Raw genomic sequence first — 115343 nt, 5'->3', positions numbered from 1 at the left:
ACTCGACTTCAGCCATGCCGTCACCGGCGGTTTATTCTTTATTCCGTCGCTGACATTATTAGAAGAGTTATCGACGCGCAGTGTGCCGCCCAATAGTCATTGACGTAACGACTGGCGAAAAAATCATTAAAAGACAATTAAAGAGTAACGCATCCAGCATTTTACTGAAAAATGCCGGATGCACTTCATTTCGCAAACCGGCATTGTGATAACGATGCCTTAACTCACCATCACCACTAAGGAGCCGGCATCAAGTTCGTCAACGTCATTATTTAATCCGACAAGATTAAATAAATAACAGACATATCTAAAACGCCTGTTTTATTGAAGTTAAATCGCTTTAACTTGATAGGAGTTAATTCACCATGCCTATTTTATGTGATATTTGTCATGCTCGTCCGGCATCGGGCCGTGTGACAGTGATGCAAAATGGTCAAAGGAAATCCATTGCCATCTGTGATTACGATTACCGGCAATTAACGCGCCATCAAAACATTCTCAATCCATTCGACTCCCTGTTGGGTGGCGGCGGCGCCTTATCGCGTTTCTTTAATGAGTTAACCGAAGACGAAGCGGCGGAAGAAACGTCCGGGTTCTCTGCGGAAGTCCCGCGCGAATCCGTCGATGCCACCGATGCCTTCAGCAAACAAACGCTTGAGCTGCTGCAACGCGCGGCAGAAAAAGCGCATGAACTGCACCGCAGTGAACTTGATACCGAGCACCTGCTGTATGTGTTGGCGGATACCGATGTCTGTTCCGCCCTGCTGACAGAACTCAAGTTGTCGCCGCAGGACATCAAGGCCTACATTGACCAGCATGCTTACAAGGGGGCCGCCGAAACCGGCGCTACTCTGGAAGACATGACGGTTTCCCCACGTCTGAAAAAGGCCTTCATGTACGCTTTCCAGGCCTCCCGCGATTTGGGCCATTCCTATGTTGGCCCGGAGCATTTACTGATCGGGCTCAGTGAAGTGCCGGACAGCATTGCCGGCGCCCTGTTGAAAAAATACGGCGTTACCCCTGCCGCTCTGCGACAGAAAGTGGTGAAGCTTGTGGGTAAAGGTGCGGAAGACGGCCGTATCGATACCCCGACGGGCACGCCAACGCTGGATAAGTTTGGCCGCGACCTGACTGAAATGGCGCGCCAGGGCAAGCTGGATCCGGTGCTCGGCCGCGCGCAGGAGATTGAAAGTACCATTGAAGTGCTTGCCCGTCGCAAGAAAAACAACCCGGTGCTGATCGGCGAGCCTGGCGTGGGCAAAACCGCCATAGTGGAAGGGCTGGCGCAGCGCATTGTCAAAGGTGACGTGCCCGAAGTGCTGCGGGGCAAGCGCCTGGTCGAAGTAAATATCAACTCAATGGTGGCGGGCGCAAAATACCGCGGCGAATTCGAAGAACGCGCCAAACAGTTGATTGATGAGGTCAGCGAGAAAAATGCCGAACTGATTTTGTTTATCGACGAACTCCATACCATTGTCGGTGCAGGTCAGGGCGGCGGCGAAGGCGGTCTGGACATTGCCAACGTACTGAAACCGGCGCTGGCGCGCGGTGAACTGAGCCTGATTGGCGCCACAACCCTCAACGAATACCAAAAACATATCGAGAAAGATGCTGCGCTTGAACGTCGATTCCAGCCGGTTTTGGTACCGGAACCGACCGTCGACCAGACCATCGTCATTTTGCGTGGTCTGCGCGACAAACTGGAAGCGCACCATCAGGTGACCTTTGTTGATGAAGCGTTCGTCGCGGCGGCCGAACTGTCCGATCGCTATATCACGTCACGCTTCTTGCCGGACAAGGCCATCGATCTGATTGACCAGGCGGCGGCCCGCGTTCGCATTTCCGCCACCTCCCGGCCGGCTGATATTCAGGAACTGGAAGCGGAAATCGCCCACCTGAAACGCGAGCAAGACTCGGCGTCTTCGCGTAAAAAATTTGACGACGTTAAAAGCTTCGAAGCGCAAATTAGTGACAAACGGGCGCGCCTTGAAGAGTTAACGGAAGCCTGGCAGCGCAAAACGGGTTCGGAGACGCTGGAAGTCACCCTGTCTTCCGTCGCTGAAGTGGTGTCGCGCCTGACCGGCATCCCGGTGACTGAGTTAACCCAGGAAGAGCGGAAAAAATTGCTCAATATGGAAGACAAACTGCGTGAACGCGTGGTCGGGCAAGATGATGCGGTCGAAGCCGTCAGCGACGCCGTACGCCTGTCGCGCGCCGGGTTGAGCCAGGCACACCGCCCTATCGCCACCTTCTTGTTCCTCGGCCCTACCGGCGTCGGCAAAACCGAGCTGGCCAAGGCCATCGCCGAAACGGTGTTCGGTGACGAACAGGCCATTATCCGTATCGACATGTCGGAATACATGGAGCGCCATGCCGTTGCCCGTCTGATCGGTGCCCCTCCAGGGTATGTGGGTTATGACGAAGGCGGCCAGTTAACCGAGCGTGTAAGACGCCGCCCTTACAGCGTAATTTTGCTCGACGAGATCGAGAAAGCGCACCCGGACGTCTACAACGTGCTGCTGCAGGTATTCGATGATGGCCGCCTGACGGACGGTAAAGGGCGCGTGGTCGATTTCAGCAACACCACCATCATTGCTACCAGCAACCTCGGTTCTGCGGTGATCATGAATAACGCCTCGCTACCGGAGGCGGAACGCAAGTCAGACAAGACGATTCACGACGAATTGATGCAAGTGCTCAAGGGCCACTTCCGCCCTGAGTTCCTGAACCGCATCGATGAAGTCATCGTGTTCAACTCCCTGTCTCAGGAAAATATTCGTTTAATCGTGAATATCCAGCTTGAGCATTTAACGCGTACGGCGGCGGCTCAGAATATCACCCTCAATATTGCAGATTCTCTGGTGGAACACCTGGTGGACGTGGGCTATCAGCCTGACTTTGGCGCCCGCGAACTGAAACGCAGGATCCGCCAGGAAGTGGAAACCCGCCTCGCGAAAGAAATTCTTGGCGACAACCTGAAGTCGGGCGACAGCGTCGAGATTGGCTATGATCAAACAACGAACAAGGTCGTGTTTAACAAACTGATCCCCACGAGCAAGGAGAATCCAGCCCCGCCGACAACGCCAGAAACGCCTGTTGCTCAGGCTGGGCCGCAAACGCCTGCGGAGCCGCAGGCATAAGCTAAAAAGCCGTCTTGCGGCGGCGGAATATCGGGCGTGAAGTTGCCAGACGTCTTTTTCACGCCCAGTGAGTCACCCGTAAAAGATTTATTGCCGCCTGAGCACCCGCTCTGTCTGGCCGCCGGTGCAGACAGAGAAATGGCAAAGCGCACGCAGCCATTATCAGGCGGCAATAATAGTTGTCGGTTATCCCGCCTCCCGAGGGGAACACCGAATAGACCTGTCTCAATAAGATATCGCCCACTCAGGGGTGGTAGGAGTTCATATGATGAAGAAGAAACGCGCCGTTCCCGGAATTCGGCCCTATGATGGACCTGCGGGTGGCTGGGGCGCCTTGAAAGCGACGGCTATCGCCGTGAAAACACAAATGGAAACCTTCGAAGCGCCGGTCACGCTGATGCGGACCAACCAACCGGACGGCTTCGACTGCCCTGGGTGCGCCTGGCCTGACAAGGAGCACCACTCGACCTTCCAGTTCTGCGAAAACGGCGCCAAGGCGGTAACCTGGGAAGCCACCAGCAAGCGGGTAACGCCGGAGTTTCTGGCGGCCAACACGGTGACCTCCCTGCTGGAAAAAACGGATTTTGAACTGGAAGGCTACGGTCGTCTGACGCATCCGCTGGTTTATGACAGCGCCAGCGATACGCTGCGCCCGGTCGAATGGGATGATGCCTTCAAGCGCATCGGCGAACTATTGCGCGGCATGCAGTCGCCGGATCAGGTTGAATTCTATACCTCCGGCCGCGCGTCCAATGAAGCCGCCTACCTGTTCCAACTGTTTGCCCGTGAATTCGGTACCAACAACTTCCCGGATTGCTCCAACATGTGTCACGAACCGACCAGCGTTGGCTTGCCGCAATCCATCGGTATCGGTAAGGGCACGGTGTCATTGGATGACTTCGACAACACCGAACTGGTGATTTCCATTGGCCACAACCCGGGCACCAATCACCCGCGCATGATGGGTACCCTGCATGAACTGGCACGACGCCAGATACCGATTATCGTCTTCAACCCGCTGCGTGAACGCGCGCTTGAGCGCTTTGCCGATCCGCAAAACGTAATCGAGATGGCGACCTACAGCTCCACCAATATTGCCTCCACCTATTACCAGGTTAAAGCCGGCGGCGACGCCGCTGCATTGAAAGGGATCGCCAAGGCGCTGTTGGAATATGACGCCGCGCAGGGAGCGGGCAGCAACGTTATCGACCGTGATTTCATTGCCGAACACACCAACGGCTTTGAGCAATTCGCCACGGATTTGGCCGCCACCTCGTGGCAAGACATTGAAGCGGAGAGCGGCCTGACTCAGGAAGATCTGGAGCAGGTCGCGCTGGCCTATGCGAAATCCAAAGCCACGATCATTACTTACGGCATGGGCATTACCCAGCACAACAAAGGGACGGCAAACGTACGTTTGATTGCCGATCTGCTGTTAATGCGCGGCAATATCGGCAAGCCCGGCGCCGGGATCTGCCCGCTGCGCGGCCATTCCAACGTTCAGGGCAACCGCACCGTCGGCATCACTGAAAAGCCTTCGCAAGAATTCCTGACCAATCTGGAAAACGTGTTCGGCTTTGTCGCCCCGAAAGAGCATGGGCATGATGCGGTAAAAGCCATGCAATCCATGGTGGAAGGCACCTCCAAAGCACTGATTTGCCTTGGCGGTAACTTTGCCGTGGCCTTGCCGGACCCGGATCTGTGCTTCCCGGCGATGAAATCGCTGGATTTAAGCGTCCATCTCGGTACCAAACTCAACCGCTCACACCTGCTGGTCGCCAAGGAAACCTATATCCTTCCTTGCCTGGGGCGTACAGAACTGGATATGCAAGACAGCGGTCGCCAGTCGATCACGGTGGAGGATTCCATGTCGATGGTGCACGCCTCTTCCGGCAAACTGAAACCGGCATCCCCGTTCCTGCTTTCAGAACCGGCGATCGTCGCCGGTATGGCCAAGGCAACCCTGCAAGACAGCAAGGTGCCCTGGATGGAACTGGTGGCCGATTACAGCATCATTCGCGATCTGATTGAAAAAACCATTCCCGGTTTCGATAAATACAATGAGCGTATCGCACAACCCGGCGGGTTCCGTATGCCGCTGCCGCCAACCGAGCGCATATGGCCGACGCCAACCGGCAAAGCCATGTTCTCGGTGTTCAGCGGCGTAGAAGAAGATGCCGAGGTTCAGGGCGACGACGTGCTGCGGCTAATCACCCTGCGCAGCCATGACCAGTACAACACCACTATTTACGCAATGGATGACCGTTATAGAGGCGTATTTGGCCGTCGCGATGTTCTGTTCATGCACGACATCGATCTTGAGAAGCGGGGCCTGGAACATGGTGATCTGGTCGATATCGAAACCGTCGTGGCCGGGCGCAAACTGCGGCTGGAAAATATCACGGTGATCTCCTACAACATCGCTCCAGGCTCCGTCGGCGCCTACTATCCTGAGGCGAACGTTCTGGTTCCGCTGGATTATATCGACAAGGAAAGCGGCACTCCGTCTTATAAATCGGTGCCGGTTCGCGTCACTCACGCCACGGCCAGCTAACGGTTTAATAGATTCGTCGTTAATGAGTCTGCATTGAAGGGGGTGAAGTCACATTCACCCCCTTTTCTATTTGAATGCCTGCCCGGCGAGCAAACCGATAGCAATAAACAGCATGGCAACGCCGGAAATGCGGCTGACGACACGGGCGGCCTGCGGACGCGTCTGCAATACGGACTGCGACCCCCATCCCACCAGCAGATAAACCAGCCCGCAGCTCACCAGATGCAACAGACCCAACGCGAGGATCTGCATCGGGATCGACCAGGCGGCATTGGCATCGGTGAACTGTGGCAACAGCGCCAAAAACAACAGAAAAACCTTGGGATTGAGGCCGCTGATGCAAATCCCTTTACCGGCCCAACGCAGCCAGGAGCCGGACGACTGCCCTTCACCCGCATTGGGCGCGGGGGGATCAAGCAGCATGTTGAAACCGATCCATAACAGATAAGTCGCACCAATCAGAGTCAATACCGTGAGGGCCAACGGATTGCCCGCCACCAGCGCGCCCACGCCGGCCGCCACGATCGCTATCGCCATCAGATGCCCCAACAGCAAACCCGCCACCGCAGGCACCACCACCCGTCCGCGTATGCCTGCCGCTATGATATACGCCCAGTCCAGCCCCGGCGTAATGACAAACAGCATGGATACCGCCCAAAAGGCGGCAAAAATAGCCGGCGTCATGTGTGCGACGCCTTTTGCGGCCACCGCAGCGCGGTGGGTGGGCTTATCCGCTTTATCACTTCACTTTCCTCCGCAGGACACTGCTTTCAGGCTCAAAAAGCCAGGAATGTCCAAAATTGTTCAATTATTGAAAAGAATATCCCCAAGTTGTTAGAATGTGGTTTCAATTATTTGCGTATAAATTGCAGATTGAGGGAAATTATTCCAAATGGATAAGATCGACCGCAAAATCCTTGCTGAACTCCAGTTCGATGGGCGTCTTTCCGTTACCGAATTGGCTGACCGGATAGGGCTCAGCGTTTCCCCCTGCCATCGCCGGGTACGCGCTCTGGAGCAATCCGGCGTGATCCGGGGCTACCGCGCGCACCTCGATCCCGGCTGCCTTGGCTTTAACTTTTCTGCGTTGGTGTTTGTCACAATGCGGGAGGGCGATCGTCAGGCCGTTGAAGCCTTCGAGAATGCCATGCTGGACATTCCCCAGGTTATCCAGGCACAGCGGCTGTTCGGCGACCCCGACTATCTGCTGCACGTCATCGCCCGCGATCTGCCGGCATTTCAGCGGCTTTACGACGAACGGCTTTCCGCCCTGCCCGGCGTACAGCGCCTTACCTCCACACTGGTCATGAAAAGCGTGGTGCAAGACCGGCCTTTTCTGCCGTTGTAGATTCAAATCAACCCCAAGAGGAAACAGTGATGAGCAGTGGTTTCGAGGATTCAAAAGCCTTATACATCGGCATCTGTACGGTGGTAGGCGATGCGTTCCTGGCCTTGGCCAATGAAGAGCGTGAAACGCAAAAAGCGGACGTGATTAATGAGCTCAAAACGGCGATTACCCGCGAAGGCCGGGATGTCGGCCTGGATGAAGCGCGCGAATTGGCGATCGAGTGGCTGGAGCGATAACAGTGCCGAGGATAAAAACCGGGGTTTGGCCGCGTTCTTTTTTACCCGCGGGAAACCGGCAATAAAACGGGAGCGTTTCCGCTCCCGCATGCCATTCAGGGCACAATCACAAAGTCCGGATTGGCAACGGCGAAAAGCGCGTCGCGGTCCGGTGCCGGTGGATAGATCCACTGCGTATTGATCTCCTGCTTAATCTTTTTGCCCTCCTGCCGGGTAAAGCGTACCTGACGATCCCACCCTTCGGTGTAGAGCGCCCCCCAAGGGCCGAGATCAAGACAAGTGACATATTTCGGCTGGCTGTAAGGGTGCACCGGCAGCCCCGTCAGTTCCGCCGCCGCGTTATGGCCGGCAACGCGCCCGAGGCTCATGGCATGCTGGCAGGACATCACGTTGTAGTTGCCGCAATCGTCGGTCGCGGCCTTCACCGTATCCCCGGTAACAAAGACGCCCGCCGCCGCCGGTGCACGCAGGTATGCATCGCCGATCACCCTCCCGCTGCCGTCGCGTTCGCCAGGGATCTGCGCAGTGAGCGGATGCGCTCGCATGCCCGCAGCCAGTATCACCGTGTTGGCCGCGATGCGTTCGCCGTTCGACAACGTAACGCCGTCTGCATCCATCGCAGTGACGCGCACTCCGGCCCGCGACTCGATGCCGCATTCTGCCAGCGCCTGCTGGATCACCGCGGCGGGTTCCGCGCCCATTGCGGCACCGACCTCTGGCGCGGTATCAACAATCACCACGCGAATATCCGCTTCGCTGCCCAAAATGTCGCGTAACCGCATTGGCATCTCAGTGGCACTTTCCAACCCGGTCAGCCCGCCGCCGACCACCACCACGCTATTGCGCGCAGGGGTTTCCGCTTTATTGGTCAGCGCTTTTAAATGGGTATCCAGGCGCTGCGCGTTTTCCAGCGTATCCACGTTGAAACCGTATTCTGCAAAACCCGGCACCGCAGGCACAAACAGCTGGCTACCGGTCGCCAGTACAAAGCGGTCATAACCCAGGGTGATTTTTTGCCCGTCGGCCTGTTGAACCACCAGAGATTTGCTCGCGGTATCAACCTGCTCCACCAGACCCGCCAGATGATGTACGCCGACGGCGGCAAGCTGGGAGGAAATGTCCGGGTTCATGTTTTCCAGCACCGCCTCATAGAGGCGTGGTCGTATGGTGACATTTGGCGTCGGCGATACCATCGTCACCTCAATATCCCCGATTTTACCGGCAATCGCGATGGCGCGCATGGCGGAAACGGCAGCCCAAAACCCGGCAAAACCCGAACCGGCGATCACTATTTTCTGCGTCATTGGTTTACTCCTTCAAAGATAGATAACCGGGCCTTCAGGCTGCCCGTGACGTTTTCCGGACGAACAGCGCCGCTCCGCCACCCGTCAAGAGGGTGCAGAAGGGCCCCCGCCTCTTCCGGAGAGGCGGGAAAAAAGAGTCTTTTCAGGGAAGCAGTGCGGCGATGTTAGGGCTTGGTGCGCGCCGGTTTGCCGCTGCGGGTGGTGCGCCCGCTCATGCGTTCATCGATCCAGATATTCACCTCGCTGAAGAAGCCTTGCGGTGCCTTGCGGCCAAAACGGGTGGCAACGGCACCCAGAGTTTGCGCCGCCAGGGCGTCGCGCATGGCTTTTTCCGCCTGTAGCATCACGGCATGGATTGCGCACTTGCCGGAAACCGCCCAGTCGGGCGGCGAATTGTCGAATACGGCGCAGCGGCCACGCACTTCCTGACAGTCGAACAAGGGTTTGTGCCCTTCAATGGCGTCGATGATTTCCAGGAAACTGATTTCATCCGCCGGGCGCGCCAACCGGTAACCACCGCGCACCCCTTCGCTGGCCGCAACTATCCCCGCCTTTTCGAGTTTGGGAAATATTTTGGCGAGGAAGCTGGGGGAAACCCCCTGCAATTCTGCCAGCTCACGGCTGCTGAGGGCGCGCTGGTTATCGCCGACCAGCCAGAGCAAACAGTGGATACCATATTCAACGCTGGTTGTGATGTACGCCATTTTTGAGTCTTCAGTATGATGTGGCCTTCAATAACACAGACTATATTAGTCTCCGTTTATCTTGTCAATAAAAACGAGGACAAACTTTATCCGTGTTTAATCGTATGACCTGAATCAATCGAAAAGGGAACGGCGTACGCAGCGAGATAGAAGCGGGGATTCAGAAATGAAAAATAAAACTTTTTTGCCTGGTTATTCCCTGACGGAAGTTTCATTGTCGCCTGCGGCTGACTATGATGTGATCTGTTTAAACGGCGCTGCAGCGTGCCGTTTTGTGAGCCACCGCACTTTCGCGCCGATTGTTTTGGCGAGCCCGGCACGGAAGAAGAACTCTTATGTGATGCTGACGTCTTAGAGATGACTATTTAAGGGAAAGGCCTGACTATGACCACCCGGTTGACCAAAACAGCGATTGCAGTACTGTTGCTCGGCGCGATCAACGCCACAGCGATGGCGCCGGCGAAGGCGGAAACCCAGGATCAACTGCCGGACATGGGCACCTCTGCGGGCGGCACCCTGAGCATCGGCCAGGAGCTGGCAATGGGGGATTTCTATGTGCGCCAGTTACGCGCCAGCGCGCCCCTGATCAACGATCCGCTGCTAACCCAATACATCAACCAGTTGGGCAACCGGCTGGTGGCGAGCGCCTATTCGGTGCGTACGCCATTCCATTTTTATCTGGTGCGCAACGACGAAATCAACGCCTTCGCTTTCTTTGGCGGCAACGTGGTGCTGCACTCCGCCCTGTTCCGTGAAACCGACAACGAAAGCCAACTGGCCTCGGTGCTGGCACATGAAATATCGCACGTTACCCAGCGCCATCTGGCGCGGGCAATGGAAGACCAGCAGCGCAATGCCCCGCTGACCTGGGTCGGCGCCCTCGGTTCGATCCTGCTGGCGATGGCCAACCCGACCATGGGCATGGCGGCGCTGAGCGGCACGCTGGCCGGTACCCAGCAGGGCATGATCAGCTTTACTCAATCGAATGAACAGGAAGCCGACCGCATCGGCATTCAGGTGCTGCAACGCGCCGGTTTCGATCCGGAAGCGATGCCCAATTTCTTGCAGAAACTGTCCGACCAATCGCGCTACGCCTCCAAGCCGCCGGAAATGCTGCTGACGCACCCCTTGCCCGACAGCCGCCTGTCCGATGCGCGCAACCGCGCCAACCAAATGCCCAAGCACCTGGTGCAGTCCACACAGGATTACCTGATGGCCAAGGTGCGTTCGCTGGGCATGTACAGTTCGGAAGGTTACGGTCTGAATGAAGAGCTGCTCGATACCTACAGCAAAGGCAACGTGCGCGAGCAGATGGCCGCCAAATACGGCCGCGCCATCCTGTTCTATGAGGCGAAAAAATACGACGACGCCCGCAACATCCTTCAGCCGCTGCTGGTGCAAGATCCGAAAAACGTCTGGCTGCTCGATCTGATGACCGACATCGATCTCGGTCAGAAACGCGCGCCGCAGGCCATCGCGCGGCTACAGGCCGCCAACGCCGCGCAGAGCAACAATCCGGTACTGCAGCTCAATCTGGCCAACGCCTATGTGGAAGGCAACCAGCCGGCGCAGGCGTCAAAAATACTTAACCGCTACACCTTCGCCCATCCGGACGATCCCAACGCCTGGGATCTGCTGGCCCAGGCCAGCGCCGCACAGGGGCTGCGCGATGAAGAGCTTTCCGCCCGCGCCGAGAGCCTGGCGCTAACCGGTCGGCTCGATCAGGCGATCGGCCTGCTCAGCAACGCCAGTTCGCTGCAAAAACTCGGTAGCCTGAAACAGGCGCGCTATGATGCGCGCATCGACCAGTTGCGCCAGTTGCAAGAGCGTTTCCGCCAGTACCAGCGCAGCTGATTTTCATAAGGATGAATTAAATGAAAAACGTCACTATTTACCACAACCCACGCTGTACCAAGAGCCGCGAAACCCTGGCGCTGCTGGAACAGCACGGCGTAAAGCCTGAAGTGGTGCTGTATCTGGAAACGCCACCGTCGGCGGAAGAGCTGAAGAAACTGCTGAAGGAACTGGGTTTCAGCTCCGCACGCGAGTTGATGCGTAAAAAAGAGGATCTGTACAAAGAACTGAAGCTGGCGGATGAAACGCTGAGCGAAGCGCAACTGCTGGCGGCAATGGTGGAGAATCCGAAGCTGATCGAACGCCCTATCGTGGTCAAAGGCAGTAAAGCGCGTATCGGCCGGCCACCGGAGCAGGTGCTGGAGATATTGTAAACGCCGCTCCGGTAGCCCCCATTGACCAAGATTATGATCATAGCCCTTACCTGGGCTATTTTTAATTGATTGTTATATAAATACTTTTCATCATCCCTTTTGGTTCTTCCTGCTATTCTCCCGGCGTGCAGTGTTAACTCACAAACGGCGTTAACAACCGTCAACGGTTAAATATCCTCAACATAGCTTTAGGTGGCCGATGAAAAACCACCCTAATAAACATATTCAGGCCGCGTTATCCTATGCCATCTCGCAAGGTTGGTTTTTTCGCTCCAGCAATGGGCACGCGTTTGGCCGCCTGCAATGTTCTCTTCCGGAGCATTGAGAACACATGATGAGCATCTGGTCCACGCCAAAAAACCCTGAACAGCACGCCATGCAAATACGGCGCAAGGTAGATCAATGTCTTGCTCAATCAGGAAAAAAGTAACAGGGGGCCCCTATGGCGCTTTACCATTTCTCACTGACGCTGACCGGCGTCACCTCAGAGACCGCCAATCTGGAGGATGCATTGTATGCCAGCGGGTGTGATGACGGCTTAATCTGTTTCTATGGCAAGACCGTCTACCTGGAGTTCGATCGTGAAAGCGACAGCTTCGCCAAGGCTATTTTCAGCGCCATCGAAGATATCGAATCCGCCGGTATTGCCGCTCAGGTAGTGTCCGTCGATTCCTCTCTGGTGGGCTTAAGCGATATTGCCGAGCTCACCGACATGTCGCGGCAAGCCATCGCAATGCTGAAAGACGGTACACGCGGTTCCAGTGATTTCCCCTCCCCGATCCAAAGAATCAAAGGCTCGTCGCCCTTATGGCGTTGGGCTAGCGTAGCAACCTGGCTGGCGAGCAAAGGTAAAATTGGCCAGGAACTGGCAGATAATGCGCGCTGTCTGGAGAACATCAATCTGGCGTTGCAACTGAGAGCCAGCAAGGAACGCAATCAGATTGATCGCTATTTTTCCTTACTGGAACACGCGAAAGAATAACGGCGGTAGGTCATTGCACGGCTAGGGCTACAGCCCCAGAATTTCTTTGACGAACGGGATGGTCAGCTTGCGCTGAGCGGTGATCGACGCGCGATCGAGCTGATCCAGCGTCATAAACAACGTGCGCATCTCACGATCCAGCCGTTTCAGCAGGAAACGGCCTACGTCTTCCGGCAGTTCAAAACCACGCAGTTTGCCGCGCAATTGCAAAGCTTGCAGCTTCTCTTCATCCGACAGCGGTTGCAGCTTGTAGATTTGCCCCCAGTCAAGGCGCGAAGCCAGGTCCGGCAGATGGAGGTTCAATTGACGCGGCGGGCGATCGCCGGTAATAAACAGGCGCGTACGGCCGGTTTCCAAAATGCGGTTGTAGAGATTAAAGATCGCCATTTCCCACTCTTCGTCGCCCGCGATGCATTCGATATTGTCGATGCACACCAGGGCCAACTGCTCCATGCCATCCAGCACTTCAGGCACGAAATAGGCGCGCTTATCCAGCGGAACATAGCCCACCGCTTCACCGCGCTGCGAAAGCTCTGCGCAGGCCGCATGCAACAGGTGACTGCGCCCACCGCCCTCGCGAGACCAGAAATAGATATAATTGCCATGTTCCTGACGAACGGCGGACTGGATCGCGCTCAATAGGGATGGGTTCTCGCCCGGATAAAAACTGGCAAAAGTTTCATCATCGGGAAGATAAAGTGGCAGTGAAAGCTGTGCCGGCGTATTCAGGGAAGCACCTCAACCAAAACTGGCAGGAAAACGCGGTAAGTCTATCACAAAAAGCGGGCTCTGTTGAACCGGCCGAATTTTATGCCGCAATAGTGAGCAACCGCCCCCGTGACCGCAAAGTAACTTACTGCCATCGCTGGTGAAATTTGTATTTTAGCCAAGATTTATCCTAGTATAGAGAGGCGAAATGCAATCACCATAAACTAGGTTTCTACAAGGACATAGACAATGAAAGTATGGAATAAAGTGCTTTTGGCCTCAATCATTGGGCTGTTGGTTGCCGGTTGTGATGATTCATCCAAAGTCGACGCCAATCTTGAGAAAGCCAAAGACAGCGCAGAACAGATGAAAGACGCCGCACAGAAAAAAGCGGACGATCTGACCGATAAAGCGGAAGCCGCCGCCAAAGACATCAAAAAAGAGGCATCCACTCAGGCTGACCAGCTTAAAGACAAGGCTTCAGCCATTAAAGACGACGCATCCAAACAAGCGGAAGCGATCACCAATGATGCCAAGGCCAAGGCCGATGCCATCAAGGATGACGCAACCCAACAAAGCCAACAGCTGGTCGAGCAAGCTAAATCCATTAAAAGCGATGCCATTAGTGGTGCCAAGGATCTGACCGAACAGGCCAAGGCGAAAACAGAAGCCATTAAAAACAGCGCAGAGAACAAAGCGGAAGAATTAAAAAATGACGCCAACGCCGTGGCGACAGAAAATACTCCGCCAGCCAAGCAGCAGTAATAAAAATCGAGTTTCAAAAGCAAAGTAAGGAGCAGTAAATGGGTATTATTTCCTGGATTATCTTCGGTCTCATCGCCGGTATTTTAGCCAAGTGGATCATGCCAGGCAAAGACGGTGGCGGTTTTATTCTGACCATCGTGTTGGGTATTGTCGGCGCCGTGGTCGGTGGCTACATCAGCACCTTCTTTGGTTATGGCAGAGTTGACGGTTTCAATTTCGGCAGCTTCGTGGTGGCGGTGATCGGCGCTATCGTGGTGCTGTTCGTTTACCGTAAAATCCGCAGTTAACGGATTACTCATTAACGAAACGGGCAGCCCTTTGGCTGCCCGTTTTTATTTACTTCCGTTGTGCCGATTCATCCGGCGCTTCGATCACCTCTTCTTCCTTGCGATACAGGCTGATGACCTTGAACAGCAGGCTGAGGCCGATACCGACGATAGTCGCCAGCGCCATACCCTTCAGCTCCGCCGCGCCGATATGCACCTTGGCGCCGCTAACGCCGATAATCAGGATCACCGAAGTCAGGATCAGGTTCTGCGCCTTGTTGTAATCCACTTTGGATTCAATCAGCACACGAATGCCGGAAGCGCCTATCACCCCGTACAACAACAGTGACACACCGCCCATCACCGGCACGGGCACCGCCTGGATGGCTGCCGCCAGCTTGCCGACGCAGGAAAGCAGAATAGCCAGAATGGCCGCGCCACCGATCACCCAGGTACTGTAAACCTTGGTGATGGCCATCACGCCGATATTCTCGCCGTAGGTGGTGTTCGGCGTTGAACCGAAGAAACCGGAAATCACCGTCGAGATGCCGTTGGCAAACATCGAGCGATGCAGGCCCGGATCGCGGATCAGGTCTTTCTTCACGATATTGGCGGTCACGACCAGGTGCCCAACGTGCTCGGCGATCACCACCAGCGCCGCCGGCAAGATGGTGAAGATGGCGAACCATTCAAAACGCGGGGTATAGAAGGTCGGCAGCGCAAACCAGTGCGCCTCGCGGATCGGGGTCAAATCCACCACCCCCATAAAGAACGACAGCGTATACCCCACCAGCACGCCAATCAGGATCGGGATAATCGCCAGAAAACCGCGGAACAGCACCGAGCCCAGGATTGTCACGCCCAGCGTCACCAGTGAAATGGTTACGGTAGTGGGATCCGCATTGGTGCCGTCGGCCGGCAACAGGCCTGCCATATTGGCCGCCACACCCGCCAGCTCCAGACCGATAACCGCAACAATGGCCCCCATCGCCGCCGGCGGGAACATCACATCCAGCCAGCCGGTGCCGGCTTTTTTGACGATCAGCGCCACCAGGCAAAACAGCACGCCGCACATGATGAAACCGCCCAGCGCCACCTCATAACCCAGCGGCAACAGCAGCAGCACCGGTGAGATAAACGCAAAGCTGGAACCGAGATAGGCCGGGATCTTGCCCTTGCAGATAAACAGATACAGCAGCGTGCCGACGCCGTTGAACAGCAGCACCGTCGCCGGGTTGATCTTGAACAGGATAGGCACCAGCACGGTAGCGCCAAACATGGCGAAAAGATGCTGGAAGCTGAGTGGAATGGTCTGCAGTAGCGGCGGGCGTTCGCTGACGCCAATGACGCGACGGGTCATGTGTGCTTTCCTTTAATCGTTATTGGTTATGCAAGCTTAGTTATCTATGCTCAATGAATTTCAAGTTACAGCCAGGCGGCCAAGGCAACAACACTGTCGCTTGAAAGACGAAGAGCATAAAAAAGCCGACTCATTAAGTCGGCTAAATTTCTTACTTGGTACCAAATATCTTGTCGCCGGCATCACCCAGGCCCGGCACGATATACCCTTTCTCGTTCAGACATTGGTCGATGGAGGCCGTGTACAGCTCGACGTCCGGATGCGCTTTCTCCAGCGCGGCGATCCCTTCCGGCGCCGCAACCAGCACCAGCACCTTGATGCTGTTGCAGCCGGCTTTCTTCAGCAGATCGATAGTGGCGATCATCGAACCGCCGGTGGCCAGCATCGGGTCAACAACCAGCGCCAAACGCTCTTCGATATTGGAAACCAGTTTTTGGAAATACGGCACCGGTTCCAGGGTTTCTTCGTCACGGTAAACGCCAACCACGCTGATACGCGCGCTCGGGACGTGCTCCAGCACCCCTTCCATCATGCCCAGACCTGCACGCAGGATCGGCACAACGGTAATTTTTTTCCCTTTAATCTGGTCTATTTCAACCGGCCCACACCAACCTTCGATGGTGACTTTTTCCGTCTCCAGATCGGCGGTCGCTTCATAGGTCAGCAAACTACCCACTTCAGAGGCCAGCTCACGGAAGCGTTTGGTGCTGATGTCATTTTCACGCATCAGACCAAGCTTGTGTTTCACCAGCGGGTGTTTCACCTCAACGATCTTCATCATTTTTCTCCTATTAAGGTGGTTGACGGCCAAAAAAATCGCGGGATTATAACTCCTTTTGCCGGTCACGCCACCCACAATAGCCCGATCGGGATCAACAAAAGTTTGAATAGCAGTATAGATGACGAAAAAGCGGAGCTGGTTCACAAGCCACTCGCAAACGTTTGCCTGCGCTGTTAGAATTGCCGCGCCTTATTCCGGTATCAACGCCGGATGCACCGTATTCAAACCGCAAACCGTCGTGGGGATCGCGCAGTGACCGACAAAACCTCTCTCAGCTATAAAGACGCAGGTGTCGATATCGATGCTGGCAATGCATTGGTAGACCGCATCAAAGGTGTAGTTAAACAGACCCGCCGCCCGGAAGTGATGGGTGGTCTGGGCGGTTTTGGCGCCCTGTGTGCGTTGCCGCAGAAATACCGCGAGCCGATCCTGGTTTCCGGTACCGACGGCGTAGGCACCAAGCTGCGTCTGGCGATGGACCTGAAACGCCACGACACCATCGGCATCGATCTGGTTGCAATGTGTGTGAACGACCTGGTGGTACAGGGCGCTGAGCCGCTGTTCTTCCTGGATTACTTTGCCACCGGCAAACTGGACGTGGACACTGCGGCCAGCGTCATCACCGGCATCGCCGAAGGCTGCAAGCAGTCCGGCTGTGCGTTGGTGGGCGGTGAAACCGCCGAAATGCCGGGTATGTACCACGGCGAAGATTACGATGTGGCCGGCTTTTGCGTCGGTGTGGTCGAAAAATCCGAAATCATCGACGGCAGCAAAGTGCAGTCCGGTGACGCACTGATCGCGCTGGGCGCTTCCGGCCCGCACTCCAACGGCTACTCGCTGGTGCGTAAAATCCTGGAAGTCAGCAACACCGATCCAACCACCACCGATCTGGAAGGCAAACCGCTGGCTGACCACCTGCTGGAGCCAACCAAGATTTACGTGAAATCGGTACTGGAACTGATCGAGAAAATCGACGTGCACGCTATCGCTCACCTGACCGGCGGCGGCTTCTGGGAAAATATCCCGCGCGTGCTGCCGGAAGGCATGCAGGCGGTGATCGACGAATCAAGCTGGCAGTGGCCGGCGGTATTCAGCTGGCTGCAGCAGGCCGGTAACGTCAGCCGCCACGAAATGTACCGCACCTTTAACTGTGGTGTGGGCATGGTGATCGCACTGCCGGAAGAATCCGTTGAGCAAGCCATCGCATTGTTGACCGCAGCCGGTGAAAAAGCGTGGAAGATCGGTAAACTGACCGCTTCTTCCGACGAACAACAAGTGGTCATCAACTGATGAAAAAGATCGTGGTGTTGGTCTCCGGCCAGGGGAGCAATCTCCAGGCACTGATTGACGCCTGCCAGCAGGGCCGGATTGCCGCCGAGATTGTGGCGGTGTTCAGCAACAAGGCGCAGGCTTACGGCCTGCAACGCGCAGAAGCGGCAGGCATTGCCGCCCATGCGCTGGATGCCAAGGCCTTTGCCGACCGCGCGGCGTTTGACGCTGCGCTGGCGGATGCCATCGACCGGTACCAGCCGGATCTGGTGGTGCTGGCCGGCTATATGCGCATTCTCAGCCCGCAGTTCGTGCAGCGCTATGCAGGCCGCATGCTGAATATCCACCCTTCCCTGCTGCCGAAATACCCTGGGCTGCATACTCACCGCCAGGCCATCGACAACGGTGACAGCGAACACGGCACCTCGGTGCACTTCGTGACCGAACAGCTCGACGGCGGCCCGGTGATCCTGCAGGCCAAGGTACCGATTTTCCCCGGCGACGAGGAAGACGAGGTGGTTGAACGGGTGCAAACCCAGGAACACACCATTTACCCGCTGGTAGTGAACTGGTTTGCCGAAGGCCGGCTGGCAATGCGCGATAACGCCGCCTGGCTGGACGGCGAACGCCTACCGGAGCAGGGCCACGCCGCCGACTGATGGCGCAACCTGAACCCCCGCTAAACGGCGCCCCTCACGGCGCCGTTTTTTTTCGCCGCAATGCCGGCCCTGAAGTTATACTTTGCGCAATTTCACGACATAGAGGAATAAACATGTCCAGCACTACCAGCGTCAGGCTACGTCCATTGGAACGGGATGATCTGGCGTTCGTCCACCAGATGGACAACAACGCCAGCGTGATGCGCTATTGGTTTGAAGAACCTTACGAAGCCTTTGTCGAACTTTCCGATCTCTACGACAAACACATCCACGATCAGAGCGAACGGCGTTTTATCATCGCCCACGAAGGTGCCAAGGTCGGGCTGGTGGAACTGGTGGAGATCGACCACATCCACCGCCGCGCAGAATTCCAGATCATCATCGATCCGGCCCATCAGGGCAAAGGCTACGCGAGCACCGCCGCCAAGCTGGCGATGGATTACGGCTTCTCGGTGCTGAACCTGTACAAGCTGTACCTGATCGTCGACAAAGAAAACCCGAAGGCGATCCACATCTACAGCAAGCTGGGCTTCGAAGTGGAAGGCGAACTGATTGACGAATTCTTCGTCAACGGCGAATACCGCACCGTGCTGCGCATGTGCATCTTCCAGCCGCAGTATCTGGCGAAGTTTAAAACCCCTGGCGATAAGCCGCTGGTGAAGTGACGATTATCGAGAAAAAAGAGAAAACCCGCGCAGGCGGGTTTTTTATTGTGGTGACTGTATTATGTTTTCACCCTGCATAATAAAAAATGACATATGAAAGAAGTTTAGTGCTATAACGATATGCCTCATCATATTTTTCGATAGTCAGATTAAAACATGGAAATAACAAAATAAGAGGGACAAATACATGGGTAAAATATCAATCCTACTTATTTTTATCGGTCTAATTCTTTTTGCGATTGCGTTATCCCTGAATCTTTACGGCAGTTATGCCGCCAACCATGCAAACGGCTCTCCCGTGTTTTCCGCACATTGGTGGGCGCGCTGGTTTCCGCTTTACGCCTCGGGAGCCGCTTTGCTGTTTGTTGGGTTGGTATTGCGGCTGACCGGTAAAGCTCGTTAAAGGCCATATGCTGCTCTGGCCCGTACGGGTTATTTATCTTTCTTGCCCATCATGCGCGTCAACCACCCACGCTGCGGCTTTTTGACCGGCGGCAAATCGACCACGGTCTGCAAGGCGGTATCGGGTACGCTCTCCTGCGCCACAACGTTCCGCTCATGCCGGCAACGCGCCTCATACGCCGCTTCGCTTTGGCACAGGTGGGGCTGCCAGCTCAGCCAGAAAGCCTTGGCACGCCGCAGGGATTCCCATTCATTAATCGTCCAGGCCACGACGAGCAACGCCATTATCAAATAGGCAAAAAAGAAGAATAAAAACCAAAAGGTGTTGCTGGCAGTGGCTGCGCTTTCCCCCAACGGGGGCACGGTGATGGAAAAACCGTAGACGATAGCCAACGCACTGGCTATCAGGAAGAACAGCACAGAAAGGTGCTGATGGCACAGCCGGCGGTCATCCAGGGTAAATGCTTCGTCCCTGATAGCGGTGAGTGAAGTGCGACGCAAGAAGCAGTTCAGCGCAAGGTCGCTCAATGCCACCGGCGCGCGACCCAGATAGTCCACCAGTTGATGCGCCACCCATACCGGCAAGCGGATCCCAATGCTTTCATATAGCGCCTTGATTTGCAGCAGCGTCATTCCATCCTGCGGCCTATCCCGAAGCGCCTGGATGCGGGACAGAACCGACAGACGTTTCACGTCGCTGACCCGGTCAAACCGGCCATTTCTTCGGGCGTCATATCTCTTTAACCAACGAGAAAACCACCATGCCACCGCAGAAATCAGCATTGGCAATAACAAGAGAGATATTTCTTTAATATAATTATCATCAATACTCATGCTTATACCTTCCTTATATAAATAGGCATCCATTTATCGACCACGAAAATGCAAATTATAATAAAAATCAATGATTGATGTGATAGGCAACAAAAAAATATATATGGCACACCAAGAACCCGAGTTTTGGCAAGCACCACTTGTATAACATTAATAAAGCAGAGACCGTAATAAATATAAAAAATCTTTTTATTCAGATGGCGAATCATGCCTGCTGAGTTTTATCTTAGTCAGCGGCGAAAACCAACCGGTTTTCGCCGCCGAGCATCAACCGTAACGCCCGGTAATATAATCCTCGGTGCGGCGCTGGCGCGGTGAAGTAAAGATATCGTCGGTCGCGTTGTATTCCACAAGTTGCCCCTGGTGAATAAACGCCGTGTAATCGGACACCCGCGCCGCCTGCTGCATGTTGTGCGTCACCAGCACCACGCTGTACTGCTGTTTCAGCGCGGAGATCAGCTCTTCGATGGTCAGGGTGGAGATCGGATCCAACGCCGAGGTCGGTTCATCGAGCAACAAGACTTCCGGCTCAATGGCTATCGCCCGCGCAATCACCAACCTCTGCTGCTGGCCGCTGGAAAGGCGGAACGCATTCTCGCGCAACCGATCCTTGACCTCATGCCACAGCGCTGCGGCGCGCAGCGAACGTTCCACCGCCTCGTCCAGGATCCGCCGGTCGCGCACGCCCTGTAGCCGCAGGCCATAAACCACGTTTTCATAAATCGACTTCGGGAACGGATTAGGGCGCTGGAACACCATACCGACCCGCCGCCGCAGCGCCGCCACGTCGATCTGCGTGCCGGAAATGCCCTGCCCGTTGAGTTGCAGCTCACCTTCGATCCGGCAGTTATCCACCAAATCGTTCATGCGGTTAAAACAACGCAGCAGCGTCGACTTACCGCAGCCGGAAGGGCCGATCAGCGCCGTAACGCGGTGCTTAGGAATACGCAGCGAAATATTGTGCAGTACCTGTTTCTCGCCATAAAACAGGTTGAGGCCGTTCACCGCCAACGCGGTATGTTCATCATCAAGATGCTGGACATCCAGCCGGGGCAAACTGCCTGGCGTCATCAAACCCATTACGCACTCCCCAGAAATAACGTCATTGTTACTGCGACCATGCTCTGTACCGCTCCCTCAACGAATGGCGGATGCCCATCGCCGCCAGATTCAACCCCACCACAATCGCCACCAGCAGAAACGCCGTGGCGAACACCAGCGGCCGGGCGGCTTCCACGCTCGGGCTCTGGAAAGCCATATCGTAAATCTGGAAGCTCAGATGCATAAACTTCCGCTCCAGATGCAAATACGGGAAAATATCGTCCACCGGCAGCACCGGCACGGATTTCACCACACCCACCAGCATCAGCGGCGCAGTTTCACCGGCGGCGCGCGCCACCGCCAGGATCAGGCCGGTCATCATCGCCGGCGCGGCCATCGGCAGAACGATGCGCCACAGCGTTTCCGCGCGGCTGGCGCCTAATGCCAAGGATCCCTGGCGCAGCGTAGCGGGAATGCGCGACAGCCCTTCTTCGGTAGCCACGATCACCACCGGCAGCGTCAATAACGCCAGCGTCAACGCCGCCCACAGCACGCCGGGCGTACCGAAGGTCGGGTTGGGCAGCGACTCCGGGTAAAACAGCTGATCGAGGGTGCCGCCAATCATATAAACGAAGAAACCCAGGCCAAACACGCCGTAAACAATCGACGGCACGCCGGCCAGATTGACCACCGCAATGCGGATCAGCCGTGTCAGCAGATTATTGCCGGCGTATTCGTGCAGATAAACGGCGGCGATCACGCCAAACGGCATCACCACTATCGACATCAGGATCACCATCAGCACGGTGCCGAAAATCGCCGGGAACACGCCGCCTTCCGTATTGGCCTCACGCGGGCTGTCGCTGAGGAATTTCTTCACCTGCTCGGCCCAGTGCACCAGCTTTTGCGTCGTGTTCATCGCATTGGGATACCAGGCATCGCGCACCTGGCTGAGCGCAATGGTATGAACCTGCCCGTGCATGTCACGCAACAACAACGCATCGCGCTGGCGATCGCGGTTTAGCCCTTCCAGCCGGTCAGACAATTGCCGATACTGGCGTTGCAACTCCAGCCTTTCAGCCTTGATGGACGCCTGGGAACGCGCGTCCAGCTTGTCATCGCGCTGCAGGCTCTTTTCGCGCAGGCGCAGCGTATCGAACCTTTGGTTGATGCGCGCCATATCGCGAAATTGAATGTCATGCGCCTGCCGCGAAAGCGCGGCAATTTGCGGCAAACGCTGCTGCAGCGCCTGGTTGATATTGCGTCCGGTCAAAGGTTGACCATCTTCCAGCATCCCCGCCAAATAGCCATAAGCGGTGCCATTGCTATTGCGCTCCAGCACCAGCAGATCGCGCGGTGTACTCTGCCGCAGAATATCGCTGGCCAGCAGCGTGCGGAAATCCTGCCCTTCGCTCTCGCGGTTGCCGACTTTGATCAGATAGCGTTCGAAGCTCTGTGTATTCCCCGGCGGCAGCGCAACGCCGGACTCCTGCAACTGCCGGCGAGGAATGCTCTGCTGCTGGTACAGCTCGCCGATCATCATCACCGGGCCGGCCGCGCTCTGATTCAGCTCAAACTGGTACACCGGGCTGGGCCAGAAATAGCGCATCCCCTGCCCGGCCAGCAACAGCATGATGCCGATCAACGCCAGCAGGCTGACGGTCACCGAACCGGCGGTCAGCCAGATCCACGGCGAGCCGCTCCTCACCCAACGCTTCATGGCGCCTCCTGATTGAGGGTGTAGCGTTTACGCAGACGCAGACGAATCGCCTCCGCCAGCGTATTGAACACGAAGGTGAAAATAAACAGCACCAGCGCGGTAAGGAACAGCACCCGGTAATGGCTGCTGCCGGCTACCGCCTCGGGCATTTCTATCGCGATATTGGCCGCCAGCGCGCGCAAGCCCTGGAACAGGCTGCCGTCGATAATCGGCGTATTGCCGGTGGCCATCAACACAATCATGGTCTCGCCCACCGCACGGCCAAACCCTATCATCAGCGCCGAGAAAATACCGGCGCTGGCCGAAGGCAGCACCACCCGCATCACGGTTTGCCACTGGGTCGCCCCCAACGCCAGCGATCCCTGACTGAGCGTGGCCGGTACGCTGAACAAGGCATCTTCCGCCAATGAGAAGATAATCGGCACCAGCGCAAATCCCATCGCCACGCCGACCACCAACGCATTGCGCTGGTCATAATCATCGCCCAGCCAGAAATGCAGCGGTTCACCAAAGAGTTTCACTTCCAGCCAGGGTCCAACGCTGAACGCCAGCCAGATAGATAACAGCATCAGCGGCAGCAAGATCAGCAGATCGAAACCTGGCGGTAGCCGCCGCGGCGCAAACCGGTTCACCAATGCGCCACAGGCCAATACCGCCACCGCCAGCAGCACCGGCAGCGACAGCACCGCCAGCAAATAATGCTCAATCACCGGAGCCAGCCAGATGCCGGCCACCAGCCCGATAACCACCGTAGGCAGCGCTCCCATCACCTCGATAGCGGGCTTGATCACCCGCCGCAGCCCGGGCGACATGAAATAAGCGGTGTAAATCGCTCCGGCCAGCGCCAGCGGGATAGCGAACAGCATCGCGTAACTCGCCGCCTTGAAGGTGCCAAAAATCACCGGCATCAGGCTGAATTTGGCCTGATAGCTGTCCTCACCGGAGGTCGATTGCCACACGTAGGCCGGCTCGGGGTAATTCTCATACCACACCTTGTGCCACAGCGAACGCCAGGTCACGTCTGGGTAAGGGTTATCAATCGCATAATGCTGCCAGCCTTGCGCCGTTTCCAGCAGCAGGCCGTCGCCGCTCGGGGCAAATGCCATCTGCTGAACGCCGCTGCTCAGCCTGCCGTTGAGCAACGGCTGCGGCTGAATGCTCGAGAACAGCGAGAAACCGCCATCGGGACGCAGGGTAGCGAATACCCGGCGATAAGGCTCGGCCACCAGCAAATCCTGCGGTTCGGCACTGTGCTCGAAATGCTGTACCGGCGTCAGTTGCCAGCGTTGATTCTTTTCCACGTCGAACCATTCGCGCACGCTGCCGTCGGCCGCTTCGATCAACAGCGCACTGCCGCCGGGCAACGCCGTCAACTGATAAGGGGAATGCTCGCCGAGGGTGCGCGTTTCTTTCAGTTGCAGCTGGGTGTCGTTAATCTGGTAGCGCGCCAGACGGTTACCCGCCAGCAGGTACAGCTGGCGCCCGTCAGGGGTCAGCACAATCTGCTGCGGTGCACTGTCCAGCGCGCTTTCGCTCAGCTGCGGCGAGTAATCGTTACCGAAACGGCCAAACACCAAACGGTTATCATCGGTGACGCCGGCCAGCAAGTACTGGCCGCGCCGCGCCTCGGCCAGCGTCAGAAGCGTCAACGGTCGGCCCCGTCGATCCAGCGCCTGCGGCCGTTGCCCGAGCGGAAATGCCCACTGCGGCACCGCCGATCCCGCCGCGGCGAAGTCCGCGCTGGCGACAATAAACCGGCCATCGGCCTGCGCCAAAGCAAACAGGTCGCGTTCGCCTGCGGCCTGGGTGAGCAACGCCGGCTTGACCAGCAGCGGTTGTTGCGCCAGCGGTTCGCCGGCCCCAACGCCCTCTTGCGGCGTCAGGCTGTAAAACTGGCCCACGCCCTGCGCGTCAATGCGATAACCGATGCGCTGCTGCACATCCATGCCCAACGCCAGCGCCGGTGCTGCCGCGCCAATCGTCAACGGCTGCGCCTTGCTCATCGCTGCAGGTTTGAACAGCGGCAGCACCGCAAACAGCAGGTAAACGAAGATCAGCATGAGCGTCATCAGCACCAGCAACCCGCTGACGGTCACCGCCGCCTGCACGCTACGGTCGATGCGCGCGCGCAGGCGATCCCGGGGATGTTGGTTTACCGTAGTCTGTGCCATGTCTCTCGCTGTCGCTGATGTGATCAGGCTTACGCCATAGAATAACCGGGCATCTTATGTCAGTTTTATGACGTTTGCATGACAAAGTTACCCATCAATCAATTGGATTATTTCGCTAACCATGGACACTATATACTACATATATTGCTGAAAATTATGGCAATACCGGTCATATAGCAAAGTATAACGACTCATCATCGCTATTTTATGTCGAGCAATATTGACCAGTGGCTTCACCGCGGCAAAAATATTTTTTATACCGCAAAATGCCCCGCGCCAACGCAATGGATATGTTGGACTTTCCTGTCAATCTCTCGCAATAATGATCAAGGACAATAGGCTGTGTCCCGAAACAGGTCGTGGCAACGCTGCAGACCCAAAAGCCGGTAATCGAGGCACAGGGTATCGAGCATAACGGGCCTGGGTTCAAGCCCGGCAACGCAGAGTACGGGCTTTTGGGGCGCGTCCCGGGTCCTTTTCTAAAATTGAACTGGAGTGGCAATGGGTCAGGAAAAGCTCTACATCGAAAAAGAATTAAGCTGGTTATCCTTTAATGAACGCGTGTTGCAGGAAGCCGCAGATAAGAGCAATCCCCTGATTGAGCGCATGCGTTTTCTGGGCATATATTCCAATAACCTCGACGAGTTCTATAAGGTCCGCTTTGCCGATCTCAAACGACGTATCCTGATCAGCGAAGAGCAAGGGTCCGGCGGCGCTTCACGCCATTTACTGAAGAAGATCCAGGCCAAGGTATTAAAAACCGATCAGGAATTCGACAGCCTGTATAACGATCTGCTGCTGGAAATGGCGCGCAACCAGATCTTCTTGATCAACGAACGTCAGGTGTCGGAGAACCAGCAGGCCTGGTTGCGCCAATACTTCAAACAGCATCTTCGCCAACACATCACCCCGATCCTGATCAACCACGACACCAATCTGGTGCAGTTCCTGAAAGACGATTACACCTATCTGGCGGTAGAGATTATCCGCGGTACGCGCATCGAATATGCGCTGCTGGAGATCCCGTCCGATAAAGTGCCGCGCTTCGTCAACCTGCCGCCGGAAGCGCCGCGCCGCCGCAAGCCGATGATCTTGCTGGACAACATTCTGCGTTACTGCCTGGACGATATCTTCAAGGGCTTCTTCGACTACGATGCGCTCAACGCCTATTCGATGAAAATGACGCGCGACGCCGAATATGACCTGGTGACAGAAATGGAATCCAGCCTGCTGGAACTGATGTCCTCCAGCCTGAAACAACGCCTCACCGCCGAGCCGGTGCGCTTCGTCTATCAGCGCGACATGCCGAACGAAATGGTGGAACTGCTGCGCGGCAAGCTTGGCATCTCCAACTATGATTCGGTGATCGCCGGCGGTCGTTACCATAACTTTAAAGACTTCATCGGCTTCCCGAACGTCGGTAAGGCCAACCTGGTCAATAAGCCGCTGCCGCGCCTGCGCCATATCTGGTTCGATAAATTCCGCAACGGCTTTGACGCCATCCGCGAACAGGACGTGCTGCTCTACTACCCATACCATACCTTTGAGCATGTGCTGGAGCTGGTGCGCCAGGCTTCGTTCGACCCCAGCGTGCTGGCGATCAAAATCAATATTTACCGCGTAGCGAAAGACTCGCGCATTATCGAATCGATGATCCACGCCGCGCACAACGGCAAAAAGGTCACTGTGGTGGTGGAACTGCAGGCGCGCTTTGATGAAGAAGCCAATATCCACTGGGCCAAGCGCCTGACCGAAGCCGGCGTGCACGTGATCTTCTCTGCGCCAGGGCTGAAAATTCACGCCAAACTGTTCCTGATCTCGCGCCGTGAAGGCGACGATATTGTGCGCTATGCTCATATCGGCACCGGTAACTTTAACGAGAAAACCGCGCGCATTTACACCGACTATTCATTGCTGACAGCCGATTCGCGCATCACCAATGAAGTGCGCCGGGTGTTCAACTTTATCGAGAACCCGTACCGGCCGGTCACCTTCGACAACCTGATGGTGTCGCCGCAAAACTCGCGCCTGAAATTGTACGAATTGATCGACCAGGAAATCGCCAACGCCCAGGCCGGGCATTCGGCCGGCATTATGCTGAAAATCAATAATCTGGTGGATAAAGGGCTGGTAGATCGGTTATATACCGCCTCCGGCGCTGGCGTAAAAATCCGCCTGTTGGTCCGGGGTATGTGTTCTTTGATTCCCAACCTGCCGGGGATCAGTGACAATATTCAGATAATCAGCATCGTCGACCGTTATCTGGAACACGATCGGGTTTACGTTTTCGACAACAAAGGTGACAAACTGGTCTATCTGTCCTCTGCCGACTGGATGACCCGTAACATAGATTACCGTATAGAAGTGGCGGTCTCGCTGTTGGATCCAACGCTGAAACAACGGGTTCTGGATATTCTGGAAATCCTGTTCAGCGACACGGTCAAGGCCCGTTACCTCGATAAAGAACTGAGCAACCAGTACGTACCGCGCGGCAACCGCCGTAAAGTGCGCGCTCAGGTTGCCATTTATGAGTATTTAAAAGCTCTGGAACAACCAGGACAGTAGGCCAGCCACTATGCCGCTAAAAAGCACTGCAACGAACAAACCGCAGGAAATCGCTGCCATCGACCTTGGGTCGAACAGCTTCCACATGGTGATCGCCCGCGTCGTCAACGGCGCCTTACAGGTGTTGGGCCGTTTAAAACAGCGGGTCCACCTCGCCGATGGATTGGACAGCAACAACGTGCTCAGTGAAGAGGCAATAGAACGCGGCCTTGCCTGCCTGGCGCTGTTCGCCGAACGGCTGCAAGGCTTCCCGGCGGATAACGTCACCATCGTCGGCACCCATACTTTACGCCAGGCGGTTAACGCGGAAGTGTTCCTCAAACGCGCGGCCAAAGTGATCCCCTATCCGATTGAAATCATCGCCGGGCAGGAAGAGGCGCGCCTGATCTTTATGGGCGTTGAGCACACGCAGCCGGAAAAAGGCCGCAAGCTGGTGATCGACATTGGCGGCGGCTCCACCGAGTTGGTGATCGGCGAAGATTTTGAACCGCTGCTGGCGGAAAGCCGCCGCATGGGTTGCGTCAGCTTCGCACAGCAGTTCTTCCCCGGCGGTGAAATCAGCAAAAACAACTTCAAGCGCGCACGCCTCGCGGCGGCGCAGAAGCTCGAGACCCTGGCCTGGCAATACCGCATTCAGGGCTGGCAGTATGCACTTGGCGCGTCCGGCACCATCAAGGCCGCACATGAAGTGCTGGTGGAAATGGGTGAAAAAGACGGCCTGATCACCCTGGAGCGGCTGGAGATACTGGCGGAACAGGTGCTGCAGTTTAAAAATTTCAGCGCACTGAGCCTGCCGGGACTATCCGAAGACCGTCAGTCGGTGTTTGTACCGGGTCTGGCGATCTTGTGCGGTGTGTTCGATGCGCTGGCGATCCGCGATCTGCGCCTTTCCGACGGCGCACTGCGCGAAGGCGTGTTGTACGAAATGGAAGGCCGTTTCCGCCATCAGGATATCCGCAGCCGCACCGCCAAAAGCCTGGCCGATCACTACAATATTGACCGTGAACAGGCCAAACGGGTGCTGGAAACCACCGAGCTGCTGTATGCACAGTGGACGGCGCAAAACGCCAAGCTGGCGAATCCGCAATTGGAAGCGCTGTTGAAGTGGGCCGCGATGTTGCATGAAGTGGGATTGAGCATCAATCACAGTGGCATGCATCGCCACTCGGCCTATATTCTGCAGAACACCAACCTGCCGGGTTTCCATCAGGAACAGCAATTGCTGCTGGCGGCGCTGGTGCGTTTCCACCGCAAGGGCATCAAGCTCGAAGAGCTGCCGCGCCTGAACCTGTTCAAGAAAAAGTATTATCTGCCGCTGATCCAGTTGCTGCGCCTGGGCGCCCTGCTCAACAACCAGCGCCAGTCGACCACCACGCCAGAGACGTTGCGTTTGAGCACCGACGACAATCACTGGACGTTGCGCTTCCCGGCCGGCTATCTGGCGCAGAATAACCTGGTGCAGCTGGATTTCGAACGTGAACAAGCCTACTGGAACGACGTAGTGGGCTGGAAACTGATGATTGAAGAAGAAGGCTCGCAAGACGAGAAACGCTCAGCCTGAGTCCGTCGCCCCTGCCCTGCGGTGGGGGCGCGTTAAACCGCCGAAGCGGCTGAATCCCTATCCTAAACGACGATGAAATGCCAGGCGGCTTACGTCGGAAATAAATGGACAACTTTTGTCATCCCCTCCTAGAATTCCGGTTACAATTTCCAACACCAGATAGCACAGGAAACCGGCATGCCGGGTGATATATGCGTAAAAAAAACACCGGACAAATGACAAAGATAGTGCTGTTGATCAGCTTTATCATTTTAGTCGGCCGTCTGCTGTATGCCGCCGTGGTTGCGGTGCCCCATCATCAGGAAAAAAAGCTCGCCCCCGCTCAGAGCACCACGGAGATCCGCGAAGAAAACCGGGACGGCTCCCCCTGAAACGGCAAGCTGCCATCAACACGCAGGGCAACCGAATAGTTAAGCAGCCTGCCGCCGGCCAACGCCTGTTGGGTATGCCAGGCCCCTTACTTATTCCTCAGTGCCTGTATCCATTTCATAAAAATGACGCCTGCATTCACTATGTTCTATCTTGGGTAGAGATTGTCTGTGAGGACCACTGAGTGCCAGTAAGGAATACCATGTCAGTCGCAACGCATAACGTTAAAAAAGTCGCTGAATATCGCCAGCGCATTCTTTCACTGCTGTTAAACAATAAAGACCTGGTCGATGGTATTCTTGGTCGGCCAGGGGATGAAAATGCGCTCAGCAAAACCGACTTGCTGAACCAGACCGCCGAAATCACCGGCCTGCTGGACGACATGCACGCCGCTGACCTGGCGGACCTGCTGGAAGCCCTGCCGCAGGACGAACGCCTGGCGCTGTGGCGGTTGGTAGGCAACGGCAAGCGCGGCCAGACGCTGGTGGAAGTGGCCGAACCGGTGTGGGACAGCCTGATCGAAGAGATGAGCGATAAAGACCTGCTCAAGGCGATCAAAACGCTGGACGTCGATGAGCAGGCCTATCTGGCACAATATCTGCCGCGTAACCTGATGGGCCGCCTGTTGACCTCGCTCGAGCCGGATCAGCGCGCGCAGGTGCGTGAGATGATCCACTACGGCAAGGACACCGTCGGCTGGATGATGGATTTTGAGCTGGTCACGGTGCGTCCTGACGTTACGCTCGGCGCGGTACATCGTTTCCTGCGTCTGCGTAAAACCATCCCGGCGGCGACCGACAAACTCTTTGTCACCGATCGCAAGAATACCCTGCTGGGCGAGTTGCCGCTGACCGCCGTGCTGCTGAACGACCCGGAAACCCCGGTGCAGGAAGTGATGGACAGCGATCCCACCCGTTTCCTGCCGGAAGACAGAGCCGAGGCGGCGGCCAGCGCGTTCGAACGTTATGACCTGATCAGCGCCCCGGTGGTCGACGCCAAGGGCAAGCTGATGGGCCGCCTGACCATTGAAGAGATCGTTGACGTGGTCAACGAGGAAAGCGACACCACCCTGCGCCGCATGGGGGGCTTGAGCCCGGATGAGGATGTGTTTGCCCCGGTAATGAAAGCGGTAAAAACTCGCTGGGCGTGGCTGGCTATCAATCTGTGTACCGCGTTTATCGCCTCGCGCGTCATCGGCATGTTTGAACACACCATTTCGCAGTTGGTGGCGCTGGCGGCGTTGATGCCGATCGTCGCCGGTATCGGCGGTAACACCGGCAATCAGACCATCACCATGATCGTCCGCGCGCTGGCGCTGCACCAGATTGAAGTGGGCAACATTTCCCGCCTGATGTTGAGAGAGCTGGGGGTGGCGATTATCAACGGTGTCGTCTGGGGCGGTATTATGGGAGTGGTCACCTGGCTGCTGTACGGAGACTGGGCGATGGGTGGCGTGATGACGCTGGCAATGATCCTCAACCTGCTGGTGGCGGCGCTGATGGGGGTGGTGATCCCGATGACCATGATCAAGTTGGGCCGCGATCCGGCCGTGGGTTCCAGCGTCTTGATCACTGCGCTGACCGACACCGGCGGCTTCTTTATCTTCCTTGGCCTGGCTACGCTGTTCCTGCTTTGACCCTTTTATCGCCGGCGCCTGCGCCGGCTTTTGCGTTCGCTCACTAAAGCCATATGATTCGGTAGGTTTTATTACCGGGCTGTACTACCCTTTGCCACCTAGATCGTCTTATTCCCGCCGCAAAGTCCGATCTCCACCGACGAACCAATGCCTATCGCCTTTTTGGCCGCTCCCTGCCGATCTTTTTTGCTTAGCCAAGCTTGAGTTAATGGTATAACTAACGAGTAAAGATTAATCGTTTGAATAACATGACATCGCCAGGCGGCGATCAAAAACGCCAGTCCGGCTGTTTTACAAACCGTCTTTGTGCGCGATTGCCCAGGGATAATGGCTATGAAAAATGAGTGGTTCGCCGCCAGGGAGCTTACAGGCATTGCAGGATTACCCACCTCACCACAGGGAATAAATTTGAAGGCCCGGCGCGAAGGCTGGATCAGCCGCCGCCGGGAAGGCGTGCAAGGCAAAGCCGTGGAATACCATATCGACAGCCTGCCCATCGGCGCGCGCAGCTTGTTGACGCTGCAAGAGGAGCCCGCGGTTTACCAACTGGAACGCCAGCCACCGCTGGCTGTGTGGATTGAGTATTACTACCACCTGACGGCAAGCGAACGCGAAAAGCTGCTGAGCTTTCTGATGCGCGAAGGCATAAGCCGCCTGCTGGCGCTGATCCCCTCTGAAGAGTGACCCCTTACCCGGTAGTGTCCGTTAACGGCGCCCAGGCGTCGTTATGCCACAGATGCAGCGTGGCGTAGGACCGCCATGGCCGCCAGCGTTCGGCATAGCGTTCAATCTGGCGCGGCGTCATGCCGGGGAAGCGCTGTTTGATCAGGTAATCCCCCGCTAAAAATACGTCCGGCCATGACCAGGCGCGCATGGCGATGTAGCTCGCCGTCCAACTGCCTATACCCGGCAGCGCCGTCAGCGCCTTGATCCCCTGCTCAATATCCAGCACGTTATCTAACTGCAATCGCCCTTCGGTGACCGCTTGCGCAATGGCAATCAACGCCGCCGCGCGTTTGAGCTGTACCCCCAGCGGACGCAGATCGTCGGGCTGCAATTGAGCTATCCGTTCAGCACTGGGAAACACATGGGTAATGCCGCCATAAGGCTGTTCCAGCGGGGTGCCCCAACGTTCGGCCATGCGCCCGGCAAAGGTGGCCGCCATCTTCACGCTGACCAATTGCCCCAGCACCGCGCGGGTCGCCTGTTCGAAACTGTTGACGCAGCCAGGCAGCCGCAGGCCCGGCGCATCGGCGGCTAATGTCCCTAACGCATTGGCGATAAGATCCGGCGCAGCGTCCAAATCGAACAGTTGGCGAATACGCCGCAGTACCTCGGTGGTCGCCCGGCTCAGCGCCGGCGCAATTTCCACCCGCACACGGTTATGCGCCTCTTCCGGCTGCACGCTGACCCAGCCGCGATACTCCACCCCGCCCAGGGTGACGGAGATCGACCGGAAATACTGTTGACCCTGCACTTTTTCCACACCGCTCACCGCGCGCGTTTGTAAAAAGCCCAGCATGCGCGGCCAGTCATACGGTGGACGATAAGCCAGATGAAACACCAGCCCGCTGGCGACGGTACGCTCATTGCGGCCGCTGTTGCCGCGCAGCGCGGAGGGGATCAGCCGATAGCGCGCCTTGAACAATTCGTTAAACCGCCGCAGGCTGCCGAAACCGGCGGTAAACGCCACTTCGCTCAACGGCAGGTCGGTATCCGCCAGCAGCCGCTTGGCCTGCAACAACCGGTGCGACTGAGCGTAATCAATCGGGGATGCGCCAAACTGATCGGCAAAGATACGCCGCAGGTGGCGATCGGAAATCCCCAACCGCGTCGCCAGTTGCTCGCAGCTGTGTTCGGACAAATAGCCCTGTTCAATCAGTTGCACCGCCACCTGCGCATAGCGGTTGCCGAGGTCGATCAACGCCAATCCCGGCGCCAATTCCGGCCGGCACTTCAGGCAGGGGCGAAACCCCGCCAGCTCCGCCGCCGCCGCGCTGGGATAAAAAGTGCAGTTTTCGATTTTCGGCGTGCGGGCGCTGCACACCGGCCGGCAATAGATGCCGGTCGACGACACGCCGACGAAAAAGCGGCCGTCAAATTTGCGATCGCGCGCACTCAATGCGTCATACAGGGCCTGCTGCTGGTTTTTCATGGCAACGCTCGGGGTCAGTTTTTTGTTCATTATGCGGCTCGGCTGGCGCGTTGACGTGCGGGATTCGGACATCAAGACAGGAAGCCTAAGTTAAGCATAGCGGTGCCCGCCCCGCTAAATTTTTCGTCAGTTAAGCGCACGCACGTTGCCCGGGGGCCGGGACTCGGGTAAAGTCGCCCCCCTTCATTGGCATGGGGATTAGAGAAAAGACATGTTTATTGGATTCGATTACGGAACGGCCAACTGTTCCGTCGCAGTGATGCGTGACAACGGCCCCGAGCTGCTGACGCTGGAAAACAACGAACCTTACCTGCCGTCGATGCTGTGCGCACCGACGCGCGAAGCGGTGAGCGAATGTCTGCACCGCCACTGGCAGGTGCCGACCGGCAGCGAAGAAAATCAGCAGCTGCTGCGCCGGGCCATCAACTACAACCGCGAAGAAGACATTCCGGTCGGCAACGACAGCGTACAGTTTGGCCTGCAGGCACTGGCGCAGTACGTTGAAGATCCGGAAGAAGTCTATTTTGTCCGCTCGCCGAAATCCTTCCTCGGCGCCAACGGCCTGAAGCCGCAACAGATCGCACTGTTCGAGGATCTGGTGTGCGCCATGATGTTCCATATCAAACGCCAGGCGGAGAACGTGCTGCAGAGCAGCATCAGCCAGGCGGTGATTGGCCGCCCGATCAACTTCCAGGGCATCGGCGGTGAAGACGCCAACCGACAGGCGCAAGGCATTTTACAGCGCGCCGCCGAACGCGCCGGGTTTAAGGATATTGAATTCCAGTTCGAGCCGGTAGCGGCGGGTCTGGACTTCGAAGCCACGCTGGGCGAAGAGAAAACCGTGCTGGTGGTGGACATCGGCGGCGGCACCACCGACTGTTCGGTGTTGTTGATGGGGCCGCAATGGCGCGACCGCGCCGATCGCCAGCAAAGCCTGCTGGGGCACAGCGGTTGCCGCGTCGGCGGTAACGATCTGGACATCATGCTGGCGTTCAAACAGCTGATGCCGCTGTTCGGTATGGGCGGCGAAACCGAAAAGGGCATCGCCCTGCCCGCGCTGCCTTACTGGAACGCGGTGGCCACCAACGACGTGCCGGCGCAAATCGATTTCTACAGCGCCGCCAACGGCCGCATGCTGCGGGATCTGATCCGCGACGCCGCCGAGCCGGAAAAGGTCAAGCGCCTGCTGAAAGTGCATCAGCAGCGGCTGAGCTACCGTTTGGTGCGCGCGGCGGAGGAGAGTAAAATCGCCCTGTCCGCACAGCAAAACACCCGCGCGCCGCTGGCGTTCGTCCAACCGGAACTGGCAGAAACCATCAGCCAGGATCAGTTGGCCGAGGCTATCTCTCAGCCGCTGTTGCGCATTCAGGAGCAGGTCAGCGCCGCGCTGGCCAGCAGCCAGACCGCACCGGAGGTGATTTATCTCACCGGCGGCAGCGCACGCTCACCGCTGCTGCGCGCCGCACTGCAACAACAGCTGCCTGGCATTCCTATCGTCGGCGGCAATGACTTCGGCTCGGTCACCGCCGGGTTGGCGCGCTGGGCGCAAACGCTGTTCCGTTAATTGCCCGTGGGCGCGGCCTGCCGCGCCCCGGTCATTGGAGGCCAGTGATGTCTGAAATACTCTCCCCTGAAAGCGCTCGGCTGCGGTTGCGCGCCTGGCGCGACGAAGACCTGCCGGCATTTGCCGCCCTCAACGCCGATCCGCAAGTCATGCGTTATTTCCCCTCGGTGATGACTGCCGATCAAAGCCACGCCCAGGCCGACGACATCCGCCGGTTTATGCAGCAGCACGGCTGGGGGTTCTGGGCGCTGGAAGTGAAAGGCGGCACGCCTTTTATCGGCTTTGTCGGGCTGGCGATGCGGGCGGACGATCTGCCTTGTTCCCCTTGCGTGGAAATTGGCTGGCGGCTGGCGGCCCCCCATTGGGGCAAGGGCTACGCCAGCGAAGCGGCCAGGGCGGTACTGGCTACCGCCTTTAACTCGCTGCAACTGGATGAGGTGGTGTCTTTTACCGCGGCCACCAACCAACCTTCGCGTCGGGTAATGGCGCGTATCGGCATGGCGTTCAACGGCGAAAACTTCCTGCACCCGCGCTTGCCGCTGGGCCATCCGCTGCAAAACCATGTAGTGTATCGGCTGGGACGGCAACAATGGCGGGCACAGCAATGCTGATCGTTTTTTCCGGGCTACCGGGCAGCGGTAAAACCACACTGGCACGAGCGCTGGCAGCCAGGCTGCCGGCCATCCATCTGCGTATAGACACTCTTGAGCAGGCGATCCGCAACAGCGGCATGCTGGCGGGCGACATTGGGCCGGCCGGTTACTTTGCCGCTTATGGCGTGGCCGAAGACAACCTGCGTTTGGGCCACAAGGTGATTGCCGACTCGGTCAACCCACTGCCGGTGACGCGGGCCGCCTGGCACAGCGCGGCGCAACGGGCCGGCACCGCTTGCTTTGATATTGAAGTTTACTGTTCCGACAGCGCCGAACACCGCCACCGGGTGGAAACCCGCAATGGGGATATCGCCGGGCTGAAACTCCCCGGTTGGCAGAGCGTTGCCGGCCATGACTATACGCCCTGGAGCACGCCTGTCGCCCGCATCGATACCGCCGGTCAGACGGTGGAAAACAGCCTCACCCGATTGCTGGCCTTGTTAAACGCCATGCCGCGCTAATACAGCGTATCCCGCAGCCGCTGCGGCAGTGCGCTGTCGTACTCGTCGCCGTCAAACTGCGTTTTACTCACCTCGGCCAGAATGTTGCCGGTGCTGGGCAGTGTCGAACGTTCAAGGTGGCTGGCTTCGTCCCACAGCCCTGAGCGCAATATCGCCCGGCTGCACTGGAAAAACACCGCCTCCACATGAATGCGCAGCACCGAACGCGGCAGCATTTTGCGGTGGGCGAAGCGCTGCAGCACCTCTTGCGCCACAACAATCTCCGCACGGCCGTTAATCCGCAGCGTTTCGCCGATACCGGGGATCAGCAACAGCAGCGCCACCCGGTTGTCGTGCAGGATATTGCGCAGGCTGTCTATGCGGTTGTTGCCGCGCCGGTCCGGCAGCAGCAGGGTTTTCTCATCTTCGATATGAATGAAACCGGGCGGGTCGCCGCGTGGGGAAACGTCCATCCCATCCGGGCCAACGGTGGACAATGCCGCAAAGGGCGCAGCTTCGATAAAGGGGCGGTAGACCGGATGAATGTAACTGACTTCTTTAAATACCGACGGTGCGGCGGGTTTGCCGTACAGCTGCTCCAGCGCGGCAAGATCGTTGATAATATCGCTTTGCATTGCTGCTCCCTGAATGGCTCACATTGACCCATTCAGGATAGAGCAAAATTACCGCCCGGCAATCCCTATTACCAGGCGCTGGCCTCGTTCAGCACCTCGATGTCGTCGGCGTCCAGTCTCAGCCGGGTGGCGGCGATCAGCTCATCCAACTGTTTTAACGACGTGGCGCTGACGATCGGCGCAGTGATGCCCGGCCGGGCAATCAACCAGGCCAGCGAGACTTGCGTCGGCGAGGTGCGATGTTTTTCCGCCACCCGATCCAACGCTGCCAAAATACGGAAACCGCGCGGGTTGAGATATTGCGCCACAATGCGGTCCCCGCGCTGGCTTTTACCCTCATCCTGCGCGCTGCGATACTTGCCGGTCAGGAAACCGCTGGCCAGCGAGAAGAAGTTGATCACCCCGAGGCCGTGGCGTTGCGTCACCGCCGCCAGCTCTTTTTCGAACCCTTCGCGCGCATACAGGTTGTATTCCGGTTGCAGGGTTTCGTAACGCGCCAGCCCTTCCCGTTCACTCACCTGCAGCGCCTCTTCCAGGCGATCGGCCTGATAGTTGGAAGCGCCGATCGCCCGTACCTTGCCGGCCTTGATCAACGCATCGAACGCGGCCAGGGTTTCCGCCAGCGGGGTATCGCGGTCATCGTCATGCGATTGATAGAGATCGATATAATCAGTCTGCAGGCGGCGCAACGAGTCTTCCACCGCCTGTCGGATGTAGCGCGGCGACAGCCCCTGTTTGCCTTCGCCCATCGGCTTGCCCACCTTGGTGGCGATGATCACCTGGTCGCGCTTACCGCTTTTTTTCAGCCATTCGCCAATCACGGTCTCCGATTCGCCGCCCTGATTGCCCGGCACCCAGCTCGAATAGACGTCGGCGGTATCAATGAAATTGAGCTGGTTTTCCACCAGCGTATCCAGCAGGCTGAATGAAGTCTCGCGATCCGCCGTCCAGCCAAACACATTGCCGCCGAAGGTTAATGCCGGTACCTGAATGCCCGAACGGCCCAATTCTCTTTTGCTCATTGCATGCTCCATGGAATAAATAGTTCGCAGGGTAATTATTGGCGAAGAATCAAGAAATCGTTAAAACGCATTGGCTATAAGTCAAAGCCGGTCGCTTATAAACATAGCAGGATAAAATTGACACTCTATTCAGATAATGCTGACGCTTCCTCCATATTTCCTTCATTTTTATGCCGTCTTTACTGGCTAAACTAGTATTCTGTAAGGAGTGTAACTTTTGTGGCAATGAGTGCCCGCACCCCTGCCTTTTGGAGAGAATTTTCGCCACCATGAATGCAAAAACCCAACGTCGTTCACTGCTGCCGCGCCTGCTGGTTGTGGTGATAGTGGTCATTGCCGCCGTTCTGATTTGGCGTCACTTCAATGCTGCTGCTCCCGCAACCGATGCTGCCTCTGCCGCACGTCACGCCGGCGGTGGCAAAGCCCCTGCGGGTGGCCGACGCGGCGCGCCGATGTCGCCGGTACAGGCGGCAACCGCCACCGAACAGACGGTACCGCGCTATCTCTCCGGGTTGGGCACCGCCACCGCCGCCAATACCGTCACCGTCACCAGCCGGGTCGACGGCCAACTGATGGCTATCCACTTTGCCGAAGGCCAGCAGGTCAAAGCTGGCGATCTGCTGGTCGAAATCGACCCGCGTCCGTTTGAAGTGCAACTGACGCAGGCTCTGGGGCAATTGGCCAAAGACCAGGCGACGCTCGCCAATGCGCGGCGAGATCTGGCGCGCTACCAGCAACTGGCTAAAACCAGCCTGGTTTCACGTCAGGATCTGGATACCCAGCTCTCGCTGGTGCAACAAACCGAAGGGGCGATCAAAGCCGATCAGGGTTCGGTCGACAGCGCCAAACTGCAAATCACCTACAGCCGCATCACCGCGCCGATTGACGGCCGCGTCGGCCTGAAGCTGGTCGACGTCGGCAACTACATCACCAGCGGCAGCACCACCGGCATCGTGGTGATCACCCAAACCCACCCTATCGACGTGGTGTTCACCCTGCCGGAAGGCAATATCGGCGATTTGCTCAAAGCGCAAAAAGCCGGCCCGATCGGCGTAGAAGCCTGGGACCGCACCAACCAGACTCAACTGGCGACCGGTTCGCTGCTGAGCCTGGACAACCAGATTGACACCACGACCGGCACCATCAAGCTGAAGGCGCGTTTCACCAATGAAGACGACGCGCTGTTCCCGAATCAGTTCGTCAACGCCCGGTTGAAGGTGGATACCCTGCATAACGCGATTGTCATCCCGACCGCCGCGCTGCAAATGGGCAACGAAGGCAACTTCGTCTGGACCCTGAGCGAAGACAACAAGGTCAGCAAGCACCGCGTGACCACCGGCGTGCAGGACAGCCGACAGGTAGTCATCAGCGCCGGCCTGAACGCCGGAGACCGGGTGGTGACCGACGGTATCGATCGCCTGACCGAAGGCATGCAGGTTGAAGTGGTGGCACCGCAGGCCACCACACCAGGCCGTCGACCGCTCGCACAGGGGAAATCCTGATGCAGGCGATGCCACCTAACGGCGGCGGTCCCTCCCGCCTGTTTATTCTGCGCCCGGTCGCCACCACGCTGTTGATGGTGGCTATTTTGCTGGCGGGGATTATCGGCTACCGCGCCCTGCCGGTTTCCGCCCTGCCGGAAGTGGATTACCCGACCATTCAGGTGGTTACGCTGTACCCCGGCGCCAGCCCGGACGTGGTCACCTCGGCCATCACCGCCCCGCTGGAACGTCAGTTTGGCCAGATGTCCGGCCTGAAACAAATGGCGTCGCAAAGTTCCGGCGGCGCGTCGGTGGTAACGCTGCAGTTCCAGCTTGAGCTGCCGCTCGACGTCGCCGAGCAGGAAGTGCAGGCGGCGATCAACTCCGCCACCAACCTGCTGCCGAGCGATCTGCCCTACCCGCCGATTTACAGCAAGGTCAACCCTGCGGATCCGCCAATCATGACGCTGGCCGTCACCTCGACCGCCATGCCGATGACCCAGGTGGAAGACATGGTGGAAACCCGCGTCGCACAAAAAATTTCCCAGGTGACCGGCGTGGGTCTGGTTACCCTCTCCGGCGGCCAGCGGCCTGCGGTGCGCGTGAAGCTCAACGCAGCGGCGGTGGCGGCCTACGGTCTGGACAGCGAAACCATTCGCACCGCCATCGGCAACGCTAACGTTAACTCCGCCAAAGGCAGCCTGGACGGGCCGACGCGCTCGGTGACGCTTTCCGCCAACGATCAGATGAAATCCGCCGACGACTACCGCCAGCTGATTGTCGCTTACCAAAACGGCGCGGCAATTCGGTTGCAGGATGTCGCTACCATCGAACAGGGGGCGGAAAATACCCGCCTGGCCGCCTGGGCCAACAAGCAACCGGCGATCGTGCTGAATATCCAGCGCCAGCCGGGGGTGAACGTGATCACCACCGCCGACAGCATTCGCGAAATGCTGCCGCAACTGATAAAAAGCCTGCCGAAGTCGGTGGACGTCAAGGTACTGACCGATCGCACCACCACCATTCGCGCTTCGGTCAACGACGTGCAGTTTGAATTGCTGCTGGCGGTCGCGCTGGTGGTGATGGTGATTTACGTGTTCCTGCGCAACGTGCCGGCCACCATCATCCCGAGCGTCGCGGTACCGCTGTCGCTGGTCGGCACCTTTGCCGCCATGTATTTTCTCGATTTCTCGATCAATAACCTGACGCTGATGGCGCTGACCATCGCCACCGGTTTTGTGGTCGATGACGCCATCGTGGTGATCGAAAACATATCGCGTTATATCGAAAAGGGTGAAAAACCGCTTGATGCGGCGCTGAAAGGCGCCGGCGAAATCGGCTTTACCATCATCTCGCTGACCTTCTCGCTGGTGGCGGTATTGATTCCGCTGTTGTTTATGGGGGATATCGTTGGCCGGCTGTTCCGCGAGTTCGCCGTGACGCTGGCAGTGGCGATCCTGATTTCCGCCGTGGTGTCGCTGACGCTGACGCCGATGATGTGCGCGCGCATGCTGAGCCACGAATCGCTACGCAAGCAGAACCGTTTTTCCGCCGCCTCCGAACGTTTCTTTGACCGGGTGATTGCGCAATACGGCAAGTGGCTGAAAATCGTGTTGAACCACCCGTGGCTGACGCTCGGCGTGGCACTCAGCACCCTGGCGCTGACGGTGCTGCTGTACCTGCTGATCCCGAAAGGCTTCTTCCCGTTGCAGGACAACGGCATTATTCAGGGCACGGTGGAAGCGCCGCAGACGGTGTCGTTCAGCAATATGGCCGAACGCCAACAACAGGTCGCGGCGGAAATCCTCAAAGATCCGGCGGTGGAAAGCCTGACGTCGTTCGTCGGCGTCGATGGCAACAACGCCACGCTCAACAGCGGTCGTTTGCAGATCAACCTTAAACCGCTGAGCGAGCGCAGTGAACGCATTCCGGCGATCATCGCCCGTCTGCAACAGCAGAGCGCGCAGTTCCCCGGCGTGAAACTGTATCTGCAACCGGTGCAGGATCTGACCATCGACACCCAGGTCAGCCGCACGCAATACCAGTTCACCTTGCAGGCGATGTCGCTGGACGATCTCAGCCTGTGGGTACCCAAACTGATGGCCGAGTTGACGCAGACGCCGCAGTTGGCGGACGTGACCAGCAACTGGCAGGATCAGGGACTGGTGGCTTACGTGAATGTCGATCGCGACTCGGCCTCGCGCCTTGGCATCAGCATGAGCGACGTGGACAACGCACTGTACAACGCCTTCGGCCAGCGGTTGATCTCGACCATTTACACCCAGGCCAACCAGTATCGCGTGGTGCTGGAGCACGATGTGAGCACCACGCCGGGGCTGGCAGCGCTGAACGATATCCGCCTGACCAGCAGCAACGGCACCACGGTGCCACTGAGCACCATCGCAAAAATCGAGGAACGCTTTGGGCCGCTGTCGGTCAACCATCTCGATCAATTCCCGGCGGCGACCATCTCGTTTAACGTGGCGGGCAACCATTCGCTGGGCGAAGCGGTAGACGCCATCACCCTGGCGGAAAAAAACCTCAACATGCCGAAAGACATCACCACCCAGTTCCAGGGCGCGACGCTGGCGTTCCAGGCGGCACTGGGCAGCACGCTATGGCTGATTCTGGCGGCGGTAGTGGCGATGTATATCGTGCTGGGCGTGCTGTACGAGAGCTTTATCCATCCGGTGACCATTCTCTCTACCCTGCCGACCGCCGGGGTCGGCGCACTGCTGGCGCTGATGATGGCCGGCAGCGAGCTGGACGTGATTGCCATTATCGGCATCATCTTGTTGATCGGTATCGTGAAGAAAAACGCCATCATGATGATCGACTTCGCGCTGGCCGCCGAACGTGAACAGGGGATGACGCCGTACGACGCGATTTATCAGGCCTGCCTGCTGCGTTTCCGGCCGATTCTGATGACCACGCTGGCCGCTTTGCTTGGCGCGCTGCCGCTGATGCTCAGCACCGGTGCGGGCGCAGAGCTGCGTCACCCGCTCGGGGTTTGTATGGTCGGCGGGCTGGTGATGAGCCAGATCCTGACGCTGTTCACCACGCCGGTTATCTATCTGCTGTTTGACAAACTGGCGCGCAACACCCGCCGCCAGCCTGATGCGCAGGAGCTGCCGTGAAATTCTTCGCCCTGTTCATCTACCGGCCGGTCGCCACCACGCTGCTGACGCTGGCGATAGCCATCAGCGGCGTGATTGGCTTTAGCCTGCTGCCGGTCTCGCCGCTGCCGCAGGTCGATTACCCGGTGATTTCGATCAGTGCCTCACTGCCGGGTGCCGATCCGGAAACCATGGCCTCGTCGGTGGCGACGCCGCTCGAACGTGCGCTGGGGAGGATTGCCGGGGTCAATGAGATGACCTCGATGAGCTCGCTGGGCAGCACGCGGGTGATCCTGCAATTCGATCTCAATCGCGATATCAACGGCGCCGCCCGCGACGTGCAGGCGGCGATCAACGCCGCGCAAAGCCTGCTGCCCACCGGCATGCCGAACCGCCCCAGCTACCGTAAGGTCAACCCGTCCGACGCGCCGATCATGATCCTGACGCTGACCTCGGAAACCTACAGCCAGGGCCAACTCTACGACTTTGCCTCCACCCAACTGGCACAGAAAATCGCCCAGACCGAAGGGGTGGGCGACGTCTCGGTCGGCGGTAGTTCGCTGCCTGCGGTGCGGGTGGAGTTGAACCCGACCGCCCTGTTCAACCAGGGCGTATCGCTGGACGCCGTGCGCCAGGCCATCAGCAGCGCCAACGTACGCAGGCCGCAGGGATCGGTGGAAAGCCCGCAGCAGCGCTGGCAAATACAGGCCAATGACGAGCTGAAAACCGCCGATGCCTATCGACCATTGATTATTCACTACAACAATGGCTCGGCAGTGCGGCTGGGGGATGTGGCCGAGGTCAAAGACTCGGTACAGGACGTGCGCAACGCCGGCATGACCAACGCCAAGCCGGCGATTATTCTGGCGATCAGCCGCGCGCCGGACGCCAACATCATTGAAACCGTCGATCGCATTCGCGCCGAATTGCCCGCATTGCAGGACACGATTCCGGCGTCAATCCAGCTGAACATCGCCCAGGACCGTTCGCCGACCATTCGCGCCTCGCTGGCGGAAGTGGAGCAGTCGCTGGTGATCGCCATAGGTTTGGTGATCCTGGTGGTATTCATCTTCCTGCGCTCCGGCCGCGCCACGCTGATCCCGGCGGTCGCGGTGCCGGTGTCGCTGATCGGCTCCTTCGCCGCCATGTATCTGTGCGGCTTCAGCCTGAATAACCTGTCGTTGATGGCGCTGACCATCGCCACCGGCTTTGTGGTCGATGACGCCATCGTGGTGCTGGAGAATATCTCGCGCCACGTCGAGGCCGGCATGAAACCGCTCAACGCCGCGCTGCAAGGGGTGCGGGAGGTCGGCTTTACCGTGCTGTCGATGAGCGTGTCGCTGGTGGCGGTGTTTATCCCGTTGCTGCTGATGGACGGCCTGCCCGGGCGGCTGTTTCGCGAGTTTGCCGTCACCCTGTCGGTGTCGATAGGGCTGTCGCTGATCGTCTCGCTGACGCTGACGCCAATGATGTGCGCCTACCTGCTGCGCCACCAGCCGGCGCGAGCGCAGCGGCGCATTCGCGGCTTCGGCAAAATGTTGCTGGCCTTGCAACAGGGCTACGGCCGCTCGTTGAATTGGGTGCTCGGCCACTCGCGGTGGGTGCTGGCGATATTTTTCGCCACCATCGCGCTCAACGTCTGGCTGTATGTCAGCATCCCGAAAACCTTCTTCCCGGAACAGGATACCGGCCGCCTGCTGGGCTTTATCCAGGCTGACCAGAGCATTTCCTTCCAGGCGATGCGAGTGAAACTGGAAGACTTCATGAAGATCGTGCGTGAAGACAAGGACGTGGAAAACGTCACCGGTTTTACCGGCGGTTCGCGCACCAACAGCGGGTCGATGTTTATCTCGCTGAAGCCGCTTTCGGTGCGCAGCGATGACGCGCAGAAGGTGATTGCCCGGCTGCGCGCCCGGCTGGCGAAAGAGCCGGGGGCCAGCCTGTTCTTGATGGCGGTGCAGGATATCCGCGTCGGCGGCCGGCAATCCAACGCCAGCTACCAGTACACGCTGCTGGCAGACGATCTCGCCGCGCTGCGCGAATGGGAGCCGAAAATCCGTACCGCGCTCGCCGCACTGCCGGAGCTGGCGGACGTCAACTCCGATCAACAGGACAAAGGCTCGGAAATGGATCTGATCTACGACCGTGAAACCATGGCACGGCTCGGCATTTCGGTCTCCGATGCCAACGCCCTGCTGAACAACGCCTTCGGCCAGCGGCAAATTTCCACCATCTATCAGCCGCTCAATCAGTACAAGGTGGTGATGGAAGTGGCGCCGCCCTATACCCAGGACGTCAGCTCGCTGGACAAGATGTTCGTGATAAACAAAGACGGCAAGGCGATCCCGCTGGCCTATTTCGCCCGCTGGCAGCCGGCCAATGCGCCGCTGTCGGTCAACCATCAGGGGCTGTCGGCGGCCTCGACCATCTCCTTTAACCTGCCGGACGGCGGCAGCTTGTCAGACGCCACCGCCGCGGTCGAACGCGCCATGACGACGCTCGGCGTACCGTCCACGGTGCGCGGCGCCTTTGCCGGTACCGCGCAGGTCTTCCAGGATACGCTGAAATCCCAGGTGTTCCTGATCGCCGCCGCGATCGCCACGGTGTATATCGTGCTCGGCGTGCTCTACGAGAGCTATATTCACCCGCTGACTATCTTGTCGACCCTGCCTTCCGCCGGGGTCGGCGCGCTGCTGGCGCTGGAGCTGTTTGGCGCACCGTTCAGCCTGATCGCGTTGATCGGCATTATGCTGTTGATCGGTATCGTGAAGAAGAACGCCATCATGATGGTCGACTTCGCTCTCGATGCGCAGCGCAACGGCGGCATCGGCGCACGAGAAGCCATTTTCCAGGCTTGTCTGCTGCGTTTTCGGCCGATTATGATGACCACGCTGGCGGCGCTGTTCGGCGCGCTGCCACTGGTGCTGACCACCGGTGACGGCGCGGAGTTGCGCCAGCCGCTCGGCATCACCATCGCCGGCGGTCTGATCATGAGCCAGTTGCTGACGCTGTACACCACGCCGGTGGTGTATCTGTATTTTGACCGGCTGCAGATGAAGTTCCGGCGCGGCAAGAAATTGGATCCGCTGCCTCACTAATGATTAACCCGGTTGACTGATGATCATAAAACGCACCGCCTCAGTACAGTGGCAACTCTGGATCGTGGCGTTCGGCTTCTTTATGCAGACGCTGGACACCACCATCGTCAATACCGCCCTGCCGTCGATGGCCCTCAGCCTGGGGGAGAACCCGCTGCGCATGCAATCGGTGATCGTCTCCTACGTGCTGACGGTAGCCGTGATGCTGCCTGCCAGCGGCTGGCTGGCGGACCGGGTTGGGGTGCAGCGGGTGTTCTTCAGCGCCATCGTGCTGTTCACCCTCGGCTCAATCCTGTGCGCCCGTTCTGAGACCCTGAATGAGCTGATCGCTTCGCGCGTGATCCAGGGCATCGGCGGCGCGATGATGGTGCCGGTCGGCCGCCTGACGGTAATGAAGATCGTGCCGCGCGAGCAATATATGGCGGCGATGACCTTCGTCACCCTGCCCGGCCAGATAGGCCCGTTGATGGGGCCGGCGTTGGGCGGTTTTTTGGTGCAGTACGCCAGCTGGCACTGGATTTTCCTGATCAATATCCCGGTCGGCATCGCCGGCGCCCTCGCCACGCTGCTGCTGATGCCCAACTACCGCATGCAGACCCGGCGCTTCGACGTCAGCGGCTTTATCATGCTGGCTATCGGGATGGCGACGCTGACGCTGGCGCTTGACGGCCACAAGGGCATGGGGCTGTCCATCGCCACTATCGCCGGGCTGGTGGCTATGGGCATTGCGGCGCTGGCAGGTTACTGGTGGCATGCGCGCGGTAACAACCGGGCTCTGTTCTCCCTGCGTCTGTTCAGGACCCAAACCTACAAGGTGGGGTTAACCGCCAGCCTGCTTGGCCGCATCGGCAGCGGCATGCTGCCGTTTATGACCCCGCTGTTCATGCAGGTGGGCATGGGGTTTTCGCCGTTCCACGCCGGGCTGATGATGATCCCGATGATTATCGGCAGCATGGGGATGAAACGTATCGTGGTGCGGGTGGTTAACCGTTTCGGTTACCGCAACGTGCTGGTGGCCGCCACGCTGATGCTGGCGTTGATCAGCCTGAGCTTCCCGCTGGTGGCGATGATCGGCTGGATCTGGCTGCTGCCGGTGGTGCTGTTCTTCCAGGGCATGGTCAACTCGCTGCGCTTCTCGGCAATGAATACCCTGACGCTGAAAGATCTGCCGGACCGCCTGGCCAGCAGCGGCAACAGCCTGCTGTCGATGGTGATGCAGTTGTCCATGAGCCTGGGCGTCAGCATCGCCGGGATCCTGATTGGCAGTTTTGCCCATCACCAGGTGGTCACCGACAGCCCGGCGATACACAGCGCATTTATTTACAGCTACGGCTGTATGGCGTTAATCATTGCCCTGCCCGCGCTGGCCTTTGCCCGCGTGCCGCCGGATAGCGCGCCAAACCGTACGCTGACCAAAGAACCGGGCACCGGTTCAACGAGGTTACAAAAATGAGAATAGGCATTACCGGGAAACTGTTTCTGGCCATCTTCGCCACCTGCATGCTGGTGCTGATCACCATGCACTGGGGCGTGCGCGTCAGCTTTGAACGCGGCTTCATCGACTACATCAAGCACAGCAACGAACAACGTATCAACATGCTGAGCGAAGCGCTGGAAGAGCAGTACAGCCAACACGGCAACTGGGTTTTTCTGCGCAATAACGATCAGGTGATTTACCAGATCATGCGCTCGTTCGAACAAAACAGCGACAGCAGCCATAATCTGCCGCCCAAAGGCTGGCGCACTCAGTTTTGGGTGGTGGACAACCAATTCAACCGGTTGGTGGGGCATTCCGGCCCGGTGCCCAAAGAAGGCCCGCGCCATCCGATCCGCTACAACAACGAGATCGTCGGCTGGGTGATCACCACGCCGGTCGAGCGGCTGACCCGCAATACCGATATCAATTTCGATCAGCAGCAAAAACGCACCAGTTGGATGATAGTCGCACTCTCCACGCTGCTGGCGGCGGCGGTGACCTGGTTGATGTCGCGCGGGCTGTTGGCGCCGGTCAAGCGGCTGGTCGCCGGCACCCACCGGCTGGCGGCCGGTGATTTCAGCACCCGCGTGACCGTCGACAGCCAGGATGAGCTCGGTCGATTGGCGCAGGATTTCAATCAGCTCGCCACCTCGCTGGAAAAGAACGAGCAGATGCGGCGTGCTTTTATGGCCGACGTGTCGCACGAGCTGCGCACCCCGCTGGCAGTGCTGCGTGGCGAACTGGAGGCATTGCAGGACGGCGTGCGCCAGCCGACGCAGGCTTCATTCAGCTCCCTGCAGGCGGAAGTCACCACCCTGACCAAGCTGGTGGACGATCTGCATCAGCTTTCGCTGTCCGATCTCGGCGCGCTGGCCTACCGTAAATCGGCGGTGGACTGCGTGCATTTGCTGCAAATTGCGGTCGCCACCTTCCGCGAGCGTTTTCGCGCCAAAGGGCTTGAGATCGTCACCCTGCTGCCGGAACAGGCGACGCTGTTCGGCGATCCCGATCGTCTCAATCAGTTGTTCAACAACCTGCTGGAGAACAGCCTGCGTTACACCGACGCCGGCGGTAAGCTGGAAATTGGTGCAGAACAGTTGCCGGGCCGGTTACGGCTTTACTGGCAGGACAGCGGGCCGGGCGTCAACGACGAACAGCTGGCGCGCATTTTCGAACGCTTCTACCGCACCGAAGGTTCGCGCAACCGCGCCAGCGGCGGTTCCGGCCTGGGGTTGTCGATCTGTCAAAACATTGTGGAAGCCCACAACGGCCGGATCTTTGCTGCGCACTCGCCTTTGGGCGGCGTGCAGATTACAGTAGAATTTGCCACCCCGATAATGAATAAGGCGCCATGATGGAATCCCAGAATCAGCCGTTGCAAATCATGATTGTTGAAGATGAACCCAAGCTGGGCCAGCTGCTGGTGGACTATCTCCAGGCCGCGGGATACGCCACCCGCTGGCTGACCAACGGCAGCGAGGTGGTGCCGGCGGTACATGAACACTCCCCGGCGCTGATCCTGCTGGATTTAATGCTGCCGGGCAGCGACGGGCTGACGGTATGCCGCGAACTGCGCCGTTTTACCGATGTCCCGGTGGTGATGGTGACAGCGAAGATTGAGGAGATCGATCGCCTTCTGGGGCTGGAAATTGGCGCGGACGATTACATCTGCAAGCCTTACAGCCCACGAGAAGTGGTGGCGCGGGTGAAAACCATTTTGCGCCGCTGCTACCGGCCGCTGGAAAACCAGCAGGAAGAAACGCAGTTGCATATCGACGAACCGCGTTTTCAGGCCAGCTATCAGGGCCAGATGCTGGATCTCACCCCGGCGGAATTCCGCCTGTTGAAGACCCTGGCCAGCCAGCCGGGCAACGTCTTCTCGCGTGAGCAATTGCTGAATAATCTGTATGACGACTACCGGGTGGTGACCGACCGAACCATCGACAGCCACATCAAAAACCTGCGGCGCAAGCTGGAGCTGATCGACGGTGAAAAATCGTTTATCCGCTCGGTATACGGCGTGGGCTATCGCTGGGAATCCGAGCCTTGTCGGCTGATAAACGGGCTATAGGGTCCAGTCTTCAACGTCCAGCCCGGACACCATGCCGAAGGCCCGATCGCTAGTGACCATTGTCGCGCCCCGGCTAAGCGCATGCGCGGCAATCAACTGGTCCAGCGCGCCCAGGACTTTGCCTTTTTTCTCCATGCTCGCCTGCATCACGCCATAACAGCGGGCAGCTTCGCTATCCCAGTCATAAACGGTCACCGCGGCTAAAAACGCCGTTACCATGGCTTTCAACGCTTTACTCTGCCGCTTGGCCACGCCAAAAAGCAGCTCTGCCTCCGTGATGCTGGAAATGCATACGGTGGAAGGCGGCACCTTTTCCATCGCACTCAGCAAACCTGGGTGCCGGCGAAACAGGTGGCTCACGGTATTGGTGTCAAACATATACATGCTTACTCTTCCTCTGCGAAAGGATCCCGGTCGGCAATGCCCTGTTGGCGTTCATCCGCGCCCAGAAAATCATGCGGCACCGGCGTTTTGGCGATTATGTTCAACAGCGGCTCCCAACTGTCCGGTTTTGCCGGGTATTTCGATAAAATCACATTCCCCTCCCGATCGCGGCGGATATATACGCGATCTGTGTCAAATTCAAATTCCACGGGTAACCTCACCGCCTGATTTCTGCCATTTTTAAACAGCTTTGCGATTCTTTCCATCTTCACCCTCCTGACAGGCATAGGCCAAAGCACATGCCTGTACAGCGTCGATGCCAAGATGATTGGCTTGTTTTTTAATCGCATTGTTTTGCGATGCGGCAAACCTTAGCGCGCAATGCCCTTCAGCGGAATACCGCGTTATCCAATGTGCGGCACGCTGCGCAATTTGGGGCATCGGGATCGCCATTAGCTTCCCGTGCTTTGGCGCCCTTTACGGGAGAAACTCAACGCCAACGCAAAAAAATTGCGTCTTTTTTAAGCTATGCTGCGCAAGGGATGTTTATTAGCCGCCCAATTTCAAGCTATTGGCTACACTTACATCACTTATCGGAACCCACAGGAGAGGAACCATGGCAATCGGTCACTATGAACTGAAAAAAGCAAAGAATGGGCAATACCACTTCAACCTGAAAGCCAGTAATGGCGAGATCATTCTGGGCAGTGAGATGTACGCCAGCAAAGCCTCGGCGGAGAATGGCATTGCCTCGGTGCAAACCAATTCTCCTCACGAAGCGCAATACGAATTGAAACACAGCACCAGCAATCAACCTTACTTTGTACTGAAAGCCAAGAACCATCAGGTGATCGGCGTCAGTGAAATGTACAGTTCTGAAACTGCCGCGAAAAACGGCATTCAGTCGGTGATCAAGAACGGCCCGAGCACCGACGTACGCGATTTAAGCGCGTAGCTTCGTCACCCGGCGCGCGATGATCGCCATCGCGCGTTTTTCTAATGACCAGGATCAATTCCCCTGTAATAAATCCGGTTAACTGCTGATTTCTTGCCGCGCTGTCGCTACAATTCCCCGCTTTTACTGCGCCATTTGGTGGTGCGTTATACCCACTGGTTTTCATGTTGCAGTCAACAACGCTGCAGTTTGAAAAACACAGGTATACTGACCTGAAATCAGACCGAGACTCATTATGTTTACACCGGAACTCCTCTCCCCGGCCGGAACGCTGAAAAACATGCGTTACGCCTTTGCCTATGGTGCCGATGCGGTTTATGCCGGCCAGCCGCGTTACAGCCTGCGGGTGCGTAACAACGAATTCAATCACGAGAATCTGGCGCAGGGGATCAACGAAGCCCACGCGCTGGGCAAGAAGTTCTACGTGGTGGTAAACATCGCTCCGCACAACGCCAAACTGAAAACCTTTCTGCGCGATCTTAAACCGGTGATCGACATGGGCCCGGACGCGCTGATCATGTCCGATCCGGGCCTTATCATGATGGTGCGCGAAGCCTTCCCGCAGATGGACATTCATCTGTCGGTGCAGGCTAATGCGGTCAACTGGGCTACGGTGAAGTTCTGGCAGCAGATGGGGCTGACTCGCGTGATCCTGTCGCGTGAGCTGTCGCTGGAGGAGATCGCCGAGATCCGCAGCCAGGTGCCCGAGATGGAGCTGGAAATCTTCGTGCACGGCGCCCTGTGCATGGCCTACTCCGGCCGCTGCCTGCTGTCCGGCTATATCAACAAGCGCGATCCCAACCAAGGCACCTGCACCAACGCCTGCCGCTGGCAGTACAAGGCGGAAGAAGGCAAAGAGGATGACACCGGCAACATCGTGCATTTGCATGAGCCGATCCCGGTGCAGACCGTCGAGCCGACGCTGGGTATCGGCGCACCGACCGACAAGGTGTTCATGCTCTCCGAAGCGCAAAAGCCGGATGAATACATGAGCGCCTTCGAAGATGAACACGGCACCTACATCATGAACTCGAAGGACCTGCGCGCCATCCAGCACGTAGAGCGTCTGACTCAACTCGGCGTGCATTCGCTGAAAATTGAAGGCCGCACCAAGTCCTTTTACTACTGCGCACGCACCGCACAGGTTTACCGCCGCGCCATTGACGATGCAGTCGCGGGCAAGCCGTTCGACCCCTCGCTGCTTACCACGCTGGAAGGCCTGGCGCACCGCGGTTACACCGAAGGATTCTTGCGCCGTCACGTGCATGAAGCCCAGCAAAATTACGACTACGGTTCCTCGCTGTCCGAACGCCAACAGTTCGTCGGCGAATTTACCGGCGTAAGGCGCGACGGCTGGGCGGAAGTGGACGTGAAAAACAAGTTTATGATCGGCGACAGTGTGGAGATGATGACCCCCGGCGGTAACGTGTTGTTTACTCTGGAGAGCATGCAGAATAAAAAGGGCGAAGCGATCGACGTGGCCCCCGGCAACGGGCATATCGTTTATTTGCCGATCCCCCAGGATATCGATCTCAATTACGCATTGCTGATCCGCAATTTACCGGACACCCAGAGTCCCGCCGCGTAAAAACACCCATCGCCACCCTTCGGTGGCGATTTTTAGCAAATATTAGAATTGGATCACATCAATGACTTCTCAGCTTGGTTATTATCAGGCTGCTTAAAACCAAGAATGAAAAATATTTGCATAGCAATACTAGGAACCACCTCCTTAGCCGGTCCAATCTCCCTTGGGCTGGCTTTTTCTTTGGTGCCGTCAAAATACCCGCAGATGAAACCCTAATATTTTTCAACATTTAAAATTGTCGAGTTATCTATTTTAATAACACACCGCTCCGCATTTCGATATAAATACCCAACCTCATCGATTAATTAAACCATTAAAAAAACTCGCTACTGATACCGCACCTATATCTTAAATTAAGTCAAACATGCAGAAATAATCACTGGCCCGCTGACGATAATCAGAATTAACTGAATATTCTGATGGTCTGCTCTCCGCTTGTAGTTTATCGTTTTAGTCCAAAGCATTTGTCAGCCGGGAGAGAGGGAATGAGTCAACACACGTCAGCGCTACTTATCATTAATGGCAAAGGCGCCGGCAACGAAGAAGTTCGCCTTGCGGTGCAGAAGCTGCGGGATGAGGGCCAGATCCTGCACGTTCGCGTGACCTGGGAACAGGGTGACGCAGCGCGCTATGTGAAGGAAGCTTGTCAACTGGGCGTCGCCACGCTGATTGCCGGCGGCGGTGACGGCACCATCAACGAAGTGGCCGCCGCGCTGACAGCACTGCCTGCGGGCAACCGTCCGGCACTGGGCATACTGCCGCTGGGTACCGCCAATGACTTTGCCGTGGCCTGCAATATCCCGCTAATGCCGGAACAGGCGCTGCAGTTGGCGACTAAAGGCCGTGCGGTGCCGATCGATCTGGCGAAGGTCAATGACGAACGTTACTTTATCAACATGGCGACCGGCGGTTTCGGCACCCGCATCACCACCGAAACGCCGGAAAAACTAAAGGCCGTACTGGGTGGCGTTTCTTACTTTATTCATGGCCTGCTGCGCATGGATACGCTGAAAGCCGACCGCTGCGAGATCCGCGGGCCGGATTTTCAGTGGTCCGGAGACGCGCTGGTGATTGGCATCGGCAACGGCAAGCAGGCCGGAGGCGGCCAGCAGCTGTGCCCGGACGCGTTAATCAATGACGGGCTGCTGCAGCTGCGGTTGTTGATCGCGGACGAACTGCTGCCGGCGTTGGTGGCCAGCCTGGTTAACGGCGAGGAAAACAAAAACGTGGTTAGCGCCGCGCTGCCTTGGCTGGAAATCAATGCGCCGCACGAGATCACCTTTAACCTCGACGGCGAGCCGCTGAAGGGCACGCATTTCCGCATCGAAGTGCTGCCGAACGCCATTGAATGCCGCCTGCCGCCCAACTGCGAGCTGCTGGGCTAAGGCCGCCCTTTCTCTGATCCCTGGGCGCAGCCAGCCTGCTGCGCCACCTTGCCGGTTCCCCCTCCTCCTTTCCCTCATTACGCGATGAAATGTGATCTTCCCCGGCAAATCCTTTAAGTCATACTTGTATGGTAGTTAGTTCATGGCGTATTTTTCCCCTATTAATGACCCGTGGGAACAGGATGTAGACGTTATGAAAATTGTTAACGCAGAGGTGTTTGTCACTTGCCCAGGCAGGAATTTTGTCACGCTGAAGATCACCACCGACGATGGCATTACCGGCATCGGCGACGCCACCCTCAACGGCCGCGAACTGCCGGTAGCCTCCTACCTGAAAGATCATGTCTGCCCGCAGTTGATCGGCCGCGATGCCCACCAGATCGAAGACATCTGGCAATTCTTCTATAAAGGCGCCTACTGGCGGCGCGGCCCGGTCACCATGTCCGCCATCTCCGCCGTCGATATGGCGCTGTGGGACATCAAGGCCAAGGCGGCCAATATGCCGCTGTATCAGCTGCTGGGCGGCGCATCGCGCACCGGCGTAATGGTTTACTGCCACACCACCGGCCATTCTATCGACGAAGTGCTCGACGACTACGCCAAACATAAAGAGCTGGGCTTTAAAGCCATCCGCGCCCAGTGCGGTGTACCGGGCATGAAAACCACCTACGGCATGGCCAAAGGCAAAGGGCTGGCCTATGAACCAGCCACCAAAGGCAACTGGCCGGAAGAACAGCTGTGGTCCACGGAGAAATACCTCGATTTCACCCCCAAACTGTTCGAGGCGGTGCGCAACAGGTTCGGTTTTGACGAACATCTGCTGCACGACATGCACCACCGGTTGACGCCGATCGAGGCTGCGCGTTTTGGCAAAAGCATTGAACAGTACCGGCTGTTCTGGATGGAAGATCCGACCCCGGCGGAGAACCAGGAATGCTTCCGGTTGATCCGCCAGCATACCGTTACGCCTATCGCCGTCGGCGAAGTCTTCAACAGCATCTGGGACTGCAAACAGCTGATTGAAGAACAACTTATCGACTATATCCGCACCACTCTCACCCACGCCGGCGGTATCACCGGCATGCGCCGCATCGCCGATTTCGCCTCGCTGTATCAGGTGCGTACCGGTTCGCATGGCCCTTCCGATCTGTCGCCTGTCTGCATGGCGGCGGCGCTGCACTTTGATCTGTGGGTACCGAATTTTGGCGTGCAGGAATACATGGGTTACTCCGAACAAATGCTCGAGGTGTTCCCGCACAGCTGGACCTTCAACGACGGCTACATGCACCCGGGCAACAAACCGGGGTTGGGCATTGAGTTCGACGAAAAACTGGCCGCACGCTATCCGTACGAACCGGCCTATCTGCCGGTCGCGCGCCTGGAGGACGGCACCTTATGGAACTGGTAACGGGAGAACGCGCGATGCAAAGCGTGGTGATTGAACAACCTGGCCGGCTGGTTATCCAGCAGCGCCCGCTGCCGCAGCCGGCGGCCGGCGAAGTACGGGTAAAGGTGAAGTTTGCCGGTATCTGCGGCTCCGATGTGCACATATATCATGGGCATAACCCGTTCGCCCGCTACCCGCGCGTGATCGGCCATGAGTTTTTCGGCGTGATTGACCAGGTGGGCGACGATGTCGACCCGCAACGTATCGGCGAACGCGTTTCGGTGGATCCGGTGGTGAGCTGCGGCCATTGTTATCCTTGTTCCATCGGGCGTCCCAACGTCTGTACCGAGCTGCAGGTGATCGGCGTGCACCGCGACGGCGGCTTCAGCGACTATGCCTGCGCCCCGGCGCGCAATGCTTACCGCATTCCGGAAAGCATCAGCGATCGCCACGCCGCGATGGTCGAGCCTTTCACCATTGCCGCCAATATCACCGCCCATCTGCAACCCGGGGCCGAGGATATCGCGCTGATCTACGGCGCCGGGCCGATGGGGCTGACGGTGATCCAGACGCTGAAAGGGGTTTACGGCGTGAAGCAGGTGATTGTCACCGACCGCATCGCTGAACGGCTGGCTATGGCGCAAGAAAACGGTGCCGACTGGACGTTCAATAACGCCGAGGCTTCGCTGCCGGCCGAACTGGAACAGCGCGGTATCCGCCCGACGCTGATCGTCGACGCCGCCTGCCACCCGGCCATTTTGCAGGAAGCCATTCATCTGGCGTCACCGGCGGCGCGCATTGGCATCATGGGTTTCTCCGGCGATGCCTGCACCGTCACCCAGCAAAGCATCACCAGCAAGGAGCTGTCTATCTTCTCCTCGCGCCTCAACAGCGCCCGCTTCCCGCAGGTCATCGACTGGATGGCCAGCGGAAAAATCGACCCGCAGCGGTTAATCACCCATTGCGTAGCCGCCAGTGAAGTGGAACAGGCGATGCTGACGTTCGAAAAAGACCAGCGCACCTGCTGCAAAGTGTTACTGCAATTCAGTTAGTTTTGTTACTACCGGGGCATCGGGCGGCCTGGCCGCCCTTGCAGAAAATAAAGCATCAAAATTAGAAATATATGGAGTGCTTTTATGTTTAAAAACCTGCGTTGGACCATAGTATTCCTGCTGTTCATGGTCTTTATGATCAACTACCTCGACCGCGTCGCGCTGTCGATTACCGTACCGATGATCGAAAAAGATCTGATGCTGAACGCCGAACAGTTCGGCCTCATCTTCGGCAGCTTCTTCTTCGGCTACGCCATCTTCAACTTTATCGGCGGACTGGCGGTCGACAAGTACGGCCCGACGCTGGTGCTCGGCATCGCCGTGGCCTTATGGTCAATCTTCTGCGGCATGACGGCGTTCGCCACCGGCTTCTATTCCATGCTGATCCTGCGCATCCTGTTCGGCATGGCCGAAGGGCCGATCAGCTCTTCCGCCAACAAAATGATCAACGGCTGGTTCCCGAAGAAACAGGCGGCCACCGCCATGGGCCTGCTCAGCGCAGGTTCCCCCCTGGGCGGCGCGGTAGCCGGGCCGATCGTCGGCTATCTGGCGCTGGCGTTCGGCTGGCGGGTGGCGTTTATGATCATCTGTTCGATCGGCATCGTCTGGATGCTGGCGTGGTTCTTCGTGGTGGCGGATAACCCGGCCAAGAGCAAGCACGTCAGCGAAAACGAGCGGGCGCTGATCAACAAACTGAAAGAGGAAAAAATCAGCGAAGAAGAAGAGCTGAGCGACGCCGCGCATGGGTTAGGCTACTACCTGAAGCAGCCGATCATCCTGGTCACCGCGTTCGCCTTCTTCTGCTACAACTACATCCTTTTCTTCTTCCTGAGCTGGTTCCCGGCGTATCTGGTGCAGGCACACAACCTGAACATCAAGGAAATGAGTCTTACCACCATGATCCCGTGGATTGTCGGCTTCGTTGGGCTGGCGCTCGGCGGCTATATCTCCGACAAGATTTTCAATATCACCGGCAAGCTGCTGCTGTCACGCAAGATCGTATTGGTGACCAGCCTGTTGGCGGCGGCCATTTGCGTAGCATTCGCGGGTACCGTCAGCAGCGTGGTGCCGGCGGTGATGCTGATGTCGGTCTCTATCTTCTTCCTGTATATCACCGGTGCCATTTATTGGGCGATCATTCAGGACGTAGTGCATAAATCCCGGGTCGGCGGCGCCAGCGGCTTTGTTCATATGATCGGCAGCGTATCGGGGATCATTGGCCCGGTAGTGACCGGTTATATCGTGCAGAATACCGGTAAATTCGACAGCGCCTTTATCCTGGCCGGCGGCGTGGCCGCGCTCGGCGCCGTGCTGGTGTTGCTGGTGATCAAGGCACCGCGCAATACCGCACAACCGCAGATCTCGAAACACTAACCCCTTCGGGGCGGCCAACGTCGCCCCGCTCTTTCAGAGATTTCAGCATGACACTTTCCAGCAACAGCGCGCTGCCGGCGGCAATTGCCCAGCCAGGTTACGCCCGTGAACGCATAAAGCCCCGCATTGTCCACCTCGGCTTTGGCGCCTTTTTCCGCGCACATCAGGCCGTGTATGCCGAGCAGTTGGCCAACGATCACGCCGGCGACTGGGGTTACTGCGTGATCAGCATGCATAACGGCCAGCAAAAAATCGCCGATCTGCAGCAGCAGGATTTACTGTATACGGTCGCCGAAATGGACGGCAACGGCTGGCGCGGCCGGACGATAGGCGTGATCAGACAGGCGCTGCACCTGCAGGTCGACGGAGTGGAGGCGGTACTCGACGCCATGACGCAGCCAGATATTGCCATAGTTTCATTGACCGTCAGCGAGAAAGGCTACTGCTATCACCCCGCCAGTGGCCAGTTGATGCTCAATCACCCGGACATTCAGCACGACATCGCCAACCCGCTGCGGCCATTGTCCGCGCCGGGGCTGATCCTGGCTGCGCTGCGCTTGCGCCGGGAGCGCGGCCTGCCTGCATTTAGCGTGATGTCCTGCGACAACATGCCGGCCAACGGCCAGGTAACCCGCAACGTCGTCATTCAGTTGGCGCAGCGGCAGGATGCCGGGTTGGCCGACTGGGTACGGCAAAATGTCCGCTTTCCTTCCACCATGGTAGACCGCATAGTCCCGGCGGTGACGCCGGAAACCCAACGCCGGTTGCAGGCATTGCTGGGCGGCGTGAACGACGCGGTCGGCGTGGTCTGCGAGCCCTTTCGCCAATGGGTGATCGAAGACGACTTCCCGCAGGGGCGGCCTGAGTGGGAGCGAGCGGACGCCCAACTGGTCAGCGACGTGCTGCCGTATGAGGAAATGAAGCTGCGGATGCTGAACGGCAGCCACTCGTTCCTTGCCTATCTCGGCTATCTGGCCGGTTATCCGCACGTCAGCGACTGCATGCAGGATGAGGATTTTGTCCGCGCCGCTCGCCATTTAATGTTGGCGGAACAAGCGCCGACGCTGCAGGTAAGCGGTGTCGATTTGGCGCATTACGCCGACTCATTGTTGCAGCGCTACCGTAACAGCGCATTGAAACACCGCACCGGGCAGATCGCCATGGACGACACGCAAAAACTGCCGCAGCGCCTGCTGGATCCCATTCGCCATCATCTGGCGCACGGCAGCCGTTTTGACGCTCTGGCACTGGCCGTGGCCGGTTGGATGCGCTACGTCGGTGGCCAGGATGAGCAGGGTCGCCCGATAGACATCAGCGATCCGTTGCGTGAACGCATTGCCGATCGGGTGGCGGGCAGCAAGGAAGGCCCACAGCGCGTGCTTGCGTTGCTCCAGTTGGAAACGGTATTTGGCCATGACCTGCCGGACAGCCCGTGCTTCGTCAGCGCAGTGACTCAGGCTTATCTGGCGCTATTGGATAAGGGAGCAAAAACCGCCGTCGCCGGATTAGCGGTTAGTTGATAGATCGATTGAAATTCATCAGGCTGCAGCGGGATTTATCCGCCCGCAGCCCCAAGATAATCTGCTAGTATGGTGGCATCCACAGCAAGTCGGGTCACTGATTGTCGCCATGTCTGAATCCTACAGCCTCACCAACACCCTTCCGGTCAACCAGCAAATTTACCGTTTCCTGCGTAAAGACATTGTCGACTGCACCATTCCGCCCGGCACGCTGCTTTCCGAAAAAGAAATTTCCACCCGCTTTAGCGTTTCGCGCCAACCGGTGCGCGAGGCTTTCATCAAGCTGGCGGAGGCCGGGTTGGTGCAGATACTGCCGCAACGCGGCACTTTCGTGATGAAGATTTCCGCCAAGCGGGTGGCCGACGGGCGCTTTATCCGTCAGGCAGTGGAATGCGCGATCGTCCGCCGCGTGGCGCAGCGGATCACGCCGGAACAGCTGATGACGCTGGAGCACAATTTGCATCGTCAGGAACTGGCGGCGCAAAACCAACAGACGCGCGAGTTTTTGACGCTGGACGATGAGTTCCACCAGTTGCTGACCCAGTTCGCCGACTGCCCGCTGGCCTGGGAAACCATCGAAACCATCAAGGCCACCATGGACCGGGTGCGTTTTCTCAGCCTGAGCGAGGTATCGCCGCCGGAAAGCCTGATCCAGCAGCATTATCGGATCTTTGCCGCGCTGAAAGCCCAAGATGCGGATGCCGCCGAGCGCGCCATTCATGAGCATCTGCAGGAGATGATCTACTCTATTACGCCGATCGCCCTGCAAAACACCGAGTGGTTCGATATCGAGTAATCAGCCAGTTACCGCGCCGGGGGCGATCGCCCTCGCGTATTTGCCCCTGCAAATGGAATTTCCTCTCAATCGCATCTATTGTTTCTCCTTGCCAAAGGAAATTCAGTAGTCTCGTTCTTACAGCTTTAATCACCGCTTTCTGCTATGCCGGTGACCCAATATCCCCTATGGCTTTCAAGTTGCAGCCAGGGCTTGAAAGACGACGGGGATGGCATTGCCGGTGTATGAGGGAGCTAAATCGGGAGTTAATCATGACTGATATCGCGCAGTTGTTAGGAAAGGAAGCGGAAGACCTGTTGCAACACCGCTGTACCACCATCCCTGCTGAGAATCTGTACCTGCCGGGCGCCGACTTTGTTGACCGGATAATGATCGATAACAACCGCCCCAACACCGTCCTTCGCTCCATGCAAACCCTGCTCAACCACGGCCGCCTGGCCGGCACCGGCTACCTGTCGATTCTGCCGGTCGATCAGGGCATTGAACACTCGGCCGGCGCCTCTTTCGCCGCCAACCCCTTGTATTTTGATCCGAAAAACATCGTCGAACTGGCAATCGAAGCCGGCTGTAACTGCGTCGCTTCCACCTACGGGGTGCTGGCGTCGGTATCACGCCGCTACGCCCACAAAATTCCGTTCCTGGTCAAACTGAACCATAACGAGACCCTGAGCTATCCGACTCAATACGACCAGACGCTATATGCCAGCGTCGAGCAGGCTTTCAATATGGGGGCGGTCGCGGTCGGCGCAACGATTTACTTCGGCTCCGAGCAATCTCGCCGCCAGATCGAGGAGATCTCTGCCGCCTTCGAACGCGCGCACGAGCTGGGCATGGTCACCGTACTCTGGGCCTATCTGCGTAACCCGGCGTTCACCAAAGACGGCGTGGATTATCATTCCAGCGCCGATCTCACCGGCCAGGCCAACCATATTGCCGCCACCATCGGCGCCGATATCGTTAAGCAAAAAATGGCGGAAAACAACGGCGGCTACCGCGCAGTAAAATTCGGCTACACCGATGACCGCGTCTACAACAAGCTGACCACCGACCACCCGATAGATCTGGTGCGTTACCAGTTGGCCAACTGTTATATGGGCCGCGCAGGCTTGATCAACTCCGGCGGCGCCGCCGGTGAAAACGACCTGCAGGAATCGGTGCGCACCGCAGTCATCAACAAACGTGCGGGCGGCATGGGCCTGATCCTGGGGCGCAAGGCGTTCAAGAAATCGATGAAAGAAGGCGTGGCGCTGATCAACGCCGTGCAGGACACCTATCTGGACAAAAAAGTCACCATCGCCTGATCCCTTCCCTCCCCCCTCGCAGCCCGGTACGCCGGGCTTTTTTGTGCCTGTCTTCCGTCAATCCTTTCGTTCCCTACTCATTTTTCTTTCACTATTAACTTTCACAATAAAATATTTATCTTTCGAAATGTGATCTATTTAAAACAAATGAATCCATAAAGTGATTAGTGTAAGGCCCATGGCGACAGAGCCGCTTTTCGCTCCAGGCCATATCATCCATCACAGGAGAGCAATAATGATTGAGCTAATCACCCACGGTGCCGAGTGGTTTATCGGCCTGTTTCAGAAAGGTGGTGAAGTGTTCGTCGGCATGGTGACCGGCATTTTACCCTTGTTAATCAGCCTGTTGGTTATCATGAATGCGCTGATCAAATTTGTAGGCCAGGAACGTATCGAACAATTGGCGCAGCGCTGCGCGGGCAACCCGGTATCGCGCTATCTGCTGCTGCCGCTGATCGGTACCTTTGTTTTCTGTAACCCGATGACCCTCAGTCTCGGGCGCTTTATGCCAGAGAAATACAAGCCCAGCTACTATGCGGCGGCGTCCTACAGCTGCCACTCGATGAACGGCCTGTTTCCGCACATCAACCCCGGCGAGCTGTTCGTATACCTCGGTATCGCCAGCGGGCTGACGACTCTCGGCCTGCCACTTGGGCCATTGGCGGTGAGCTATTTCCTGGTCGGGTTGTTCACCAACTTCTTCCGTGGCTGGGTAACCGACCTCACCACCAGTCTGTTCGAACGCAAGATGGGCATCCGCCTGGATCGCCAGGTGCAACTTTAATCCGTGGAGTGCAGCATGAGTGCTTATATCCGTATTGAGAAAGGCGCCGGCGGCTGGGGCGGCCCGTTGGAGATTGCTGTCGAACCCGGCAAGAAAGTGGTGTACATCACCGCCGGCACCCGCCCTTCGATCGTCGATCGGCTCAGCGAGCTGACCGGTTGGCCGGCAGTCGACGGCTTTAAAGAGGGCGAACCGCCGGCGGAAGAGATTGGCGTGATGGTGATCGACTGCGGCGGCACCCTGCGCTGCGGGTTGTATCCGAAGCGCCGTATCCCGACGATCAATATCCACGCCACCGGCCAGTCCGGCCCGCTGGCGCAGTTTATCCTCGAGGATATTTACGTCTCCGGCGTACGCGACAACAACATCAGCCTGGTGGGCTCCGCAACCGGTACTGAGCAAAAAGCCCCCGCTCCGCAACCAAAAGGGCGTGATTACGACACCAGCAAAAAAATCACCGAACAGAGCGACGGCCTGCTGGCCAAGGTCGGTATGGGTATGGGCTCGGTGGTGGCGGTGTTCTTCCAGGCCGGGCGCGACACCATCGATACAGTGCTGAAAACCATCCTGCCGTTTATGGCGTTCGTCTCGGCGTTGATCGGCATCATCATGGCCTCGGGTCTGGGCGACTTTATCGCCCACGGCCTGACGCCGCTGGCCAGCAGCCCAATCGGCCTGGTGACGCTGGCGCTGATCTGTTCCTTCCCACTGTTGTCGCCCTTCCTCGGCCCCGGCGCGGTGATCGCCCAGGTGATTGGCGTGCTGGTCGGGGTGCAAATCGGTCTCGGCCATATTCCGCCGCAGTTGGCGCTTCCCGCACTGTTTGCGATTAACGCGCAGGCCGCCTGCGACTTTATTCCGGTCGGTCTGTCGCTGGCGGAAGCCAAACAGGACACCGTGCGGGTCGGCGTGCCGTCGGTACTGGTCGGGCGTTTCCTGACCGGTGCGCCAACGGTACTGATCGCCTGGGCCGCTTCGGCCTTCATCTATCAATGACATTGTTTTGCAGGGAAAAGATCATGCACACCATTTTCCACACCACCATTACGCAGATTGGCGGCAGCGCCCGTGAGGCATTGCAGGATGACATGCTGATCACCTTCCGCGAAGGCGCGCCGGCGGACATTGAAGAGTTTTGCTTTATCCATCGGCACGGTGACACCGCCGGCGAATTGCAGGTTGGCGGCTGGATGGAGCTGGCGGAGCAGCGCTATCCGATCACCGCCGTCGGCAGCGTCGCTACGCAAAACCTGCGTGAACTGGGCCATGTCACCGTACGCTTCGACGGCGTAACCCAGGCCGAGTTTCCGGGTTCGATCCACGTTTCCGGCGCCACGCCGGCCGATATCCCGTTAGGCAGCACGCTGAAATTTATTGCATAAGGAGTAGACCATGTCTGAAGTAGCGGTAGTGATTGGCGGCGGCCAAACCTTGGGTGCGTTTTTATCCCACGGCCTGGCGCAGGCAGGTTACCGGGTCGCGGTGGCCGATTTGAACGCGGACAATGCCCGGCAGGTGGCGCAACAGATTAACCATGAGTTCGGTGCGGGCCGCGCCCAGTCTTTCCAGGCCGACGCCACCGACGAGCAGAGCGTCATTGCGCTGGCGGCGGCGGTGGATCAGGCATTCGGCCAGGCCAATCTGCTGGTTTACAGCGCCGGCATCGCCAAGGCGGCACCGATCACCGATTTCCTGCTGGGAGATTTTGATCGTTCGCTGCAGGTCAATCTTGTAGGCTATTTTTTGTGCGCCCGCGAGTTTTCCCGCCTGATGATCCGCGACGGCGTGGCCGGACGTATCATCCAGATCAACTCCAAATCCGGCAAGGTGGGCAGCAAGCACAACTCCGGTTACAGCGCGGCAAAGTTCGGCGGCGTGGGGCTGACCCAGTCGTTGGCGCTCGATCTGGCGGAATACGGCATTACCGTGCATTCACTGATGCTCGGCAACCTGCTGAAGTCGCCGATGTTCCAGTCGCTGCTGCCGCAATACGCGCAAAAACTGGGGATCGAGCCGGATCAGGTCGAAAAATATTACACCGACAAGGTGCCGTTGAAACGCGGCTGCGACTATCAGGACGTGCTGAACACCCTGCTGTTTTACGCCAGCGACAAGGCGTCTTACTGCACCGGCCAGTCGATTAACATCACCGGCGGCCAGGTGATGTTCTGATGTGAACGCCTCCCCCTCCACCCGGAGGGGGATTAAGGAGGCATTATGACTCAAGCATTGGTTATCCTCGCCGTACTGGCCTGGCTGCTGCAAATCGGCCTCGGCGGGTGGCAAATCCGCCATTTCAACCGCGCCTTCGATCGCCTGTGCCGGCAAGGCACCGTCGGCGTCGGGCGCTCCGGCGGCCGTTTTCAACCCCGGGTCGTGCTGGCGCTGGCTTTCGATGCCGAGCGGCGAGTGTGCGGCAGCCTGCTGATGCGTGGCCTGACCATCTTCGCCCGTCCGCAGCCGCTGACGCATTTGCACGGCCTGCATCAACAGGATTTGCACCCGGATGTGATCTTCCCCGAGGATCGCGCATGCCGGGCTGCACTATCGTTAGCGATTGCCCCTAAATCATGATATTTTCACATTAAAAGACATTACCTTTCATATTGAATTATTAGCTGAAGGGAAATGCCCACCTCTTGTGAACGGGAATCGCGATGAAACCAAAGCAGCGGCAGGCCGCTATCCTTGAATATCTGCAGCGGCATGGCAAAACGGCAGTGGACGCCCTGGCAGAACACTTCTCCACCACCGGCACCACCATCCGCAAAGACCTCACCCTGCTGGAAGACGAAGGCGAGGTGATCCGCACCTACGGCGGCGTGGTGCTCAGCCGCGACGACGGCGACCAGCCGATCGACCGTAAAACCCATATCAACAGCGAAAAGAAACGCCAAATCGCTTACGCCGCCATCAAACTGATTAACGACGGCGACTCGCTGATTTTCGATGCCGGCAGCACGGTGCTGCAAATGGTGCCGCATCTGGCGCAGTTCAATAACATCACGGTGATGACCAACAGCCTGCATATCGTCAACGCGCTGGTGGAACTGGACAACGACCAAACCATCCTGATGCCCGGCGGCACCTACCGCAAAAAATCGGCCTCGTTCCACGGCAGCCTGGCGGAGTCGGCGTTCCAGAAGTTCAGCTTCGACAAACTGTTTATTGGCGCGGACGGGGTCGATCTCAACGCCGGCGTCACCACCTTTAACGAGGTGCACAACGTCAGCAAGGCGATGTGTGAGGCCGCCAGCCGCATTATCCTGCTGGTAGATTCGTCGAAATTCGGCCGTAAAAGCCCGAACGTGGTGTGCGACCTGAGCGCCGTGGATACGCTGATCACCGATAAAAACATCAATCCGGATTACCTCGCCGCGCTGCAAGCGAAAGGCATCAATATCATTTTGGTAGGAGATTCCGATGAGTAACGCCACTGCCCTGCTGGCCTTTGCCCGCGAAACGCTGGAAATTGAGCTGACCGAAGCGCAGCGCCTGCTGGCCAGGTTGGACGACAACTTCGTCTGCGCCTGCGAGCTGCTGCTGAACTGCCGGGGCAAGGCAGTAATTTCCGGCATCGGCAAATCCGGCCACATCGGCAAAAAGATTGCCGCCTCGCTGGCCAGCACCGGCACGCCGTCGTTCTTCGTCCACCCTGCAGAGGCGCTGCACGGCGATCTCGGCATGATCGGCGCCGACGACGTGGTGGTGTTTATCTCCTATTCCGGCCGCGCCAAGGAGCTGGATTTGATCCTGCCGCTGCTGGCGGAAAATAACATCCCGGTGATCGCCATTACCGGCGGCAAAGAGTCGCCGCTGGCGCTGGCCGCCGCCTGCGTGCTGGACATCAGCGTCGAACGTGAGGCCTGCCCGATGGGGCTGGCGCCCACCTCCAGCGCGGTCAATACGCTGATGATGGGCGACGCGCTGGCGATGGCATTGATGCGCCAACGCGGGTTCAACGCCGAAGACTTTGCCCGCTCCCATCCGGGCGGCAGCCTGGGCGCGCGCCTGTTGAACCGGGTACATCACCTGATGCGCACCGGCGATCGCCTGCCGCAGGTCAGTGAAAACGCCAACGTGATGGAAGCGATGCTCGAACTGAGCCGCACCGGGCTGGGATTGGTACCGGTGTGCGATGCGCAGCAAAAAGTGGTGGGGGTATTTACCGACGGCGACCTGCGCCGCTGGCTGGTGAAAGGCAATAGCCTGCAGGATACGTTGGGCCCGGCGATTACCCGCCCCGGCTACCGCTTGCCGGAACAGTGGCGCGCCGGAGAAGCGCTGGAAGCCTTGCACGAACAGCACATCAGCGCCGCACCGGTGGTCAATCTGGATGGCGTGCTGGTGGGCGCCATCAACCTGCACGATCTGCATCAGGCCGGCATTGGCTGAGTGCGTTACCTCGGGGCGCAGGCAGTTGCGCCCCAGGCCGTTTTATTTCCAGTCGGGATTGCTCTCGAACTGTTTTTTCAGCAGCGCCTTCATGTCGTCGTCCGGCTTGCCCAGCCATTGGTATTTGGCGTACTTCTTCAGATGGTCGATCGCTTCCGGTTTGTTGGCGACCTCTACCCGCACGCCCCAGGCCTGGGATTTGTCTTCTTTAAACGCCACGATCAAAAAGTTGTTGGCGCAATCGTGCGGCTTGCACAGATTGCCCACCAGGTAGTTCTGCCCCTTCCAGCTCAGGCTTTGCGCCGGAGTGGAAGTGCCCATCCCCTTGCGCGCCCAGCCCGGCAGGCGAGCCTGCCCCTTCACCATGTTCTGCCAGCTGGTTTGATAACCCGGCTGCTGGATCACGTCCGAGGTGGTAACAATCTGCTGGGCAACGCTGCCCGCACTGAGACTGAGTAATGCGCCGAAGATGGCGCAGCGAAGTGCGTTTTGTCCTGTCATGGCCTTCTCCCTTGGTTAAATCCGATCGTACCCGGCGAACGCCGGGCATGGATCCAGTCTGACCACAACAACGGCAAAAAGTTGACTCACCACCACGCGTGAAAATGATGCACCGGCCCGATGCCGTGCCCCACTTCCAGGGTATCTGCCTGCTGCAACGCCTTTTGCAGATAGTCCTTGGCGGCGGCGACCGTGCCGGCCCAGTCTTCATGACGCGGGCGCAACGCAGCCAACGCGGCGGAGAGCGTGCAGCCGGTGCCGTGCGTATGACGAGTCGCCACGCGCGGTGCGGTGAAGCGCAGTTCCTGCTCTGCGCTGAACAACCAGTCCGGGCTTTCGTTTTCGCTGAGGTGGCCGCCCTTCATCAGCACCGCCTGGCACCCCATGGCCAGCAACGCCCGGCCCTGTTCGCGCATCTGGCGCTCATTTTCCGCCGGGGCGCACGCCAACAGGGCCGCCGCCTCCGGCAGGTTCGGCGTGATGATCGACACCTGCGGCAGCAGTTCGCGGCGGATAGACTCTACCGCTTCCGGCGCCAGCAAGGGATCGCCGCTTTTCGCCAGCATCACCGTATCCAGCACCACGAACGGCGGCCGGTAATGCCGCAGGCGTTCGGCCACCACCTGCACGATGTCGGCGTTGGCCAGCATGCCGATCTTGGCGCTGTCGATACGCACGTCGCTGAATACCGAATCCAGCTGGGCGGCGACAAACGCCGGATCGATGTTATATACCGACTGCACGCCACGGGTATTTTGCGCCACCAGCGCGGTGATCACGGAAGTGCCGTAAGCCCCCAGCGCAGAAAAGGCTTTCAGATCGGCCTGGATACCGGCGCCGCCGCTCGGATCGGTGCCGGCGATGGTCAAAGCGTTAATCCGTTTCATTGCAGCTCCTCCGCACGCAGTTGATACAGGGCGTCGAGGAACGCCGGGGTAAAGCTGCCCGGCCCCGCAGCCCGATGCGTGGCCCGCTCGCCGCAAAGCGACATCACCCGGCAAGCGGTCGCGACATTGTCCAGCCGCTCGCCCGGCAGGCTGCAAAATGCCGCCACCACCGCCGACAGAGCGCAACCGGTGCCCACCACCCGCGTCATCAGCGCATCGCCACCGGCGACCGCCCAGTCGTGCCAACCATCAGTGATGTAATCCACCACGCCGGTTACCGCCACCACCGCGCCGCTGAGCTGCGCCAGTTCCCGTGCCGCCGGCAAGGCCGCCAGCGAGTCGTCGGTACTGTCTACGCCGCGCCCGGTGGCCTGCCGGCCGCTCAGCGCCATAATTTCAGACGCGTTGCCACGGATCGCCGCCGGCTTTTCGCCCAGCAAACGACGGGCAAAGGCGGTGCGATACGCCAACCCGCCTACCGCCACCGGATCCAGCGTCCAGGGCGTTCCCGCCAAATTGGCGGCCTCTACCGCCGCCAGCATGGATTCGGCGCGCGAGGCATTGAGAGTGCCGATGTTGATTAACAGGGCACCCGCCAGTTGGCTGAACTGCGCCGCTTCGGTCGGCTCCACCACCATCGCCGGGGAAGCGCCAAGCGCCAGCAACACGTTAGCCGTCAGCTCCTGCACCACTTCGTTGGTCAGGCAGTGAATCAGCGGGGGATGTTGTTTGAATTGGGTCAGACAAGCCGCGGCGCGGGCGCCGGGTAAAGCATCAGGTCGAGCGAACATATTCCTCCCAACCGGCGTTCAAGAAGGCGGGTACCGGTTGGGGCACCGAGACTTCCCTACGCTGGCATAATCCAGATCAGGTAATACGGGTAAAATCTCAGCCCCTTGGGGCACCCCGAGTCTTTGAAAGTGTTAAGTTTTTTCAGCTTTTCACTGTAACCACTAAGAGATAATCATACCCTATAAATTAACCTGTTGACCACACCATACACCAGATTGTTGTACAGTTATATTCGACAGGTTTTAGGCCTAACCCAAAACCAGCAATGGATTGTCTATGCGAAAAGAAATATCGAAAATTATTAGTATAATAAAAAACAAACTAATAAAAGTTTAACTTTATCATTAAAACAAACCAAAAAAAACTTATGACACTAAATAAAACTCTCTAAAAGCTAATACCCAATTATTAGTTAAGGGAGTTTACACTTGATATCTTCCTCAACTCAACTAAGAGATCATGATTATTATCCAAGAGCCAGTGTAATATTTCAGGGTTATATCTTAATGTATTTATTATTTTGCTTAACATTCAATGGCGTAAATTCTTAACACTTGAAATGATATATATTAAACTTCACATAGTTACTTTTAAATTAACACATAATCATAACCACCTCGCAATTATTTTTAAAATCAAATAAATTGACTCTGTAAGCCCCCCTGTAGCAGGCTGTCGACTTTACAGCTATTTCACTTTCCATGGAGATAAGACCATTACCTTGGTTTTTTGAATACCTCACTCGTGACTTGTTATCTACCGGTCTGCACAATAGACACCCTTTATATTTTTTAAAGGCCGGGTAGAAAAAAATCGCGCATTGATTATAGAATCCGAATAGGTTTTATCGGTGATTTAATTCGGCGTTCCGAAACGGGATTAGGGTTAAAGGTATTATATATCATAACGCATGAACGTTGGTTGTTTCTGGTCACGGTTTTATATATAGATCTTCCCGAAGAATCATTCTGTTATGACTATACAAGCCCGGATGAAAAATATAGTACTAAATACTTTCCTGATGGCCATGCAACAAAATAAATCGCAAAAAAATTGCTAATAAGGCCGTCCATCGAGCGGCCTTGTCGGCACTAGCGTTTGTAATTACCCTTGCTCGCAACCTTGGTACATAGATGACTCAGTTAGCTATTGACCGCCATAGACTTTATTGCCCATCTACAATACGAGCCGGAACACCTGCAACGGTTTTACCCTCAAGTACGCATTCCAGAACAACTGATCCTGCAGCTACCTTGGCATTATCCCCAATATTAATGTTGCCCAATATTTTGGCGCCAGCACCAATGGTAACGTTATCCCCAATTTTAGGATGACGATCACCATGTTCTTTTCCTGTACCACCCAATGTTATACTGTGAAATAGCGAAACATTATTCCCAATAATTGCCGTCTCACCAATAACAAGACAATGTGCGTGGTCAAACATAATACCCGAGCCAATTTTTGCTGCAGGATGGATATCAATTGATAAAACTTCTGACATGCGGCTCTGAATAAATAGCGCCGTTTCTTTTTTTCCTTGAATATATAACTCATGAGCTACGCGATAGCATTGCAAGGCGATAAACCCCTTAAAAAAAAGCATTACCTGCAGGTATCCATAACAAGCGGGATCTCTTTCTCTGAAAGCATGTAGATCAGACAGCGCCTGATTAATAACTTCAGGGTTATTATTATAAACTTCAACGACAATTAGATACCAGTCTCTAAACCGGTCTTCATCCTTATTCAGTTTGTCCACGACACACCACGCAAGAGACGCATTAAAACTCGAGTGTGCAAGAATAGACTTATACAAAACCTGGTTGATAAGTGGATTTTTTACAAGAGCCTGACGAGCCTCTTGCTTCAAAATATTAAACATATAGGTAGATTCACCTACTTCAAGATATTCATCATTTTTAAAAAAACGCATGTATATGCTCACCTTAAAGTAAATTAAATTGTAGCCAAACCCACGCAGGTCGCCAGCTCATCAATAGCAGAAAAAAGCGTTTCGATTTCTGACAGTTCATTATAAATACAGGCAGAAATACGAATAACTTCACCCTGTGCTTTTTCAGTTACAAAGGGCTGTGCGCAAAGATAGCCACTGCGACACATGATGCCCCATGAATCACTCAGCAAACGAGTCAACTCCCCCGCCGGAATACTGCTGTCAAACTTCACGGAAAATATCGCATGCCGGTCCTTTGTATCGTGCGGTCCAAGTAACGACAGGAATGGGCGTTCTGCAATAGATTTCAACATCGCCTCTGACAATGCCCTGTCATGAGCACTTCTCAGGCTTTCATCACACTGCAGCAAGTAACGCACAGCGGCCCCAGTGCCTAATACAGAAGCGATAGCGGGTGTGCCGGCTTCAAGGTGGTATGGCGCACGTCTATTTATCTGCTTTTTCGCATCAACCCAATCCACAGTTCCACCGCCGTATTGCAGCGGTTTCAATTTTTCCAGTAAGGCATATTTTCCATATAGAAGACCCACTCCTGTTGGACCATACATTTTATGGGCGGAAAATGCCGCAAAGTCGACATCAAGCTGGTGAAAATCAATGCGCTCATGCGGCAGTGACTGAGCAGCGTCCAGGACGATAACAGCGTCAGAGGACGCCCTGATTAATTTCACCATCAGCCCGACCGGATGCACCGCCCCCGTGACATTTGAACAGTGAGTTAATGCCACAACGCTTGGTTTTAGCGACAGTAACTCGCGAAAATGGTCCAGATCGAGCCGCCCTTCCGCAGTAGTGCGAATAAAGCGCACGTCAGCTGTTTGCCGCCAGGGAAGAATATTTGAATGGTGAGCATCCTCATTGACCAGGACAATGTCCTGCTTGCTGAGCTGCAGCCCATGCGCAACGATATTCAGAGAATGCGTAGTATTTCCGGTAAAGACCAATTCATTGGCTTGCGCGCCAATATAGTTAGAAATATCCAACCTTGCATGTTCATAATCATTCGATGCTTCATCGGAAAGTCGATGCTTACCGCGATGTATATTGGCTCCATTAAAGGTATAAAAATCACTGACCGCCTTAATAACCGCGCGAGGCTTGAGCGTAGTGGCGGCATTATCGAGATAAATAATGCTATTACCGTCAATCTCTTGCTGTAGGGCTGGGAAATCAGATTTACAGACCGGGGAATGGCTCACGGTTTTACCTCATGAAACTGAGAAATACAGGACTGGAATTTTCCACTGCGCTCACAGGGGATATAATCCACCGATAGATATTCAATATCATCGGTACCAATCAACGTACCGACGACATCCTTTATTCGAGCCAGGGTTAACGCATTAAACTGCTCATTAGCGATAAAGCGGAAGGTGAATTTCCCTGCCTGGTTTTGCTCCATTTTGTAGAGGTCGATCCCCGGAGCATCACCCACAGCAGAATCTAAATCGGTCGGCGAAATACTCCTATTTCCCACCAGCAGATTCTGCGTTGCCCGCCCCTCGATCACCACGCGGGGTAAGGTACTACCGCAGGTACAAGAACCTGCGACAAAGCGATAGAGATCGCCAGTGGCATAGCGAATACGCGGGATGAGTCCATCATCGATGGTTGAAATGACCAATTCTCCTGGCTGGTTCTCCTGTACGTCCTCCCCATTTGCCAGCAGCTCAACGAAATAATCCTGGTTGTTGAGATGCAGGCTGCCGTGGTGGCATTCAAAGCCCAGATAACCCAGCTCTGACATGCCCAGCATGTTGCCCACCGGCACATCGTCACCGAAAAACTGGGTGATTTGCCGCCGCGCCACGTGGGTCAGTTGCGTGTAACCGCAGATGATGTGCAATTTGTTACTGCTGCTGATAGTCCTGCCCAGCTTCGCGGCCTGACGCGTCAAAAATGCCAGATGTGTGGGGTCCACCACCAGAATGTCCGGATTGTAAAGCGCGATTTCATCCAGCGCTTGATTGATCATCCGCAGAGGGGTCGCCAGCAGGTCGTGCGCCACCGGTAGGACCAATGTGCCATCTGCTAACGTGCGTTCTTCCATTGTACTCAAGCCAATACCACACTCGACATCTGAACAGTTAGGCGGCGCATAACGACACAGCTTGAGCTTTTTCCCGGGCAGCCAGAGCGAATTAAACTTCTCATTTACGCTCAGGCTGGTAGCCTGCCGACGCGCCAGATCAAAGGAGAAAATCGCGCTGTTCAACCGCTCGCCCGACGTCCCCGAACTTTGAAAACGCATGACGTGCGGTGAGTTCAGGGTGTAACCCGCTGCCAATACGCCAAACGGATAATTTTTTCGGTAATGCATCTTACGCGTGACGGGCAGGCGCTTAAACGCCTGTACTGAGTCAATGGCATCGGGCACGATGCCCGACTCATCGATATGGTTACGGAAAAAACGCGCATGCTGATAAGCATATTCAATCTCGCGTTTTACATCCTCAAAATTGCCTGAATCGATCATGTCATTGCCACCATAATGGAACGTGGAGTTTTGAAAGGTCGCCGCCCGTGTGACATCGTCTCGTTATCAATGATCAGAATGTCCCCTTCTTCCCAGTCGAAGACTAACTCCTCCTGCTGGTAGGCCGCCCGGATGGTGGCCAAATCCGCTGCTGGGATCGGAGTACCGTCACCAAACAACGTGTTACGCGGCAGATCAATTTCACAGAACTCGAGACGTAATTCCCGCTCCGTCTCCGGAGGGAGGCTACTGACATGAAACAGGTGGGCCTGGTTAAACCAGATCCCCTGACCGCTGTGTTTATCGCGTATCGTAGCCTGACAAACCTGACGCGTGCGAAGCCTTCCCTCGCTCAGCCACTCAAACTGGATGCCGTTTTCAGTGCAATAACGTTCAACTTCGCTGACTTCCTCCGTCTGGAAGACATCCTGCCAGCTCAAATCAAGCCCCAGGCCATAGTTACGCACATACATAACGCCATGTCGGTCAAAGCGTTCGATCAGACCTGCCGGTAAGCATTGGTACATTCTTTTACTGTCTGCTAAAGGGGTTTGTCCCCCGTCACCCGGTTTAACCGCGCAGTAGAAAAATAGACGCGTGGGCCAGTTCTGCGTGTAGGACATTTCATTGTGCTGAGGAATATGCTGATCCGCCGGGTATTCGGTTGAGCTGTAAATCCCCGCACTGATGCTTTTACGCGGCGTTGACCGGTGGGTGTAGTTCAGCAACGTGCCCTGTGTCGCCTCAACCACCTGACGGAAAGCGTCGGCATCGGTTACGTTAAATCCTCGTAACAGCAGCGCGCCATTCGCGTTCAGCCATTCGGTCATCTGCTGCAGGTGTTCCAGCACCCAAGCGTGCGCAGAAACGTCTTTACGATCGGGTATGACCATTTTTCCCCGCCGTGTTTCATCCACCAACGGCACCAGTGTTACGCCTTGATGCAATGAGACTTTCACTACCTGGCGACGACCGCCAAATCGCGTTTCGGTTAACATGATTTTACCTCCTGATTTTGTGCCAGCGCCGTATCGATCTGCACACTCAGTCCACTCACAGTGGCATCCATAAAGACAGAGCGCAGGTTAAAAGGGATCGTGAACTGCTGACGGATCGCAGCCACCAGCCTTGTTGCAACCAGTGAATGGCCACCGATATCAAAAAAGTCATCGTGCTGGCCGACTGAGGCGACCTGAAGCAACGATTCGAATATTCCGGCAACTGTTTTCTCTGTGTCACTTTTCGGCGCCACATAATGGCTGTTATCGCCGGAATGCAGCGATTCGGGATGAGGAAGGAGTGAAATATCAATTTTCCCGTTATGGTTGAGCGGGAAACGAGACAACGCGACGACGTACGACGGCAACATAAAGTCCGGCAATTGCGTACTGAGGTAATCGCGCAGCGCAGGTTGCAGACCAACCGAACAGTCCTGCAACACCACATAAGCCACCAGATGTGCGCTGGCAGACTCACCCTGTTCAATGACGCAGCTATCCAGCACTTCGGCATGACGACGCAAAATCGCTTCGATCTCGGCAGGCTCCACCCGGAATCCACGGATTTTCAACTGTCGATCGATGCGCCCCAAGAACTCAAGCCGTCCGTTTGGCAAGCGGCGAACCTTGTCTCCGGTGCGGTATACGCAACCTTCGTCATGCCACGGATCCGCAATAAAGCGCGCGACATCCCGCTCTTCCGCGAACACATAGCCGGTGCTGACGCTTTCCCCCCCGATATATAATTCACCAACCGCACCATCCGGCAGCAAATGGCCATACGCATCAACAATGTAAGCACGCACGTGGCCTAACGGCTGCCCCAACGGAACGGTAGATGCCAGTGCCACATCCACGTCAGTTTCGACAACGCCGGCAATCACCCCCACGCAGGTTTCGGTCGGGCCATAATGGTTGAAAATCTTGCAGCCGTGGCTGAAGGAATTGAACAAACGCCACATCCCCCAGCTCAGCATTTCTCCGCCCAGCACCAGCGTTTTTTCTGGCATCAAGCGAGCCGGCTCCTGACACAGAGCAAACAACGAGGCTAAATGCGCAGGCGTGATCTTCAGAACATCAAATTGCGTTATTTCCATAAACGCGATTTGTTCCTGGGCTTCTTCCGCTTTAGAGTGCGGAGACATGATGATGCAACCACCGCTGGTTAACGCCGGGAAAATCGTCGTGTTACCTAAATCCGTGGTCAATGGGCCGACAGAAAGATAGACTAACGGACCTTTTATGCCGATACGTGTCTTAACCCCATCAATGTAGCGCGCGAGCGCGCGGTGCGTTACTTTTACCCCTTTAGGGTTACCCGTGGTGCCAGAGGTGTAAAGAATGTAAGCAAGCGCATCGGGGTGGATCGTCACCTCCGGCCCGCTCGACGGATACACTGTCGCGGCTTCCAGCACGGCGGACAGACGAAGTGTAGCCTGTTCGCCAATAACATCGATTTCACTGCCGTCATCCTGAATCAATAACACTGGCGTGGTTTGCTGGAGCAAGGTTGCAACACGCTGTTCAGGCATAATGATATCTAACGGCAGATAGGCTGCCCCCGCTTTATTAACGGCGATAATCAGTGCTAAAAGGTAATCACTGCGTTCCAGCCGTAAAGCCACCGTGGAACCGGGAACAACCCCTTTAGCGACCAGCGTATTGGCAATCTGGCTGGTCAGCGCATCAAGCGAACCATAACTCCAGATACGATCGTTAAAACGTAAAGCAAGCGCATTGGGCGTTTCCTGCGCTTGCCGAGCAAAAACCTGCGTCCAGGGTTCAGAGGCAGCCAGTGCAACAGGAGCAACCGTATTCTGCAACAGCTGTTGCTGTTGAGCCGTGTTAAGCAGAGCGAAATGCCCGAGAGGTTGTCGCGCATTCGCCAACAGTGCATTGACTGATGCATTAAAGGCTTGAGAAATCGCCTGTATGCCGGCATCGGGAATAGTGCCATTGCGCACATTCAGCGTGCAGCGCAATACCTCACCGACCTGTACCTGCAACATCAGATCGGTATCAAAATCAACGCGCGGCTGCGACTGGTTACACCAGTTAAGTTCTGCCAGGCTGATTGCCATTACTGCTTCATCAAAATCAAAAGCAACATTTACTTTCTTGCTAATCTGATGAAGACCACTGGAACGTACCTGCACCAGCGGTTCATAACGTGATAAAGCGTCCTGACATTGCGTCAATAATTGTGAAAAATCATGGGTTGGTAACGGAGCCAGATTGAGCGTGACCGGCGCACTATAACGGCCAAGTGAATGCTGCAATTCAGCAAAAGGCCTTCCGAGCATGTTCACGCGAATGCTGACAGCATCAGGAGAGCCACAAAGTCGCCACAGACCCGCCGTCCAGCAGGCCAGAAACACCGCTTTTTGCCCCACCCCCAGCCGATCAGCAACCGCCATCAGGCCCGACTGTTGCTCCACGCTCAGCGACAGTGGATGACGGCTAAAATCCGTTCTCTCTGATTTCATCTCCAACGGCAGGTTCAATGCAGTGGCGTTTGCCAGCTGTGTCTGCGCGTAGGTATCACCTTTATTAACGTGGCTTTTCTGATCTTCTTCCCGCTGCCACTGGGCAAAATCCACATATTGCACAACATGGTTTTCCCCCACGGCCATTTGCTGGGTCAACGCATGATATTCAGCCGCAACCTGCTGCATCAGCAAATTCCCGGATAGCCAATCAAAGCCTATCGCAGGTACCTTGAGCAGCAATGTGTGATGATCTTCCCAAGAGAGTAAGCTCGCATTAATCGCATCATCACGATTGACAACCTCACCGCTTTCTAGAGCAGCCATTTCGCTTGCAATCACTGACTGTCTTTCGGCTTCCAATAATAAAACTATCTCATCGAGATGCAGTAAGGCAGTATCACTGATTACCATCAGTGGATTTTTACTCTGACTTTGCAGTGTTCGATAGTGGGTGCGAAGGATTTCATTTTTCTCAACAATGTTATTTAGCGCCTTATTAAGAAGAATCTTATCCAGCACACCTTTAATATCGAATCGCAAACACAGGGTACGGAGCTTTTCATTTACGCGCTCAGCACAAAACACGTCCTGCTGGAAAGATAATGGGAAACCCTCCCATGTATTATCGGGCATTAATGTCATTTTATTTCCTCCAAAGAATTTGAGTTAGCTGACTATCTCATTCCAGACACGTATCTTATTGCCACCAAAATACTCTGCGACCATTTCCCAGAATGCGCCGTATTGGGCAGGAATATTGGTGCAGGTATGATTTTTGTGCGTGGGGGCATGTGCAAGCACATCCGCTAATTTTAAGGTCAGCAGTTTTTCGAAATATTCACGAGTAACAGTAATGGCTTCGCCGCTACGGCGATCTTTTAATGCAGGTATGCCATCGGCTTTCAACAGGTTGCGAAAGCTTTTACTGAGCGACTCATAGCTCATCACCGAAAAATGATAAACCAGGCTTTCAACCTGAGTACCCGTGCAATTACGCACTATCTGGCGCTGGGTTTCAGGAATATCACCGATTTCATCCGTATGCAGGCCCTGTGTGCCATAACAGCCGTGGAAAAGACCGGCCAGGCACACCTGCTCCTCACACGACATCCGGCACAATATTTCGTAAGTACGGATCAGATGATTCATCAGGGGTTCATCCAGATGAGCAACCTTGTGTACGCCAAGCGTAACGAAGTCATTCTGATAACGTTCAACGACTGTAGCTGTTTCCATCATAAGATCCTCGAACAGTTTGGTTATCGATTAATGTTTTTACGATTCTTTTGGAGTTGCATAACGCGTTGCCTGGCTGTCAGGTTTTTATCTGTCGGCACGAGCTGAGTTGCAGCTTGTTTTTCTGAATGTCCTTTTAACCACTGAGCCAACGAACGAATTGTGGTGTACTGGAATAAACTCATTACTGGGAAATTAAACCCTATTTCATCCTGTAATGCCCGATGCGTTTGGATAAGCCTGGCAGAGTCTCCCCCTGCATCAAAAAAGTTGTCCGTAAGACTAATTTCATTTCTATTTAAAACAATTCGCCAGACGTTTTTTACTTTCTCCTCAATACACATTCCATTTTCCGACGACATCTCAGTATCTTTTACATTCAACTTAGGTTCCGGCAATTTACTTTTATCAAGCTTTCCATTTACCGTTACCGGCATTTCATCAATCGTAATAAACAAAGCGGGAATCATATATTCAGGCAGACTCTGACTTAACGTTCCTTTAATCAGCGCAATATCTGGCTGAGTCATTGCCTGACCGACGATGTAGGCACAAAGCCAGTAATGGTGTCGTTCACCTTTTCTTGATACGTGCGTCGCCACAATGCCTTCACATCTCAGGATCGCCGCTTCGATTTCATCGATTTCGATGCGATAGCCATTGATTTTGACCTGTGAGTCCTGCCGCCCAAGGAACTCAATATTACCGTCGTCAAAGAACCGCGCCCGATCTCCAGTGAAATACATTCTGGCTGAAGGGGCGGCGACAAAAGGATCGCGACAGAATTTCTCCGCTGTGCGATGTGCATCACCGTAGTAACCCTCGGCCAGCACATCACCACCAATATACAAGTCGCCCTCAACCCCGACCGGTACCGGCAACTGATGCGGGTCCAGAATGTAGTAGCGTGCATTCTGAATTGGCTTGCCGTAAGGAATGCTACTCAGCTCTCTTTGATTGCCGGATGTCGGGAAAAAGTTGGACCAAATAACGGCTTCGGTGGCGCCACCCAGCGCGATCAGCTCTGCTTTAGGGCATTTTTCCGCCAGCCGGGTCGGCAGCGACACCGGGATCCAGTCACCGGATAAAAATGCCAGCCGGAGATGCGGGTTACCTGTTACATCCAGATAAGGGATAAGTTGATCGAGGATCACCGGCGCCGAATTCCAGAAGGTTATCGCTTCCCGGCTGACAATCTGGCTCAGGAGTTCAGGGTTACGAATTTCTTCCCGGCTCGCTACGCGCAGCGTCGCACCCGCTGCCAGCGTGCCCATCATGTCATAAACGGAAAGGTCGAATGCGATCGACGTGACAAACAGAAGTTTATCCACGGGAGAAACCGCAAACGTGCGATTAACCCAGTCAATCAGGTTGACCGCCGGTCGGTGTTTCACCGCGACGGCTTTCGGTATTCCCGTGGTACCGGAGGTAAAAATAATATAGGCACGATCATCCGCCGTAGCTGGATTGTCCGGCGGCGTGTCACACTGCATGCGATGTGCATCAGAGTCCGCCCAGATCAGCGTCAGTGGTACTTCAGCCTGAATGCTCAGCGCTTTATTACGCAAAGCGTCATCACTGATCAGGCCAGAAAAGTTGGCAACGGTGGCCATAAGCCGACAGCGTTCTGCAGGTGTCGACGGGTCGATCGGCACATAGACACATCCCGCCTTCAGCACTGCCAGTACGGCAATAACCATTGCCGCACCGCGTTCACATAAAATCCCTACATGAGCCCCCACCGGCACACCAGCATCACGCAGGCTCCAGGCCAGCTGGTTCGCACTCCGATCGAGCTGCTGATAGCTCAGCACATCCTGACCCGCAATCAGAGCGGTGTGGTCGGGTTGCCCGACAACACGTTGCGAGAAAAGCATGTCGATGCGCCCTTCAAACGCCACAGCCGTTTTCGTGTTGTTCCAATCCTCCACAATTTTCTGATGACACGCCTCAGATAACAGACCGACCTGAGACAGCGGTGCTCTGCTATTTGCCGTCAGATTCGCGCAAAATCCGGCCCAGGTCTGCGACAAATTCCTCGCCATAGCATCACTAAACCGCTGCGTATCGTATTCCAGGTTCAGCACCAGCCCGGTATTGTCGTAACGGAAAAACAGGCCGAGGTCAAAACGGCTGGTGCCAAGATCTACAGGCAAGAAGGTTGTCTGGCAGCCCTCCAACTCCAGAAGTGCCGGAGATACTAACAGTGACAGCATGACATTCACGGACGGTACGCCTTCAGCGGAACGTAACCCTTTCACCGCATTCAATACTGACTCAAAAGGCACATCTGCATGCCGCAACAGCTGAAGGGTGTTCTCTTTCGCGGCCTGTAGTAACTGTTCAAAGGTCATGGCGGCATGTGGCCGTCCGCGCGCAATAGCAGTATTAACAAAATTTCCGACCGTTCTGGCGTATTCCGACGGACGGGTATGTACTGGCAAAGCCAGCAACACATCGTCACTTTCTGACAGTTTGCCCAGAAATGCCCAGGTAACGGCCAGCAGACCGTGGAACAACGACCCCTGATGCTGCTGACACAACTTCAACAAAGAGCGTACCGTCTCCTGATCCACCGTGATGCTTAGCAGTTGCCCAACACCGGTCGTGCTTCGTTTAGCCGGTTTGTCGAAAGGTAAGCGTAAAAGCTCTGGTGGATTCGCGAGCGCCATTTGCCACCATTGCAGCGACTTTTCCTGCTCCATTTGCAGCGACGGAGTCAGCAAATATTGGGCGTAGTCATTATACGATCGGCAGCTCTGTATGGGGGCGTGCGGGCGGTTATAGCGGAACGAGATCTCCTCCACTAGCAGCTCCATCGATCCATCGGCCGCAATGTGATGGGTTTTGATATCCACCAAGTGCAAGGTGGGAGCAACAGTGATAATTTGCACACCGAAGGGTACATTGCTACTCAGTTCAAACGGCTGTCGCTGGAAAGCGCTGGACAGAGTTTTGGCCTGCTCCAGTGCCTGAACCAGCGGCATCTGGCTCAAATTTTTCTGCAACACGTTCACGCGGTGTTCGGCCAGTGGCACAGGTTGCAGGCCACGGTCGGACTCACCATATACCGTGTGCAGCATGGCATGGTGTGCCGCCGTTGCGGTCAGCGCCGCAATCAGCCGTTGGTTATCCAGCTCGCCCTGCAGTTGGAAAGTGTTTGCAATATTGTAACGCGGCGATCCCGGCAGCAGCTTTTCCAAGGTCCACATTCTGCGCTGAGAAGGTGTGCAGGACAGCTCTTCGCTGCTTCCGGCGCGATCGTCTATCACGTCGGATTGAGCTATCAATTTGGCTTGTTCAGCCAATGTGGACGCTGACATCAACGCTGCCAGCTCAATGCTGACCGAGAAGATTTCACGGATGTGATACTGCAAACGGGTGAACAACAGGGAATGCCCACCCAGAGCAAAAAAACTGTCATGCCGGCCAATCGTCGGCTGCTCTAACAAACGACGCCAGCACTGTGCCAGGGTTTCTTCAGTCTGCCCCATAGGATGCTGATCGTCGGTTAAGTGTGCCCTGACAGTTGCGGCTTTACGCAGGTAAGCCCGATCAATTTTGCCGTTTGGCAGTCGCGGAAGCTTGTCAAAGACCTGCCACTCTGAGGGGATCATAAACGCCGGCAAGCGTGCGCTCGCCCACGCGGCGATATCGGCTTGGTTTGTGCTGCCGCGCAGTTCGAGCGCACAGCGCAGAAACTTTCCGCGTGCGGGTGAATCGACCACCACCACCGCAACCTCTGCCACCGCGGGATGCTTTCGCATTGTTGCGTCCACTTCACCGATTTCAACGCGATGACCACGAATTTTCACCTGATCGTCACGTCGCCCCAGACACAAGATCCGCCCGTCGGCAAGCTGGCGACCAAAATCACCGGTACGGTACATGCGATAGGTGTCTGGTTGCCGTTTATCCGGCATAAATACGCTCTCAAGGTCGGGGCGTCCGTAATATCCGCGTGCAACACCCGGCCCGGCCACGTAGATCTCTCCAACCTCTCCGTGCGCGACCTCATTACCACTTTCATTCAGCAAATAGCAGTGGCGTCCCAGCATCGCAAGGCCAATGGTAGGCTGGTCATCGCTCGCCAAAACCTCGCTTACGGTGGAATAGGTCGTATCTTCCGAAGGTCCATATAAGTTGAAAATCTGCGCATCGGGGCACTGCGCGCGCAATACCAGCACTAAGCTTGCAGGCAGCGGTTCACCGGCTAGGTTAATCACCGAAAGCTGCTGTGGTAAATGCCCCAGCTTCGCCACTTCATTGAGCACAGAAGGCACTGTATTCAGCAGCGTCAGCACGTCGCGCCACTTCCAGTCAAGCAGCGATAAGCCATTTTCCAAGATGTGGATCATTCCCCCCGCGCTCAGCGGCACAAAGATTTCAAACACCGAGAGATCAAAGGTGATCGAAGTAGTAAATGCGACACTTGCCAGCTGCGATGACGAATAAAAATGATGCGCCCAGTAAAGAAGTGACAGTGCATTGCCATGCTCAATCATCACTCCCTTTGGCACCCCCGTTGAACCCGAAGTAAAAATAAAGTAAGCCAGTGAGTTTGACTGTGCAGGGTCGTTATTCAGAACATGGTCCAGATCGGCCAACGCAATATCTTCAATGCAAATGGCCGTGATATCACCAGGCAATGTCTCCGCCAGCAATCGCGTGGTAATGACACACTGAACCTGCCCTATCGTGATTAACTGCTCAATGCGCTGCTGCGGGTAACGTGGGTCAAGCGGCAAATAGGCGCAGCCGGCGGCCATAATGCCGATCAATGCAGCGGGTAAATTGCGATCGCGGGGTAAATACACCCCGACCGCCGTTTCCGGCATCAGTCCATGACTGCGCAAAGAGGAGGCAATAGCGCAGGCTTGCTCCCGTAACTCAGCGTAGGTCATCACACCGGCATCATCGCGAAGAGCAATTGCCGCTGGCGTGCGTATTGCCTGGCGAAAAAACGCGTTGTGTAAGCTGTATCCATAATCCGACGGACAGAAATGCCCGACAACGCTTGGAGGGTTATTCATCACAGTTCCTTCACTCGACGACGGTTATTAGAGAAACTCCATGACGGGAGAGCGTCAACGGGGTGCTGCTGGTGTTTGAGTCGCGCTTTTTCAGTGTCCAGCCACTGCATTAGCTGACAGAGGGGCGTTTCCGTGTTGGTTACAATCCGAGCCACTAAACCGACGAAACAATCACACAGTATCCCGACATCTTCCTGAGCAAAAAGGCCGTTACGATAGTCAAGCCCACCCTCCACTCCCGCACTATTACTGACGAGTGACAGCTTGATGTCATGGACGTCCAGTAGGAATTCAGCATCCAGCAGGCGAGACGCGATCCCATCGATATCCCACTGAGGAACCGGCACATCGTGCAAAACGAACCAGGAACGATAAATAGGTGACGATTCCGCATCGGAACGACGCGGACGGAGAAGACTCACCACCTGATCAAAGGGGATATCCTGATTGATGTAAGCATCAAGGCAGGTAAGACGTACCTGCTGTGCCAGTTGAGTAAAGGACTGCTCACGATCAAGATGAGTGCGGATCGCCAGGCTGTTGACCATGAAACCAATAACATTGGTCAATGCCGGATCCGCGCGGTGGCCCGCAGGCGTACCGACAATGATGTCATCCTGATGGCACCACCACCCCAGAACCAGCTGCCAAACCGACATGTAACCCATGAAAGGCGTAACACTCAGCGCAGAACACAGGTCAGTGAATGCCGTGGCAACCGGTGTTGTGATATGGAAGACATGGCGCTGTCCCCCCGTCGCCGGCTCACCCGTAACGATCGGCAATGCCAGGACGGGTAGCGCACCACCCAGTTGCTTCAACCAATATTCACGCTGTGCGGCAAACGCATCGGTTGCAATCTGGCTTTGTTCCCAGCAGCAAACGTCAAAGAAATTGAGCGCGTCAGCCGGCAAGTGCAGCGGTTGACCATTGAGCAAGGCGCGATAACGTTGACTCACTTCTTTGATCATGATGGCAGTAGACCAGCCATCCCAGATGATATGGTGTGCAACCACAATCAACACATGTTCACGCGGAGAAAAACGCAGCAGATGTAATTTGAACAACTCGCCCGCATTAGCTTTAAGCGGGGTGTTCGCTTCGCGCTGAATATGCTGCCCGATAAAGTAATGGCGTTTGTTTTCTGCAACGTCGCTACAGTCGCTCATGCGGATAAGTGGTTGAGCGTCCGGGCGTAGCACCATATACGGCTCAGCGACATCGTCAGAGATCGCGCAGGTCAACACCGGATGCTGCTGAATAAACCCGGTCAGCGCCTGGGTGAACAACGCCACATCCAGCTCCCCCTCAAGGGCAAAAGGCTCCACCAAGTTATAGGTGGTATTACCTGGATAACATTGATCGTGGAACCATAAGCGTAGCTGCGCTGAAGACAACGGATAGCTATCACGCCGCTCTGCCTTTTGCACACCGGATTGACTTGTCTCATCGGAGCAAGCAGCAGGCTGATACTCTTCAACCACCTGGCTGATAGCACGCACGTTCGCGTGTTCGAACGCGGCCCGTAGCGGAAACAACGGGCACATCTCATGCCGGATGAGTGTAACCAACTCGGTCAGTCGGCGAGAATCCATGCCCAACGTAAACAGATCCTGCTCAACGCTGAACGTCGTGCATTGCATGATGGCCTGCACCAGCACCGCCACCTGCGCTTCAGTATCATTTTTCGCGGCAATCTGCTGTGGTGCCAAGTCAAGCAGAACAGGGGAAGGTAGCTGCTTAACATCGACTTTTCCATTTGCGGTTAATGCAAAGCCCGGAACAACCGTGATCAATTTCGGCACCATGTATTCGGGCAGTCTTTCGGCCAGATGCCGCCGCAGCCGTGCAACGCCATTCGGGCAATCTTCATTCAGGGTGACCCAGGCCACCAACAGCTTCGATCCTTGGTGCTGATGAGCGCCGACGATGCAGCCTGTCACACCATCGCATTTCAACGCAATCGACTCAATCTCACCCGTCTCGACCCTGAAACCATTTATTTTGAGCTGGTTATCCAGTCTGCCCAGAAATTCGATGCTGCCATCAGCCATCCAGCGCCCCATATCCCCGGTGCGGTAGAGTTTCTCTCCGGTACGAGGGTGGCTGATAAAGCGTTTCGCCGTTTCTGCCGGATTGCCAAGATAGCCCAACGAAAGGCCGTCACCACCAATATACAACTCTCCTGCAACGCCTATTGGACGGATGCGCATTTGCTGGTCAAGGACATAGAACTTCTGGTTAGCCAGCGCTTTGCCGTACGGAATGCTGGCCCGCTGACGATCCTCGCGCACAATGGGGTGGAAGATTGACCAAATCGACGCTTCCGTCGCGCCGCCAAGGCTGATTTGCAACGCTTCTGGCAGAGTTTTTTCAATACGCGCAGGCAATGAAACCGGTATCCAGTCGCCACTCATCATGATCAGCCGCACAGAGGGTAGTGTTTTCCGATGGGATTCAAGCGCTGACACCAGCAGCTCCATCAGTGCGGGAACGCTATTCCATAGCGTGACTTGATACCATTCAATACGGCTGATCCAATGTTCCGGATCTTTACTCAACCGGGCATCCGGTATAACCACGGCACCACCGACGCTGAGAGGTCCAAAAATGTCGTAAACCGACAGGTCAAAAGTCGCTGAGGAAAGGGCTAATACCCGGTCATTACGATTTAGCTGATAACGGCGGTTGATATCTGACACCGTGTTATGCGCAGCGGCATGGCTGATCATCACTCCCTTCGGGGTACCGGTGGTCCCGGAGGTAAAGATGATATAGGCCAGTGCATCCGGTGACACCGCCACCTCCGCACAGGTCGCCGCGTGATGGTATAAGGCATCAGACAACACAATCCGCTGCAGCCCTCCAGGCCATTCGGTGGCCGCTGCACACTCCTCGGTAACCACGGCAATATGGATATCCGCCATGTTGAGTAAGGTATGCAGGCGTTCTTTTGGAAGCGAGGGATCTAACGGCACATAAGTGCATCCCGCGCGCAAGATTGCCAGGATGCCCGCAACCTGCTGCCAGCTCTTCTCCGCCACAATTGCCACCGCCGATGACGGAACCGCGCCCGCGCTCTGGATCCGTTCCGCCACTGCGGAGGTGAATCGAGCCAGTTCACCGTAGCTGATGGTGTCATTCCCAATGAGTGCGGGCGCTTCTGGCGTCACGTCTGCCCAGCGCAGGAAAGCCTGATGCAATAAAGCAGGAACGACCTCGCATGCGGTCTGGTTCGATGCAGCCACCACGCCTCGGTTAAAGCGCTCTGCCCACTGCTCACGCCAACTGTTGTCTTGCCAGAGTGCCGGGTGGTGCGCCATTTTCAGCAACAGCGTGCGGTAATCAGCGAACATATTTGCCAGCATAGCGGGGTCAAAAATACCGTCTAATACATCCCAGTTAATCAGCAGATCGCCGCCTGCTTCATACACCTGACAATCCAGCCAGACATGCGGCGTCTGTGAGATGCCGTCGATCAACTTGCCAAGACGGCTAATGATCGGTTTATCCTGCGCAGAAGGGAAAATCAGGCTGGTAAAGACATAAGGCATCAGCACCCGCTGCTCGCGCTGTTCTGCAATATCCCGCAGCACTTTAATTCCGTTATATTGCAGCGCTGCCAGATCATCCCACAGCCTTTTTTGCATCGCGCGCGCACGGTCGATAAATGTTGATTCTTCACGTAGATCGGCTTCAAACAGCAGTACCGAAGTAAAGTCTCCCATCACGTTATAAATGCCGGGATCAACCTCTAGCCGGTTAAATGCCGGAAGATTCAGGCAGAAGTGCGGCGATTCAGCCCAGACGGCCAGCACTTCCGAGTAGGCAGTGAGTAACAGGGTTGATGCCGTAACACCGTGGCAACTGGCACTCTTTTTGATCTGCTGCCATACATCAGCTGGCAGTCGTGTTTCTCTGCGAACAAAACGATGCGGCTCTAACGTATCGGGATCGGCAATTAAGGGTAACGCCGGGGCGGAAGGAAAACCCGCGCTCCGCGACTGCCAGTAAGCTTTTGCCGTGGCAAATGCACCACTGGCTTCCAGACGCTGTTCGGCCAGGACGTAATCACGAAATTCAACATCACAGCGCTCTGGCTGGTAGCTGGCATCCTGATAGCAGGCTTCCAGCTCACTCCAGAACAACGTGATACTCCACGCATCCAGAATCAATAAGTCGAAGCTGATATGCAGGCGCGATGTGCTATCCGGCATATGCGAGATTGATAAATCAAACAGTGGCCATTGACGATAATCCATCACCTGATGGGATTTGCCCTCACGCCACGCACTGAGGTAATCCGTGGCCTCCTGATGGGATCGGCTGCTGTAGTCGTTGATGGTAATGCGGTATGGCGGTACTTCAGGCAGCGTCCGCTGCATGCCATTATCATCGAACACCGTGCGCAGCATACTGTGCCGCTTGATCATTGCGTTTAGCGCCATCTCCAGGCGCGCTGCATCGAGTTGATAGCATTCGAACTCTTCATAAGCATGAGCAGCCATGCGCCTTTCCGGGTTCCCTGTATTGCGGGCAATCCAGTAGGCATACTGAATGTCCGTCAGCGGAAACGGTTCGAACGCGTCTTGCGGGGCCTTTAACAAGGCGGCCGCTATTGCGGCTGCCTCATTATCCTCAACCAACGCTGATGTATCATCAGCGCTTTCAGGAATACGTTGGTCTACCTCGCTAACGAAGGCGTCGAATGTAGGGAAATCTAAAATCATGCCCGGCGGGAAGACGCAGCCATACGCTTTAGCGCGGCTGGCGATCTGAATACTCAAAATCGAGTCCCCTCCGAGTGAGAAGAAATTATCGGTGGGCTCCAGCGTTTCGATACCCAGCGCATCACACCACAGCTGCTGTAACCGCTCTGCTCTTGTTGCGGGTTCCGCACGAGAGTCGGGTATACTGTTCTCATCACTCACGGTTTCGCGTTGATCCGCCAGCGGGGTCGCTTCAACCCAATGGCGCGTGCGATCAAACTGATATCCCGGTAATGGAAGTAGCTGACCGTCGGTGGTCAGAACGTCTGAAAACTCTTCATAACCGCAACACCACAGCCCTGCCTTCAGACCCAATAGGGTTTCATCCGGGTTCCGCATTACCCACGTGGCAGGCAGAACAGAAATGACATTGATTCCCTCCCGCTGCTCGACACGCGTGATTTCCTTTATTGCGCCGTTAAGAGATGTACCAGGCCCACATTCAATAAAGTGATAAGAGGGATTGACAAGGAGTGTCCTTATCCCATCAGCAAAACGTACGGTTCCCCGTAGATGTTGTACCCAGTATTCAGGATCCGTGGCCTGTGCCGTCGTAATCCACGTACCGGTTAAGTTAGAGATGAAGGGCTGTTGCGGCGCAGCTAACGTGATATCTGCCAGTACGCCGCGATAAGCCTCCAGGCATGGCTCCATCATCGATGAGTGAAACGCATGCGAGGTTTCCAGCATGCGGCAGCTGATATCGTCATTTTCGAGCTGCTGACGCAGTTTTGCGACCGATTCCTGCGGTCCCGAGACCACACAGAGTGACGGCCGATTAATTGCGGCCACCGAGATATCTGCTGGCAGGCACGGGATCAACTGCTGTTCATCCAGCGACACTGCCATCATGTCGCCCAGCTCCATTGCCTGCATCAGACGCCCGCGTGCCGCAACCAGCCTGGCAGCTTCAGGCAACGACATAATGCCGGACAGTGTCGCGCAGATATACTCGCCAATACTGTGACCAATAAAGGCATCAGGCTGAACGCCCATCGCCATGAGCTGTTTTGCCATCGCATAGGCGACAGAGAACAACGCCGGTTGTGCGACGGCAGTCTGTTCCAGCAGTTCAGCCCCATGCTTATCAAAGACCACAGTCCGCAGATCGAACTGAAGATGATCGTTAAACAACTCAGCGAGCTGGTCGAACGTTTCAGCGAATACGCTGCCAGGCTGATAAAAATTACTCCCCATACCGGCAAAATGCGTCCCCTGGCCAGGGAACATCAATACCCAACTGACAGGCTTCTCACTGCACATCGCCATCTGTTTAGTACGCTGTGGATCGTCCCCCAATCGTTTGCTGGCTTCCTCCAGCGTCTGTGCCATAACCACTTGCCGGTAGGGGAAGTCCTGATAGCGACGCCGCAAGGTATAGGCTACATCGCGCAGGGACAGATCAGGATGGGAGCCGAGGTAATCGGCTAATTGCCGAGATAAAGATTGCAGTGCCGTTTTGCTCTGCGCTGCTAAAGGTAAAACCAGATAATCGACTTGATGTGTGTTTTGTCCCTCGAGTACTACGGGCGGTTGTTCAAGAACAACGTGCACGTTGGAACCACCAATACCGAATGCGCTTACCCCCGCACGCCGCACGCCAGGTCGATACCAGGGCTGAGATACATTGACGACGCGAAAAGGCGTTTGAGAAAAATCGATACCGGGATTTGGGCGTTCAAAATGGAGTGTCGCCGGAACGAAACCCTGCTGTACAATCCTGGCGGTTTTGATTAGCCCCGCAATCCCGGCCCCCACATCCAGGTGGCCTATATTGGACTTCACCGCGCCCAACAAACAACTGTCGGCCTCAATATGCGGATAGAAAGCCTGACTAAGCGCAGCGATTTCAATAGGATCACCCATCGCGGTGCCCGTACCGTGGGTTTCTACATAGCCAATCGAGTCAGGTGTCACATCAGCCGCAGCATGCGCCATGCGGATAACCTGCGCCTGCCCATCGACACTTGGCGCCGCGTACCCAACCTTCTGCGCACCATCGTTATTGGTGGCCGATCCACGGATAATCGCGTAAATCCTGTCTCCATCGGCCATTGCATCTTCCAGGCGTTTCAGCAGGACCACTCCCCCACCATTGCCCCTCACCGTGCCTGAGGCCCGATCGCTAAAAGGCCGGCAATGGCCGTCACGCGAGAGAATGCTGCCTTCCTGATGGATATAGCCTTGCGAGAGTGGAAATTCCAGCGAAAACCCACCGGCCAAAGCCATATCACACTCTCCCGCCAGAAGGCTTTGCGCCGCCTGATGCACTGCCAGCAAAGACCCTGAACAGGCTGACTGGACCACCACGCTAGGCCCTTTCAGATTGAGTTTGTAGGAGATACGGTTAGCCGCATAGTCTTTGTCATTGCCAATCAGCAATTGCATCTGGCTGGTCTGGGACTTGATTTGTCGGTTCGCTAACACTTGCTGGGTCAGATAGCTGGCGGGACCGCAGGCAACATAAACCCCGACAGGGCAAGGCGGCTCATAACCGGCGTACCCGCCATCTTCGAGTGCATGCCAGGCGCACTCTAATAACAAGCGTTGTTGTGGATCGGTAATATCAGCTTCACGCGCTGATATTGAAAAAAACTTCGCATCGAAGGCATCCACATCATCGACCAAAAATGCGGCAGGAATGAAGTTGTCATCATTTTCAAATCGCGTATCTTCGGTTTTTTCGAACCAAGTGACAGCCTCTTTCGAATTACATAAATTATCCCAGAATTCATTAATATCTTTCGCACCTGGGAACTTCCCCGCCATTCCAATTATTGCTATTTCGGTGCCGGCATAAAGCGTGGCTACTGCCGAATTTAATTCAGACATGTTCACTTGCCTCATTAATCAGAATAATCAGAGATAATTAGCGCGCACAACCTTCACAACATCACCTAACCAAATATCCCGATTTTCATCCATCAGGAAATGGCCAGTATTATGTTCAATCACATTAATAGACGCATGACTCATCGTCGCCCAAGAATCAATATAATTACGGGGTATCACTGGATCTAAATTCCCATAACTAATATAAATTGGCGCATTTAGAATTCTGGGTTGTGCTGGTTGAAAATTGTCACTAGCACACAAATCACGCCTTATTGTATCGGCAAAAATAGAGAAGTATTCATCATCCGAAAATCCAGCATTACTTCTGTCACTGAGACTCGTTAAAGCATCAACCAATGCTTTATCAGATATATTTTCCCAGTCGATAATCTCTTTGCATACATAGGGTGCTCGTTGGCTTGCAATAAAAACGCCATCAACAACTATGCCCTGTTTTTCGAAACGATTAGCCAGTTCGTACGCCAACAGTGCGCCATAACTCACGCCACACACATAAAGTTTTTCAGCTGAAACTGGCCCGATCCTCGCATAAATATCATCAATAACAGATTCGACGCTGTTCATTGCCCGCTCAGGAAAACGCTCTTCCCGGCCCGCAATAACCGGGGCATAAACATTAGCGTATTTCCCAACCTCACTCCCCCAGCGATGATAGCGACCTGTACCACCTCCAGCATGCGGAAAGCAGATTAGATTATGCCGATTTTCAGGCGAGTAATGGCACTCACGAATAAACTGAGTTTTCATAATTATCATCTACTTACTTATTAAATAAAGACTCTGGCTTTGACCCTTTCAGTGCCAGTATGAAGGCAATTACCGCAAGACATGCTACTGACCCCATCAAGATATGCGGCGATCCATCATTCACTTCTGCAGCAAACTGCGTCGCAATACTGGCCAAAATCATGCTGATAAACATGCAAAACCCGGCGGCTGTGCCCGCTAATTCACGGTTAGCGCCGATTGCACTGGTCTGTGCAGCAGGTGCCGTTACACCGAAAAAGAAGCAAAACAGCATCGCAGGAATAACAAGCACATAAAGTGAAAGCGGCGCAATCAGTGTGAGAACCAAACCCGCAAAGCTAAATATAGCGCCGAGTAGACTGCCCCATTTCAGGCGCTGTGCCAGCAGAACAGAGTCTGGCAAACGGCCCGACAAAAGATTGCCAGCAATGACGCTGAGTGAGCAAATCAACAGCACAATACTGGATTCCGCTGCAGTAAAGCCAAATGTTGTCGTCAGCACAATGGGTGAGGTAGCCAGTATTATCATAAATGCAGACTGGGACAGTCCAAACTGGAATACATTTCCTGAGAAAATATGATTGCTGATTAATTGTTTATAGGCTTGCAGCAAGCTGAAGTTAGCATTATTTTCGGTAGTATTTCTGACAGTCGGTACCATAAGCACTACGCAAATCAATGCGACACAGGCAAATAAACCGATAAAGGTAAAATTAGATCGCCATCCGTAGTTATCCGTCAATACCCCCCCCAATGGCACGCCAATTAAAGGAGCTGTCATCATTGCAGCAACTAGACGTGACATTATTTTAGCTGCTTTCTCGCCTTGATATAAACGCATAATCATTGCTCGTGCTGCAACGACACCTGCCGCCCCACCCGCTGGTTGAATAACCCTGCCTAATATAACCATTTCGATATTATTCGAAAAATACCCGATAATGCTCCCCACAATCAGCACAAGCATACCAATAATCAGTAGTTTTTTATTTTCAAATCTGTCAGCCATTCTTCCGTAAAAGAGCGAAAAAAATGCAAAGCTCAACATTGAGAGCGAAATTGTCAGATTTGCTACTCCTGGAGTGGACGATAAATCTTTAATGATATTAGGCACAGAAGGCAAAAAAATCTGAAATGAAGCTGGCCCTAAAGCAGAAAGTAATACCAGCGTAAAAATGGCCGTTCGTTCTTTGTAACTGCTCATTTGATTCTTCACCATCCCAGGTACAGCCTTAGAATTATCACTCATGAACGCTCCCTATGTTGCTATTACAGTCACTATGTAAATAAGATTCAGCCAATCTTCAGCTTTTGTAAGTTTGATTAGTAAATCTGTATTGATAGACCTTGTCAATCACATGGCATTAACTTTATACCCACCTTTTTAACTTACAAAAAGTAACAAACAGCACAGAACCCATAAAAAATGCGGCCCGCGAAGGAAACGGTTGCATTTTCTTGCTTAAAAATAAGAAAGGATAAATCACTTATTAAAAACCATAATTTGTAGTTAAAAAAGTAAATTATATTGAAAAAAATAGAATTTTTAACCTAAAAAACAAACAAAAGCAGTCATTTGCTCCATAGTGATTTAGCAATTAACACTATGTTACGGCGATCTTATTCAAATAAAATGATTATAAATACATAAATTACAGATTTTATTTGATTGAGAATGTTAGACTTAGATCTAATCCCGCCAAACACATATCTAAAATTGACTATGACAATCGACAAAACAATATTATTAACCATAAAAATTACAATCATTAGTATAAAAAACCAGAGCAGTGATTTGAGTACAGGTTTAGTAATACCGAATGATCTGTAAAGGTGTCTATTAAATGAACTAATATAATTCATATTCTCTAATGATTGCGAGTGGAGGACTTTCGAATTTAGGAACATCAATAATTTGACCGATTTTACGTTAACGCCATAAGTTTTCGGTCAGGTAATTCTGCTGAATTATTTTTTGGTAGCTTGAGAGGGAAGTAAAATATTTATCGGGATTGAGACGCAGCACATTTTTGATCGTTGGCCTATAAGCAGGCCCCTGTAACCATTGTAAAAATTTCGCCAACTCCTTCTCAAGGAGCATTCTCGTTTCACACTTACTGCTCGATCAGGCGGAGATTTAATTTCACCTGCAACGCAGAGTTTGACTCATCGAATCTGTGTACCCAGCTTCAGGCTCCAGAATTGCTCGTTGAATGGCTTAAAATCGTTCTGGGTACGCAGAATGGTACATGATATCCGAAACAGCCATTTCTATTGAGGAGAGCATAATCCAGATCAGGTAATACGGGTAAAATCTCAGCCCCTTGGGGCACCCCGAGTCAAGTAGGCCATTATTGGGGTTGCTGCCGGTGAGGTCAATCGCGCTATAGTGTCAAAAAATAAAAAGGAGCTGCCATGCAAACAAGACCCTATAGAGAAGCCGATCGCCCGTTCTTGCGCACCCTTTATCTGGCCGCGCGCAAGGCGGCGTTCACGTGGCGCGATACCGAAGATTACCGGCTGGAGGATTTCGACCGCTCGACGCTGGGCGAGGATATCTGGGTGGCGGAAGATCAGGGAAAACTGCTGGGGTTCGTCTCGATTTATCGTCAGGATAACTTTATCCACAATCTGTATGTCGATCCTCACTTGCCGCCACGCGGCGTCGGCACGGCCCTGCTGCACGCAGCGGAGCGAACCTTTACCGCGACCGGTTCGCTGAAGTGCCTGGTGAAAAACGAGAAGGCGCTGGCGTTTTACCATAAGCATGGCTGGCAAAAGATAACCACCGGCAACGACGGCGGCGAAGAATACTACCTGCTGCACTCGCCGAAAAAATAGCCTCATCCGCCTTGCGGCAAACCTGAAAAGGCCTGACATCGTCAGGCCTCTGGCACGGCTCAGGCTACCAGCCGCAGGTTACCCTTGCAAAACGATATCCTGCATCGCCGGGATATAACCGTAATCGTACACCTCGCGCACAAAGGAACGGTCGCCTTCCAGCACAATCCGTACCGTGGGCGCCTCCGTTCCGCCGATACGGTAATCCTCGCCGACGGTCGGCACGCTGTCGATAAATGACGTCACCAAACCATTTGGCATCACGCAGTGCGAATACGTCTGGAAAGGCTGTTCCGGCGGGTTACCCAGCACCAGACCCGAGGCGTTCATCGGCGTGTAAGGCCCGGTAAGACTCTCGCTGACGAAACCGTACACCCCATCCGGCCCGGTAAGCCCTTCGGCATAGGTGAATTTATGGCTGATGGTGAACAGGTAATACTTGCCGTCCTGGAACACATAGTGCGGGCGTTCGGTCTGATCGTTGACACCTACCGCCGTAACCAGCGGCGGCAAAATCTCCCACTCTTCACCGCTGTGATCCTTCGCCACCGCCAGGCCGATGCAGCCCACCTGGAAACGTGCGCCCCCCACCTCTTCATGACCCGGCGGCACCAGCCCCAACTCATCCGGGCCAACCACATGCGAACCGCGATCGCCGGCTACGTTGCCTTCGAATACCATATACAGCTTGCCATCCTGCGGATCGATAAACGGGCTTGGGTCACGGAAGTTCCAGTAGGTATTCTGCGCTTCGGTCTGGTAATACACCCCATCGGCCTCGAACAGCGGTTTCACCTCGTTGAAGTCCTGCAGTTGCACGCCGTCATCCGACGTGACAATGCGGCCACGCACTTTGGCAATGGTGGCGCCCGGCGTCACGCAGGTGTAATACAGGTCGATGTCGCCTTCGTTATTCAACAGGATCGGGGTACCGGCCCATTCACGCGTCGTCGGTGAAACCCCTTCCGCCATCACCCGGCCACCGAAGATCCAGTCTTTGCCGGTACGGGAATACCAGTAGCACATGCGCGCACGGCCGTGGCGATCTTCCCAGTCACGCTTGATGTCGTAATTGCCATTGCCGTCAATGTACTGCGGGTCATGCGGATGGCGATCGGCGGTCAGCGTCAAAATCACTGACCAGCCGTTGACGGAGACCACGGTGCCATCCAGGGTGCGCAGCGGCATGGTGTCCCAGATGAATACGCTGTCGCTCATTACCGGAAAATCGGCGCTCACCAATGGTTGCGTGGTGGTCGGATCCTTTTCGTTGACTTTCAGCGCCTCTGCGCGGGTCCAAATGGTCGGTTTGTAATTTACGTTTGTCATAATGATTTCCTCTTGGCAAGTAGGCTCCCCCATGCCGGGAACGACGGCGGCACAGGAGCGGTGAGCGCGGCAAAATGTGACGCGCTGCGGCTGATGAGTGGCCGTGCCGCTATATTGCTAAATCGGTTTGGCTAATGCATGCGGTTAGGTTTGTGTGAGGCTTCAGACAAACCCTAAAGGTAAAAAATAGCGAAATAAGCGGGGTAAGAAAGAAGAGGACAAACGGATTAGCTGCCCTGTGTCTAGGGCCTTTCAGCGCTGCCCAGCGATAATGAGAATGGATTTCATTTGCGTTAAAGATTATCCTCCGATTTATCTCTTACAGGCTATTCAAGGAATGGACATGCAACAACAAACGGATACCCGTTTCCCGGACGCCGCTGCGGCGGACTACGATCGCCGTATTCTGACGCTGGTACCCGGCTATCAGTTCGCCCAGTCGCTGCTGACCGCCACCCTGGCACAGGCGCTACCGTCGCAGGCCCGACTGCTGCTGGCCGGTTGCGGCACCGGCAGCGAACTGATTACGCTGGCGGGCATCGGCCCGCAATGGCTTTTCAGCGCCGTGGAACCTTCCGCCGGTATGCTGGCAGCCGCACGCGCCAAAGCGGAAATGGCCGGCTGCGAACCGCGAGTCACCTTCCACCAGCAACCGTTGGACCAGGCGCCGCAAACGTTGCACGACGCCGCCGTTTGTTCGCTGGTGCTGCACTTTATTGCCGATGACGGCGCCAAGCTGGCCTTCCTGCAACAGTTGGCCGCGCGGTTGTCGCCAGGCGCGCCGCTGCTGCTGTTCGACTATCAGCCGGATGGCCTGCCGGTCAGCCACTATCAGCATTGGCTGCAAAGCGCCGGGCATTCCCTCGACGGCGCACGTGAGGTGATTGAACGCACCCGCAGCAACTGGCATCCGCTGGCAGCGCAACGCGCCCGATTGCTGCTGACGGAAAGCGGTTTTACCTCACCGCAGTTGCTGTGCGACGCGCTGGGTTTCCGGCTGTCATTGCTCTACCGCCGCGCCTGAGACCGGCATGCCACGCAGCGTCAGCCACCAGAACAGCAAAGCGACCAGGCTGACGCCCGCCCCCAGCCAACATACGCCGGGCCAACCCGCCACGGCGTAGACATGGGTGCTGGCAAAGGCACCCAGCCCGCTGCCCACCGCGTAAAACAGCATATAACAGCCCACCAACCGGCTGTGAGCCTGCGGGTGCGCGCTAAAAATCATGCTCTGGTTCAGCACATGAATCGCCTGCCCGGCCAGATCGAGCAGCACAATACCGGCCACCAGCCACGCCAGACCGTAGCCCAGCATGCCGAGCGGCAGCCAGGCCAGCACCAGCAACAGCAGGCAAACACCGCTCGCCACTTGCCCTAACCCGCGATCCGCCAGATGCCCGGCACGCACCGCCGCCAGCGCGCCAACCGCCCCGACCAAACCGAAGGCGCCAATCACCGAATGTGAAAAATTGAACGGCGCCTGGCTGAGCGGCAGCACCAGCGCGCTCCAAAAGATGCTGAACGCGCCAAACATCAGCAGCGCCAGCATGCCGCGAATTTGCAATGTGCGATCGCGCAGCAATAAAGCCAGCATTGAACGCAGCAACGCCGGATAACTGAGCGACGGCGGCGGTGTGCTGGGCGTTGGCAACAGGCGCGACAACACCGGCAGCAGGATCAACGTCACCGCAGCCGAGAAAAAATAGACCGCCCGCCAGCCGCCAATATCCGCCAGTGCGCCGGACAGCGTGCGCGCCAACAACAGGCCCAGCACCACCCCGCCTTGTGCTGCGCCCACCACCCGCCCGCGTTCATGCGGTGCCGCCAGGGTGGCGGCAAAGGCGACCAATCCCTGAGTCATGGCGGTGCCAAGCAACCCCACCAGCAACATACCTGCCAGCAATAGCGCGCTGCTGTCCGCCCAACCCACCACGCACAGCGCGGCCATTAACAACAGTTGCTGTATTGCCAGCAGCCGGTGGCGATTAATCAGATCCCCCAGCGGCACCACCAGCAACAGAGCCAGCGCACAGCCAAGCTGGGTGGCGGTGATCACCATCCCCACCGACGCCAGGCTGATGTTGAAATCATGAGCGATCGCATCCAGCAGCGGCTGGGCGTAATACACGTTAGCCACGCTGAAAGCGCTGGCCCCGGCCAGCAGCAGCACCAGCGAAACGGGCAGCCGACTGAGCGCGCGGCTTTGCGGCGTACAAATCGGATCCAGCGTTTTGTCACTCATCGTTCACCCTTAAAGTGGTTTCATTATTAAACCCAATGAACTTTACGCGCAGAGGTTTTATAATGCAACCAGATATCATGAAGGGAATTGAGCCATGAAACGTAAAAGTCTGGAAGATGCGCAGTGTCCGGTGGCACGTACGCTGGATGTGATCGGCGATTGGTGGTCGCTGCTGATCGTGCGCGACGCCTTTGACGGCGTACGCCGCTTCAGCGAGTTTCAAAAAGGGTTGGGGATGGCGAAGAACATTCTCTCCACCCGCCTGCGCACGCTGGTGGCGCACGGCATTTTGGAAATAGCGCCCGCTTCGGACGGCAGCGCCTATCAGGAATATATTCTCACCGACAAGGGCCGCGCCCTGTTCCCGGTGATCGTCGGCCTGCGCCAGTGGGGGGAAGATCATCTGTTTGCACGGGGCGAGGCGCACTCACATCTGGTGGAAAGCGGCAGCGGCCAACCTATCCCACGCATGACGCCGACCGGCCACGGCGGGCAGACTCTTACGCCGCTGAATACTAGAGTGGTGAAGGTCGGTGATGTATAGTCCGCGTTTTACGGGGAAACCATGCTGACTCAATCATCCATTCGCCTTAACAAATACATTAGCGACAGCGGCATCTGTTCCCGTCGCCATGCCGATCGTCACATCAAACAGGGCAACGTTTTTATCAACGACAGGCTGGCCGCCGTGGGCGCACAGGTATTTTTAGGGGACACAGTGAAGGTCAACGGTCAGCAGATCGCGCCACGTAACGCGGATGATCTGGTGCTTATCGCGCTCAATAAGCCGGTTGGCATCCTCACCAGCATGGGCAAGCACGAGCGGGATAACATCGGCGATTTCGTTAACCACGGCAAACGCACCTTCCCTGTCGGCCGCCTGGATAAAGACTCCCAGGGGCTGATTTTTCTGACCAATCACGGGGAACTGGTCAACAAGATCCTCCGCGCCGGCAATAATCACGAAAAAGAGTATCTGGTCACCGTCAACAAACCGCTGACCGATGCGTTTATTCAGGGTATGAGTGCCGGCGTACCGATGCTGGCTACGGTGACAAAGAAATGCCGGGTGGAGAAAGAAGCTCCGCAGGTGTTTCGCATTACGCTGGTTCAGGGGCTTAACCGCCAGATTCGCCGCATGTGCAAATATTTCGGTTATGAAGTCACCAAACTCGAGCGCGTACGCATCATGAACGTCGATCTCACCGGGCTGGCGCTGGGCGAGTGGCGGGATTTTACCGCTGATGAACGGCTCGAATTATTTAAGCTGATAGAACACTCTTCGTCTGAAGAGCCTTGCCTTGCGGAACAATAGCGCCGAAACGGAGCTATCGCCAGGCAACACCCCGTTGCCCAGCGACATCTCGATACCACAGAGACCTAATTCATCAGCAAATCAGAATGACCATTTGATGTTGGCATTGACCGCATTAACCTGAGTATCAGAACCGTATTGCCCCTGATAACCGACGGCCAGCGTGGTGGATCGCGACAGCTTCACGCTCACCCCGACATCAGCCACCATCAGATTGTCGTCAACCGCCTGCCCCTGGGTGACAAAAGCGTCACTGCCGGCAAATGCCATGCGCGATGACGTGTTTTTATCGCCGTAGGCATGCTGCCAACCCAGAGAGCCGTAAAGACTGACGTTTTTCGGCAGCTCTTTGATACCCCGCACGCCCAATGTCGAATAGAACGTATTCATCGTTTCATTACGGACGCTCAGCGCGGCGGCGCCGCCCTTTTCCTGGAAGTTATCGGTGTGCAGACGGATGTAGCTCAGATTGATAAATGGCTCGACGTTCGCGTCCGGCTGCCCGAAACGGTAGCCCGCTTCGGTGAACGCCAGCAGCGAGTCGGCGTCATAGTCCGCCTTGAGCCGATCCGAGAAATTGCCGAAATTAACGTTGCGCTCATTCTCAAGCCGATGCCAGGTGTAACCCAGCGCACCGCGCAAGGAGAAGGCATCCTGCTGCCCGGCGGCATACAGACCCAGGTGGTAATTGTCGCTGTCGGACTTGGAGCGGCGGCTATCAATATCGTAATCGCCGCGGCTATACCCAAAATATCCCCCAATGCGGACACTGTGGTCGGTGAGTTTACGATCGGCCCCGATCAGGAAACCGCTGGTGTTGCCATCCAGTTTCCCCACATTGTCGTTACCGCTGTTTCTTGTCCAGGAGCCGAAGGTCTGCCCCCATACGCCGTTATTTTCGGCATTGGCCGGCTGAACCAGCGTCATCGCCAGTGGTGGAACGGGCAGCGCATCATTATCAAACGCGCGCAGCATGCGCTGGTTCAGGACATTGAACAGTTGCGTGCTGCCGGCGATCAGGTTTGACTGAATGGAAGGATAGACCTCACCAGACAGTTGATTGAATGCGTCACGGGCTTCCGGCGCGTTCAACAACAGCAAGGAATTGTATAAGGCCAGTGAAGGGCCGCTCTGCGCCAACGTCGACAGGGCGCCGGCGGTATTCCACTGGTTGCCGGTTTGCGCCACCGTTTGGAAAATACCGGGCTTGTTGCCGCCCTCACCTGGATTGCCGCCCTCGCCTGGGTTACCGCCTTCGCCTGGGTTGCCGCCTTCGCCTGGGTTGCCGCCTTCGCCTGGGTTGCCGCCTTCGCCTGGGTTGCCGCCTTCGCCTGGGTTGCCGCCCTCGCCTGGGTTACCGCCTTTTTGCGCAATCGTCAGATCCACGGCATTCGTACTCTGGTTGAGCGCCACGTCCAAAAAGGCAGATTTTGAGATAGCCTCGGCGAACCGGCCGTCAATCCCGCCCTCCGAGGTTAAAATGCGATAGCTTTGTCCTGTCTTATAACTGGTTTGCGGATCCAGCGCAGTAACCTGCACTTTGGCCTGTTCGCTGATGGTGGTTTTACCCGCTACGACCAGTTTGTCGCTGCTGCCGTCGCCGGCGATATCGACGTCGTAGAAAGATTCACCGAGGAAATTCAGATAGCGTTTCAGCGTCAACGTGCCGATATTGCCGTCGCCGGGGGAAATATGGCCGCCGGACTGGATCTCGGTTTGGCCCAGGGTGCCGTTGCCGCCCAAGGTACCGCCGGATTTGATCGACGCTGCGCTGCTGTAACCCAAGCCATTGCTGACGTCAGAACCGGCCGTGGCGTTGAGGATCAAGGTGCCGCCGTTCTCGGCGCTCAGTGTCTGCACGTCGAAAGGGCTGTCTTCTGGCTGCGTATTGATATCGCCGGCGATGATGATTTTGCCGCCCCGCGCGGTCACATTCGCCTTGAGCTGGGTCAGGTCGCCGCTCAGCGTCGTATTCCCGGCGGTATTGATAACATCGCCTTCCCCCATCATCTTGTTGCGGAAGTCGTAGTTGTCGGAAGTATGGTTAAAGTAGACATAGCTGCCGAACAAGCCGCCCCGCAGGTTGACCGCCGTCTGGGCATCGAGGGTGCCCGCGCCACCCGCCGCGCCGAGCGTGGGTTCGGTCAATCCGGTGCCGGTGTCCATATTGCCGCGGCTGCCGATGATCAGCGCGCCTCTGTTCGAGCCGGAGCCGGTATCGCCCAACCGCAGTTCGTTTGCGCCGGCGGAAAACTCGCCGCCGTCAACGACCGACAGCACGCCGTTGCCGTAGTCGCCGACGTTAACGCTGCTCCCGCTGGTAACGCGCGAGCCATTGCCGGCGATGTAGAGTTCGGCGGTTTTACGCGCGCCTGAGACGCCCGCCACCTCGATGCTGCCGACGTTGACCGCACCGCCGTTCAGCACGTCCAGATCGCCGTAGAGCGTGAGCGCGCGGCCGACATGCCACTGCGAATTCGCCCCCGTAACCGTGGCTTTCGGGCTTAGCTTATCGGTCTCGCCGGGCCCGGAACCGTTGCCGATGCGCGCATCGAACGTGGTGTTCAGCACCGCGCCGTCTTCAATCGACAGCGTGGATCGGGCCCCCAGATCGGTGCCGACGCTGAGAAAATTGCTGACGACTCTGGAACCGGCGCCCGTCGCGACAAGATGGCTGTCGTAGCCGCGGCTGGAGCCGACGACGATCTCTTTCGCGCTGGCCAGCGCCCCTTCTTCAACCCGCAATGTGCCCAGCCCCAGATTAATGTTGCCGTGCATGACGGATTGGTCATTGATGGCGTTCAATACCGCGTTCGGCCCTTTGACAGTGACCGAGCTTTCATAAATTTGACCATTGGCGCGGGTGCCGATATTGATGTTATAGGCGTTGACTTCACCATTATCGATCAACAGGTTCCCGCCTTGATTACGACCGACGTAAACATTGCCCGCGTAACTCAAAGGTTCCGTAATACGGGCGTCGCCATCAAAAATAGCATCATCGGCGCGCGCCATATCGGCGGGCCCAATCAATATCAATGGCGCGGAAAAAAGTGCGAGGTAAACTTTGGAAAGCGGTTTTTTTACCGCTAAGTGATGCGATGTTTGATCTTTCATGTTCTATCTCCGGCCCAATTATCTTGATGCCATCAAAGTTATTATTTATATGAAAAACTCAATGCATTAGAGAATGCGTGGCGCGTTATTTGCGAGTACAAATGGCGAGTACAGAGGGATTGTCATCGAGACGCCAGCTTATTGCCCCCCAGCGCTATTGCCCCGATGCCAAAATTATTGGGACTGCAGATCAGTCCTGATTGCCAACTCCGGCTCGCGCCTGGGGCGAATTATTTATGCGTGACGACAGGAGTACAGGTCGGTGCGCTCAGCGAGGGCGCAGAGCCTAAAATACCCGGCATCATCAGCGAGGAGCAGTCGAAGATACGGCCCTTCTCGGTGGTGGCGCGATAAGAAAGTTTTTGCCCGCCCAGGGCATCGGGCTGAGCGCCATTGACATTGGTCACGGTTATTTCATCCGATGATCCCAGGCCCAGCATTTTAGCGGTTTCCGCCTGCAGCAAGGGTATTGCCTGATCGGTTTTCAACGTTGAACAGCCGGCGACCAGTAAAGTAACGGCTAAAGCGATAAGTGGTTTTTTCATAAATTATCCTTTGTAACCAGACAGTTCCAATCGCTGAATGGTTTTATGTTTTACCTTATCCAAATCCCCGAATAATATATTTCCCTTTCTTAAGTTAAAAAACCCTCCTAAAGTAGGGAGGGTTGATAATAACGAGTCATCGGAGCCAATCTGGTACGTTTACACGAAAGGAGATCTCTTTGGAGCAGGATTATGCACTGGTTGTCGATGACCATCCGTTGGTGGCAAGCGGCATCGCCAATTACCTGAATACGCATTGTCGTTTTAAACATGCCTATGTGGTAACCAACGAAACCAATTGTTATCGCCACATTCTGGAAAATGGCGCTCCGCGCTTAATGGTTATCGATTTTTGGTTGTCCGAGGGTACGGCGTTAAAGTTACTCAAAGAGCTAAAAAACCAGTATTCGAAGATTCGTTTTCTGGTAGTCAGCGGCGATGAGAACAATGAAATAGGGCAAAAGGTGCGTGATGCCGGCGGGCACGGTTTTGTGCTTAAAAACGAGCCACCCGAATTATTCGCCGAAGCCGTTTCCACTCTGATGGAAAATCGACAATGGTTCCCTCTGGAACACGGGGAATGTGTCACCAACGCTCACAGTCACCTGCAAAAATTCAATTTAACCCCGCGACAAATAGACGTATTAATCATGATGATGCGCGGTTTCCCCAATAAGCGAATAGCTTCGCAGCTGTCTATTTCCGAACCCACGGTTAAAGAACACATTAGCAACATTCTCAAAAAAATAGGCGTAAACAGTCGGGTGGAAGCCATCACCTTGCTGCATGGCAGGCAGGATCATTCGCAATGAAATTACTTCAATCATTACAAAATGATGAGATATCCCCACTCGCGCAGATCCGCCTGCTGGACAATACCTTCATGCGGTTGGTCTTCAGTTTTACCGCCGTGCCCTTTGTCGGTATTCCTTTCGCCATTTGGCTCTATTTATTGGGGAAGGAACTCACGCCGATTATTGCCTGGATAGGGATATACTTTCTCTGCGCATTGGCCATCAGATTATGGCATCGCCGTTATCGTCGTGACACCCAGAAAAATAACGCCAGTGCAGTGATTAGCCGTTGGCTGCCGCGCATTAATAACGTCGCCTTCGTGCATGGCTTGGGTATTTCATCCTTATATTTAATCACCCCAGAAAAAAACAGCTTCGATTTTTTCCTGTTATTAAACATCAGTATCGCGGCCATCGTCGCCGCCAATGCAACCCATCTGACGCCGGTCATCAGCACCTTTACACGCTTTTTCTTCGCCTCTTGGGGCTTACTGAATTTTGGCATTATCTGGCGACTGGGCGATGTCATGCCGATCGTGTTGATGCTCAATTTGCTTTATGGGTTCGCCATTTACCGGCACGCATTAACCTCGCATGCCTTTTTTATTCAGCAAGCCTTACTCGAAGAGAAAAGCTCGCGCCTTGCGGAACAATTTCGGCAAGCCAAGGAAGAGGCGGAACAAGCCTTGCTGGATAAAAATCAATTCCTGACCACCGCCAGCCATGATTTGCGCCAGCCGGTACACGCGATGGGCTTTCTGATCGAGGCCATCATCCATAAGAATCGTGACGCTACGCTGATCCCTCAGCTGTTGGATCTGCAGCAAAGCGTGCGATCGGTGCATCTTATGTTCAATTCGCTGCTCGATCTCAGCAAGATTGAGTCCGGCAACGTCAGTACTGCGACCACCCATGTGAACATTGGAACGCTACTGGATTCCGTGATCACGCTGTTCCGCGAAGAGGCCAACAGCCGGGCATTATCATTGCGCACATGGCGGCCCAAACGGCGAATTTGCGTGATGGGCGATCAATTGCTCATCCGGCAATCGCTGATCAACCTGATACAAAATGCGCTGCGTTATACGCAAGAAGGCGGCGTATTGATCGCGATCCGCCCGCGGGGCGAAGAATGCCTGATCGAAGTGTGGGACACCGGCGTCGGCATCGCCGATGAAGAGAAAGGTAAAATCTTTTCCCCTTATTATCGCCCCGAACTGGCGTGGAAAATCGACAGCGCCGGCCATGGATTGGGGTTGGCGGTGGTGGCGCGCTGCGCCAAATTGATGAAGGTGAAATACGGCATGCGCTCCATTGAAGGCAAAGGATCGCGTTTCTGGATGCGCTTTCCCCTGTATGCCGGCGAAGAGCATCTGCCGGAAAGCGTTAACACCTACGCCAACACCGGCGCCCCAACCCGCTATGAGTCATTGCGCGGTGCCTGCCTGGTGGTGGACGACGATCCGCTGGTGACATCCGCCTGGTCGAGCCTGATGAGCACCTGGGGCATTACCGTGCGTTGCGCCGCTTCCGCAGAGGAGGCTTTTGCGATTATCGACGAAGGCTTCTCGCCTTTCGCAGTACTGTGCGATCAACGGCTCCGCTCCGGCGAGAGCGGCTTCGATATCTTGAAAGCGCTGTTTGAGCGCCTGCCGGATACCAGCGGCGCCATGGTCAGCGGGGAATTCAACTCGCCGGTTCTGCAAGAGGCCGAGCAGGAGGGTTATCTGGTATTGAGAAAGCCGCTGGAGCCGGCGAAATTGCATGCTTTGTTGAGCCAGTGGGCGAGCAGTTAGCGAACACAGACTGGCCCCGTCGCCAAAAAACGCCTTAAACGCCAAGCTCGCGCAACAGAACCTCAAGGTTGCGCTCACCCTCTTTAGTCTGGGCGCCGGCCTTAAGCCCACCGCGAATCAGCTGCTCCGCGGCCGGGTGGGCAAACAAACCCGCCCAGGCATCGTGCTCGCGACAAAAGCCCGCCCGCAAATTCGGCGCGGGCATCGCCTGCTTGGCCGCCGCGATAACCCCCGCAGGCAATGCCGCGATGTTGCGCGCTAACCGATCGACGAACGCATCAAGCTCGGCGGCGGGCAATGCGCGATTAATCCAGCCGTAGCGCTCTGCGGTTGCCGCGTCGATAAGATCGGCGCCAAGGATCACTTCAAGCGCGCGGCCGCGCGTCATGCGGCTCGTCAGGTATTGGGTCGCGCCGCCGCCGGGCGTAATGCCCATCAGGGCTTCGCACTGGGCAAGCCCCGCCCGCCCTTCCGCGGCGAAGGCCATGTCGGCCGCCGCCACGAACTCTGCGCCGCCGCCGCGCGCCAACCCGGCCAGCTTAACGAGGGTGACCTGCGGTTGGCTGCGCACCAATTCGCCAAAGGCCTGGAACGGATTAAGCCCCTCCGGCGCGTTGCGCGCCAGTTCATCGAAGGCGTGCGGCTCATCGATCAGGGTCATATCAACATGCGCAATGAAGAACTCGGGATCCGCGCTCTGAAAAACCAGTACGCGCGTGTCCGGATCGTCACGTACCGAGAGCAATAAACGACGCATTTCCGACATCAGAGCCACATCGAGCACGTTTACCGGCGGATTATCGATAGTGACCGTCAATACGCCGTGCGCATGAGACAACCTGAGCTTGCTGAAATCTGTATCTGTCATGTCCATGTCCTTTTTGCCTGGAGGATAGCGGTGCTGGATTTTCGCGCCGTTCGTCGAATGGTATACTTTGCATACCTGGCGTCAATTACGCACCTGAAGCATCCCAGGGATGCCGGAGGATACCTATGGATAAGACTGACCTGATCTACCACGCAGATTGCCCGAGCCGCATCGTTCTCGACCAGATCGCCGACAAATGGTCAATGATGGTGCTGGAGGTGCTGCGTGAGCCGCAGCGCTTTAACGCCATCAAGCGCCGCCTGGATGGCGTCACTCAACGCGTACTGACCCAAACGCTGCGCAAGCTGGAACGCAACGGCATGGTGAAACGCAAGGTGTTGGATGGGCGGGTGCTTGGCGTCGAGTATTCGCTGACGCCGCTTGGCGAATCCTTGCAGGGACCGTTCTCGATACTGTTCAACTGGACGCTGGGGAATATGGACGCGATTCAGGACTGCCAGCGGAGGTATGATGAGCAGAGCCAGCAGCTGCAGAATTGAGACTGGCTATAACTATTGCGCGGACCTGCCAAGCTGCCGGCGGCGCCAGGGTTAGCGGCGAGTTCAACTCGCCGATTCTGCAAGAGGCCGAGCAGGAAGGCTATCAGGTATTGAGAAAGCCGCTGGAGCCAGCGAAATTGCATGCTTTGTTGAGCCAGTGGGCATCATCCTGTTAACGGGGGTTAAGGAATGAGCACGAGCTTTCCTGAAGTCTTGCGATTCCACATTTCGGTATGGACGGTAGCCGCCTCGCGCAAAGGGTACTCGCCTCCGTTGAAGACCTTCAGCTTACCCTCGCGCACCCAATCGAACAGCGATGCCGAATGCGCGCGCAGCAATTCCTGTGTCCGGACATGGTGCAAGAATGTTGGATAACCGATCTTGATGCTTTTGGGTAGACTAAAAAGCTCAATGACTTTGGCAGCATCGAGTACCGGGCCGAACCAGCAGAAGGTTCCCGCGTAACGCAATACGTCCAGAGAAGACTGAAACGTTTCCTGACCCGACCCATCGAAGACGACATGTACGCCATGCCCATCGGTCAATCCCATTACGGCATCAACAAAGTCACCGTCGCTGTTCACAATGACATCATCGGCACCGGCCTCTTTCGCTATCGCCACCTTGGTATCCGATGAGACCCGAGCAATCGTCCGTCCTCCGCGCAATTTGATGATTTGAGTCAGTATGGAGCCGACACCACCTGCAGCCGCATGCACGAGTGCTATATCCCCTTTTTGTACAGGATAAAACTCGGTAGCGAAGTGGCTGGCGGTTAAACCATTCATCATCAACGACGCTGCGGTACGAAAGTCAATGTCGTCAGGCAACGCCACCAATGAGGCGGCGGGCACCGCAACTTTCTCCGCATAGCTGCCGGGCGCATATACCCAAGCGACACGATCACCGACAGCGAAATCACCGACACCCGCACCGACGGCGATGACTCGGCCAGCCCCTTCTACACCGATAACCTTCGGATTGGGCACGTCGTTCCAGGCCATGCCTTGCCGGACGCCGATGTCCATGAAATTCACGCCGGCGGCGGCGATTGCTACTACAACTTCGCCAGCCCCTGGCATTGGATCCGGGCGTTCGACGTACTCAAGCACGTTAGCATCACCCACCGCCTTCATCGTTACTGCTTTCATACTTACCTCCAGTTATTGAACGATCATTCCAGAAATGGTCAAAAAAATCAGCGCAACGCACTTATCGCAAGATGCCCCAACGCCCTTAATTCCGCGTCACCCACCCCCCCACGGGCCGAAAGACGTATACCTGCAATATTAGCGATCAGAAAACCCGCCGCGTGTCCGGCATCTAGCTGTGGCGCTATATCCCCCTGAACTTGCGCGTCTTGAATTTTGTTCGAGATCGCTTTGCGTAACCTGTTGCCGATACCTTCGCGCAGGCTCACCAGTTCCGGACTGGCGTTGCCGAACTCACTGAGCGAGCCTACCCCCAGGCATGGCTGGCGAGCTTCAATAACAATGCGTTCTATCATCGTTCGTATGCCATCGATGGCCCTGGGTCCGCGATTTAACGCGGTGAAGTGCGCCGCGCACTCGAGTTCGCTATAGCGACGTACAGCCGCGCAGTACAGCTGCCATTTATCGCCAAAAGTGTCATACATACTCTGCCGGCCAATCCCCATCGCAATGATCAACATGCTCGCCGAAGTCCCCGCGTAGCCATGTAAACGAAAGACGCCGATAGCAGCATCAAGCGCAGCTTCAACATCGAATTCTTTATTTCTCGCCATATCTCTCATCATCACAATACTGGAACGAACGGTCAATATTATAACGCAGGAAAAGCATTACGGCAGTAAGAAAAAATGCGCTTGCGCAATCAACGTTCAATCCACTGTATCGCAATGTATCTGCTCTTGGGCAGATTACACCCTGATGCAATAAACCTGCTTTATGCAAACAAACCCTATACACAGCCGTGCTCTCCTATAAGCGTTGTCACTTGTCGTCCATTTAAAGGAGATACCGTCATGCTACGTAAACTACTGCTGATCCCCCTGCTTATTTTTACCTCTGCGACCTGCGCCTGGTCCGAAGGCCTAACCGGGAGCAGTGCTGCCGACGTTGTCGGTCTCGCCGCCGTCGCCCCGCTCGAACATCCTCAACCGCCGGCCAAGCTGATTGTCGACGCTCCGCTGGCCGGCCCGCTGCGCAAAGGTGCCGTTTTTATTCAATACCGGGCGGAGAATCTGCGCATCGAACCGGTTTTCGGTCCTGAAGCGCTCAAGGTCACACCGCGTATCGGCCATATTCATGTCGTCCTGGATGACAATCCCTGGCACTGGGCGGATGCCAGCGGCGAGCCGGTGATTCTGGTTGGGCTCCCCGCAGGCAAACATAAAGTGACGATCATCCTTGCCGACCCTACGCACCAACCTCTCGACAGCAAAACCGTGGAATTTACCGTGCCGCCCCATGCGGCCGCTCCGCATGTAATGCATTAAGAGACGCGCATACATTAACAATCAGGTGAAATATGAAAAAGTTACCTAACGATTTACCCGATGAGTCACGCCGCCGCTTATTGATTGCGACGGCCGCAGGCGTAGCAGCGATAGGCCTGCTCGATAACGCGTTAGCCGCACCGAACACTACGGTGAAAATCGCAGATGACGGCAAAATTCATCCGTTTACCATCGCCATTGCGGATAGCGAGTTGATCGACCTTAAGTTCCGCCTGTCGAGAACCCGCTGGCCGGATCAGGAAACCGTCGGCGACGATTCACAGGGATTGCAGCTGCAAAAACTTCGCCCCCTGGTGGAGTATTGGGCGAGCGGCTACAGCTGGCGCAAAGTGGAAAGCCGGCTGAATAGCCTGCCACAGTACCTTACTCGCATCGACGGCCTGGCAGTGCATTTCATCCACGTGCGTTCGCGCCACCGCAACGCCATGCCATTGATTTTGACTCACGGCTGGCCGGGTTCAATGCTGGAATTTCTGAAGATCATTGGGCCTCTGACCGACCCTACGGCACATGGCGGCAATGCCGAAGACGCATTCGACGTGGTCATTCCCTCCATTCCCGGTTACGGCTTTTCGGAACGCCCTAAGGATACCGGCTGGAAACCGGCGCGCGTTGCCCGGATGTGGGATCAGTTGATGAAGCGCCTCGGCTATTCAGGCTACGTTTCGCAGGGCGGCGATCACGGCTCGGTCATTTCCAACGTGATGGGCCGCCAAGCGCCGGCTGGCTTGCTCGGTATCCATCTGACGATGCCCGCCACTGTCCCAGATGCGCTTATCTCTGCGATTAATGCGGGGCAGCCTTCCCCGCTGGCGTTGGCACCTGAGGAGCAGCGCGCGTTCGATAAGCTGAGCCGCTTCTTCACCCGCAACGCGGCATATGGCGCGATGATGGTGACGCGTCCCCAGACAATTGGCTACGCGCTGAATGATTCCCCGGTCGGGCTGGCGGCTTGGTCTTACGACAAGATTGCCCAATGGACAGACAGCCACGGCGAGCCGGAGCGCGTACTGACTCGCGACGAAATTCTTGACGACCTCTCTCTGTATTGGCTGACCAATACTTCAGCTTCAGCGGCGCGTTTCTATTGGGAAAATAACAACAATAACTTTAGTTCGGCCGCGCAACAAACACGGGAAGTCAAGGTTCCCGTGGCGATTTCCGTGTTCCCGGGAGAGATCTACCAGGCCCCGAAAAGCTGGTCAGAAAAGGCGTTTCCGACCTTGTTCTATTATCAGATTCCGCCGCGCGGCGGACATTTTGCCGCTTGGGAGCAACCCGACATCTTCGCCACCGAACTGCGCAATGCCTTCCGGCCGCTGCGCGACAAACTCTGATCTCGCTCGAATTGATTAAGGAACAAAAAATGAAATATTTTATTGGAAAATCAATGCTGGCAGCACTGGTTCTGACCACGGCCGGCAACGCTGCGGCAGCCACGTCGACGGCAGCGGATTATGCTGCGGCGTTTAAAGATCTTCATCACATTAACGCCGGCGTGCTGAACGTCGGCTACGTCGATATTGGCCCGCGTGAGGGAGAGGCGATTATTCTGCTGCACGGCTGGCCTTACGATATCAACAGTTATGCCGGCGTGGCTCCGCAATTGGCGGCAAAAGGCTATCGCGTCATCGTGCCTTACCTGCGTGGTTACGGCAGCACGCGATTTCTTTCGGCCAGTACGCCGCGCAATGGCCAACCGTCGGCGATGGCCGAAGACACGGTGGCACTGATGAATGCATTGGGCATCAAACAGGCCGTATTCGCCGGTTTTGACTGGGGCGCACGCACGGCAGATATTGTGGCTGCGTTATGGCCGGAGCGAGTGAAATCGCTGGTATCGGTCAGCGGCTATTTGATTGGCAGCCAGGAAATCGGCAAGAAACCGCTACCGCCGCAGGCTGAGCTACAGTGGTGGTATCAGTTCTATTTCGCCACCGAGCGCGGCCGCGAAGGTTATGCGAAAAATACCCATGACTTTGCAAAACTGATCTGGCAGCAGGCATCGCCGGGTTGGAAATTCAGTGACGCTACGTTCAACCAAAGTGCCAAAGCGCTGGATAATCCCGATCACGTCGCGATCACCATCAGCAATTATCGTTGGCGCCTGGGGCTGGAAAAGGGTGAGCATAGATATGATGCTTATGAGAAAAAATTAGCTGCGCTGCCGGTAATAAGTGCGCCGACAATCACGATTGAAGGTGATAACAACGGCGCGCCGCACCCCGCTCCGGAAGCTTATCGGGCGAAATTCAGCGGTAAATACGAGCACCGCACTTTTACCGGAAACATCGGACATAATCCGCCGGAAGAAGCGCCGAACGATTTTGTCAAAGCCGTGGTGGATGCCGCAGGAATGTAGGCGGGGAGGTAAAACAAAGTCTATTTTCATAGACCGGGCTGTCACAGCCGGTCTTTTTTGGTTTGGATGACGATCCCTTCGCACATTTGCAATCAGGAGTTTCATTTGGAGCATATTGATAACATTCTCGTCGTAGATGACGACCGCGATATCCGCGAACTCATCACCGACTACCTGATTAAATCGGGCTATCGCGCTACCGGTGCAGCCAACGGTCGTGAAATGCGGGCCGTACTCGCTAACAGCCACATTGATCTGGTGGTGCTGGATATCATGATGCCGGGCGACGACGGTCTCACGTTGTGCCGCCAGTTGCGTAACGATACGCAACGCAATTTGCCGGTACTGATGCTCACGGCGCGCAGCGAAGATACCGATCGCATCCTCGGACTGGAGATGGGGGCAGACGACTATCTGGTGAAACCCTTTGTCGCCCGCGAACTGCTGGCGCGGATCAAGGCGATCCTGCGCCGCACCCGGGCACTGCCACCTAACCTTCAAGTCACTGAGGTGGGGAGAATTATTGCCTTTGGCGACTGGCAACTGGATACTTCCGGACGACATCTTCTGGATAATGAAGGCACCATAGTGGCCCTGAGCGGCGCCGAGTACCGGTTGTTGCGCGTGTTTCTCGATCATCCGCAACGGGTATTGTCGCGCGATCAGTTGCTCAACCTGACTCAGGGCCGCGATGCCGAACTGTTCGAACGCTCCATCGATCTGTTGGTCAGCCGTCTGCGCCAGCGACTGCGCGAAGACGCACGCGAACCCGCCTACATCAAAACGGTGCGCAGCGAAGGCTATGTCCTCGCCGCGCCGGTGATCATTAAAGAGGTTAATCCATGAGGCTGTGGCCGCGATCCTTGCTGTCGCGTCTGCTGCTGATCGTGCTGTTTGGCCTATTGCTGGCGAATGGCATGACGCTGGTCAGCCTGATGATCGAGCGGATGAGCAGCGCAAAAAGCGTGATGTTGGGTAACCTGGAGTACGACGTGGCGACCAGCGTCGCGATCCTCGATCGTCTGCCCGCTGCAGAGCGGGCACTGTGGTTACCGAAGCTGGCTCGCAGCAACTATCGTTACGAGCTTTCAACAGGGCTGCCAGGCCCTTACCCCACAAGTTGGCGCTCGCAAGGCGCGGTACGCTCATTGCAGGAAACCCTTGGCGGCCGATATCAAATGAGCATCAGCGCCATTCCTGGCCCGCGTGAGCACATTCAGGTACACCTCACACTCCACGACGGCGCCCCCTTAACGCTCGATCTCTGGCCGCGCATGCCGGCTATCGCACGCTGGTTACCGGCTGTGCTGATCGGCCAGTTGCTGCTGCTGTTGGGCTGTGCCTGGCTGGCCGTACGCCAGGTGGTGCGGCCGTTTATCCGCTTTACCCAAGCCGTAGACGCATTGAAACCGACCTCGAACGCCACGCAAACCCTGCCCGAAAGCGGGCCGGTGGAAGTACGACAGGCGGCACGGGCCTTTAATGCCATGCAGATGCGCATTCAGGATCATCTGAAAGAGAGAGCGCAGATCCTCGCCGCCATCTCACACGATCTGCAAACGCCGATCACCCGCATGAAACTGCGCGTGGAGATGTCGGAACAGCCGGAGTTGCGCGACAAGCTATTGAGCGACCTGGACGAGATGAGCCGTTTGGTACGTGAGGGAATTGCCTTTGCGCGTTCGGCGGAAGTGCTGGAGGAAAAACGCCAGATCGTTAGCCTGAACGCTTTTCTCGACAGCATGGCCTGCGATTATCAGGACATCGATAAAGCGGTCACCTTCTTGCCTTGCCGCGGCGACGACCGCTTCGCGGTACGGCCACAGGCGCTGCGGCGCATCATGACCAACCTGCTCGACAATGCATTGAAATTTGGCAGCCATGCCGAAGTCACGCTTTCAACGCCGCAGCAGGGCCAGGTTGAACTCCACGTTCGCGACAATGGGCCGGGGATCCCTGAAAGCGAACTTCAGGCGGTATTGGCGCCTTTTTACCGCGTGGAAAACTCGCGCAATCGCCACACCGGCGGCACCGGGCTTGGGCTGGCAATTGCCTCTCAACTGGTGAGCCAGATGGCGGGCACCTTGACATTGAGTAATCTGCCGCAGGGTGGTCTTGATGCTCGTGTCACCCTGAGTGATGAGACATTGTAGCTTTCTGTATCTCAGCCGCCCCGATATAAGGATGCTGACAAATCCGGGCGGTTTTGGACACTTCGTGAACACAAGCGATGGGTTTAATGACTCCACTGCCAAATAACGCAGTCATCAATCCACTCCATGCCGTTTACGAGGTTAATTATGAAAAATTTCATGCTTGCCGCTGCTCTGCTCGCCCTCTCCACCGTCGGTACCGCCTATGCGGAAAACGACAAAAGCGTGGTGCTGGTGCACGGCGCTTTTGCCGACGGCAGCAGTTGGAACCGGGTCATTGAAAAACTGCAGTCGCGCAACATTGACGTGATTGCCGTTCAACTGCCGCTTACCTCGCTCCAGGACGATGTTGCGGCCACGCGCCGTGCCATTGCCCGTGCGCACGGTGACGTGGTGCTCGTCGGCCACTCCTGGGGCGGAACGGTGATCAGCGAAGCGGGCAACGATGCGCGCGTCAAGGCGTTGGTGTATGTGGCGGCGTTCGCTCCCGCCGACGGACAATCTACCGCCGAACTGGCCGACAGTTTTCCCGCCCCGCCGGGCAGCACGGGCATTGCCAAAACCGCGAGCGGTTTCCTCTATCTACCGCCTGCCTCGGTCGCCAGGGATTTTGCTCAGGACCTGCCGCCCACTGAGCAGCATATCCTGACCGCGACCCAGGGACCGATACGCGCCGCCGCTTTCGGCGACAAGGTGACCCACGCAGCCTGGAAGCAGAAACCCAGCTGGTTTGTGGTCAGCGCCGATGACCGCATGATTAACCCCGACCTCGAACGCGCGATGGCGAAGACCATTCATGCCAGGGTCACGACCGTAACTGCCAGTCATGTCTCTATGCTGAGCCAGCCCGATACCGTCGCACAGGTTATCACTCAAGCCGTCGATAAGCTTGACGCTCATTAACCCCATACGGATGAATATTATGTCGCTGATAATTGCTTTGTTGGCGGGCATGCTGACGCTGCTCAGCCCCTGTACCTTGCCGGTCATTCCGTTCGTCTTCGCCAGCGTACGCGGCAAAAAAGGCCAATTGACGGCCTTGCTCGCCGGGATGGTCATGATGTTTACTGCCGTGGCGCTGCTGGTTTCGGTCGCCAGCCATTGGGTGGCAAGCATCACCGCTGTCGGCCGTTGGTTCGCGCTGGCCTTCCTCGTGCTCACCGCCCTGACACTGCTTTCCACACGGGTTGCGCAGTTTATTAGCGCACCGCTGGTGTCGTTGGGCAATCGCGTCAATGACTCCAGCCGTCGTCACAGCGGGCTTATCGCGGCGCTGCTCGCCGGCATGGCAATTGGCTTGTTGTGGTCACCCTGCGCAGGCCCGGTGCTTGGGGCACTTCTTAGCCTTGCGGCAGTGGGTAAGGAGCCGGTTTCTGTCGGACTGCTGATTGCCGCCTACGGCAGCGGCTGCGCATTGATGCTGGCGTTGCTGTGGTGGGCGGGACACGGATTGATGACGCGTTTGCGCCCAGGGATGGCAATCATGGCGCGTCTTCGCCAGATCGCCGGGGGACTGATGCTGGCATCGGTAGCACTGATTGCCTCCGGCGCCCAGAACATCCTGCAAAGCGCACCGGCATTCACCCAAAATCTGGAGCAACGCCTCAGCCGGCACCTTTCGGTGCAGCAGCCCCGGGTACAACTACAGCCGGTGGTTGAACCGCAAATCACCCACACGCTGCCTTCGCTGGCGGGCGGCACCCACTGGTTTAACGGCGGCCCGGTAAGCAACGCCTCGCTAAAAGGCAAGGTGGTGCTGGTGGATTTCTGGACCTACGACTGCATCAACTGCCAGCATACGCTGCCGCATGTGCGCGATTGGGCAAACAAGTACCAGGCGGACGGATTGGTGGTGTTGGGAGTGCATACGCCGGAATATCCTTGGGAGCGCGACCCCGATGCGGTGGCGAAGGCCATCGCCAAATGGCGACTTCCCTACCCTGTTGTCGCCGACAACGACTACGCCATCTGGAACAATTTCGGTAACAGGTACTGGCCGGCGCATTACATTTTTGACGCAAGTGGAAAGCTGCGGTACACCGCTTTTGGCGAAGGTGACTACGCGAAACAGGAGCAGGTTATTCAGCAGCTGTTGAAGGAAACACGGGCCTGAATCCAGGGAGGGGCAAAAAACCCCTCCCTTAAAGGATTTATCAAGCTAACTTAGAACCACGCCTCAAACATGCCGCCGATATTCAGTGAATCCAGCCGCTCGTTGCCGGTGCCATCTACTTTGGCGGTATGCTCGTTATCCACCTGGCCGCCAGTCACGTAGAAGCGTAGCATCGGACGGAACTCCGGCCCCATGCCAATGGAGA

At 56.2% G+C, this 115343-nt stretch carries 96 protein-coding genes, 1 pseudogene and 1 riboswitch (2 of these 98 only partly in view); of the genes and pseudogenes, 60 read left to right on the top strand and 37 right to left on the bottom strand.

The window, feature by feature from the left end:
- The 3 genes from QZQ97_RS17435 to QZQ97_RS17425 all read left to right on the top strand — a co-directional run.
- On the top strand, positions 1 to 103 hold the final stretch of the coding sequence (locus QZQ97_RS17435) for a Dyp-type peroxidase (protein WP_311994467.1). The gene continues 863 nt to the left of window position 1, outside the view; 103 of the gene's 966 nt are visible here — the last part of the coding sequence; its start codon lies beyond the left edge, outside the window; it ends in the stop codon at positions 101 to 103.
- Positions 104 to 365: 262 nt separating this feature from the next.
- On the top strand, positions 366 to 3140 hold the full coding sequence (locus QZQ97_RS17430) for an ATP-dependent Clp protease ATP-binding subunit (protein ID WP_311994466.1): 2775 nt from the start codon (positions 366 to 368) through the stop codon (positions 3138 to 3140).
- Between the two features lie 265 nt (positions 3141 to 3405).
- Positions 3406 to 5694, top strand: coding sequence for an FdhF/YdeP family oxidoreductase (locus QZQ97_RS17425; RefSeq protein ID WP_311994465.1), 2289 nt, complete (start codon positions 3406 to 3408; stop codon positions 5692 to 5694).
- Between the two features lie 66 nt (positions 5695 to 5760).
- Here the strand turns inward: QZQ97_RS17425 and QZQ97_RS17420 are convergent, their stop codons facing one another.
- Positions 5761 to 6378, bottom strand: a complete 618-nt coding sequence (locus QZQ97_RS17420; protein ID WP_311994464.1) for a LysE family translocator — start codon at positions 6376 to 6378, stop codon at positions 5761 to 5763.
- Positions 6379 to 6586: 208 nt separating this feature from the next.
- Between QZQ97_RS17420 and QZQ97_RS17415 the strand changes: the two genes are divergently transcribed.
- Both QZQ97_RS17415 and QZQ97_RS17410 read left to right on the top strand, forming a co-directional pair.
- Entirely contained in the window at positions 6587 to 7042 is a 456-nt protein-coding gene (locus QZQ97_RS17415; RefSeq protein WP_004951866.1) for an Lrp/AsnC family transcriptional regulator, read from the top strand.
- 29 nt (positions 7043 to 7071) lie between these two features.
- Complete coding sequence (locus QZQ97_RS17410) at positions 7072 to 7278, top strand: DUF2767 family protein (protein WP_006316883.1); 207 nt, start codon at positions 7072 to 7074, stop codon at positions 7276 to 7278.
- 95 nt (positions 7279 to 7373) lie between these two features.
- On the opposite strand, the gene QZQ97_RS17405 is transcribed toward QZQ97_RS17410, so the two are convergent.
- Both QZQ97_RS17405 and QZQ97_RS17400 read right to left on the bottom strand, forming a co-directional pair.
- Positions 7374 to 8582: an NAD(P)/FAD-dependent oxidoreductase gene (locus tag QZQ97_RS17405; RefSeq protein WP_311994463.1), complete on the bottom strand. Its 1209-nt coding sequence runs from the start codon at positions 8580 to 8582 to the stop codon at positions 7374 to 7376.
- Between the two features lie 164 nt (positions 8583 to 8746).
- Positions 8747 to 9286 carry an RrF2 family transcriptional regulator gene (locus QZQ97_RS17400; RefSeq protein WP_311994462.1) on the bottom strand — a complete coding sequence of 180 codons (540 nt, stop codon included), beginning with the start codon at positions 9284 to 9286 and terminating at the stop codon, positions 8747 to 8749.
- 166 nt (positions 9287 to 9452) lie between these two features.
- Here QZQ97_RS17400 and QZQ97_RS17395 point away from each other — a divergent pair, with 166 nt between their 5' ends.
- From QZQ97_RS17395 to QZQ97_RS17375, 5 genes and pseudogenes are all read left to right on the top strand, one after another.
- Entirely contained in the window at positions 9453 to 9641 is a 189-nt protein-coding gene (locus tag QZQ97_RS17395; protein WP_311994461.1) for a hypothetical protein, read from the top strand.
- A 29-nt stretch (positions 9642 to 9670) separates the two neighbouring features.
- Positions 9671 to 11140 (top strand): beta-barrel assembly-enhancing protease, encoded by a 1470-nt coding sequence (locus QZQ97_RS17390; RefSeq protein ID WP_311994460.1) that lies wholly within the window; start codon positions 9671 to 9673, stop codon positions 11138 to 11140.
- A 20-nt stretch (positions 11141 to 11160) separates the two neighbouring features.
- Complete coding sequence (gene arsC / locus QZQ97_RS17385) at positions 11161 to 11514, top strand: arsenate reductase (glutaredoxin) (protein ID WP_311994459.1); 354 nt, start codon at positions 11161 to 11163, stop codon at positions 11512 to 11514.
- A 199-nt stretch (positions 11515 to 11713) separates the two neighbouring features.
- Positions 11714 to 11944 (top strand): annotated as a pseudogene (locus QZQ97_RS17380) (hypothetical protein).
- A 12-nt stretch (positions 11945 to 11956) separates the two neighbouring features.
- Positions 11957 to 12496, top strand: coding sequence for a helix-turn-helix transcriptional regulator (locus QZQ97_RS17375; RefSeq protein WP_311994458.1), 540 nt, complete (start codon positions 11957 to 11959; stop codon positions 12494 to 12496).
- 27 nt (positions 12497 to 12523) lie between these two features.
- Here QZQ97_RS17375 and hda read toward each other — a convergent pair whose 3' ends face one another.
- On the bottom strand, positions 12524 to 13225 hold the full coding sequence (hda, locus tag QZQ97_RS17370) for a DnaA inactivator Hda (protein ID WP_311994551.1): 702 nt from the start codon (positions 13223 to 13225) through the stop codon (positions 12524 to 12526).
- A 228-nt stretch (positions 13226 to 13453) separates the two neighbouring features.
- Between hda and QZQ97_RS17365 the strand changes: the two genes are divergently transcribed.
- Entirely contained in the window at positions 13454 to 13969 is a 516-nt protein-coding gene (locus QZQ97_RS17365; RefSeq protein ID WP_311994457.1) for an E3 ubiquitin--protein ligase, read from the top strand.
- A 38-nt stretch (positions 13970 to 14007) separates the two neighbouring features.
- Complete coding sequence (locus QZQ97_RS17360; RefSeq protein ID WP_006316897.1) at positions 14008 to 14256, top strand: GlsB/YeaQ/YmgE family stress response membrane protein; 249 nt, start codon at positions 14008 to 14010, stop codon at positions 14254 to 14256.
- 49 nt (positions 14257 to 14305) lie between these two features.
- Here the strand turns inward: QZQ97_RS17360 and uraA are convergent, their stop codons facing one another.
- Together uraA and upp are read right to left on the bottom strand one after the other, a co-directional pair.
- Positions 14306 to 15595 carry a uracil permease gene (gene uraA, locus QZQ97_RS17355; protein WP_311994456.1) on the bottom strand — a complete coding sequence of 430 codons (1290 nt, stop codon included), beginning with the start codon at positions 15593 to 15595 and terminating at the stop codon, positions 14306 to 14308.
- A 151-nt stretch (positions 15596 to 15746) separates the two neighbouring features.
- Entirely contained in the window at positions 15747 to 16373 is a 627-nt protein-coding gene (gene upp, locus QZQ97_RS17350; protein WP_006316899.1) for a uracil phosphoribosyltransferase, read from the bottom strand.
- A gap of 255 nt (positions 16374 to 16628) precedes the next feature.
- Here upp and purM point away from each other — a divergent pair, with 255 nt between their 5' ends.
- The 4 genes from purM to QZQ97_RS17330 all read left to right on the top strand — a co-directional run bounded on the left by purM (position 16629) and on the right by QZQ97_RS17330 (position 19372).
- On the top strand, positions 16629 to 17666 hold the full coding sequence (gene purM / locus QZQ97_RS17345) for a phosphoribosylformylglycinamidine cyclo-ligase (RefSeq protein WP_006316901.1): 1038 nt from the start codon (positions 16629 to 16631) through the stop codon (positions 17664 to 17666).
- Entirely contained in the window at positions 17666 to 18304 is a 639-nt protein-coding gene (purN, locus tag QZQ97_RS17340) for a phosphoribosylglycinamide formyltransferase (protein WP_006327217.1), read from the top strand. The genes purM and purN overlap by 1 nt, the downstream gene beginning before the upstream one ends.
- Positions 18305 to 18417: 113 nt before the next feature.
- A complete protein-coding gene (gene speG, locus QZQ97_RS17335) occupies positions 18418 to 18969 on the top strand; it encodes a spermidine N1-acetyltransferase (protein WP_004951898.1) in 552 nt (183 codons plus the stop codon).
- Positions 18970 to 19156: 187 nt separating this feature from the next.
- The gene (locus QZQ97_RS17330) at positions 19157 to 19372 is read left to right on the top strand and encodes a hypothetical protein (RefSeq protein ID WP_311994455.1); all 216 of its coding nucleotides are present in this window, start codon (positions 19157 to 19159) and stop codon (positions 19370 to 19372) included.
- Positions 19373 to 19401: 29 nt separating this feature from the next.
- Here the strand turns inward: QZQ97_RS17330 and QZQ97_RS17325 are convergent, their stop codons facing one another.
- The 4 genes from QZQ97_RS17325 to QZQ97_RS17310 all read right to left on the bottom strand — a co-directional run bounded on the left by QZQ97_RS17325 (position 19402) and on the right by QZQ97_RS17310 (position 25137).
- Positions 19402 to 20238: a hypothetical protein gene (locus tag QZQ97_RS17325; RefSeq protein WP_311994454.1), complete on the bottom strand. Its 837-nt coding sequence runs from the start codon at positions 20236 to 20238 to the stop codon at positions 19402 to 19404.
- A gap of 234 nt (positions 20239 to 20472) precedes the next feature.
- Entirely contained in the window at positions 20473 to 21285 is an 813-nt protein-coding gene (gene pstB / locus QZQ97_RS17320) for a phosphate ABC transporter ATP-binding protein PstB (RefSeq protein ID WP_006316912.1), read from the bottom strand.
- 28 nt (positions 21286 to 21313) lie between these two features.
- Positions 21314 to 22966: a phosphate ABC transporter permease PstA gene (gene pstA / locus QZQ97_RS17315; protein ID WP_311994453.1), complete on the bottom strand. Its 1653-nt coding sequence runs from the start codon at positions 22964 to 22966 to the stop codon at positions 21314 to 21316.
- A complete protein-coding gene (locus QZQ97_RS17310) occupies positions 22963 to 25137 on the bottom strand; it encodes an ABC transporter permease subunit (protein WP_311994452.1) in 2175 nt (724 codons plus the stop codon). The genes pstA and QZQ97_RS17310 overlap by 4 nt, the downstream gene beginning before the upstream one ends.
- Before the next feature lie 501 nt (positions 25138 to 25638).
- On the opposite strand from QZQ97_RS17310, the gene ppk1 reads away from it, so the two are divergent.
- From ppk1 to QZQ97_RS17285, 5 genes are all read left to right on the top strand, one after another.
- Positions 25639 to 27702 carry a polyphosphate kinase 1 gene (ppk1, locus tag QZQ97_RS17305; RefSeq protein WP_311994451.1) on the top strand — a complete coding sequence of 688 codons (2064 nt, stop codon included), beginning with the start codon at positions 25639 to 25641 and terminating at the stop codon, positions 27700 to 27702.
- 10 nt (positions 27703 to 27712) lie between these two features.
- Positions 27713 to 29263, top strand: a complete 1551-nt coding sequence (gene ppx, locus QZQ97_RS17300) for an exopolyphosphatase (RefSeq protein WP_311994450.1) — start codon at positions 27713 to 27715, stop codon at positions 29261 to 29263.
- A gap of 191 nt (positions 29264 to 29454) precedes the next feature.
- A complete protein-coding gene (locus QZQ97_RS17295) occupies positions 29455 to 29634 on the top strand; it encodes a YfgG family protein (RefSeq protein ID WP_311994449.1) in 180 nt (59 codons plus the stop codon).
- A gap of 200 nt (positions 29635 to 29834) precedes the next feature.
- Positions 29835 to 31268 (top strand): magnesium transporter, encoded by a 1434-nt coding sequence (gene mgtE, locus QZQ97_RS17290; protein ID WP_311994448.1) that lies wholly within the window; start codon positions 29835 to 29837, stop codon positions 31266 to 31268.
- A gap of 333 nt (positions 31269 to 31601) precedes the next feature.
- Positions 31602 to 31952: a DNA-binding protein gene (locus QZQ97_RS17285; protein WP_311994447.1), complete on the top strand. Its 351-nt coding sequence runs from the start codon at positions 31602 to 31604 to the stop codon at positions 31950 to 31952.
- Between the two features lie 4 nt (positions 31953 to 31956).
- On the opposite strand, the gene alkA is transcribed toward QZQ97_RS17285, so the two are convergent.
- The gene (gene alkA, locus QZQ97_RS17280; protein WP_311994446.1) at positions 31957 to 33453 is read right to left on the bottom strand and encodes a DNA-3-methyladenine glycosylase 2; all 1497 of its coding nucleotides are present in this window, start codon (positions 33451 to 33453) and stop codon (positions 31957 to 31959) included.
- 181 nt (positions 33454 to 33634) lie between these two features.
- Between alkA and yegD the strand changes: the two genes are divergently transcribed.
- From yegD to QZQ97_RS17265, 3 genes are read left to right on the top strand one after another with little or no spacing between them, the layout of a single operon-like run.
- Positions 33635 to 34987 carry a molecular chaperone gene (yegD, locus tag QZQ97_RS17275; protein ID WP_311994445.1) on the top strand — a complete coding sequence of 451 codons (1353 nt, stop codon included), beginning with the start codon at positions 33635 to 33637 and terminating at the stop codon, positions 34985 to 34987.
- Positions 34988 to 35034: 47 nt separating this feature from the next.
- Positions 35035 to 35598, top strand: coding sequence for a GNAT family N-acetyltransferase (locus QZQ97_RS17270; protein ID WP_311994444.1), 564 nt, complete (start codon positions 35035 to 35037; stop codon positions 35596 to 35598).
- Positions 35592 to 36101: an AAA family ATPase gene (locus QZQ97_RS17265; RefSeq protein WP_311994443.1), complete on the top strand. Its 510-nt coding sequence runs from the start codon at positions 35592 to 35594 to the stop codon at positions 36099 to 36101. Before QZQ97_RS17270 ends, QZQ97_RS17265 begins: the two co-directional genes overlap by 7 nt.
- Here the strand turns inward: QZQ97_RS17265 and QZQ97_RS17260 are convergent.
- Positions 36098 to 36715: a pyridoxamine 5'-phosphate oxidase family protein gene (locus tag QZQ97_RS17260; protein WP_311994442.1), complete on the bottom strand. Its 618-nt coding sequence runs from the start codon at positions 36713 to 36715 to the stop codon at positions 36098 to 36100. The two genes, QZQ97_RS17265 and QZQ97_RS17260, sit on opposite strands and share 4 nt — an antisense overlap.
- A 68-nt stretch (positions 36716 to 36783) precedes the next feature.
- The gene (locus QZQ97_RS17255; protein ID WP_311994441.1) at positions 36784 to 37737 is read right to left on the bottom strand and encodes an aldo/keto reductase; all 954 of its coding nucleotides are present in this window, start codon (positions 37735 to 37737) and stop codon (positions 36784 to 36786) included.
- Positions 37738 to 38006: 269 nt separating this feature from the next.
- Here QZQ97_RS17255 and QZQ97_RS17250 point away from each other — a divergent pair, with 269 nt between their 5' ends.
- From QZQ97_RS17250 to baeR, 6 genes are read left to right on the top strand one after another with little or no spacing between them, the layout of a single operon-like run.
- The gene (locus QZQ97_RS17250; protein ID WP_311994440.1) at positions 38007 to 39239 is read left to right on the top strand and encodes an MdtA/MuxA family multidrug efflux RND transporter periplasmic adaptor subunit; all 1233 of its coding nucleotides are present in this window, start codon (positions 38007 to 38009) and stop codon (positions 39237 to 39239) included.
- A complete protein-coding gene (locus QZQ97_RS17245) occupies positions 39239 to 42355 on the top strand; it encodes an MdtB/MuxB family multidrug efflux RND transporter permease subunit (protein WP_311994439.1) in 3117 nt (1038 codons plus the stop codon). The genes QZQ97_RS17250 and QZQ97_RS17245 overlap by 1 nt, the downstream gene beginning before the upstream one ends.
- Positions 42352 to 45432 (top strand): multidrug efflux RND transporter permease subunit MdtC, encoded by a 3081-nt coding sequence (gene mdtC / locus QZQ97_RS17240; protein ID WP_311994438.1) that lies wholly within the window; start codon positions 42352 to 42354, stop codon positions 45430 to 45432. The genes QZQ97_RS17245 and mdtC overlap by 4 nt, the downstream gene beginning before the upstream one ends.
- A 19-nt stretch (positions 45433 to 45451) precedes the next feature.
- Positions 45452 to 46885, top strand: a complete 1434-nt coding sequence (locus tag QZQ97_RS17235) for an MFS transporter (RefSeq protein WP_311994437.1) — start codon at positions 45452 to 45454, stop codon at positions 46883 to 46885.
- On the top strand, positions 46882 to 48264 hold the full coding sequence (gene baeS, locus QZQ97_RS17230; protein WP_311994436.1) for a two-component system sensor histidine kinase BaeS: 1383 nt from the start codon (positions 46882 to 46884) through the stop codon (positions 48262 to 48264). Before QZQ97_RS17235 ends, baeS begins: the two co-directional genes overlap by 4 nt.
- Positions 48264 to 48980, top strand: a complete 717-nt coding sequence (baeR, locus tag QZQ97_RS17225) for a two-component system response regulator BaeR (RefSeq protein ID WP_004951961.1) — start codon at positions 48264 to 48266, stop codon at positions 48978 to 48980. Before baeS ends, baeR begins: the two co-directional genes overlap by 1 nt.
- On the opposite strand, the gene QZQ97_RS17220 is transcribed toward baeR, so the two are convergent.
- The 3 genes from QZQ97_RS17220 to QZQ97_RS17210 are packed head-to-tail and all read right to left on the bottom strand — an operon-like array spanning position 48975 to position 49817.
- Positions 48975 to 49364, bottom strand: coding sequence for a type II toxin-antitoxin system VapC family toxin (locus tag QZQ97_RS17220; protein WP_311994435.1), 390 nt, complete (start codon positions 49362 to 49364; stop codon positions 48975 to 48977). The two genes, baeR and QZQ97_RS17220, sit on opposite strands and share 6 nt — an antisense overlap.
- Before the next feature lie 2 nt (positions 49365 to 49366).
- The gene (locus QZQ97_RS17215; RefSeq protein WP_006318240.1) at positions 49367 to 49630 is read right to left on the bottom strand and encodes an antitoxin; all 264 of its coding nucleotides are present in this window, start codon (positions 49628 to 49630) and stop codon (positions 49367 to 49369) included.
- Positions 49605 to 49817, bottom strand: a complete 213-nt coding sequence (locus QZQ97_RS17210; protein WP_311994434.1) for a hypothetical protein — start codon at positions 49815 to 49817, stop codon at positions 49605 to 49607. The genes QZQ97_RS17215 and QZQ97_RS17210 overlap by 26 nt, the downstream gene beginning before the upstream one ends.
- 163 nt (positions 49818 to 49980) lie before the next feature.
- On the opposite strand from QZQ97_RS17210, the gene QZQ97_RS17205 reads away from it, so the two are divergent.
- From QZQ97_RS17205 to gutQ, 16 genes are all read left to right on the top strand, one after another.
- On the top strand, positions 49981 to 50319 hold the full coding sequence (locus QZQ97_RS17205; protein ID WP_126484534.1) for a YegP family protein: 339 nt from the start codon (positions 49981 to 49983) through the stop codon (positions 50317 to 50319).
- A gap of 235 nt (positions 50320 to 50554) precedes the next feature.
- Positions 50555 to 51907 carry a prephenate-dependent tRNA uridine(34) hydroxylase TrhP gene (gene trhP, locus QZQ97_RS17200; protein WP_311994433.1) on the top strand — a complete coding sequence of 451 codons (1353 nt, stop codon included), beginning with the start codon at positions 50555 to 50557 and terminating at the stop codon, positions 51905 to 51907.
- 485 nt (positions 51908 to 52392) lie between these two features.
- Positions 52393 to 53292 carry a lipid kinase YegS gene (yegS, locus tag QZQ97_RS17195; RefSeq protein WP_311994432.1) on the top strand — a complete coding sequence of 300 codons (900 nt, stop codon included), beginning with the start codon at positions 52393 to 52395 and terminating at the stop codon, positions 53290 to 53292.
- Between the two features lie 193 nt (positions 53293 to 53485).
- Entirely contained in the window at positions 53486 to 54700 is a 1215-nt protein-coding gene (gene manD / locus QZQ97_RS17190; protein ID WP_311994431.1) for a D-mannonate dehydratase ManD, read from the top strand.
- Positions 54701 to 54714: 14 nt separating this feature from the next.
- Entirely contained in the window at positions 54715 to 55731 is a 1017-nt protein-coding gene (locus QZQ97_RS17185; protein ID WP_311994550.1) for a Zn-dependent oxidoreductase, read from the top strand.
- A gap of 84 nt (positions 55732 to 55815) precedes the next feature.
- The gene (locus QZQ97_RS17180) at positions 55816 to 57105 is read left to right on the top strand and encodes an MFS transporter (RefSeq protein ID WP_311994430.1); all 1290 of its coding nucleotides are present in this window, start codon (positions 55816 to 55818) and stop codon (positions 57103 to 57105) included.
- A 47-nt stretch (positions 57106 to 57152) separates the two neighbouring features.
- Entirely contained in the window at positions 57153 to 58625 is a 1473-nt protein-coding gene (locus QZQ97_RS17175; protein ID WP_311994429.1) for a mannitol dehydrogenase family protein, read from the top strand.
- 109 nt (positions 58626 to 58734) lie between these two features.
- Complete coding sequence (locus QZQ97_RS17170) at positions 58735 to 59421, top strand: GntR family transcriptional regulator (protein WP_006318231.1); 687 nt, start codon at positions 58735 to 58737, stop codon at positions 59419 to 59421.
- A gap of 251 nt (positions 59422 to 59672) precedes the next feature.
- Positions 59673 to 60722 carry a class I fructose-bisphosphate aldolase gene (gene fbaB / locus QZQ97_RS17165; protein WP_006318230.1) on the top strand — a complete coding sequence of 350 codons (1050 nt, stop codon included), beginning with the start codon at positions 59673 to 59675 and terminating at the stop codon, positions 60720 to 60722.
- 235 nt (positions 60723 to 60957) lie between these two features.
- A complete protein-coding gene (gene srlA, locus QZQ97_RS17160; RefSeq protein ID WP_311994428.1) occupies positions 60958 to 61506 on the top strand; it encodes a PTS glucitol/sorbitol transporter subunit IIC in 549 nt (182 codons plus the stop codon).
- A gap of 15 nt (positions 61507 to 61521) precedes the next feature.
- Positions 61522 to 62502, top strand: a complete 981-nt coding sequence (gene srlE, locus QZQ97_RS17155; protein WP_311994427.1) for a PTS glucitol/sorbitol transporter subunit IIB — start codon at positions 61522 to 61524, stop codon at positions 62500 to 62502.
- A gap of 23 nt (positions 62503 to 62525) precedes the next feature.
- Positions 62526 to 62888, top strand: a complete 363-nt coding sequence (gene srlB / locus QZQ97_RS17150) for a PTS glucitol/sorbitol transporter subunit IIA (RefSeq protein WP_004951982.1) — start codon at positions 62526 to 62528, stop codon at positions 62886 to 62888.
- Between the two features lie 10 nt (positions 62889 to 62898).
- Positions 62899 to 63678, top strand: coding sequence for a sorbitol-6-phosphate dehydrogenase (srlD, locus tag QZQ97_RS17145; protein WP_311994426.1), 780 nt, complete (start codon positions 62899 to 62901; stop codon positions 63676 to 63678).
- Positions 63679 to 63723: 45 nt separating this feature from the next.
- Positions 63724 to 64080, top strand: a complete 357-nt coding sequence (gutM, locus tag QZQ97_RS17140) for a transcriptional regulator GutM (RefSeq protein WP_311994425.1) — start codon at positions 63724 to 63726, stop codon at positions 64078 to 64080.
- 83 nt (positions 64081 to 64163) lie between these two features.
- Entirely contained in the window at positions 64164 to 64937 is a 774-nt protein-coding gene (srlR, locus tag QZQ97_RS17135; protein ID WP_004951988.1) for a glucitol operon DNA-binding transcriptional repressor SrlR, read from the top strand.
- Positions 64930 to 65901 (top strand): arabinose-5-phosphate isomerase GutQ, encoded by a 972-nt coding sequence (gutQ, locus tag QZQ97_RS17130; protein ID WP_311994424.1) that lies wholly within the window; start codon positions 64930 to 64932, stop codon positions 65899 to 65901. The genes srlR and gutQ overlap by 8 nt, the downstream gene beginning before the upstream one ends.
- Before the next feature lie 42 nt (positions 65902 to 65943).
- On the opposite strand, the gene QZQ97_RS17125 is transcribed toward gutQ, so the two are convergent.
- The 13 genes from QZQ97_RS17125 to QZQ97_RS17065 all read right to left on the bottom strand — a co-directional run bounded on the left by QZQ97_RS17125 (position 65944) and on the right by QZQ97_RS17065 (position 91912).
- Positions 65944 to 66402, bottom strand: a complete 459-nt coding sequence (locus QZQ97_RS17125) for an inhibitor of vertebrate lysozyme family protein (RefSeq protein WP_311994423.1) — start codon at positions 66400 to 66402, stop codon at positions 65944 to 65946.
- A gap of 86 nt (positions 66403 to 66488) precedes the next feature.
- Positions 66489 to 67289, bottom strand: a complete 801-nt coding sequence (thiD, locus tag QZQ97_RS17120; RefSeq protein ID WP_311994422.1) for a bifunctional hydroxymethylpyrimidine kinase/phosphomethylpyrimidine kinase — start codon at positions 67287 to 67289, stop codon at positions 66489 to 66491.
- Positions 67286 to 68080 carry a hydroxyethylthiazole kinase gene (thiM, locus tag QZQ97_RS17115; protein WP_311994421.1) on the bottom strand — a complete coding sequence of 265 codons (795 nt, stop codon included), beginning with the start codon at positions 68078 to 68080 and terminating at the stop codon, positions 67286 to 67288. The genes thiD and thiM overlap by 4 nt, the downstream gene beginning before the upstream one ends.
- 36 nt (positions 68081 to 68116) lie before the next feature.
- Positions 68117 to 68208, bottom strand: a riboswitch (TPP riboswitch).
- 1038 nt (positions 68209 to 69246) lie between these two features.
- Positions 69247 to 70017: a serine O-acetyltransferase gene (gene cysE, locus QZQ97_RS17110; RefSeq protein ID WP_311994420.1), complete on the bottom strand. Its 771-nt coding sequence runs from the start codon at positions 70015 to 70017 to the stop codon at positions 69247 to 69249.
- Between the two features lie 23 nt (positions 70018 to 70040).
- On the bottom strand, positions 70041 to 71258 hold the full coding sequence (locus QZQ97_RS17105; protein WP_209638275.1) for an aminotransferase class V-fold PLP-dependent enzyme: 1218 nt from the start codon (positions 71256 to 71258) through the stop codon (positions 70041 to 70043).
- Entirely contained in the window at positions 71255 to 72535 is a 1281-nt protein-coding gene (locus QZQ97_RS17100; RefSeq protein ID WP_311994419.1) for a phenylacetate--CoA ligase family protein, read from the bottom strand. The genes QZQ97_RS17105 and QZQ97_RS17100 overlap by 4 nt, the downstream gene beginning before the upstream one ends.
- Positions 72532 to 73533, bottom strand: a complete 1002-nt coding sequence (locus QZQ97_RS17095; protein ID WP_311994418.1) for a TauD/TfdA family dioxygenase — start codon at positions 73531 to 73533, stop codon at positions 72532 to 72534. The genes QZQ97_RS17100 and QZQ97_RS17095 overlap by 4 nt, the downstream gene beginning before the upstream one ends.
- Positions 73527 to 76664, bottom strand: coding sequence for a non-ribosomal peptide synthetase (locus tag QZQ97_RS17090; protein ID WP_311994417.1), 3138 nt, complete (start codon positions 76662 to 76664; stop codon positions 73527 to 73529). The genes QZQ97_RS17095 and QZQ97_RS17090 overlap by 7 nt, the downstream gene beginning before the upstream one ends.
- Positions 76665 to 76688: 24 nt before the next feature.
- Complete coding sequence (locus QZQ97_RS17085) at positions 76689 to 77261, bottom strand: DUF6817 domain-containing protein (protein ID WP_311994416.1); 573 nt, start codon at positions 77259 to 77261, stop codon at positions 76689 to 76691.
- A 20-nt stretch (positions 77262 to 77281) separates the two neighbouring features.
- Complete coding sequence (locus QZQ97_RS17080) at positions 77282 to 82291, bottom strand: non-ribosomal peptide synthetase (RefSeq protein WP_311994415.1); 5010 nt, start codon at positions 82289 to 82291, stop codon at positions 77282 to 77284.
- On the bottom strand, positions 82291 to 89892 hold the full coding sequence (locus tag QZQ97_RS17075; RefSeq protein WP_311994414.1) for a non-ribosomal peptide synthetase/type I polyketide synthase: 7602 nt from the start codon (positions 89890 to 89892) through the stop codon (positions 82291 to 82293). The genes QZQ97_RS17080 and QZQ97_RS17075 overlap by 1 nt, the downstream gene beginning before the upstream one ends.
- A gap of 27 nt (positions 89893 to 89919) precedes the next feature.
- The gene (locus QZQ97_RS17070) at positions 89920 to 90663 is read right to left on the bottom strand and encodes a thioesterase II family protein (RefSeq protein WP_311994413.1); all 744 of its coding nucleotides are present in this window, start codon (positions 90661 to 90663) and stop codon (positions 89920 to 89922) included.
- Positions 90664 to 90676: 13 nt separating this feature from the next.
- A complete protein-coding gene (locus QZQ97_RS17065; RefSeq protein WP_311994412.1) occupies positions 90677 to 91912 on the bottom strand; it encodes an MFS transporter in 1236 nt (411 codons plus the stop codon).
- Positions 91913 to 93078: 1166 nt separating this feature from the next.
- Here QZQ97_RS17065 and QZQ97_RS17060 point away from each other — a divergent pair.
- Positions 93079 to 93504, top strand: coding sequence for a GNAT family N-acetyltransferase (locus QZQ97_RS17060; protein ID WP_062868268.1), 426 nt, complete (start codon positions 93079 to 93081; stop codon positions 93502 to 93504).
- 78 nt (positions 93505 to 93582) lie between these two features.
- Here QZQ97_RS17060 and QZQ97_RS17055 read toward each other — a convergent pair whose 3' ends face one another.
- Positions 93583 to 94833, bottom strand: a complete 1251-nt coding sequence (locus QZQ97_RS17055) for a glycoside hydrolase family 68 protein (protein ID WP_311994411.1) — start codon at positions 94831 to 94833, stop codon at positions 93583 to 93585.
- A 343-nt stretch (positions 94834 to 95176) separates the two neighbouring features.
- On the opposite strand from QZQ97_RS17055, the gene QZQ97_RS17050 reads away from it, so the two are divergent.
- Positions 95177 to 95857 carry a class I SAM-dependent methyltransferase gene (locus QZQ97_RS17050; RefSeq protein WP_311994410.1) on the top strand — a complete coding sequence of 227 codons (681 nt, stop codon included), beginning with the start codon at positions 95177 to 95179 and terminating at the stop codon, positions 95855 to 95857.
- On the opposite strand, the gene QZQ97_RS17045 is transcribed toward QZQ97_RS17050, so the two are convergent.
- On the bottom strand, positions 95834 to 97075 hold the full coding sequence (locus tag QZQ97_RS17045) for an MFS transporter (RefSeq protein WP_311994409.1): 1242 nt from the start codon (positions 97073 to 97075) through the stop codon (positions 95834 to 95836). The genes QZQ97_RS17050 and QZQ97_RS17045 overlap by 24 nt on opposite strands.
- 94 nt (positions 97076 to 97169) lie before the next feature.
- Here QZQ97_RS17045 and QZQ97_RS17040 point away from each other — a divergent pair, with 94 nt between their 5' ends.
- Both QZQ97_RS17040 and rluF read left to right on the top strand, forming a co-directional pair.
- Positions 97170 to 97619 carry a winged helix-turn-helix transcriptional regulator gene (locus QZQ97_RS17040; protein WP_311994408.1) on the top strand — a complete coding sequence of 150 codons (450 nt, stop codon included), beginning with the start codon at positions 97170 to 97172 and terminating at the stop codon, positions 97617 to 97619.
- A 21-nt stretch (positions 97620 to 97640) separates the two neighbouring features.
- Positions 97641 to 98390, top strand: coding sequence for a 23S rRNA pseudouridine(2604) synthase RluF (rluF, locus tag QZQ97_RS17035; protein ID WP_311994407.1), 750 nt, complete (start codon positions 97641 to 97643; stop codon positions 98388 to 98390).
- An 81-nt stretch (positions 98391 to 98471) separates the two neighbouring features.
- Here the strand turns inward: rluF and QZQ97_RS17030 are convergent, their stop codons facing one another.
- A complete protein-coding gene (locus QZQ97_RS17030; protein WP_311994406.1) occupies positions 98472 to 101507 on the bottom strand; it encodes an autotransporter outer membrane beta-barrel domain-containing protein in 3036 nt (1011 codons plus the stop codon).
- Positions 101508 to 101737: 230 nt separating this feature from the next.
- Positions 101738 to 102052 carry a hypothetical protein gene (locus QZQ97_RS17025; RefSeq protein ID WP_004952028.1) on the bottom strand — a complete coding sequence of 105 codons (315 nt, stop codon included), beginning with the start codon at positions 102050 to 102052 and terminating at the stop codon, positions 101738 to 101740.
- A 179-nt stretch (positions 102053 to 102231) separates the two neighbouring features.
- On the opposite strand from QZQ97_RS17025, the gene QZQ97_RS17020 reads away from it, so the two are divergent.
- Entirely contained in the window at positions 102232 to 102864 is a 633-nt protein-coding gene (locus QZQ97_RS17020; protein WP_311994405.1) for a response regulator transcription factor, read from the top strand.
- Positions 102861 to 104642, top strand: a complete 1782-nt coding sequence (locus tag QZQ97_RS17015; protein WP_311994404.1) for a hybrid sensor histidine kinase/response regulator — start codon at positions 102861 to 102863, stop codon at positions 104640 to 104642. Before QZQ97_RS17020 ends, QZQ97_RS17015 begins: the two co-directional genes overlap by 4 nt.
- 34 nt (positions 104643 to 104676) lie before the next feature.
- Here the strand turns inward: QZQ97_RS17015 and QZQ97_RS17010 are convergent, their stop codons facing one another.
- Positions 104677 to 105510, bottom strand: a complete 834-nt coding sequence (locus QZQ97_RS17010; RefSeq protein WP_311994403.1) for an enoyl-CoA hydratase/isomerase family protein — start codon at positions 105508 to 105510, stop codon at positions 104677 to 104679.
- Between the two features lie 125 nt (positions 105511 to 105635).
- Between QZQ97_RS17010 and QZQ97_RS17005 the strand changes: the two genes are divergently transcribed.
- Positions 105636 to 106010 carry a winged helix-turn-helix transcriptional regulator gene (locus tag QZQ97_RS17005; RefSeq protein WP_311994402.1) on the top strand — a complete coding sequence of 125 codons (375 nt, stop codon included), beginning with the start codon at positions 105636 to 105638 and terminating at the stop codon, positions 106008 to 106010.
- 182 nt (positions 106011 to 106192) lie between these two features.
- On the opposite strand, the gene QZQ97_RS17000 is transcribed toward QZQ97_RS17005, so the two are convergent.
- The gene (locus QZQ97_RS17000; RefSeq protein ID WP_311994401.1) at positions 106193 to 107161 is read right to left on the bottom strand and encodes a quinone oxidoreductase family protein; all 969 of its coding nucleotides are present in this window, start codon (positions 107159 to 107161) and stop codon (positions 106193 to 106195) included.
- 47 nt (positions 107162 to 107208) lie between these two features.
- Entirely contained in the window at positions 107209 to 107775 is a 567-nt protein-coding gene (locus QZQ97_RS16995; protein ID WP_311994400.1) for a TetR/AcrR family transcriptional regulator, read from the bottom strand.
- Between the two features lie 240 nt (positions 107776 to 108015).
- Between QZQ97_RS16995 and QZQ97_RS16990 the strand changes: the two genes are divergently transcribed.
- From QZQ97_RS16990 to QZQ97_RS16960, 7 genes are all read left to right on the top strand, one after another.
- On the top strand, positions 108016 to 108489 hold the full coding sequence (locus tag QZQ97_RS16990) for a DUF6130 family protein (protein WP_311994399.1): 474 nt from the start codon (positions 108016 to 108018) through the stop codon (positions 108487 to 108489).
- Between the two features lie 32 nt (positions 108490 to 108521).
- Positions 108522 to 109847: an epoxide hydrolase family protein gene (locus tag QZQ97_RS16985; RefSeq protein ID WP_311994398.1), complete on the top strand. Its 1326-nt coding sequence runs from the start codon at positions 108522 to 108524 to the stop codon at positions 109845 to 109847.
- A gap of 53 nt (positions 109848 to 109900) precedes the next feature.
- Complete coding sequence (locus QZQ97_RS16980; RefSeq protein ID WP_442995263.1) at positions 109901 to 110872, top strand: alpha/beta fold hydrolase; 972 nt, start codon at positions 109901 to 109903, stop codon at positions 110870 to 110872.
- Positions 110873 to 110977: 105 nt separating this feature from the next.
- Positions 110978 to 111718, top strand: coding sequence for a response regulator (locus QZQ97_RS16975; protein ID WP_311994396.1), 741 nt, complete (start codon positions 110978 to 110980; stop codon positions 111716 to 111718).
- Positions 111715 to 113025, top strand: coding sequence for an ATP-binding protein (locus tag QZQ97_RS16970; RefSeq protein ID WP_311994395.1), 1311 nt, complete (start codon positions 111715 to 111717; stop codon positions 113023 to 113025). Before QZQ97_RS16975 ends, QZQ97_RS16970 begins: the two co-directional genes overlap by 4 nt.
- Before the next feature lie 147 nt (positions 113026 to 113172).
- Entirely contained in the window at positions 113173 to 113928 is a 756-nt protein-coding gene (locus QZQ97_RS16965; protein ID WP_311994394.1) for an alpha/beta hydrolase, read from the top strand.
- A 19-nt stretch (positions 113929 to 113947) separates the two neighbouring features.
- The gene (locus tag QZQ97_RS16960; RefSeq protein ID WP_311994393.1) at positions 113948 to 115138 is read left to right on the top strand and encodes a cytochrome c biogenesis protein DipZ; all 1191 of its coding nucleotides are present in this window, start codon (positions 113948 to 113950) and stop codon (positions 115136 to 115138) included.
- A gap of 50 nt (positions 115139 to 115188) precedes the next feature.
- Here QZQ97_RS16960 and QZQ97_RS16955 read toward each other — a convergent pair whose 3' ends face one another.
- A protein-coding gene (locus tag QZQ97_RS16955; protein ID WP_311994392.1) for a carbohydrate porin crosses the window boundary here: on the bottom strand, positions 115189 to 115343 show its final stretch. 1225 nt of this gene lie beyond the right edge of the window; 155 of the gene's 1380 nt are visible here — the last part of the coding sequence; the start codon falls outside the window, past its right edge — the gene reads right to left on this strand; it ends in the stop codon at positions 115189 to 115191.

This window comes from Serratia sp. root2 (assembly GCF_031931805.1).
GTDB lineage: Bacteria > Pseudomonadota > Gammaproteobacteria > Enterobacterales > Enterobacteriaceae > Serratia > Serratia inhibens.
This window is presented reverse-complemented; position numbering and strand designations above follow the sequence as displayed.

Coding starts and splice junctions, on each gene's coding strand:
- QZQ97_RS17125 (WP_311994423.1), bottom strand. CDS start 66,402: ATGACAGGACAAAACGCACTTCGCTGCGCCATCTTCGGCGCATTACTC.
- QZQ97_RS17000 (WP_311994401.1), bottom strand. CDS start 107,161: ATGAAAGCAGTAACGATGAAGGCGGTGGGTGATGCTAACGTGCTTGAG.
- pstA (WP_311994453.1), bottom strand. CDS start 22,966: ATGAAGCGTTGGGTGAGGAGCGGCTCGCCGTGGATCTGGCTGACCGCC.
- purN (WP_006327217.1), top strand. CDS start 17,666: ATGAAAAAGATCGTGGTGTTGGTCTCCGGCCAGGGGAGCAATCTCCAG.
- pstB (WP_006316912.1), bottom strand. CDS start 21,285: ATGGGTTTGATGACGCCAGGCAGTTTGCCCCGGCTGGATGTCCAGCAT.
- QZQ97_RS17065 (WP_311994412.1), bottom strand. CDS start 91,912: ATGAGTGATAATTCTAAGGCTGTACCTGGGATGGTGAAGAATCAAATG.
- baeR (WP_004951961.1), top strand. CDS start 48,264: ATGGAATCCCAGAATCAGCCGTTGCAAATCATGATTGTTGAAGATGAA.
- QZQ97_RS17085 (WP_311994416.1), bottom strand. CDS start 77,261: ATGATGGAAACAGCTACAGTCGTTGAACGTTATCAGAATGACTTCGTT.
- srlR (WP_004951988.1), top strand. CDS start 64,164: ATGAAACCAAAGCAGCGGCAGGCCGCTATCCTTGAATATCTGCAGCGG.
- srlD (WP_311994426.1), top strand. CDS start 62,899: ATGTCTGAAGTAGCGGTAGTGATTGGCGGCGGCCAAACCTTGGGTGCG.
- rluF (WP_311994407.1), top strand. CDS start 97,641: ATGCTGACTCAATCATCCATTCGCCTTAACAAATACATTAGCGACAGC.
- srlB (WP_004951982.1), top strand. CDS start 62,526: ATGCACACCATTTTCCACACCACCATTACGCAGATTGGCGGCAGCGCC.
- QZQ97_RS16980 (WP_442995263.1), top strand. CDS start 109,901: ATGCTGGCAGCACTGGTTCTGACCACGGCCGGCAACGCTGCGGCAGCC.
- QZQ97_RS17045 (WP_311994409.1), bottom strand. CDS start 97,075: ATGAGTGACAAAACGCTGGATCCGATTTGTACGCCGCAAAGCCGCGCG.
- alkA (WP_311994446.1), bottom strand. CDS start 33,453: ATGAACAAAAAACTGACCCCGAGCGTTGCCATGAAAAACCAGCAGCAG.
- baeS (WP_311994436.1), top strand. CDS start 46,882: ATGAGAATAGGCATTACCGGGAAACTGTTTCTGGCCATCTTCGCCACC.
- QZQ97_RS17365 (WP_311994457.1), top strand. CDS start 13,454: ATGAAAGTATGGAATAAAGTGCTTTTGGCCTCAATCATTGGGCTGTTG.
- cysE (WP_311994420.1), bottom strand. CDS start 70,017: ATGCGTTTTTTTAAAAATGATGAATATCTTGAAGTAGGTGAATCTACC.
- QZQ97_RS17010 (WP_311994403.1), bottom strand. CDS start 105,510: ATGACAGATACAGATTTCAGCAAGCTCAGGTTGTCTCATGCGCACGGC.
- QZQ97_RS17205 (WP_126484534.1), top strand. CDS start 49,981: ATGGCAATCGGTCACTATGAACTGAAAAAAGCAAAGAATGGGCAATAC.
- ppk1 (WP_311994451.1), top strand. CDS start 25,639: ATGGGTCAGGAAAAGCTCTACATCGAAAAAGAATTAAGCTGGTTATCC.
- speG (WP_004951898.1), top strand. CDS start 18,418: ATGTCCAGCACTACCAGCGTCAGGCTACGTCCATTGGAACGGGATGAT.
- QZQ97_RS17025 (WP_004952028.1), bottom strand. CDS start 102,052: ATGAAAAAACCACTTATCGCTTTAGCCGTTACTTTACTGGTCGCCGGC.
- yegS (WP_311994432.1), top strand. CDS start 52,393: ATGAGTCAACACACGTCAGCGCTACTTATCATTAATGGCAAAGGCGCC.
- uraA (WP_311994456.1), bottom strand. CDS start 15,595: ATGACCCGTCGCGTCATTGGCGTCAGCGAACGCCCGCCGCTACTGCAG.
- QZQ97_RS17415 (WP_004951866.1), top strand. CDS start 6,587: ATGGATAAGATCGACCGCAAAATCCTTGCTGAACTCCAGTTCGATGGG.
- QZQ97_RS16995 (WP_311994400.1), bottom strand. CDS start 107,775: ATGGCGAGAAATAAAGAATTCGATGTTGAAGCTGCGCTTGATGCTGCT.
- QZQ97_RS17410 (WP_006316883.1), top strand. CDS start 7,072: ATGAGCAGTGGTTTCGAGGATTCAAAAGCCTTATACATCGGCATCTGT.
- QZQ97_RS17310 (WP_311994452.1), bottom strand. CDS start 25,137: ATGGCACAGACTACGGTAAACCAACATCCCCGGGATCGCCTGCGCGCG.
- QZQ97_RS17015 (WP_311994404.1), top strand. CDS start 102,861: ATGAAATTACTTCAATCATTACAAAATGATGAGATATCCCCACTCGCG.
- QZQ97_RS17100 (WP_311994419.1), bottom strand. CDS start 72,535: ATGATCGATTCAGGCAATTTTGAGGATGTAAAACGCGAGATTGAATAT.
- QZQ97_RS17210 (WP_311994434.1), bottom strand. CDS start 49,817: ATGGCGATCCCGATGCCCCAAATTGCGCAGCGTGCCGCACATTGGATA.
- QZQ97_RS17325 (WP_311994454.1), bottom strand. CDS start 20,238: ATGGATGCCTATTTATATAAGGAAGGTATAAGCATGAGTATTGATGAT.
- QZQ97_RS17050 (WP_311994410.1), top strand. CDS start 95,177: ATGCAACAACAAACGGATACCCGTTTCCCGGACGCCGCTGCGGCGGAC.
- QZQ97_RS17400 (WP_311994462.1), bottom strand. CDS start 9,286: ATGGCGTACATCACAACCAGCGTTGAATATGGTATCCACTGTTTGCTC.
- QZQ97_RS17235 (WP_311994437.1), top strand. CDS start 45,452: ATGATCATAAAACGCACCGCCTCAGTACAGTGGCAACTCTGGATCGTG.
- QZQ97_RS16960 (WP_311994393.1), top strand. CDS start 113,948: ATGTCGCTGATAATTGCTTTGTTGGCGGGCATGCTGACGCTGCTCAGC.
- QZQ97_RS17070 (WP_311994413.1), bottom strand. CDS start 90,663: ATGAAAACTCAGTTTATTCGTGAGTGCCATTACTCGCCTGAAAATCGG.
- QZQ97_RS17250 (WP_311994440.1), top strand. CDS start 38,007: ATGAATGCAAAAACCCAACGTCGTTCACTGCTGCCGCGCCTGCTGGTT.
- QZQ97_RS17405 (WP_311994463.1), bottom strand. CDS start 8,582: ATGACGCAGAAAATAGTGATCGCCGGTTCGGGTTTTGCCGGGTTTTGG.
- QZQ97_RS16970 (WP_311994395.1), top strand. CDS start 111,715: ATGAGGCTGTGGCCGCGATCCTTGCTGTCGCGTCTGCTGCTGATCGTG.
- QZQ97_RS17265 (WP_311994443.1), top strand. CDS start 35,592: ATGCTGATCGTTTTTTCCGGGCTACCGGGCAGCGGTAAAACCACACTG.
- mgtE (WP_311994448.1), top strand. CDS start 29,835: ATGTCAGTCGCAACGCATAACGTTAAAAAAGTCGCTGAATATCGCCAG.
- thiD (WP_311994422.1), bottom strand. CDS start 67,289: ATGAAACGGATTAACGCTTTGACCATCGCCGGCACCGATCCGAGCGGC.
- QZQ97_RS17080 (WP_311994415.1), bottom strand. CDS start 82,291: ATGAATAACCCTCCAAGCGTTGTCGGGCATTTCTGTCCGTCGGATTAT.
- QZQ97_RS17095 (WP_311994418.1), bottom strand. CDS start 73,533: ATGTTAACCGAAACGCGATTTGGCGGTCGTCGCCAGGTAGTGAAAGTC.
- QZQ97_RS17215 (WP_006318240.1), bottom strand. CDS start 49,630: ATGGAAAGAATCGCAAAGCTGTTTAAAAATGGCAGAAATCAGGCGGTG.
- QZQ97_RS17090 (WP_311994417.1), bottom strand. CDS start 76,664: ATGACATTAATGCCCGATAATACATGGGAGGGTTTCCCATTATCTTTC.
- QZQ97_RS17430 (WP_311994466.1), top strand. CDS start 366: ATGCCTATTTTATGTGATATTTGTCATGCTCGTCCGGCATCGGGCCGT.
- QZQ97_RS17270 (WP_311994444.1), top strand. CDS start 35,035: ATGTCTGAAATACTCTCCCCTGAAAGCGCTCGGCTGCGGTTGCGCGCC.
- gutM (WP_311994425.1), top strand. CDS start 63,724: ATGACTCAAGCATTGGTTATCCTCGCCGTACTGGCCTGGCTGCTGCAA.
- srlE (WP_311994427.1), top strand. CDS start 61,522: ATGAGTGCTTATATCCGTATTGAGAAAGGCGCCGGCGGCTGGGGCGGC.
- QZQ97_RS16965 (WP_311994394.1), top strand. CDS start 113,173: ATGAAAAATTTCATGCTTGCCGCTGCTCTGCTCGCCCTCTCCACCGTC.
- QZQ97_RS17390 (WP_311994460.1), top strand. CDS start 9,671: ATGACCACCCGGTTGACCAAAACAGCGATTGCAGTACTGTTGCTCGGC.
- QZQ97_RS17420 (WP_311994464.1), bottom strand. CDS start 6,378: ATGACGCCGGCTATTTTTGCCGCCTTTTGGGCGGTATCCATGCTGTTT.
- QZQ97_RS17395 (WP_311994461.1), top strand. CDS start 9,453: ATGAAAAATAAAACTTTTTTGCCTGGTTATTCCCTGACGGAAGTTTCA.
- QZQ97_RS17005 (WP_311994402.1), top strand. CDS start 105,636: ATGGATAAGACTGACCTGATCTACCACGCAGATTGCCCGAGCCGCATC.
- QZQ97_RS17175 (WP_311994429.1), top strand. CDS start 57,153: ATGACACTTTCCAGCAACAGCGCGCTGCCGGCGGCAATTGCCCAGCCA.
- QZQ97_RS17055 (WP_311994411.1), bottom strand. CDS start 94,833: ATGACAAACGTAAATTACAAACCGACCATTTGGACCCGCGCAGAGGCG.
- srlA (WP_311994428.1), top strand. CDS start 60,958: ATGATTGAGCTAATCACCCACGGTGCCGAGTGGTTTATCGGCCTGTTT.
- QZQ97_RS16985 (WP_311994398.1), top strand. CDS start 108,522: ATGAAAAAGTTACCTAACGATTTACCCGATGAGTCACGCCGCCGCTTA.
- manD (WP_311994431.1), top strand. CDS start 53,486: ATGAAAATTGTTAACGCAGAGGTGTTTGTCACTTGCCCAGGCAGGAAT.
- QZQ97_RS17040 (WP_311994408.1), top strand. CDS start 97,170: ATGAAACGTAAAAGTCTGGAAGATGCGCAGTGTCCGGTGGCACGTACG.
- gutQ (WP_311994424.1), top strand. CDS start 64,930: ATGAGTAACGCCACTGCCCTGCTGGCCTTTGCCCGCGAAACGCTGGAA.
- thiM (WP_311994421.1), bottom strand. CDS start 68,080: ATGTTCGCTCGACCTGATGCTTTACCCGGCGCCCGCGCCGCGGCTTGT.
- yegD (WP_311994445.1), top strand. CDS start 33,635: ATGTTTATTGGATTCGATTACGGAACGGCCAACTGTTCCGTCGCAGTG.
- QZQ97_RS17220 (WP_311994435.1), bottom strand. CDS start 49,364: ATGTATATGTTTGACACCAATACCGTGAGCCACCTGTTTCGCCGGCAC.
- QZQ97_RS17360 (WP_006316897.1), top strand. CDS start 14,008: ATGGGTATTATTTCCTGGATTATCTTCGGTCTCATCGCCGGTATTTTA.
- QZQ97_RS17060 (WP_062868268.1), top strand. CDS start 93,079: ATGCAAACAAGACCCTATAGAGAAGCCGATCGCCCGTTCTTGCGCACC.
- QZQ97_RS17245 (WP_311994439.1), top strand. CDS start 39,239: ATGCAGGCGATGCCACCTAACGGCGGCGGTCCCTCCCGCCTGTTTATT.
- QZQ97_RS17375 (WP_311994458.1), top strand. CDS start 11,957: ATGGCGCTTTACCATTTCTCACTGACGCTGACCGGCGTCACCTCAGAG.
- QZQ97_RS17425 (WP_311994465.1), top strand. CDS start 3,406: ATGATGAAGAAGAAACGCGCCGTTCCCGGAATTCGGCCCTATGATGGA.
- trhP (WP_311994433.1), top strand. CDS start 50,555: ATGTTTACACCGGAACTCCTCTCCCCGGCCGGAACGCTGAAAAACATG.
- QZQ97_RS17030 (WP_311994406.1), bottom strand. CDS start 101,507: ATGAAAGATCAAACATCGCATCACTTAGCGGTAAAAAAACCGCTTTCC.
- QZQ97_RS16990 (WP_311994399.1), top strand. CDS start 108,016: ATGCTACGTAAACTACTGCTGATCCCCCTGCTTATTTTTACCTCTGCG.
- QZQ97_RS17295 (WP_311994449.1), top strand. CDS start 29,455: ATGCGTAAAAAAAACACCGGACAAATGACAAAGATAGTGCTGTTGATC.
- QZQ97_RS17330 (WP_311994455.1), top strand. CDS start 19,157: ATGGGTAAAATATCAATCCTACTTATTTTTATCGGTCTAATTCTTTTT.
- QZQ97_RS17260 (WP_311994442.1), bottom strand. CDS start 36,715: ATGCAAAGCGATATTATCAACGATCTTGCCGCGCTGGAGCAGCTGTAC.
- upp (WP_006316899.1), bottom strand. CDS start 16,373: ATGAAGATCGTTGAGGTGAAACACCCGCTGGTGAAACACAAGCTTGGT.
- arsC (WP_311994459.1), top strand. CDS start 11,161: ATGAAAAACGTCACTATTTACCACAACCCACGCTGTACCAAGAGCCGC.
- QZQ97_RS17170 (WP_006318231.1), top strand. CDS start 58,735: ATGTCTGAATCCTACAGCCTCACCAACACCCTTCCGGTCAACCAGCAA.
- QZQ97_RS17185 (WP_311994550.1), top strand. CDS start 54,715: ATGCAAAGCGTGGTGATTGAACAACCTGGCCGGCTGGTTATCCAGCAG.
- fbaB (WP_006318230.1), top strand. CDS start 59,673: ATGACTGATATCGCGCAGTTGTTAGGAAAGGAAGCGGAAGACCTGTTG.
- QZQ97_RS17075 (WP_311994414.1), bottom strand. CDS start 89,892: ATGTCTGAATTAAATTCGGCAGTAGCCACGCTTTATGCCGGCACCGAA.
- ppx (WP_311994450.1), top strand. CDS start 27,713: ATGCCGCTAAAAAGCACTGCAACGAACAAACCGCAGGAAATCGCTGCC.
- QZQ97_RS17285 (WP_311994447.1), top strand. CDS start 31,602: ATGAAAAATGAGTGGTTCGCCGCCAGGGAGCTTACAGGCATTGCAGGA.
- QZQ97_RS17180 (WP_311994430.1), top strand. CDS start 55,816: ATGTTTAAAAACCTGCGTTGGACCATAGTATTCCTGCTGTTCATGGTC.
- QZQ97_RS17255 (WP_311994441.1), bottom strand. CDS start 37,737: ATGAGCAAAAGAGAATTGGGCCGTTCGGGCATTCAGGTACCGGCATTA.